The sequence below is a fragment of the Sulfitobacter sp. 1A12157 genome, from assembly GCF_043557345.1.
Classification (GTDB): Bacteria; Pseudomonadota; Alphaproteobacteria; order Rhodobacterales; family Rhodobacteraceae; genus Sulfitobacter.
On record NZ_JBIFFV010000006.1, the window covers coordinates 108899 to 222549 of the forward strand.

106 protein-coding genes and 2 pseudogenes (2 of these 108 running past the window's edge) are annotated in these 113651 nt (G+C 62.8%); 32 read left to right on the forward strand and 76 right to left on the reverse strand.

Features of this window, described 5'->3' with window-relative positions; translation table 11 throughout:
• The 3 genes in view from flhA to flhB are tightly spaced (at most 3 nt apart) and all read left to right on the forward strand, a layout consistent with a single transcriptional unit that may run on beyond the window.
• On the forward strand, positions 1-1662 hold the 3' portion of the coding sequence (gene flhA, locus ACGYLC_RS11955) for a flagellar biosynthesis protein FlhA (protein WP_394423109.1). It extends 423 nt beyond the left edge of the window; the window shows 1662 of its 2085 coding nt (coding positions 424-2085); its start codon lies beyond the left edge, outside the window; its stop codon occupies positions 1660-1662.
• Between the two features lie 2 nt (positions 1663-1664).
• The gene (locus tag ACGYLC_RS11960; protein WP_067261040.1) at positions 1665-2420 is read left to right on the forward strand and encodes a flagellar biosynthetic protein FliR; all 756 of its coding nucleotides are present in this window, start codon (positions 1665-1667) and stop codon (positions 2418-2420) included.
• Between the two features lie 3 nt (positions 2421-2423).
• Positions 2424-3542 carry a flagellar biosynthesis protein FlhB gene (gene flhB, locus ACGYLC_RS11965; RefSeq protein WP_394399155.1) on the forward strand — a complete coding sequence of 373 codons (1119 nt, stop codon included), beginning with the start codon at positions 2424-2426 and terminating at the stop codon, positions 3540-3542.
• Positions 3543-3551: 9 nt separating this feature from the next.
• On the opposite strand, the gene ACGYLC_RS11970 is transcribed toward flhB, so the two are convergent.
• Genes ACGYLC_RS11970 through ACGYLC_RS11985 form a run of 4 tightly spaced genes read right to left on the reverse strand, consistent with a single transcriptional unit; the run spans position 3552 to position 6037 of the window.
• Positions 3552-4181, reverse strand: a complete 630-nt coding sequence (locus ACGYLC_RS11970) for a MotE family protein (protein ID WP_067261044.1) — start codon at positions 4179-4181, stop codon at positions 3552-3554.
• The gene (locus ACGYLC_RS11975; protein WP_394399159.1) at positions 4178-4567 is read right to left on the reverse strand and encodes a flagellar motor switch protein; all 390 of its coding nucleotides are present in this window, start codon (positions 4565-4567) and stop codon (positions 4178-4180) included. The genes ACGYLC_RS11970 and ACGYLC_RS11975 overlap by 4 nt, the downstream gene beginning before the upstream one ends.
• Complete coding sequence (locus tag ACGYLC_RS11980) at positions 4560-5507, reverse strand: flagellar motor switch protein FliM (protein WP_394399161.1); 948 nt, start codon at positions 5505-5507, stop codon at positions 4560-4562. Before ACGYLC_RS11980 ends, ACGYLC_RS11975 begins: the two co-directional genes overlap by 8 nt.
• Entirely contained in the window at positions 5504-6037 is a 534-nt protein-coding gene (locus ACGYLC_RS11985; protein WP_394423110.1) for a flagellar basal body-associated FliL family protein, read from the reverse strand. Before ACGYLC_RS11985 ends, ACGYLC_RS11980 begins: the two co-directional genes overlap by 4 nt.
• Before the next feature lie 182 nt (positions 6038-6219).
• Here ACGYLC_RS11985 and fliF point away from each other — a divergent pair, with 182 nt between their 5' ends.
• From fliF to ACGYLC_RS12010, 5 genes are read left to right on the forward strand one after another with little or no spacing between them, the layout of a single operon-like run.
• Positions 6220-7923 carry a flagellar basal-body MS-ring/collar protein FliF gene (gene fliF / locus ACGYLC_RS11990; RefSeq protein ID WP_394423111.1) on the forward strand — a complete coding sequence of 568 codons (1704 nt, stop codon included), beginning with the start codon at positions 6220-6222 and terminating at the stop codon, positions 7921-7923.
• Positions 7920-8582, forward strand: coding sequence for a FliH/SctL family protein (locus ACGYLC_RS11995; RefSeq protein WP_394423112.1), 663 nt, complete (start codon positions 7920-7922; stop codon positions 8580-8582). The genes fliF and ACGYLC_RS11995 overlap by 4 nt, the downstream gene beginning before the upstream one ends.
• Entirely contained in the window at positions 8569-9018 is a 450-nt protein-coding gene (locus tag ACGYLC_RS12000; RefSeq protein ID WP_394423113.1) for a FliM/FliN family flagellar motor switch protein, read from the forward strand. Before ACGYLC_RS11995 ends, ACGYLC_RS12000 begins: the two co-directional genes overlap by 14 nt.
• The gene (gene fliP / locus ACGYLC_RS12005; protein ID WP_394423114.1) at positions 9005-9841 is read left to right on the forward strand and encodes a flagellar type III secretion system pore protein FliP; all 837 of its coding nucleotides are present in this window, start codon (positions 9005-9007) and stop codon (positions 9839-9841) included. The genes ACGYLC_RS12000 and fliP overlap by 14 nt, the downstream gene beginning before the upstream one ends.
• A gap of 22 nt (positions 9842-9863) precedes the next feature.
• Positions 9864-10913, forward strand: coding sequence for a flagellar motor switch protein FliG (locus tag ACGYLC_RS12010; RefSeq protein WP_394399173.1), 1050 nt, complete (start codon positions 9864-9866; stop codon positions 10911-10913).
• A gap of 6 nt (positions 10914-10919) precedes the next feature.
• On the opposite strand, the gene ACGYLC_RS12015 is transcribed toward ACGYLC_RS12010, so the two are convergent.
• From ACGYLC_RS12015 to ACGYLC_RS12065, 11 genes are all read right to left on the reverse strand, one after another.
• Positions 10920-11753, reverse strand: a complete 834-nt coding sequence (locus ACGYLC_RS12015) for a DUF1217 domain-containing protein (protein WP_394423115.1) — start codon at positions 11751-11753, stop codon at positions 10920-10922.
• A complete protein-coding gene (locus tag ACGYLC_RS12020; protein WP_394423116.1) occupies positions 11750-12175 on the reverse strand; it encodes a flagellar biosynthesis repressor FlbT in 426 nt (141 codons plus the stop codon). The genes ACGYLC_RS12015 and ACGYLC_RS12020 overlap by 4 nt, the downstream gene beginning before the upstream one ends.
• Before the next feature lies 1 nt (position 12176).
• Positions 12177-12581 carry a flagellar biosynthesis regulator FlaF gene (gene flaF / locus ACGYLC_RS12025; protein ID WP_394423117.1) on the reverse strand — a complete coding sequence of 135 codons (405 nt, stop codon included), beginning with the start codon at positions 12579-12581 and terminating at the stop codon, positions 12177-12179.
• Between the two features lie 105 nt (positions 12582-12686).
• A complete protein-coding gene (locus ACGYLC_RS12030) occupies positions 12687-13658 on the reverse strand; it encodes a flagellin (protein WP_394399181.1) in 972 nt (323 codons plus the stop codon).
• A gap of 107 nt (positions 13659-13765) precedes the next feature.
• Positions 13766-14143, reverse strand: coding sequence for a hypothetical protein (locus ACGYLC_RS12035; RefSeq protein WP_394423118.1), 378 nt, complete (start codon positions 14141-14143; stop codon positions 13766-13768).
• Entirely contained in the window at positions 14140-14442 is a 303-nt protein-coding gene (locus tag ACGYLC_RS12040; protein ID WP_394423119.1) for a rod-binding protein, read from the reverse strand. The genes ACGYLC_RS12035 and ACGYLC_RS12040 overlap by 4 nt, the downstream gene beginning before the upstream one ends.
• Positions 14443-14451: 9 nt before the next feature.
• On the reverse strand, positions 14452-15552 hold the full coding sequence (locus ACGYLC_RS12045; protein WP_168612836.1) for a flagellar basal body P-ring protein FlgI: 1101 nt from the start codon (positions 15550-15552) through the stop codon (positions 14452-14454).
• A gap of 15 nt (positions 15553-15567) precedes the next feature.
• Positions 15568-16629: a flagellin gene (locus ACGYLC_RS12050; RefSeq protein WP_394423120.1), complete on the reverse strand. Its 1062-nt coding sequence runs from the start codon at positions 16627-16629 to the stop codon at positions 15568-15570.
• A 7-nt stretch (positions 16630-16636) separates the two neighbouring features.
• Positions 16637-18052, reverse strand: a complete 1416-nt coding sequence (flgK, locus tag ACGYLC_RS12055) for a flagellar hook-associated protein FlgK (protein WP_394423121.1) — start codon at positions 18050-18052, stop codon at positions 16637-16639.
• Positions 18053-18064: 12 nt separating this feature from the next.
• On the reverse strand, positions 18065-19333 hold the full coding sequence (locus ACGYLC_RS12060; protein ID WP_394399187.1) for a flagellar hook protein FlgE: 1269 nt from the start codon (positions 19331-19333) through the stop codon (positions 18065-18067).
• A gap of 98 nt (positions 19334-19431) precedes the next feature.
• A complete protein-coding gene (locus tag ACGYLC_RS12065; RefSeq protein WP_394423122.1) occupies positions 19432-21192 on the reverse strand; it encodes a hypothetical protein in 1761 nt (586 codons plus the stop codon).
• 98 nt (positions 21193-21290) lie between these two features.
• On the opposite strand from ACGYLC_RS12065, the gene flgF reads away from it, so the two are divergent.
• The 5 genes from flgF to ACGYLC_RS12090 all read left to right on the forward strand — a co-directional run bounded on the left by flgF (position 21291) and on the right by ACGYLC_RS12090 (position 24904).
• Positions 21291-22034 carry a flagellar basal-body rod protein FlgF gene (gene flgF, locus ACGYLC_RS12070; RefSeq protein WP_394423123.1) on the forward strand — a complete coding sequence of 248 codons (744 nt, stop codon included), beginning with the start codon at positions 21291-21293 and terminating at the stop codon, positions 22032-22034.
• A 32-nt stretch (positions 22035-22066) separates the two neighbouring features.
• Complete coding sequence (gene flgG / locus ACGYLC_RS12075) at positions 22067-22852, forward strand: flagellar basal-body rod protein FlgG (protein WP_394399193.1); 786 nt, start codon at positions 22067-22069, stop codon at positions 22850-22852.
• A complete protein-coding gene (gene flgA, locus ACGYLC_RS12080) occupies positions 22852-23511 on the forward strand; it encodes a flagellar basal body P-ring formation chaperone FlgA (RefSeq protein WP_394423124.1) in 660 nt (219 codons plus the stop codon). The genes flgG and flgA overlap by 1 nt, the downstream gene beginning before the upstream one ends.
• A complete protein-coding gene (locus ACGYLC_RS12085; RefSeq protein ID WP_394423125.1) occupies positions 23508-24278 on the forward strand; it encodes a flagellar basal body L-ring protein FlgH in 771 nt (256 codons plus the stop codon). Before flgA ends, ACGYLC_RS12085 begins: the two co-directional genes overlap by 4 nt.
• An 80-nt stretch (positions 24279-24358) precedes the next feature.
• Positions 24359-24904 carry a hypothetical protein gene (locus ACGYLC_RS12090; RefSeq protein WP_394399199.1) on the forward strand — a complete coding sequence of 182 codons (546 nt, stop codon included), beginning with the start codon at positions 24359-24361 and terminating at the stop codon, positions 24902-24904.
• Between the two features lie 19 nt (positions 24905-24923).
• Here ACGYLC_RS12090 and ACGYLC_RS12095 read toward each other — a convergent pair whose 3' ends face one another.
• The 6 genes from ACGYLC_RS12095 to ACGYLC_RS12120 all read right to left on the reverse strand — a co-directional run bounded on the left by ACGYLC_RS12095 (position 24924) and on the right by ACGYLC_RS12120 (position 30699).
• Positions 24924-25592, reverse strand: coding sequence for a flagellar hook assembly protein FlgD (locus ACGYLC_RS12095; protein ID WP_394423126.1), 669 nt, complete (start codon positions 25590-25592; stop codon positions 24924-24926).
• 11 nt (positions 25593-25603) lie between these two features.
• Positions 25604-27010, reverse strand: coding sequence for a flagellar hook-length control protein FliK (locus ACGYLC_RS12100; RefSeq protein WP_394423127.1), 1407 nt, complete (start codon positions 27008-27010; stop codon positions 25604-25606).
• Positions 27011-27063: 53 nt separating this feature from the next.
• The gene (locus tag ACGYLC_RS12105; RefSeq protein WP_209217519.1) at positions 27064-27693 is read right to left on the reverse strand and encodes a hypothetical protein; all 630 of its coding nucleotides are present in this window, start codon (positions 27691-27693) and stop codon (positions 27064-27066) included.
• Between the two features lie 275 nt (positions 27694-27968).
• The gene (locus ACGYLC_RS12110; RefSeq protein WP_394399207.1) at positions 27969-28898 is read right to left on the reverse strand and encodes a flagellar motor protein MotB; all 930 of its coding nucleotides are present in this window, start codon (positions 28896-28898) and stop codon (positions 27969-27971) included.
• 43 nt (positions 28899-28941) lie between these two features.
• The gene (locus ACGYLC_RS12115; RefSeq protein WP_394399209.1) at positions 28942-29412 is read right to left on the reverse strand and encodes a MucR family transcriptional regulator; all 471 of its coding nucleotides are present in this window, start codon (positions 29410-29412) and stop codon (positions 28942-28944) included.
• A gap of 186 nt (positions 29413-29598) precedes the next feature.
• The gene (locus ACGYLC_RS12120) at positions 29599-30699 is read right to left on the reverse strand and encodes a hypothetical protein (RefSeq protein ID WP_394423128.1); all 1101 of its coding nucleotides are present in this window, start codon (positions 30697-30699) and stop codon (positions 29599-29601) included.
• A 93-nt stretch (positions 30700-30792) separates the two neighbouring features.
• On the opposite strand from ACGYLC_RS12120, the gene motA reads away from it, so the two are divergent.
• The 4 genes from motA (at position 30793) to ACGYLC_RS12140 (ending at position 32851) form a co-directional block, all read left to right on the forward strand.
• Positions 30793-31659: a flagellar motor stator protein MotA gene (motA, locus tag ACGYLC_RS12125; RefSeq protein ID WP_394399212.1), complete on the forward strand. Its 867-nt coding sequence runs from the start codon at positions 30793-30795 to the stop codon at positions 31657-31659.
• Positions 31656-31913 carry a hypothetical protein gene (locus ACGYLC_RS12130; RefSeq protein WP_394423129.1) on the forward strand — a complete coding sequence of 86 codons (258 nt, stop codon included), beginning with the start codon at positions 31656-31658 and terminating at the stop codon, positions 31911-31913. Before motA ends, ACGYLC_RS12130 begins: the two co-directional genes overlap by 4 nt.
• Positions 31910-32335 (forward strand): hypothetical protein, encoded by a 426-nt coding sequence (locus ACGYLC_RS12135; RefSeq protein ID WP_209217524.1) that lies wholly within the window; start codon positions 31910-31912, stop codon positions 32333-32335. Before ACGYLC_RS12130 ends, ACGYLC_RS12135 begins: the two co-directional genes overlap by 4 nt.
• 177 nt (positions 32336-32512) lie before the next feature.
• Positions 32513-32851, forward strand: a complete 339-nt coding sequence (locus tag ACGYLC_RS12140; RefSeq protein WP_067262423.1) for a peptidoglycan-binding protein — start codon at positions 32513-32515, stop codon at positions 32849-32851.
• A gap of 31 nt (positions 32852-32882) precedes the next feature.
• Here ACGYLC_RS12140 and ACGYLC_RS12145 read toward each other — a convergent pair.
• The 3 genes and pseudogenes from ACGYLC_RS12145 to ACGYLC_RS12155 all read right to left on the reverse strand — a co-directional run bounded on the left by ACGYLC_RS12145 (position 32883) and on the right by ACGYLC_RS12155 (position 35793).
• Positions 32883-33799, reverse strand: a pseudogene (locus tag ACGYLC_RS12145) (MYG1 family protein).
• A 90-nt stretch (positions 33800-33889) separates the two neighbouring features.
• Positions 33890-34972, reverse strand: coding sequence for an alpha/beta hydrolase (locus ACGYLC_RS12150; protein WP_394423130.1), 1083 nt, complete (start codon positions 34970-34972; stop codon positions 33890-33892).
• Between the two features lie 104 nt (positions 34973-35076).
• Positions 35077-35793 carry a GntR family transcriptional regulator gene (locus ACGYLC_RS12155; RefSeq protein ID WP_394423131.1) on the reverse strand — a complete coding sequence of 239 codons (717 nt, stop codon included), beginning with the start codon at positions 35791-35793 and terminating at the stop codon, positions 35077-35079.
• A 124-nt stretch (positions 35794-35917) separates the two neighbouring features.
• Between ACGYLC_RS12155 and ACGYLC_RS12160 the strand changes: the two genes are divergently transcribed.
• The 3 genes from ACGYLC_RS12160 to ACGYLC_RS12170 all read left to right on the forward strand — a co-directional run bounded on the left by ACGYLC_RS12160 (position 35918) and on the right by ACGYLC_RS12170 (position 39338).
• Positions 35918-37267, forward strand: coding sequence for a glutamine synthetase family protein (locus tag ACGYLC_RS12160; protein WP_394399222.1), 1350 nt, complete (start codon positions 35918-35920; stop codon positions 37265-37267).
• The gene (locus ACGYLC_RS12165) at positions 37267-38571 is read left to right on the forward strand and encodes an NAD(P)/FAD-dependent oxidoreductase (protein ID WP_394423132.1); all 1305 of its coding nucleotides are present in this window, start codon (positions 37267-37269) and stop codon (positions 38569-38571) included. The genes ACGYLC_RS12160 and ACGYLC_RS12165 overlap by 1 nt, the downstream gene beginning before the upstream one ends.
• Positions 38572-38642: 71 nt before the next feature.
• Complete coding sequence (locus ACGYLC_RS12170; RefSeq protein ID WP_394423133.1) at positions 38643-39338, forward strand: haloacid dehalogenase type II; 696 nt, start codon at positions 38643-38645, stop codon at positions 39336-39338.
• Positions 39339-39341: 3 nt separating this feature from the next.
• Here ACGYLC_RS12170 and ACGYLC_RS12175 read toward each other — a convergent pair whose 3' ends face one another.
• The 26 genes from ACGYLC_RS12175 to ACGYLC_RS12300 form a co-directional block, all read right to left on the reverse strand.
• Positions 39342-40076: an ABC transporter permease gene (locus ACGYLC_RS12175; RefSeq protein ID WP_394423134.1), complete on the reverse strand. Its 735-nt coding sequence runs from the start codon at positions 40074-40076 to the stop codon at positions 39342-39344.
• Positions 40073-41008, reverse strand: coding sequence for an ABC transporter ATP-binding protein (locus ACGYLC_RS12180; protein WP_394423135.1), 936 nt, complete (start codon positions 41006-41008; stop codon positions 40073-40075). The genes ACGYLC_RS12175 and ACGYLC_RS12180 overlap by 4 nt, the downstream gene beginning before the upstream one ends.
• Positions 41005-42090 (reverse strand): ABC transporter permease, encoded by a 1086-nt coding sequence (locus ACGYLC_RS12185; protein WP_394423136.1) that lies wholly within the window; start codon positions 42088-42090, stop codon positions 41005-41007. The genes ACGYLC_RS12180 and ACGYLC_RS12185 overlap by 4 nt, the downstream gene beginning before the upstream one ends.
• Positions 42091-42188: 98 nt before the next feature.
• Positions 42189-43103: an ABC transporter substrate-binding protein gene (locus tag ACGYLC_RS12190; RefSeq protein WP_394411019.1), complete on the reverse strand. Its 915-nt coding sequence runs from the start codon at positions 43101-43103 to the stop codon at positions 42189-42191.
• A gap of 186 nt (positions 43104-43289) precedes the next feature.
• Positions 43290-46340 carry an efflux RND transporter permease subunit gene (locus ACGYLC_RS12195; protein ID WP_394423137.1) on the reverse strand — a complete coding sequence of 1017 codons (3051 nt, stop codon included), beginning with the start codon at positions 46338-46340 and terminating at the stop codon, positions 43290-43292.
• 4 nt (positions 46341-46344) lie between these two features.
• On the reverse strand, positions 46345-47424 hold the full coding sequence (locus ACGYLC_RS12200) for an efflux RND transporter periplasmic adaptor subunit (protein WP_394423138.1): 1080 nt from the start codon (positions 47422-47424) through the stop codon (positions 46345-46347).
• Between the two features lie 2 nt (positions 47425-47426).
• The gene (locus ACGYLC_RS12205; protein WP_394423139.1) at positions 47427-48017 is read right to left on the reverse strand and encodes a TetR/AcrR family transcriptional regulator; all 591 of its coding nucleotides are present in this window, start codon (positions 48015-48017) and stop codon (positions 47427-47429) included.
• A 120-nt stretch (positions 48018-48137) separates the two neighbouring features.
• Positions 48138-49049, reverse strand: coding sequence for an AEC family transporter (locus ACGYLC_RS12210; RefSeq protein ID WP_394399241.1), 912 nt, complete (start codon positions 49047-49049; stop codon positions 48138-48140).
• Between the two features lie 120 nt (positions 49050-49169).
• Positions 49170-51413, reverse strand: coding sequence for a TRAP transporter permease (locus ACGYLC_RS12215; protein ID WP_394423140.1), 2244 nt, complete (start codon positions 51411-51413; stop codon positions 49170-49172).
• Between the two features lie 111 nt (positions 51414-51524).
• Positions 51525-52505 carry a TAXI family TRAP transporter solute-binding subunit gene (locus tag ACGYLC_RS12220; protein ID WP_394399245.1) on the reverse strand — a complete coding sequence of 327 codons (981 nt, stop codon included), beginning with the start codon at positions 52503-52505 and terminating at the stop codon, positions 51525-51527.
• Positions 52506-52763: 258 nt separating this feature from the next.
• On the reverse strand, positions 52764-53477 hold the full coding sequence (locus tag ACGYLC_RS12225) for a hypothetical protein (protein ID WP_394423141.1): 714 nt from the start codon (positions 53475-53477) through the stop codon (positions 52764-52766).
• Positions 53478-53524: 47 nt separating this feature from the next.
• Positions 53525-53884, reverse strand: coding sequence for a response regulator (locus ACGYLC_RS12230; protein WP_394399248.1), 360 nt, complete (start codon positions 53882-53884; stop codon positions 53525-53527).
• Positions 53881-55884: an ATP-binding protein gene (locus ACGYLC_RS12235; protein WP_394423142.1), complete on the reverse strand. Its 2004-nt coding sequence runs from the start codon at positions 55882-55884 to the stop codon at positions 53881-53883. The genes ACGYLC_RS12230 and ACGYLC_RS12235 overlap by 4 nt, the downstream gene beginning before the upstream one ends.
• A gap of 1 nt (position 55885) precedes the next feature.
• The gene (locus ACGYLC_RS12240; RefSeq protein WP_394423143.1) at positions 55886-56836 is read right to left on the reverse strand and encodes a PleD family two-component system response regulator; all 951 of its coding nucleotides are present in this window, start codon (positions 56834-56836) and stop codon (positions 55886-55888) included.
• Positions 56837-56840: 4 nt separating this feature from the next.
• Complete coding sequence (locus ACGYLC_RS12245; RefSeq protein WP_394423144.1) at positions 56841-58256, reverse strand: hypothetical protein; 1416 nt, start codon at positions 58254-58256, stop codon at positions 56841-56843.
• Entirely contained in the window at positions 58253-60145 is a 1893-nt protein-coding gene (locus tag ACGYLC_RS12250) for a glycosyltransferase family 2 protein (protein ID WP_394423145.1), read from the reverse strand. The genes ACGYLC_RS12245 and ACGYLC_RS12250 overlap by 4 nt, the downstream gene beginning before the upstream one ends.
• Positions 60146-60151: 6 nt before the next feature.
• Complete coding sequence (locus tag ACGYLC_RS12255; protein ID WP_394423146.1) at positions 60152-62095, reverse strand: hypothetical protein; 1944 nt, start codon at positions 62093-62095, stop codon at positions 60152-60154.
• 12 nt (positions 62096-62107) lie between these two features.
• Positions 62108-62443, reverse strand: coding sequence for an Hpt domain-containing protein (locus tag ACGYLC_RS12260; RefSeq protein WP_394399260.1), 336 nt, complete (start codon positions 62441-62443; stop codon positions 62108-62110).
• Between the two features lie 243 nt (positions 62444-62686).
• Complete coding sequence (locus tag ACGYLC_RS12265) at positions 62687-64987, reverse strand: molybdopterin cofactor-binding domain-containing protein (protein ID WP_394423147.1); 2301 nt, start codon at positions 64985-64987, stop codon at positions 62687-62689.
• Positions 64988-64991: 4 nt separating this feature from the next.
• A complete protein-coding gene (locus tag ACGYLC_RS12270) occupies positions 64992-65462 on the reverse strand; it encodes a (2Fe-2S)-binding protein (RefSeq protein ID WP_394423148.1) in 471 nt (156 codons plus the stop codon).
• A 151-nt stretch (positions 65463-65613) separates the two neighbouring features.
• Positions 65614-66360, reverse strand: coding sequence for an SDR family NAD(P)-dependent oxidoreductase (locus tag ACGYLC_RS12275; protein ID WP_394423149.1), 747 nt, complete (start codon positions 66358-66360; stop codon positions 65614-65616).
• A gap of 40 nt (positions 66361-66400) precedes the next feature.
• Entirely contained in the window at positions 66401-68023 is a 1623-nt protein-coding gene (locus tag ACGYLC_RS12280) for an ABC transporter ATP-binding protein (protein ID WP_394423150.1), read from the reverse strand.
• Positions 68020-68859 carry an ABC transporter permease gene (locus tag ACGYLC_RS12285; RefSeq protein ID WP_394423151.1) on the reverse strand — a complete coding sequence of 280 codons (840 nt, stop codon included), beginning with the start codon at positions 68857-68859 and terminating at the stop codon, positions 68020-68022. The genes ACGYLC_RS12280 and ACGYLC_RS12285 overlap by 4 nt, the downstream gene beginning before the upstream one ends.
• Positions 68856-69827: an ABC transporter permease gene (locus tag ACGYLC_RS12290; protein ID WP_271689234.1), complete on the reverse strand. Its 972-nt coding sequence runs from the start codon at positions 69825-69827 to the stop codon at positions 68856-68858. Before ACGYLC_RS12290 ends, ACGYLC_RS12285 begins: the two co-directional genes overlap by 4 nt.
• Before the next feature lie 75 nt (positions 69828-69902).
• Entirely contained in the window at positions 69903-71477 is a 1575-nt protein-coding gene (locus ACGYLC_RS12295; protein WP_394399274.1) for an ABC transporter substrate-binding protein, read from the reverse strand.
• Between the two features lie 99 nt (positions 71478-71576).
• On the reverse strand, positions 71577-72395 hold the full coding sequence (locus ACGYLC_RS12300; RefSeq protein WP_394399276.1) for a GntR family transcriptional regulator: 819 nt from the start codon (positions 72393-72395) through the stop codon (positions 71577-71579).
• On the opposite strand from ACGYLC_RS12300, the gene ACGYLC_RS12305 reads away from it, so the two are divergent.
• Genes ACGYLC_RS12305 through ACGYLC_RS12325 form a run of 5 tightly spaced genes read left to right on the forward strand, consistent with a single transcriptional unit; the run spans position 72360 to position 78700 of the window.
• Positions 72360-73388, forward strand: a complete 1029-nt coding sequence (locus ACGYLC_RS12305) for a histone deacetylase family protein (RefSeq protein ID WP_394423152.1) — start codon at positions 72360-72362, stop codon at positions 73386-73388. The two genes, ACGYLC_RS12300 and ACGYLC_RS12305, sit on opposite strands and share 36 nt — an antisense overlap.
• Positions 73385-74947: an acetolactate synthase large subunit gene (locus ACGYLC_RS12310; RefSeq protein WP_394423153.1), complete on the forward strand. Its 1563-nt coding sequence runs from the start codon at positions 73385-73387 to the stop codon at positions 74945-74947. The genes ACGYLC_RS12305 and ACGYLC_RS12310 overlap by 4 nt, the downstream gene beginning before the upstream one ends.
• Positions 74948-74966: 19 nt before the next feature.
• Positions 74967-76256 carry an ArgE/DapE family deacylase gene (locus ACGYLC_RS12315; protein ID WP_394423154.1) on the forward strand — a complete coding sequence of 430 codons (1290 nt, stop codon included), beginning with the start codon at positions 74967-74969 and terminating at the stop codon, positions 76254-76256.
• Positions 76253-77365, forward strand: coding sequence for a phosphotransferase (locus tag ACGYLC_RS12320; RefSeq protein ID WP_394423155.1), 1113 nt, complete (start codon positions 76253-76255; stop codon positions 77363-77365). The genes ACGYLC_RS12315 and ACGYLC_RS12320 overlap by 4 nt, the downstream gene beginning before the upstream one ends.
• A gap of 3 nt (positions 77366-77368) precedes the next feature.
• Positions 77369-78700, forward strand: coding sequence for an aspartate aminotransferase family protein (locus ACGYLC_RS12325; RefSeq protein ID WP_394423156.1), 1332 nt, complete (start codon positions 77369-77371; stop codon positions 78698-78700).
• Between the two features lie 10 nt (positions 78701-78710).
• On the opposite strand, the gene ACGYLC_RS12330 is transcribed toward ACGYLC_RS12325, so the two are convergent.
• The 4 genes from ACGYLC_RS12330 to ACGYLC_RS12345 all read right to left on the reverse strand — a co-directional run bounded on the left by ACGYLC_RS12330 (position 78711) and on the right by ACGYLC_RS12345 (position 83777).
• A complete protein-coding gene (locus ACGYLC_RS12330) occupies positions 78711-80327 on the reverse strand; it encodes an ABC transporter ATP-binding protein (RefSeq protein WP_394423157.1) in 1617 nt (538 codons plus the stop codon).
• 18 nt (positions 80328-80345) lie between these two features.
• Positions 80346-81164 (reverse strand): ABC transporter permease, encoded by an 819-nt coding sequence (locus ACGYLC_RS12335; RefSeq protein WP_394423158.1) that lies wholly within the window; start codon positions 81162-81164, stop codon positions 80346-80348.
• 2 nt (positions 81165-81166) lie between these two features.
• A complete protein-coding gene (locus tag ACGYLC_RS12340) occupies positions 81167-82123 on the reverse strand; it encodes an ABC transporter permease (protein WP_394423159.1) in 957 nt (318 codons plus the stop codon).
• A gap of 82 nt (positions 82124-82205) precedes the next feature.
• Positions 82206-83777, reverse strand: a complete 1572-nt coding sequence (locus tag ACGYLC_RS12345; RefSeq protein ID WP_394423160.1) for an ABC transporter substrate-binding protein — start codon at positions 83775-83777, stop codon at positions 82206-82208.
• A 745-nt stretch (positions 83778-84522) separates the two neighbouring features.
• On the opposite strand from ACGYLC_RS12345, the gene ACGYLC_RS12350 reads away from it, so the two are divergent.
• Positions 84523-85221, forward strand: coding sequence for a transporter substrate-binding domain-containing protein (locus tag ACGYLC_RS12350; protein ID WP_394423161.1), 699 nt, complete (start codon positions 84523-84525; stop codon positions 85219-85221).
• On the forward strand, positions 85218-86234 hold the full coding sequence (locus ACGYLC_RS12355; RefSeq protein ID WP_394423162.1) for a cation diffusion facilitator family transporter: 1017 nt from the start codon (positions 85218-85220) through the stop codon (positions 86232-86234). Before ACGYLC_RS12350 ends, ACGYLC_RS12355 begins: the two co-directional genes overlap by 4 nt.
• A gap of 67 nt (positions 86235-86301) precedes the next feature.
• Here the strand turns inward: ACGYLC_RS12355 and ACGYLC_RS12360 are convergent, their stop codons facing one another.
• The 10 genes from ACGYLC_RS12360 to ACGYLC_RS12405 all read right to left on the reverse strand — a co-directional run bounded on the left by ACGYLC_RS12360 (position 86302) and on the right by ACGYLC_RS12405 (position 95271).
• A complete protein-coding gene (locus ACGYLC_RS12360; protein ID WP_394423163.1) occupies positions 86302-86877 on the reverse strand; it encodes an SDR family oxidoreductase in 576 nt (191 codons plus the stop codon).
• A 7-nt stretch (positions 86878-86884) separates the two neighbouring features.
• Positions 86885-87307, reverse strand: a complete 423-nt coding sequence (locus tag ACGYLC_RS12365) for a c-type cytochrome (RefSeq protein ID WP_394423164.1) — start codon at positions 87305-87307, stop codon at positions 86885-86887.
• Entirely contained in the window at positions 87307-88605 is a 1299-nt protein-coding gene (locus ACGYLC_RS12370; RefSeq protein ID WP_394423165.1) for a multicopper oxidase family protein, read from the reverse strand. The genes ACGYLC_RS12365 and ACGYLC_RS12370 overlap by 1 nt, the downstream gene beginning before the upstream one ends.
• Positions 88606-88767: 162 nt before the next feature.
• On the reverse strand, positions 88768-89217 hold the full coding sequence (locus tag ACGYLC_RS12375; protein ID WP_394423166.1) for an ion channel: 450 nt from the start codon (positions 89215-89217) through the stop codon (positions 88768-88770).
• Between the two features lie 30 nt (positions 89218-89247).
• Entirely contained in the window at positions 89248-89799 is a 552-nt protein-coding gene (locus ACGYLC_RS12380) for a helix-turn-helix transcriptional regulator (RefSeq protein WP_394423167.1), read from the reverse strand.
• A 69-nt stretch (positions 89800-89868) separates the two neighbouring features.
• The gene (locus tag ACGYLC_RS12385; RefSeq protein WP_394423168.1) at positions 89869-90603 is read right to left on the reverse strand and encodes a copper-binding protein; all 735 of its coding nucleotides are present in this window, start codon (positions 90601-90603) and stop codon (positions 89869-89871) included.
• 45 nt (positions 90604-90648) lie between these two features.
• Positions 90649-92007 (reverse strand): multicopper oxidase family protein, encoded by a 1359-nt coding sequence (locus ACGYLC_RS12390; protein WP_394423169.1) that lies wholly within the window; start codon positions 92005-92007, stop codon positions 90649-90651.
• Positions 92008-92024: 17 nt separating this feature from the next.
• Positions 92025-93488, reverse strand: a complete 1464-nt coding sequence (locus ACGYLC_RS12395; protein ID WP_394423170.1) for a TolC family protein — start codon at positions 93486-93488, stop codon at positions 92025-92027.
• Positions 93488-93766, reverse strand: a complete 279-nt coding sequence (locus ACGYLC_RS12400; protein WP_394399316.1) for a hypothetical protein — start codon at positions 93764-93766, stop codon at positions 93488-93490. Before ACGYLC_RS12400 ends, ACGYLC_RS12395 begins: the two co-directional genes overlap by 1 nt.
• A gap of 602 nt (positions 93767-94368) precedes the next feature.
• Positions 94369-95271, reverse strand: coding sequence for a DUF305 domain-containing protein (locus tag ACGYLC_RS12405; protein ID WP_394423171.1), 903 nt, complete (start codon positions 95269-95271; stop codon positions 94369-94371).
• A gap of 198 nt (positions 95272-95469) precedes the next feature.
• On the opposite strand from ACGYLC_RS12405, the gene ACGYLC_RS12410 reads away from it, so the two are divergent.
• A complete protein-coding gene (locus ACGYLC_RS12410; protein ID WP_067630970.1) occupies positions 95470-95748 on the forward strand; it encodes a metal-sensitive transcriptional regulator in 279 nt (92 codons plus the stop codon).
• A 24-nt stretch (positions 95749-95772) separates the two neighbouring features.
• On the opposite strand, the gene ACGYLC_RS12415 is transcribed toward ACGYLC_RS12410, so the two are convergent.
• The 7 genes from ACGYLC_RS12415 to ACGYLC_RS12445 form a co-directional block, all read right to left on the reverse strand.
• Positions 95773-97479 carry an ABC transporter ATP-binding protein gene (locus ACGYLC_RS12415; protein ID WP_394423172.1) on the reverse strand — a complete coding sequence of 569 codons (1707 nt, stop codon included), beginning with the start codon at positions 97477-97479 and terminating at the stop codon, positions 95773-95775.
• A 51-nt stretch (positions 97480-97530) separates the two neighbouring features.
• Positions 97531-98295, reverse strand: a complete 765-nt coding sequence (locus tag ACGYLC_RS12420; protein ID WP_394423173.1) for an ABC transporter ATP-binding protein — start codon at positions 98293-98295, stop codon at positions 97531-97533.
• Positions 98292-100274 (reverse strand): Fe(3+)-hydroxamate ABC transporter permease FhuB, encoded by a 1983-nt coding sequence (gene fhuB / locus ACGYLC_RS12425; RefSeq protein WP_394423174.1) that lies wholly within the window; start codon positions 100272-100274, stop codon positions 98292-98294. Before fhuB ends, ACGYLC_RS12420 begins: the two co-directional genes overlap by 4 nt.
• Complete coding sequence (locus ACGYLC_RS12430; protein ID WP_394423175.1) at positions 100271-100861, reverse strand: iron-siderophore ABC transporter substrate-binding protein; 591 nt, start codon at positions 100859-100861, stop codon at positions 100271-100273. The genes fhuB and ACGYLC_RS12430 overlap by 4 nt, the downstream gene beginning before the upstream one ends.
• A 23-nt stretch (positions 100862-100884) precedes the next feature.
• A complete protein-coding gene (locus tag ACGYLC_RS12435; protein ID WP_394423176.1) occupies positions 100885-101010 on the reverse strand; it encodes a hypothetical protein in 126 nt (41 codons plus the stop codon).
• A 110-nt stretch (positions 101011-101120) separates the two neighbouring features.
• Complete coding sequence (locus ACGYLC_RS12440) at positions 101121-103259, reverse strand: TonB-dependent siderophore receptor (protein WP_394423177.1); 2139 nt, start codon at positions 103257-103259, stop codon at positions 101121-101123.
• A gap of 101 nt (positions 103260-103360) precedes the next feature.
• Positions 103361-104068, reverse strand: coding sequence for a helix-turn-helix domain-containing protein (locus tag ACGYLC_RS12445; RefSeq protein ID WP_394423178.1), 708 nt, complete (start codon positions 104066-104068; stop codon positions 103361-103363).
• A 404-nt stretch (positions 104069-104472) separates the two neighbouring features.
• On the opposite strand from ACGYLC_RS12445, the gene ACGYLC_RS12450 reads away from it, so the two are divergent.
• Both ACGYLC_RS12450 and ACGYLC_RS12455 read left to right on the forward strand, forming a co-directional pair.
• The gene (locus tag ACGYLC_RS12450; protein ID WP_394423179.1) at positions 104473-105471 is read left to right on the forward strand and encodes an aldo/keto reductase; all 999 of its coding nucleotides are present in this window, start codon (positions 104473-104475) and stop codon (positions 105469-105471) included.
• A 225-nt stretch (positions 105472-105696) separates the two neighbouring features.
• Positions 105697-105993, forward strand: a complete 297-nt coding sequence (locus tag ACGYLC_RS12455) for a hypothetical protein (RefSeq protein ID WP_394423180.1) — start codon at positions 105697-105699, stop codon at positions 105991-105993.
• A 48-nt stretch (positions 105994-106041) separates the two neighbouring features.
• Here ACGYLC_RS12455 and ACGYLC_RS12460 read toward each other — a convergent pair whose 3' ends face one another.
• The gene (locus ACGYLC_RS12460) at positions 106042-107337 is read right to left on the reverse strand and encodes a TrkH family potassium uptake protein (protein ID WP_394423181.1); all 1296 of its coding nucleotides are present in this window, start codon (positions 107335-107337) and stop codon (positions 106042-106044) included.
• Between the two features lie 50 nt (positions 107338-107387).
• Positions 107388-108101 (reverse strand): potassium channel family protein, encoded by a 714-nt coding sequence (locus ACGYLC_RS12465; protein WP_394399747.1) that lies wholly within the window; start codon positions 108099-108101, stop codon positions 107388-107390.
• 150 nt (positions 108102-108251) lie between these two features.
• Between ACGYLC_RS12465 and ACGYLC_RS12470 the strand changes: the two genes are divergently transcribed.
• Entirely contained in the window at positions 108252-109436 is a 1185-nt protein-coding gene (locus ACGYLC_RS12470) for a cytochrome b/b6 domain-containing protein (protein WP_394423182.1), read from the forward strand.
• Between the two features lie 74 nt (positions 109437-109510).
• Here the strand turns inward: ACGYLC_RS12470 and ACGYLC_RS12475 are convergent, their stop codons facing one another.
• Together ACGYLC_RS12475 and ACGYLC_RS12480 are read right to left on the reverse strand one after the other, a co-directional pair.
• On the reverse strand, positions 109511-110089 hold the full coding sequence (locus ACGYLC_RS12475; protein WP_394423183.1) for a YceI family protein: 579 nt from the start codon (positions 110087-110089) through the stop codon (positions 109511-109513).
• 556 nt (positions 110090-110645) lie between these two features.
• Positions 110646-111707: an ATP-binding protein gene (locus ACGYLC_RS12480; protein WP_394423184.1), complete on the reverse strand. Its 1062-nt coding sequence runs from the start codon at positions 111705-111707 to the stop codon at positions 110646-110648.
• A 1048-nt stretch (positions 111708-112755) separates the two neighbouring features.
• On the opposite strand from ACGYLC_RS12480, the pseudogene ACGYLC_RS12485 reads away from it, so the two are divergent.
• Positions 112756-112911 (forward strand): annotated as a pseudogene (locus ACGYLC_RS12485) (transposase); the annotation flags it as partial.
• Positions 112912-113059: 148 nt separating this feature from the next.
• Here the strand turns inward: ACGYLC_RS12485 and ACGYLC_RS12490 are convergent.
• A protein-coding gene (locus ACGYLC_RS12490) for a hypothetical protein (RefSeq protein ID WP_394423185.1) crosses the window boundary here: on the reverse strand, positions 113060-113651 show its end. Its footprint extends 1622 nt past the window's final position; only the last 592 of its 2214 coding nucleotides appear in the window; its start codon lies off the right edge, out of view — the gene reads right to left on this strand; its stop codon occupies positions 113060-113062.

The window sequence follows — 113651 nt, forward strand, 5'->3', positions numbered from 1 at the left end:
AAGGGCTCGACCCGCATCGCCGAGGTCGCCGCGCGGTTCTCGCTGGATGCGATGCCGGGCAAGCAGATGGCGATCGACGCCGATATGGGCGCGGGGCTGATCGAAGAAGACGAGGCCCGCCGCCGCCGCAAGGAGCTTGAGGACGAAAGCGCCTTTTTCGGGGCCATGGACGGTGCCTCGAAATTCGTGCGCGGAGATGCGGTGGCGGGGCTGATCATCACGCTGATCAACGTGATCGGCGGCATCCTGATCGGTGTCGTGCAGCGTGGCATGGGCGTGGGCGATGCCTTTAACGTCTTTACCTCGCTGACCATTGGCGACGGGCTGGTCAGCCAAATTCCGGCGCTTGTCGTCTCGCTCGCCGCCGGTCTGATCGTGACCAAGGGCGGCACGCGGGGGGCGGCCAATGAGGCGGTCTTCGATCAGCTTTCGAACTTCCCCAAGGCGCTTTACATGGCGGCGCTGCTGCTCTTCGGCATCGGCCTTTTGCCCGGCTTTCCGCTGCTGGTCTTTGCCCTTTTGGCCGCGGCCATGGTGGGTTTGGGCGTGGTCATCCAGCGCGGCGCGGCAGAGGCGGCAGAGGCCAAGGCAAAGGCCGACGCCGAGGCGCAGAAACAGCAGGACATGCCAGAGGTCGACAGCAACCCGATGCATCTGGATGAGCTGCGGCTGGTGCTGGGCGAAGGGCTGGTGGCGTTGGCCAACCGCCCCGACGCGGTCTTGCCGAGCAAGATCAAATCCCTGCGCAAACATTTCGCCGAGGAATTCGGCTTTCCCATGCCCTCGGTGCGGATCAAGGATGACGTGAGCCTGCCGATCAACAGCTACGCCTTCCAAATCCACGGCGTCGATGTGGCCAAGGGTGACATCCGCGCCAATCAGATGATGGTGATCAACCCCGAAGGCGCGCCGCTGCAACTGCCGGGCGAGGCCACGCGCGAGCCGACCTTCGGCCTCGACGCGCTTTGGGTCGACAGCAAGGTCGCCGATCAGGCCGAGGCGCAGGGCTATACCGTGGTGGACCCGGAAAGCGTGATCACCACGCATCTGACTGAAGTGGTCAAAGAGAACATGTCCGAGCTGCTCACCTATGGGTCGGCGAAAGAGGCGATTGAGGGGTTGGACCGGAACTATCAAAAGCTGGTCAACGACCTGCCCGTCCCCTCCCCCGCCATTCTGGTGCAGCAGGTCTTGCAGGAACTGCTGCTTGAACGCGTCTCGATCCGCAACCTGCCGCTGATCGTCGAGGCGATGGCCGAGGCCACGCGCCAGACCTCCAAGCCCGCGCTGGTGCTGGAGAATGTGCGCCGCCGCCTGTCGAGCCAGATTTGCCAAGGGCTGGCCGATGGGCAGGGCTTCGTGCCGGTCATCACCCTGTCGCCCTCATGGGAGGCGGAGTTCATCGAGGCGGTCAAGATCGTGGGCGAGGATCGCACCTTTGTCATGTCGCCCAAACGGGTGCAGGAATTCGTGCTGCAAGCGCGCCAGCAGATCCAGCGCTTCGCCTCGGAAGACAGTTGGCCTGCGCTGATGGTCAACCCCGAGGCGCGGTCCTATGTGCGCTCCATGCTGGAACGGGTCAGCCCGATGACGCCCGTGATCTCCAACGCCGAGATCCATCGCAAGGTATCCCTGCGGACCGTCGCCACCATCGGGGGCTAGGGATGGACCTTTCGGCCCTCCTGACCGATGCCCTGATGGGGTATTTCGTCGTTTTCGCCCGGATCGGCAGCGCGCTTGTATTCATGCCGGGGTTCGGGGAGACTTCGGTGCCGATGCGGCATCGGTTGTTCTTTGGCCTGATCCTTAGCGCCGCGCTATATCCCGTGACCGGCCTTGGCCCCGTGGCCGAAGACCGCCCCGGTGCCCTGTTGTTGATCTTTGGCTCGGAGATCACCGTGGGCCTCTGGATTGGGCTGGTGGCGCGCACGCTGCTTTCGGCGCTGCAATTTGCGGGCTATCAGATGGCCCTGATGTCGGGGCTGGCGAATGCTTTGGCCCCGAACATCGGCGCGTTCGAGGGGGCGACCTCTATGGCGGCGATGCTGTTGATCGGGGCCACGGCGCTGATATTCATCACCGATCTGCACCACCTCATCATTGAATCGCTGCTCATGTCCTATCAGGTCTTCGTGCCGGGCACCTTCATGCTGGCCGATCTGACCGACCAATTCGCGCGGGCGACGCAGGTGAGCCTCTACCTTGGCCTGTCCATCGCAGCGCCCTTCTATGTCGCCGGTCTGGTGCTGAACGTCGGCATGGGTCTGGCCAACCGCATGATGGCGAGCCTTCAGGTCTTCTTTATCGCCCAGCCCTTGCTGATCGCCGCCGGGCTGGCCTTGATGGTGCTGGCGGTTCCGACCATGATGCGCGGGTTTCTTGAGCCTTTCGCGAATTGGCTCACCACCTACGGATTCTAGCCCATGTCGGAAGAGGACAAGAGCAGTAAGACCGAAGAGCCGACGGAGAAAAAGCTCCGCGACGCGCGCAAGAAAGGCGACGTGCCGCAATCGCGCGAGACCGGCACCGCGATGCTGGTCTTTGCCCTGCTGATGATCCTGATCTTCGTGCTTCCCGCCTCGATCGACGGTATCGTGGCGGCGCTGCAAAGCCCCCTTTTGGGGGCGGGTGTGACCGCCATCGGCACCGGCGGCACCGGCGTGGCCGAAGCGGGCCAGGTGCTGAAATCGCTAGGCTTCACGCTGGGGCTGGCGATGATGCCGGTGGTGGGGATCATGGTGCTGGCAGCCCTCTTCGGCGTTTTGATCCAAGGCGAGACCGTCGTCTCGGCCGAGCGGATCAAGCCCAAGTTCTCCAAGCTGAACCCGCTGTCGGGGTTCAAGCGGCTGTTCTCGGCCGAGGCTTTCGTCGAATTCGCCAAGAACACCGCCAAGGTGCTGGTGATCGGTTTCATCACCGTCTGGGCCGTGCGCGACATCGCGCAGTCGCTGGGCCAGACGCGGGCTTTCATCCCAGAGACGCTGCTGCAAGCGACCCTGCAAAAGGTGCGCTGGATTTTTCTGGTCACCACCGTGCTTTTGGTGCCCATCGCCATCGCCGACATCATCTGGAAGCGGGCGCAGTGGAAAAAGAAACAGATGATGAGCCTCAAGGAAATCCGCGACGAGCATAAGGACAGCGAGGGCGATCCGCAGATCAAGGGCCGCCGCGCCGAATTGCGCCGCGCCCGCGCCCGCCAGCGCATCGCGCAGGCCATTCCCAACGCCAGCGTGATCCTGACCAACCCGACCCATTACGCCGTGGCGCTGAAATATGAACAGGGGGTCGATGATGTGCCGGTCTGCGTGGCCAAAGGGGCCGATGTCATGGCCCACCGCATCCGCGAGTTGGCCAAGGAACACGACATTCCGATGATCGAGAACCGCCCGCTGGCCCGTGCGCTGCACGCGGCGGTGGAGGTCGACGACCGCATCCCGATGGAACACTGGCAAGCCGTGGCCGAGATCATCGGCTTTGTCATGGACCTGCGCCGCAACGTGCGCCGCAAGCCCCCCGCCGGGTCGTCGATCCGCGAGGAGTGAGGCGCGCTTTCAGCGCAGACGCAGCCCTTCGAGGTTGCGGTCAGCGGGAAGTTTTGAGCGCTCCAGCAGGATTTTCGTGATCAACCGCGCGCGGACAAGGCTGAACGAGCCCATGATCTGCGCCGCATCCCGTTCGGGCATGGCGCCGATGACCTGCACGGCGGTTTCCACGTCGATCTCATCCATGATGCCCGCCGCCACCTGCGGCTTCATGTTGCGGTAAAGCTCGACCAGTTTGGTCATGTCCTGATTGTTCGCCTCTTCGATCACCTTAAGCTGCGCGCCGATCTCGTCGCGCAGGCTGGCGAGGCGGGTCTGTTCGGCCTTGAGGCTCTGTTCGGCCAGCGCAAGCTTGGCTTCGCGGTCGGCGATCGTGTCGCGTTGCTCTTTCAGCAGCGCGCGCTCTTCGGCGATGGCTTCGGCGATCAGATGGCTCGGCTCGCACATGCCGCTCTCGCCCGGGGCGCTGGCGTCATAGCTGGGCGGCGCGGGGGCGGCGGCAAGCTCAACAGGGACCGGGGGCGTGTCATCGGGGGTTTCGGCGATGGCCATCATCGGCATGAACTCAACCGTGAGTTTGAGCACGCCAGCCACGCCAAGGCCAAAAAGCGCGATCTTTGGCAGGGAAATACGGCTCATTCCTTACGCTCCTTGGTGATGTCGAAAAAGGTGCGGACCAGTTCGGATTTGCCCTGCACCGCCGCTTGCCCCCGGACCTGCGCGCGGCCCTTGAGCCGCGCGGCGCGCATCTGGGCCGGGTTCTGGCCTGCCGGGGCAGGCTCGGGCGCGGCTTGGCGCGGCGGCGTCGCCTCACGCTGCACCGGCGGCTCGGGGCGCTGCACCTTGGTGCTAAGGTCGCGCAGGTCTTCGACCGATTTCGCCGATTGATCGACCGCGTTGGAAAAGGCCCCGACCATCGGCTCCATCTCTTTCAGGGTCGCCATCAGGGCGCGAACGCGGCGGTCGAGGATAAAGGCATAGACCAGCGTGCCGAGCAGCAGCACGATGATGAGGATATCAATCAAGGCCGGCACCATCGTCGCTGTCCTCCTGATTTTCCTTAGGGAGCAAGGATTGGATCACCCGCAACGCCAAGGCGCCATTGCTGCGCTGGCCAAAGGCCGCTTGAAACATCGGCTGGGCATTCACCATGCCGACCACGGGGGTATCGACGGTCATGCCCAGATCAATCACCTGACCGGGCTTCCATTCCAGCACCTCATGCAGCGGGATCGTCACCTGCTGTAGCACGCCGGTGATCGTGACCGTGGTGCTGGAGATCTGGCTGTTCATATCCTTACGCGCATTGCTATCGGTGGGCGAGCGCCCGCCAAGGAAGGGCTGCGCAAGCTGGGCGCTGACCTCATCCAGCGTGCCATAGGGCAAGACCAGCGCCATATGGCCGCTGCGATCCTCGAACTGCATATGCATCCGGACCAGCACCGTCGCGGTGCGCGGCGCGGCCAGCATGACCGAGCGGGGGTTGGATTCGAGCGATTGAATGTCGAATTGCACCGGGCTGACATCATGCAGGCAATGCGCCAAACCTTTGAGCGAAAGTTCCGCCAGCCTGCGGCCCAGTTTTTGCTCGATCGCGGTCAGGCCGCGGGGTTTCCACTGCTGGCTGGTGGCGCGGCGGCCGCCCAACATGATCTCGAGCACCGAAAACAGCAGGTCGGGCTCGACCACGCAGGCGATCTGGCTGCCCCAGCTTTCCGCATTGGCGATGGCGATGAGCGAGGGCGACTGAATGCTCTCCATCGCGTCCTCATAGGGCATGTATTCGAGCGAGCTCAGTTCAATCTCGGGGGCGATGGTGCAATAGGATTTGAGGTCGGGCACCAGAGCCAGCAGCAGACGGTCGATGATGATCTCAAGCGTCGGCAGGCGCTGGAAGCTTTCCCGCGCCTGACGGATCATCGTCTCTTCGAGGCTCAGCGCATCGGGGGAGGCCGCTGTCGTCATTGCACCACCATATCGGCAATCAGGATTTCATGTGGCGCGTCGGTGTGCCCCACCGCCCGCGCCCGGCGCAGCAGTTCGGTCTTTAGCATCGCCAACCCATAGCTGCCCGACAGATCGCTGACATGCAACTGACGCAGGAAGTCTTGGAAGCTGTCGCGCAGGTAAATCTCACGCGCGACCAGACGGTCCGCGCCCTCGACAGTCTCGTCATAGACCATCAGCATGTTGAGCTTGAGAAAACGGCTTGTCTGCCCGCCCTGCGGGCCGGTGTCGGTGACGTTCACGATGATCTCAGGGAAAGGCATGACCGGCATCTTCACTTCGGTCTTGGATTTTTCCCCATGGCCGTCTTCGCCACCCGTCTCGCCGTGATCGTTCTCGGCCGTCTCAACGGTCTCTTCGGCGGCCTTCTCTCCGCCCAGCCCGGCCATTTCAAGCAGCCCCGAAGGGCCGATGGCCAGCGTCACCCCACCCAGACCCGCAAGAAGGCAGAGCAAGACGACAGCAAGGATAGCGAGAGGCTTTTTCATTCTTTCACTCTTAATCGGATCCCGCGCGAAGCGCCACACGCAAGAACAAATACATCTTCAAACAAGCTTTATTGCAACAGAAACCTGTTTATTTTCCGGATCGACCAAGTATAAATCGATATATACTTGCATAGTGAGGGCCGAGTGGAGAATGCTCGGGCCGTACAACCGAGTGAGGGGCCGTGAATCAGATCGTTGAAAACCTTAAGGATTTGGGTCCAAAGCGGCTGGCTCTCCTCGGCGGCATCGGTCTGGCGATCACTGCGGCCATCTTTATCGGCGCGCGGACCATCCTAGCCCCCACCTATGTCCCGGTTTACAGCCAGTTGAGCCCCGGCACCGCCTCGCAGATGATGCAGACGCTGGAACAGGCGGGGCTGACGGTCGATCTGTCGCGCAACGGCGATACCATTTCGGTCGCCGAGACCGACATCGCCCGCGCCCGCATGGCGCTGGCCGATGCGGGGCTGCCGGGCGAAGGCGTCCCGGGGTGGGAGATTTTCGACAATATGTCCGGCATGGGGATGAACTCTTTCATGCAAAAGGTGAACCGGCTGCGCGCGCTGGAAGGTGAGTTGGCCCGGTCGATCCAGACGATCAGCGGCATCAAGGCCGCGCGGGTGCATCTGGTGCTGCCCGAACGCGCCGCATTTTCGCGCTCCCGGGCCGAGGCCAGCGGCTCGGTCATCGTGCGCTCGCAGGCCAATACCAGCATGACCCGCCGTCAGGCGCAGGCGATCCAAGCGCTGGTGGCCTCCGCCGTGGCGGATTTGGAAGCGCAGAACGTGACCGTCCTGTCGGCCTCTGGCGAGACGATCCTGGCCAAGGACGAGGGCGGCAGCTCTGACTTCTCGCTGCAAGGGCAGCGCAGCATGATCGAAGAGCAGCTTGCGCAAAAGGTTGAATCGATCCTTAACGCCCGCGTGGGGCCGGGCAATGCCCGCGTGCGGGTCAGCGTCGATCTGACGACCGAGCGCGAAGTCCGCGTCTCGCGTAGTTTCGATCCCGCCCAGCAGGTCGCCCGGTCGATCGAGACCCGCGTGCGCAACTCGAACGAGACCGATCCGGCGGCGGCCACGGTGGATGTGGCCAACAACATCCCCGATGAACTGCGCGACGATGCAGGCGGGGCCGCGGGCCAGTCTACCCGTTCGGAAAACGACGAGATCATCAACTACGAGATCGGCTCGGTTCAAAGCGAACTGGTGCGTGAGCCGGGCGATATCGAGCGTATCTCGGTCGCGGTCTTGGTCAACGGCAGCTACGGCACCCTGCCCGATGGCTCCGAAGGCTATATCGAGCGCAGCCCCGAAGAGATGGCGCGCCTGACGCAATTGGTCAGCACGGCCATCGGCTTTGATCAGGCCCGAGGCGATCAGGTGCAGGTCGACAGTCTGCAATTCCTCGATTTCGATTCCGAGTTCAACACCCCCGGCAGCCGTGGCTTGGGCGCGGTGCTGGCCGATAACGCCATGACCATTCTGCGGTCGCTCTTTGCCTTGGCGCTGGTGGCGATCATCATGGTGCTGGGCGCGCGCCCGCTGCGCATGGTGCTGGATGCCACCCTGCCCCAGCCTGCGCTGGCCGGTGCCGGGGCCGATGCGGCGCTGCTGGACGGCCCCGAGGAAGACAACGCGCCCAAGGCGCTGACCGGCGGCACCCAGAAAGAGACGCCGCAAAACCGTCTACCCACCCCGGCGGCGGCGCAGTCCGGTGCGGTGCTTGGCCCGATGGATGAGCTGCCCCGCGACATGGTGCATCTCGCCTCGGTCGAGGGGGCGGTTCAGCACAGCCAATTGCGCGCCGTGGCCGAACTGGCCGAGGACAACACCGATGACGCGCTGCGCGTTCTGGGCGAATGGCTGTCGGAAGGGGATGATCTGTGATCACGAGCCTCAAGCTTCAGAATTTCGATGAGGACGGCAAGAGCAAACCGCAAGACCCGGCGTTGCCCACCCCCGAAGAGATCGAAGCGAAGATCAAGAAGGCCCATAAGCAGGGCCATATCGAAGGCTATCTGGCCGGGGCCGATGCGGGCCGGGCCGAGATGCATCAGACCATGCAGGCCGAACATGCCGTCATGGCCGAAAAGCTCGCGCAGGAGCTTGCGCGGCTGGCGCAGGCGATGCAGGCCCATCAAGAGGCACTGATGGCGCAGATCGTGGGCTTTACCCTGCAAACCTGCGAGATCGTCCTGCCCGAGGTGATCGAACGGCTTTCGACCGCACGGGTGAAAAAGACCGTGACCCAATCGCTGAAAATGGCCATCGGGTCGAGCCATATCAAAGTGCGCCTGTCGCCCGCCACGCTGGATCAGATCGGCCCCGACCTGCGCCAACGGGCGGTCTATTACAAATGCGATAGCGTGCTGGACCTGCGCGCCGATCCCGCGCTGCCCGATGGGGATGCGCGGATGGAATGGGACCACGGCAGCCTTGATTACGGGTTCAAAAAGATTTGCGACCGCCTGCTCGCCGAATTGCGCGACACCCACGCGCGGGCGCTGAAAGCACAAAAGGAGAAGGACGGAAATGGACAAGCCTGACCTGCAATCCCCCCAAGACGACAACAAGCCCACAGAGGGCAAAGCGCCTGACGCCACGCCAGAGCAACCGCGCGCCGATGCCTTTGGCAACGCCGCCAGCACGGGCGGCGATGATGCGGGCGTCTTCCCGCAGCTCGACACCGAAGATTCGCGCAATGCGCTGGCCCCCCGCCCCGAGGCGGGCGGTGCGGGCATCAATGCGATGCTGAACGTCGGCCTCGATGTGCAGATCGTGCTGGGCCAAGCCCGCATGCCGATTTCGCGCCTGCTGGAACTCACCCGCGGCTCGATCGTGGAGTTGAACCGCAAGATCGGCGCGCCGGTGGACCTTATGGTCTCGGACCGTCTGGTGGCGCGCGGTGATCTCGTGAAGGTCGGTGAAGACCGGCTGGGCGTGTCGCTGACCCAGATCGTCAAGGACTATGTCCCTGACTGACCGCTCCTCTCTGCGCAGCTATGCGCCGGGCCGGATTGGCCTTGCCCTGCTGGTGCTTCTCGCCAGCGGCGGCATGGCCATGGCCCAAGACGGCGGGTTTCTCAGCACGCTTTCGGATGTGATTGGCGACACCGCGCCGGGCAGTGATGAGAACGCCAATCTTTCGGGTCGGATCGTCCAGTTCATCGCGCTGATCACCGTGCTCAGCATCGCGCCGGGGCTTTTGGTGGTGATGACCAGCTTCACCCGCTTTGTCATCGTCCTGTCGATGCTGCGCTCGGCCCTTGGGCTGAACCAGACCCCGCCCAATATCGTGCTGACCTCGCTGGCGCTCTTCATGACCTTCTTCGTCATGCAGCCGGTGTTCGAGGACGCCTATGAGGCCGGGGTCGAGCCGCTGTTGGAAAACGCCATCGCCGAGGAACAGGCGCTGGAGCGGATCGCCGCGCCCTTCAAGACCTTCATGTACGTCAACACGCGGCCCGAGGACTACGCGCTGTTCCTGCGCATCGCGCCCGCGGATGAAGCGGCGGAAGAGAGCCCCCTGCCCGCCTCGGCGGAAGAGGCCACATTCCGCCATCTGGTGCCCGCCTTCATGATCTCGGAACTGCGCCGCGCCTTTACCATCGGTTTTCTGATCTATCTGCCCTTCGTGGCCATCGACCTTATCGTCGCCTCGGTCTTGATGAGCGCGGGCATGATGATGCTGCCCCCGGTGCTGATTTCCTTGCCGTTCAAGGTGATCTTCTTTGTGCTGATCGACGGTTGGTACATGCTGGCCGGGTCGCTGATCGAAAGCTATGTGCCGCTTGCCGGTGGCTGACCTGCTCTGAAAGGATTTCTCCATGTCGACCAATGCCCTTTCCAAACCCCGCAGAAAGCCCATCACGGTGGCGGATCTGAACGGTCCGACCAAGGCCGCCATCACCTTTCTCTGCCTTGGCGAGCAGACCGGATCGGAACTCATGCAAAAGCTCGGCACCGCCGAGATCGAGCGTATCACCAGCGCCATGAGCCGCCTTGGCCCGATCCCGGCAGAGGTGGTGGAACATGTGCTTAGAGAGTTCACCCAAAAGGTGGTCAGCGGCACCGGATCGGTCGTGGGGTCGCTGTCGACGGCGGAATCCATGCTGCGCAAATTCATGCCCGAAGAACAGGTGTCCAGCATCATGGAGGGGCTCAAGAACAGCGAGCGAGAGAGCGCCATGTGGCGCGGCTTTGGCGCGCTGGATGAGACGGTGATCGCCAATTACCTCAAGGGCGAGCACGACCAGACCGCCGCGGCGATCCTCAACAACGTGGACACCGGCGTGGCCGCCAAGGTGCTGCCGCTGCTCGGCCCTGAGCGGATGCAGGACATCGCCGAGCGGATGATCGCGATGGAGGCCGTGCCGCTGCATATGATGCAGCAGATCGAAGAGACCCTGAAACAAGACATCCTGTCGAATGCGATGCACACCAATTCGGTCGAGACCCATCAGCGCATGGCGGATCTGTTCAACCAGTTGGATGTACAGGCTTTCGAGGACCTTTCCAGCGCGCTGGATGCGCGTATTCCCGATGCTTTCCAAGCCATCAAACAGCGCATGTTCGTCTTTGACGATCTGTTCAAACTGCCGATGCAGGACTTGGCGCAGGTCATGCGCGGACTGGACGGGGCGACCCTGCCGATGGCCATGCGCGGCGCCAAGAAAGAGCAGCGCGATCACCTGATGGAATGCCTGCCGCAACGCTCGCGCCAGATGCTGATGGACGAGATGGCCGCCACCGGCCCCGTACGGGGCCGCGACGTGCGCGCAGCACAGGCCGCCATGGTGGAATATGCCAAGAGCCTTGCCGACGAAGGCGTGATCGAACTGCCCTCGGCCGCCGATGACGACGAATTCATCGAATAGGGTGGATCAGCGGTAGACGCTCGACGCGCTATAGCCGCCGGTGATCGTGGGGATGTCGATGGTCGCGGCCGTAAAGCTGCCGCCCTGCCCGATCGAGACAGCCCCCTGCATCAGCGAAAGCACCGCGTTCGATGACGAAGAGACGCCTTCGACCGCATCGTAAATCGCCGAGAACCGCGAGACGAGCTTGTCGACCTCGGCGGGGTCTTTCAGCTTTTCGATGTCAAACTTCTGCTCGAAAAGCGCGATCTGGCGGTCGAGATCGACTCGGATCGCCTCATCCGGCACACCAAGGGCGCGGCGCATGAATTTGCCGAGGTCTTCGTCTTTCAACACGTCGAGCCAAGTGTCGATTTCCGAGGCTTTGGACTTAAACTCCAAAGCGATCCGCGCGCCTTCGTTGTCCTCTCCGGCAGAGTTTAGCACGACCCGCTCTTTGAACCGGTCGATCATCTCATCCTGCCAGCCAGTGCGATTGAAGTTAAAGCTCCGCCCGCCACCGGGGGCAAAGCCCAATGTATCGTACATATCTTTGATCTTCGGGTTGCTCAGCCGGTTCACCAGAGCCGAGGACTCATCGGAATTGCTCTCAAGCGTTTTGCGGATCATTGCCTTGCCGAAGATCTGATCCTCAAGATCAAAGGCCCGCATGACGAAAGTGTAGACTTCGGTATCGGCAACAAATTCCTTCGCAGATTTGATGTCGCCGATACGCTCTTTAAATGCTTCGATCTGCCGGGCGTTCAAGGCATCGTTGGCGGCAAGGTCGAGCTGTTTGTCGCGCGTCGCGTCAAACAGCTTAACCGCCACCTGCGTGCCGATGCCGCCCAGCGAAATCATGCGTGCGCAGCCTCATGGTTTGACGCGGGCGGCACTGGCCGAAGCTGCATCAACTCAGTCTCGTATTTCAGCACCGCGCGCAGCTCGCTCATTGCTTTGTAGAAATCGGCCATGGAGACGAAGTTCGCCGCTTCCATGATCCGGGCGCGCATATCTGCGCCAAAGCAACAGGCCAGATCGGCCAAGCCCTGCTGGATCATCGGCATGATTTGATCGCGGGTGTCGGGACGGATCAGCGCGGTCTGCACCAGGAAATAGACCTTGGAGACCGGCGTGGATTCCGCATCCGGCTTCAGCAGATCGGATTCGCGCACGATGTCGGCGCGGTTCTCGACCGTCAGCGCTTGGCGGCGGTCCCCGTTGCGGATGACGCAGCCGTTCACGACCACACGTTCGCGGGGGCGGAGGGTGAGTTTCAGCATCTTACACCTCCTGCATCTGCGGCGCGGCCTGCCCGGCCAAACCGGCGGCGATATTGCCGTTGATCTCGACGAGACCGGCCAAGCGGCCTTCGCCAGCCATCAGCGCGGTGCTGTGACGGTCCACCCAAAGCGCGATGGAAATGAGCGAGGCTTTCAGCCCGTCAGGCATCTTGTTTTCCGGCTCAGACAGATCAAAGCGCAGGGCCGACCAGAACCTTTGATTTTCGTAGATCGCGTCGCGTAGACCGGAGGAGAGGATGTTCAACCGCTCGCTCTTATCGTCTGTCGCATCAAAGCCTTGGCCCTTTTCGGCAAGGTCATGTGTGACGCGGCTCAGGATGCGGCGCTCAATCTGCCGCGGGGTTTCGCTTTCGCGAATTGTTCGTTTGTATGCTGCCAGCCCCATAGGAATTCTTCCTTGTTTTTATCGTTTGCTGCCTGCCAACCGCAAATTCTGAGGCGGTTGGATCGGGGCCAGAGCGCTAGGCTCCGGCCCCGAAAACCCTAATCCTTAACGGAACAGGCTCAGGATGTTCTGCGGCGCCTGGTTGGCAATCGACAGGGACTGCGATGCCAGCTGCTGCTGAACCTGAAGCGCCTGAAGACGGGCGGCTTCTTCTTCCATGTTGGCGTCAACCATCGCGCCAACGCCGGAGTCGAGGTTGTCGGAGAGCTTGGTCAGGAATTCCTGCTGACGTTCAATCGACTTCTCGGACTGACCGAGGGAAGTCGCTGCGTCGACAGTGGCTTGGGTTGCGGTATCGGCGAGCGTCAGAACGTTGGCAAGGTATTGGTCACCGTCGATCGTGCCATCGGTATCGGCGTCACCAGTTGCAGCCGCCCGAGTTGAAAAGTCCGTCGCAATCGCACTAAAAGTCTCAAGTTGCTTGTTAAGGTCAACTGGCGAAACAGTGATTTTAGTGGTTTGCAGGGTGCCGCCTGCATCCCGGCTGATACCTGTAATGATCTGGCGGTCGGCTGCAGCCGCACTCGTCGAAGCGGTGGCGGTACCGCCATAGACATCCAAAGCAAGCGGTGTTGAAGCCGCAGGTGTGGCCGCGTTATCAGATTTGGCGGCGTTTACGAGGTCGTCCCCGTTAAAGGTCGACTGCGACATAATCGCTGCCATGTCGGCCACCAGACGAGTCAAGTCGGCCTCAATTTCGCCAAGACCACCCTTGTTTTCCTGGGCAAAGGCCACCTTGTCACGGAATTCCGTCGCCAGATCGGAGAACTGCTCTGCGCCAAGACGCGCGGTCGCAACCGAGTTCTTGGTCAGTGTCAGGCTCTCGTTCACGGCCTTGGTCATGCCGCTGTCGCCCTTCATGGTTTCGGAGATCGCAAAGTAAGCTGCGTTATCCTTACCGGAGGAGACTTTCAGACCGGTGGAAATACGGTCTTGAGTTTGATTGAGGCTCGAATTGACGTTCCGCAGAGTTGCGAGAGCGTTCATTGCGGAGGCGTTTGTGTTGATCGAAGACATATTCTTATTCCAGACTATTCTAGTTCGTTATGTCGTCTTTCTGACAACTGCGGGGCGAACCCGCTTGATTACGTTTTTACGCGAAAAACTGGCAACATTGAGGCAATTCAGAAACTTTTGTCCACGGTTGTCATCAGTGTTGCGCGGTTGTCACGTTTTGCACCGCTTCGGCCGTAAATGCCTGCAATGCTGTGCTTTTCCCGGATTTGGGAAACCTGTGAGATCATCTCTGACGTGGCTTGGCGGGCCAATTGCAGGTGGTGATGATCGCGCGCGATCAGATCTTTCAGATCGCGCAATTTATCTTTGCTGACCGCCTTGGGATCGTGGCTGAGTTGCTCTTCCAAAACGGCGGCGAGGCGGGCCTTTTCGCTGGCAAATTCGACCAGCTGGTTGAATGCTCCGCCCTCGACCGCGGCGATTTCGCGGCGCAGCAGATTGCCCAAGGCATCCACGGCGGCGAGTGCTTTGCGCGGATCGCTCATCGGTTGGCCCCCGTTTGATAGCGCTGCATCGCGGTTTCAATCGTGCGGGCGATTCCGGTGCTGTTCTGCTCGGCGATGCTTTCGCCGATCGCGTTGGACAAAAAGCTGCGCCAAGTCTCCTCGGCGTGGCCGCCGCCGAAGCTGCCGATGTCCACGGTCGAAAGCATTTCATCGACCATCTGGCCAAGGAACATAGCCTCGAACTCCTGCGCCTTTTCGGCGGTGACGGCATCGGCCTGCGGTGCTGCCGGTTTGGCCGCCGGGGTCGGCGCGAGGATTGGGAAAGATGCGAATTCCATGGCCTGCCCCTAGATGATTTCAAGGTCGGCATGCAGAGCGCCCGCCGCCTTGATGGCTTGAAGGATTGAGATCGTCTCGGTCGCGCCGACGCCGATGGCGTTCAACCCGTCGACCAGCCGTTGCAGGCTGACCGACCCGTCGATGACGGCGAATTTCGCGTCTTTCTCTTCGACGCCGACCGAGGAGTTCGGCACCACCACAGTGGTCCCACCGATGGACAGCGATTCGGGCTGGCTGACGTTGAAATCATCGCGGACGGTGACGGTCAGACCGCCTTGGCTAACCGCGACGCGGTCGATGCGGACATTGGCGCCGATGACGATGGTGCCAGAACGCGCGTCGATCACCACTTTGGCGACCTGATCGGGCTGGACTTGCAGCGGTTCGATCAGGGCCATCGTCTCCATCAACGACCCTTTGCCATAGGCCGATACGGTGATGGTGCGCGAATCGATGGCCTTGGCGACCGGGCCCATGGCTTGGTTGATCGCCGCCTCGACCCGTTGTGCGGTGACGAAATCGGCGTTGCGCAGGGCCAGTTTGATGCTGTTCATCTCGCTGAAGTCGAAATCGACCTCACGCTCGACGATGGCGCCATTGTCGATCCGCGCGCCTGTCGGCACCCCTTCGACGATGGAGGCATTCAGCCCCTGCGCGGCGAAACCCGCGACGGCGATCGGGCCTTGGGCCACGGCGTAGATCTCGCCATCGGCGGCGGTCAGCGGGGTGACGATCAGCGTGCCGCCGCGCAGCGATGAGGCATCGCCCAGCGAGGACACCACCACGTCGATGGTGCTACCGGCCCGCGCGAAGGGCGGCAGGGAGGCGGTGACCATGACGGCGGCGGTATTGGCCGTGCGCATCTGGTCTTCGGTCAGGTTGCCGATGCCGAGCCGCTCCAACATGCCTTCGATGGCGCGTTCGGTGAAAGGCGCGTTGCGCAGGCTGTCCCCCGTGCCGTTCAGCCCCACGACCAGCCCGTAGCCGACCAATTGGTTCGACCGCACGCCTTCGACGGTGACGATATCCTTGATCCGCACCTGTGCTGCCGCCGGCGCGGCAAGCGCGAAGGTGAGGCCGATCAGCAAAAGTTTAAACAAGGCGTTCATGGGTGGCGGTTCCGGTTAGAGGTAGTTCAGGAAAGACAGGCGCGAGAGCCGCGCGGTGATGGCAAAGCTGGAGTCGAGTTGGTTTTGCAATTGGGTCAGACGGGTGGCCGCGTCATATTGATCGACCCCTTCGAGGTTCATCACCTCTGCATCCAGAAACAGCGCCCGGCTCTCTTGCGCCGCGATCGTATCGGCCAGTTGCGCGCGTTTCAGGCCGGTCTGGGTTTCCAGATCGGTCAGCCCTTCCAGCCCCGCCCCGATGGCGCTGCGCGCCTCGTTCAGCCAAGCATCGCGGGCGGCCTCATCGGGGATGTCGCTGGGGTTCACCGCGCTGAGCATCGCCAGCCCGCGGATCAGATCGCGGATCGCCGGGTCATTGGCTTGGGCGGTTTGGGTCAGGGTCTGGGTCTCGGAAGTGCGCGAGGTCAGCGGCGGATTGCCCGACGGCGCGCCGTTGTAAAAACTGTTCTCGAAATTGTGGTTGAAGAACACCGAACTGTCGCCGAAGCCTGCCTTGAGATCGTCGATGGCGCGCTGCACATCTGCCATACCGGTCAGAGGGCCGCCGATCATGTGATCCACCGCAATGGCCGGGGATTCGCCGGTGCGCGGGTTGATCTCGTCCCATGCCTGCAGCGGGTTCGTGTCGGTGCGCGTGCCCGACATCAGGAAGCCCGAACTGTCGCTGACCGCCGCACGTTCCAACACCCGGTCGAGCGCCGTGCGCGCCGATTGCGACAGAAAGGTCGTCGAAAGCGCGCCCGCGCTGTCGGTGGTGAAGGCTTGTTCAAGCACCTCTTGGCCCACGTCGCGCATCGCCCCGAGCGATGTCTCCACGGCGAGGAAGCGGCGGTCCAAAAGCGCGTTGGAGGTCAGGAAACCATCGTTGCGGGTGATTTGCATCCGAATGGCGATGGCATCGGCAGAGCGATGGCCCAGATCGTCATAGGGGTTGGCCTTCAGCCCAGTCGTCACCTCTTTGGACACATCCGAGATCTCAGCGGCAAGGCGGCTGGTCTGTTCGCGCTGGCGCAGGCTTTGCAAAGCGGTGGAGACGGTGCGGGAAATCTCGGTCATTCTATCCTCACACGCTGGCCAGAAGGGTGTCGAGCATATCGCTCAGGCTCGTGAGCACCTGCGAATTCGCGCCGTAGGCCTGTTCGATTTCCAGAAGCTTTTGCAATTCGGTATCGACGTTCACACCCTCGATACTGCTGCGGTTGTCCTCGAAGGTGATGAGGCGCACGCGCGCCGTCTCGGCCTGTGCATCGGCCCCGACCCTCAGCACGTTTTGCTGGCTGACCAGATCGGCGGCGTAATCCCCCAGACGCGCATTGGTGCTAAGGCCCGTGGCCGCGTCAAAGGTCATGCCCGTTTCAAGCACGTCGACGAAGGCGTTCAACTGGGTGGTGTCGCCCGGCTCTCCGGGAAATGTGGCCCCGACGCCATCGCGCAGCCGCCAAAGCGCGCCGCCCTTGTCGGGCTGGACTCTGTCATTGAGCGCAAGCCGCCCGGCCAGACCGTCCAACTGCGCCGGATCGAAAGCGCCGCCCGCATCGGTGAACAGCCCCGGCTGCCCGGCCCCGACAGAGGCATCTGCGGCCTCGAAACTTTGCACCAGCCCGCGGGCGAGTTCATCCAATTGCAGCTTCATCTGCGGCAGGTCATTGGCGATCAGCCCGCTCAGCCCCGCAAGGCGGCCATTGTCGGACCCGCGCGCGGTGGGACTGTTTGGCGTGATGTCGATGCCCCCGGCCATTAGCCGCCCCGTCTCGGGGTTGGCGTTCAGCCGCACGGCAGTTTCACCAAAGACCAGTTCCGTGCCGCCGGTGGTGTGCAGCGTCAGCGTGCCATCCGCTTCCCAACGGCTTTGGAAATCCATCTGACTGCCCAAAGCATCAAGGCGGCGGTTCATCTCATCCATCAGCCCGCTGGTGCCGGTGGGGTCGGTCCCGGCAAGGGCCAGACGCTCGTTCAAGGCGGCGATATCCGAAAGCGCCGCATTCACCTCGGCCACGCTCGCCACCAGGCTGTCACCGGCCCGCGCGCGGCTGGCCTCGAGCCCGACGGTGGTCTCGTTGATGCTGTGCACCAAGGTCTCGCTGCGCGATAAAAGGTCGTTCTGCGCGGCGGGGTCGGAGGGGTTGTTGGCCAAAAGGTCGAGCCCGGCCTGAAACTCCGCCAGACGGGCAGCGGGGGAGACTTCATCGCCCGGCTCGCCCAGAGTGATCAGATAGCTGCCAAGTATCTCACTGGTGGCAGAAGCGCGGCCGAGCTCGGCCGAGGCATTCCGCGACATGCCTGCAAGACGTTCATCCACCTGCCGCGCGATGCGCAGTTCCACCGTGCCACTCTGACCGTTGGTCGTGACCTGCGCGGCCTCGCGCCGCACGTAGCCTTCGGTTTGCGCATTGGCGATATTGCTCGCAACGAGGTTGGCGCGACCCTCGGTCGTGCTCAGCCCGCTGCGGGCAATGCTAAAGGCAGATGAGATGCTCATTCATGCACCGGGTTAGCGTTTGATGCTTAGCGTTTCACTCAGCATCTCATCGCTGGTGGTGATGATCTTGGCGCTTGAGGAATAGGCCCGCTGTGTCTGGATCAGGTCGGTCAGCTCTTCCGCGATATCCACGTTGGAGCCTTCGAGCGCACCGCTGTTGATGCTGCCCAGACCGTTCAACATCGGGTTGCCGAGGCTCACCGCGCCGGAATCGCGGGTCGCGATATAGGCGTTGCCATCGACCGATCGCATCTGGTCGGGGTTGGCGACATTGGCAAGCGGCACTTGGAAGAGCGCGCGGCGCTGGCCATTGTCGAAGACACCGTAAAGGATGCCGCTGTCGCTCATCTCGGCCCGCTCAAGGCTGCCGGTCTCGGTGCCGTCATCCGAAAACGCGGGGGGCGTGTAGTCGCCGGAAAACTGGGTCATACCCTCAAAAGTGCCGGGCGCGCCGAAGTCGATCTCAAGCGGCTGCGGGGTGCCGCCGTTGTTGATTTGCAACGTCACCACGCCGGTCGCGGGATCAATCGGGAGGGTGCCGGGCGTGTAGCTCGCCGGGCTGCCGGCATTGACGCCGCTGTCGGTGAAATTCACCGTCGCATCGCCATAGTTGTTGCCGGCTTCATCGGTGATGCTGACGGTCCATTCATTGGCCGTGGCCCCCGGTGTCCAAGACAGGTTGAGCGCATCGCTGCCGCCCAGTTGGTTCACATAGCGCAGGGTGGATTCGAAGGCCGTGCCGGTGGTGCCAGCGCCGGTTTCCTGCGCGGGGACATTGCCCGAAACGCCGACGCGGGTGCTGGGCGTGCCTTGGACCTGATAGCTCGCCACATTGACGGTGCTGAGGTCATTGTAGCTGGTGCTGCTGACACTGCCCGTGGCGCCGCTGGCATCCGTGGGAAAGCCCGACAGGAAGTAGCCCGCAGAGTTGCGCAGGTTGCCGTTCTGATCCGGGGTGAAGGAACCGGCGCGGGTCAGGTAGTAGTTGGATTCGACAGGATCGTTGGGGTTGCGCGAGACGACGAAGAAGCCGTCGCCCTGCACCGCCAAGTCGGTCGCGCGCCCGGTGCCCATGATATTCCCATTGGCCGAGATATCGGCGCGCACATCCGTCAGCACCCCCGCCTGTGTGGACCCGGTGTTCTGCGTCACGAATTCCGAGAAGGTCCGCCGGTAGCCCACGGTATTGGCGTTGGCGATATTGCTAGAGATATTCTGGACGCGGGAGGAGTTGGCCTGCAACCCGCTGACCCCGATTTGAAGGGCGCTTGTAATGCTCATGACTTGATCCTGCTCGTTCTTGTTATTCTTGACTTATACATGAGAAAGCCGATTCCCCATGACTAAAGCAAGAATAAAATTTGTATTTGATATTTATGTCACTGACTTTCCTTGACGTCCGTGACCTTGGTCACGGCCTCTAGGATACGGTCCGCGCTCTCCATGCTGAGCCGCATCACGTCTGATCCCAGCGGCCCCTCTTCGGCGGGGCGCGCGCCCAGCCCCGTGGCAATCTCGGCCCAGCCGGGCAGGTCGGCCAGCGCGGGAAAGGCCGTGGCGGCCCTTGCCACCGTGTCACTGTCGCCCGCCTGATAGGCGGCAAGGGTCAGGCGCGTGGCATCGGCAAAGGCGAACTGCTGGGGATGGGCTTCCCACATCTCAAGATAGGCCAGCCGGGCCGCGCCCCATTTGCCGGTCTCGTAGAGGGCCACGGCGCGGCTGCGGCGCAGGTCCATGTCTTGGGCGCGCAGGCGCAGGGCCGCGAGCTCATCCGACCGGCCCGCCTGCGCCAAGGCTTCGACCAAAAGCGCTTCGGCCTCGGCGCCCTGATCGTCGGCATAGCCGCTGAGCAGGTCCACCGCGGCATCCGCCTGCCCGCCCGCCAAAAGCGCGCGCGCCTCGCCCCGCCGCAAATCGGCCAGAAGGGCGGCATTGGCCGCAGCCGTGCCGACCCCCTGCAAGGTTTCAGCCATTTCGCGAAGTGCGCGATACTCCCGCGCGGCAAGGGCGGTCATCCCCGTATCCAACAGACGTTGTGGCACGGCCATCGCCTGGTCGACAAAGCCCGGATCGAAACGCCAGCGGGCGCTGATACGGGTATGCCCCTCAAGGAATGGCCCGAGGTCGATCTCCCCCGCCGCCCCTGCGGCATAGAAGGCGCCATAGATCGCCCGCGCCTGCGCGCGCAGCGCCTCGGCTTCCTCTTCAGGGGCCGTGCGCAGCAAATTATGCAAGGCCCACAGGGCGGTATCGGTGTCGCCCTGCTCTGTGGCGACCTCAGCCAAAAGCTGCGCGCCTTCGCGCCCGAGGGCATCGCCGCTCCACATCCAGCGTGCGGCTCGGAGCAGCGACAGCGCGTCTTGCCCCGGCAGGGTCTCGGTCTCGCGCCCTATCCGAACCAGTGCGAGCCGCGCCCGCTGTGCATAGGCATCGCGGCCCTGCGCGGCTTGGGCATAGCCATCGAAAGCCATCAAAAGATCGCCCGACACCTCAGAGGCGCGGGCCAGAAGGTAGCGATAGGCGGGGCCATCGCGCAGCTCGGCATGGTCAGGGAATTGCGCGGCCAAAGCCTGCGCCACCTCCCAATCCTCAGCCTTCAGCGCCGCTTCGAGTAGGTCGGGCAGAACGGCGGCTTGAATGGCTGGCGACAGGTCAGCGAGGCTGTCCAAGGTGCGCGGCATCAAGCGCGCCGCCTCCTCCACCGCGCCCAACCGGGCAAAGGCCGCCGCCCGCAGGGCCTGCCCCTGCCCCCAACCGACGGACCATGACACCGCCTGCCCCAGATCGCCGCCTGCGCCTGCATCGAGCAGGGCGAGCGCGAGGCTCAGGGTCCGGTGCCGCCGCGCCGCACCGCCGGTGAGGGTTTCGGCGTCGATCGCTTCCAGAAAGCCCGCCGCCTCGGGGCGCATCACCCAAGCAAGGTGCAGCTCCGCCAGCCCCAGCAACACCTCGGCCCGCGCGGGTTCCTCTGACCCGGAGACTTCTGCTAACCGCGTCATCAAGGCTTCGCGCGTGGCGAGGAAGTCCTGCCCGCCCTGCTCGGCCAAAGACAAAGGCGCAAAGACAGCACCCTCTTCCGCTGTCGCGGGCGGGGCCAAGAGCAAAGACAGGCCAAGAACAATGTTGTGCAGATGCTTCATTATATGAATAGATGCACTTTATTCTTGTAAAGATCCATTCTTTATTTCACACTGATCTTCACAATGTCACGCCATCCTTGCCCAAACTGAGGCCCGCCATGACGGAAACCAGTCATATCAGCATGTCGCTGGCGACGTCCCTCCAGCGCCAACTCGACATCACGGCCAACAATATCGCCAATGCCAGCACCGCGGGCTACAAGGGCGAACATGTGGTGTTCGAGGCGCTGTTGCAGGACAACACCGCGCTTGGCGACGATCAGGCGGCTTTCGTCAGCGATACCGGCTCTTACATCGACACCCGCCCCGGCGCGCTGTCGCAGACCGGCAACCCGCTGGACGTGGCGCTACATGGTGAGGGCTGGTTCAGCTATCAAACCGCCGACGGGCAGCAAGCCTTTGGCCGCGACGGCAGCTTTGCCATCGACCCCGAGGGCAATCTGACGCTGTTGTCGGGGGCCAAAGTGCTCGACGCGGGCGGTGCGCCGATCCAACTGCCCCCTGCGGGCATGGGCGATATCAACATTTCCGAAGATGGCACCATTTCGGGCAGTGAGACTGGCCCGCTGGGCCGGATCGGCGTGTTCGATATCCCTCAGATTCAAAGCTACAAACGGCTGGGCGGCGGCATGCTTGTCGCACCTGAAGGGGCCGCCAAACCGGGCGTGGCCGAAGCCGTGCAGGTGCGCCAAGGCACGCTGGAGCTAAGCAACGTGAACCCGGTGCGCGAGATGACGCGGCTGATCGACGTACAGCGCGCCTATGAGCGCACCAATACCATGCTGGGCAATGCGGACGACCTGCGCCGCGACTCGCTTAAACGGATCGGACAGGCGGTCTGACCCGGCATCCGTAAAACGGAAGGAACGAGACAATGAAGGCACTTAGCATCGCCGCGACCGGCATGATGGCACAGCAGACCAATGTCGATGTGATCTCGAACAACATCGCCAACGCGAATACCACCGGGTTCAAGGCCAGCCGCGCCGCCTTTCAAGACCTGATCTATCAATCCATGCAGCGTGAAGGCGCCGTCACTTCCGAGGCCGGATCGACCCGCCCCGTGGGCATCGACATCGGCATGGGCGTGCAGACTGCCGGCACCGTGCGGCTGAACACCCAAGGCGGCATGGTGGCCACGGAAAACCAGCTTAACGTCGCCATTGACGGGCGCGGCTATTTCTCGGTCACGCTGCCCGATGGCGGCACCGCCTATACGCGCGATGGCTCGTTCCAACTCTCCCCCGAGGGTGAGATCGTGACGATGCAAGGCTACCGCGTCGAGCCGGGCATGGTCGTGCCGGAGAATACCACGGCGGTCGAGATCAACGAACAGGGCGTTGTCATGGCCTATGTTGAGAATGATCCCCTGCCGGTGGAACTGGGCCAGTTCAACCTGACCACCTTCGTCAACGAGCCGGGGATGCGTCCGGTGGGCAACAACTTCCTGCTGGCGACCGAAGCCTCGGGCGAGGCGCAGGTGGTGAACCCCGGTGATCCGGGTGCGGGCATGATCCGCCAGGGCTATCTTGAGGCGTCTAACGTGAATGTCATCCAGCAGATCACCGATCTGATCTCGGCGCAGCGCGCCTATGAGATGAACTCCAAATCCATCGAAACCGCAGACCAGATGCTCTCGGCTGCGAACCAAATCCGCTAATGCGACGGCTCGCCGCCCTCTTCCTTGGCCTGATGGCGCTGACGGGCCCTGCCCTCTCGGCGCCCATCGGCGTGTTGGTCGAGGAACGCGCGCGGGTGGACTACGCCGACAGCCTGCCGCCAGAGGGCGCCTTCGAGATCACGGTCAAGGACGCCCCCGCCGAAGAGGTGCTGACGCTGGCCGAGTTCTGGATGGACCCGCGCAGCGGCAAGTTTCTGGCCAATGCGGTGCTTGAGACGGGCGAGGTGCAGCGCATCGCGGGCTATGCCCTTGTCACCATGCCGGTCCCTGTGCCCCTCACCCGCCTGCTGCCCGATGACATCATCATGGAAGACGACCTGACCGTCATGCGCCTGCCCGTGGGCCGGATCGGTGCCTATGTGATGACGGATATGGAAGAGGTCGTCGGCAAACAGGTGCGCCGCGTGCTGACGCCGGGGCGACCTATTCAGACGCAGTCCATCATTCAGCCGCTGGTCATCAACCGGGGCGAGCGGGTGGAGATCTATTTCAGCGACGGGCTTCTGGCCCTCTCCTCCCCCGGGCGCGCGCTTGATGACGCGCATGAGGGGCAGGAAATCCGTATCGTGAACCTTGTCAGCAACAAAACGGTCACCGGCATCGCCACCGGCGAAGGGACCGTGGAGATCCTACGATGACCACCGCTTTCGCGCGCCCCTCTGTCTTGATGCTCGGTGCCGCCCTTACCCTGTCCGCCTGCGATACCGCCGATCATTTCGACCGTGATCCGCAGCCCTCGCCGATTGTGGTGGACGGCCAATCCATCCCCGAGGTCGCCCGCGTGCAGGTCCCGATGCCCGCCGTCGCGATGGAGCCGCCCCGGCGCGGCAGCGCCAAAGCCTCGCTCTTTACCGCGCGCAGCCAGCCGCTGTTTTCCGACCAACGCGCCGATGACATTGGCGATATCGTCACGGTCGTGATCTCGATCGACGACCGTGCACAGCTGCGCAATTCGACCGACCGTGAGCGCGAGGGGGCAAGCTCGGTCGGATTCCCGACATTCTTTGGCTATGGCGCGAAAATTGCCGCAATTCTGCCCGGAATCAGCGCCGCCGATCTGCCGAGCGGCGATATTGTCGAGGTCGGATCGGCCTCCGAGGCCAGCGGCTCGGGTGCCATTTCGCGCAATGAACGGATCGAGTTGAAGGTCGCCGCATTGGTGATCGACAAGCTGCCAAACGGCACGCTCGTCGTCGCCGGACGCCAAGAAATATTGGTTAATCAAGAGCTGCGCGAGCTGCGCATGGCCGGGATCGTGCGCCCGGCCGACATCCGCGATGACAACACCATCTCTTACGACAAGATCGCCGAGGCCCGTATCGCCTATGGCGGCCGTGGCACGCTGTCGCGCGCGCAAGAGCGCAGCTACGGCGAAGACGCGATGGATGTGATCCTGCCCTATTAATTCCTGACTTGGTCACAAAGTGAGACCATTGCCGTCGCAATCGACCGCTAAACCTGACGAAAGCTCAGGAAAGGTCGAACATGAAAAAGGCAGCAATCGCATTCGTAGCGCTCCCCTTGCTTTGCATGGGCGCGGGCTATGGCGCCGGTCTGGCCCTCGCCCCGACCCCAGCCGAAGCGGCGGGGACAAAGAGTGATGACAAGACCGCCCATGCGCCTGAGAACGACGCGCATGGCGAAACGGCTGAGAAATCCGCCAAGGCCGAGGATCACGCGCCAATGGACAGTTACGAGCTGGCCAAGGACCGCACGGTGGTGCGCCTTGGGCAGATGACGATCCCGGTGGAGAAGACCAACAGCGTCTCTTATGTGGTCGCGGATTTCGCGCTCAAGATGGGGTCACTGGAATTGGCCGAACGCTATCGCCGGGTCGAAGACGCCACGCGGATGCGCGATTCACTCTTGCAGGCGATGAACCTCGCCGCCGAAAGCGCCGTGCTGCGCGGCGTGGCGATCGACAGCGAAGCCCTGTCGCAGCTGCTGCGGGATCTGATCAGCAAAGAGCATAAGGGCGTCGATGATGTGATGTTCGTCTCGCTCTACAAACAAGACGTGGCGCGGCTCTGACAGGCGCCACATCGCTGGCTTACAGGACCGAGCGTACCACGTTCGACAGGACGGATTCCCCGTTATCAAGTTCTAGCTCCGGCCCGAGGGCGGTGAAGTTCACCCGCGTCACCTCGGACCGGGTCAGCGGGGTGACGCCCACATTGTTACCGGCGGCATCAGTGGCCGTGATCTCAACCCGGAAGGTATCGGGCGGGACCGGCAGGCCCACGGAATCGAGACGGTTCCACGCCACGTCGATCACCTCTCCCTCGGCGGTGGAGGGGCCGGGCATCTCGCGGATCAGGGTGCCGTCTTCGGAAAAGATCCGAACGGTCACCTCTTCGGCTCCGGCGTTGAGCTGATAGCTTAGCGGAAATTCATCATCGGTCATGCGCACTTGGGTCGAGGGCACCAGCACCTCGCGCCCGATCAATTGCAGGTCCGACATTGCGCCCACGGTGGAAAGCATGGTCGAGATTTGCTCAAGGCTCGCGTTGGTGGCGATGGATTGCTCCACTTGGGTCAACTGCGCCAATTGCGAGACGAACTGCGTCGAATCCACCGGGTTCAGCGGGTCTTGGTTCGAAATCTGCGCCGTCAGCAGGGTCAGAAAGCTGTTGTAGCTCTCCTGAAGCTCAGCAGAGGAGGTCGCCGCCGCCGAGGTGTTGGCGCTGCTCAGGGTGCTTGCTGTGGTCGCGTCGATCATGGTCTCGCCTTTCAGGTGAGGATATCTAGCTGCCCGGCGCCGAGGCGCGGGCTGGGGGTCTGGGCCAAGGGCGCGGCGTCATTGCCCTGCGCCTCGTCGGCCTGCGCTGTGATCTGGGTGAACTCAGCGCCCTGTTGTCGCCCGCCGTTCCGACCCCGGTCGCCAAAGGTCTGGAAATCGAGGTCCGCATTCTCGGCGCTGATGCCGCGCGATTGCAGCGCGTCCAACAGTTGCTCACGGTCTTGCCGCAGCATGTGCAGGACCGAGGCGCTTTCGGTGGTCATGGCGATCTGCATGCGCCCCGCCTCGCTGCGCACGACCTCGATCTCGATCTCGCCCATACCGTAGGGGGAGAGCGAGAAACGCAGCTTGTTGTCCGCCGTATCAAGGCTGCGGATCTGTTGGCTGACGTGTTGGCGAAGCTGTTCTTCCGGCGCGGCGGCAGGGTTGGGTGTGGGGGCCGGTGTGGGCTGCGGCGGGCTAAGGCGCGGCCCCTCGCTCTGCGGCGCCTGCGGCGCGGTCAAACCGGCGACCTCGCGCAAGACGGCCTCTGCCGCCGGGGCATTCGTGCCGGGCTGGGCTGCCTTGGCGGCATCGACCGCTGCGCTGAAACGCTCGGCGGCGGCGGTGAGACGCGGGTCCGCGACTTTGATGCTCAGCTCCAGCTTGGCGGCACTGGTCGCGCTGTCTTCGGCCTTTGCTGCCGCGGTCGTGCTGGCATCGGTATTTGCGGCCACGGGCGTGGCGGCGTCGGCCTTTGTAAGGAGGGTCGGTTCTGTAGCCGCTACGGCGGCGACTTTCGGGGCCGCTGTCTCGCCCGGAAGGACGGATTTGAACACCGGATGCTCTGCGTTTTCCTCGGCCTGTAACACCGGCGCGGCCGCTTTGGGGGTCATCACCTTCGGCCCCTGCTGGACCTGCCCTATGGTCACACGTCCGACAACCGGCAGCGCCGCCGAGGCGATACTGAGTTGGCTGGCTGGGGTGGGCAGGCGCAGGGCGCCGGCGAGTTTTTCCGCCAACGCGGCCTCAAGGCTGGGGTCATTCAACTGCGCCACTGCCTCCAGCGCGCCGAGGCTATCGGGCGGGGCTTCGCCCAAGGCTTCGGCAAATGCGGCGAGGGCGGCTTTCGGGGTGATCTGCTGGCGGCCCTCCTCCAACCCCGCGAGGGTGTGATCCATCAGGGCCATCAGCCCCTCAGCCGTCTCAAGGTCGATATCCTCAGACAGCGCATCAGGGGCGATTTCCCCCTCTGGCATGGCAGTTTGCACGTCCTGAACCTGCGCCTCCGACGCGCCCCCCTGCCCTGCCAACCCCTGCATCAGGGCGGCAAAGCCTTCGGCGGCCCCCTTCCCCGAGGGCTGCCCGAGACCTGCGGCATTCGGCACCGCAGGTGCTGCCTGAAGTTGAGCGATCATCTGACATCCTCCAACTCGGGTTCCGCGGCGGGATTCCGAAGGCTTTCGTAGGATCAGGAGATCCGTACGTTCCCGCGCTGATCTTCAAAGGCGCGGCGGGCGCTGCGGGCCTCGACGAGGGCTTTGAGCCGCAGAGTCCACTGGTTGAGGGTCACGGGCGTCTCTGTCCCGGTCAGTGCGCGAAGCGAGATCTGCGCGCCCTCCGCGGGGGCTGCAAAGACCGAATGACTGTCGACCGGGCGGCCCCAGTACTGCCCCAGAACCGCGCTTAGCCCCATGCGGAAAGCCGCAGGCTCAAGCCCCAGCTTGAGCAGCTCATCCGCCTCGGCGGCGTGATGGTAGGCCTGCCCCAAAGCATGCAGAACGCTGTCTTCGTCCATCATCGGGAACAGGCCGCGCCCGATGATCCCGATCAGCACTTCGCCCACCAGTGCACCGGCGGCTTGGGAGATATTGGTGAAATTGTCGCTTTTGCGAATAACGACGAGCGAGCCATAAGGCACATCGGCGTCGAGTTCTTCGGCAAGGATATCGCCAAGGCAAATGCCCGGGATCGGTTCGATGCAATCTGGCATTGCCACCGGATGACCGGCCCAATCCTGCATCTCGAAGACCGAAGCTTGAACCGGAATCAGCGCCCGGATCAGCATGTTGAAATGACGGCCATCGGCCGAAGAATCCATGTGGCAGGCACCCTTCCAGATGCCACCTATAAGTGAGTTTACCTGCATTTCCGCCTCGTTCAGGACGTTCTGTCCATGGTTTATCCGGGCGGTTTTTAAAGGTTTTTTAGGTGCCCGGTGCTCGATTATTGCATAAGGTCTAGATCGCAAGACCTTGACCGTCAACAATTTTACAGGTTCGCGCCATTTTTTTGGGAAGCAGCGGCAGGGATGTCGCATATTTGGCGCGGTCGTAAATCCGCACAACCGGGCCGATAGAACCTTGAAAACAAGGGCTACTCGGCCTGATAAACCAAGCGAATCGAGATGCGCCGATTTTCAGCGGCCAAGGGGTCAATCGTGTTGATCGGTTGCGTGTCGGCCACACCCGACACCCGCATAAAGCGCGCGCCTGCGATGCCTGCGGCCATCAGCGTGCGGCGCGTGGCATTGGCGCGGTCTGCCGATAGCTCCCAATTCGTGTAGCCATTGTTCGCGCCAAAGGCGGCGGCATCGGTATGGCCCACAATCTCGACCGGCTGGTTCTGTTCGGCGATCACATCGCCGATGGCCAGCAGCAGCTCACGGGTTTTCGGCGTCACCTCGGCACTGCCCCGGGCAAAGAGCGACCGCTCATCTTGATCCAAGACCTGAACCGTCAGCGCCCCGTTCGATTTCTCCAGCCGGACATTGCGCGCCAGATCGTTCAACGCGCCGTCCGAGGTGATCCGCTCGGCGATGTCCTCGGCCATGCGGTCGATCTCGGATTGGCGGCGCTCAGATTCCTCGATCGCGGCCAGCGTGGCGGGGTCGGCGGGCGCCGCAGGCTCGGGCGCTTCGGCATATTCCACGACCACTTCCGCCGGTTTGTCGCGCAGGCGGCTGTCGAAGACCATCATCGGATTGTCGCGGCCAAAGGTCGGCTTTTGTACATTGCCAGTGTTGTCGACCGCGCCGGTCATCACCCCTGCGGCCATCAGCGGACGCAGGTCCGCCGCCGCATCCGAGGAAGAACCCCCGTCCGACACCGTGGGGGTAAAGTAATTGGCCAGCCCGCGCAGCTTTTCCTCGTCCGAGGCGGCGAGGATCCACAGCAGCAGGAAAAACGCCATCATCGCGGTCATGAAGTCCGCATAGGCCACCTTCCAACCGCCGCCGTGGTGGGCGTGCCCGCCCTCCGCATCGTAGCGCTTGATGATGATCATCGCGTTCTTCTTGTCAGCCATCACGCGGCCTCCCGATTACGCAAGATCGGGCACGGGGGCCAGATCAGGAAAGCTCTGCGTTGTTGTCCGATTTGTCGCGGCTGTATTTGCCCAGCCCCGCGCGTTTGGCGTATTCGGCCTTGCGCTTGGAATAGCTCGGCGCGACCAGCGGCGTATCGGCAGGCAGATTGAACATCACCCGGTATTCCGCTTCGGTCAGCCCGTGTTCGGCCCCGAGGTGACGTTTCAGCATCTTGAAGCCCTTGCCGCAGCAGAGGCAAAAGATCGTGTCTTCGGTCATCGGCTGCTCGCCCGGTGCGGCACTCATCCCCTGCGCCTTGGGCGCGACGGGGGCCACGGCGGCGGCGGGGATATTGGCCAATGCGGCGGCGGGAGCCTCGGCGGGGGTCGCGCGCAGACGCTCGACCAAGGTCAGGATATCGTCGATGGTCACGTCGCTGCGGCTGGCGAACCCCGAAACGATGGTCGCAATCGCGGTATCGCTCAGATTCTGCTTGGGGGGTACATTAGGCATGAAGCAACTTCCTTGTTAAGTTAATCTTGCCTTCTGCAAGGTTCGCGAAGCATTCCAAGAGCGCTTCGCAAGGGACGTAGCAAAGATAAATAATTCTTTGCCGTTTATTCTTATCACGATTCGAATTGTATTTGGAACCCGCGCAAGCATTGGCAAGCACTTTTTCGCCATGTCGTGCGCAATGCATCACGGCTCCATCTGCGCGACGGTTTTGAAGATCGCGCTTTTCGGGGCCGGATCGGGGGCCACGTCATTGCCGGTGGTCTGCGCGATGATCGTGCTGAACAGACCGGTCACCCCCAGCCCTGCCACCGCGATCAGCGGCACATGCAGCGACTTCCAAAGGCTCTTGCGCGGCGCGGGCGGCTGCGGTGCCAATGCGGCGGGGTCGAGCAACTCAGGCTCGGGCGCCGGGGGCACCTCGATCGGCGCGCCGAACTCGACAAAGATGCCGCGCGGCATGACCGCGACCTTCACTTCGCGCCGCGCGCAGCTGTCGCTGAACCCTGCGGGGAAGAGTTCGGCCGGGATGTCGATCACCATGTCATCCTTGGGCCGCCACTCTGCCGCCAGCGTGTCGCGGGGGATATAGACCGAGGCAAAATCATCCCGAAAGGCGATGTCACGCACCAAGGTCGGCACCATCGGCAGCGGCTGTTCCGGGTTGGAGGCGATTCGCATTCGTCCCCCGGCGAGCCACATCTCAAGACGGACATAGAAACACTCCCCCGGCTGAACCTCAGCAGAAGGCATATAGCCTTCGGGCGGGCCCGAGCGCAGCTTGCGGCGCTTGCGGTTGCCGATGGGGAAGATTTTGTTGGTGCTGACGCGCTGGAACTGATCCAGTTCGGGCCGCTGGCGCATGAGCTCGTCGAAATCCAGCCCCTCTTCGCGGGCGAAATTGTAGTTGATCAGGTAATCCGCCGCCGTTTCCTCAAGCGTCTTACTCTCCTGAATGGCCTTCAACAGTGCATTTTCCTCGGAAAACAACAGCCTACGACAGGGGTGACCCTCAACCTCGGGGCTGACGGCAAAGCTGCCCACGGGCCGGTCGAGGATATCCGCCACCCGGTCGAACACCGCATGTTCTTCGTCATTGTGAAAGACCACGAACTCGCAAAGACCGGCGGCATCCATGCACAACAGCAGCCGCATCTCTTCGGGCCAGCCCGGCACGAGCACCGAAAGCTCGGCGGGATCGACGAAATAAGCGAAGGCATCGGGCTCTTGCTGAGCGTCGACATCATCCCGCAACTCTTCTTTGACCGAAAAACCACTATTCATCATAGAAACCCAAGTTCTTTCCTAGATAATACTTGTATAGACCCATTCACTCAAGGATAAAGTAAGAATAGTTTCTTTTTGGAGGCGTGTGCAGCAATGACACTCTTGCTTGGTCTTGTAATGGTCTTCGGTCTGGTCTTTGGCGGCTTCATGCTGTCGGGGGGCAATATGGACATCGTCCTGCACGCCCTTCCCTACGAAGGCATGATGATCGGCGGCGCCTCTCTGGGGGCTTTCGTGATCGCCAACTCCTTCTCGGTGGTGAAGTCATCGCTGGGCGGGGTTCTGCGGGTGATCAAGGGGCCGCGCTGGAAGGCGGCGGATTACAACGACCTGCTTGCGCTGATGTTCGAACTTGCGCGCCTTTACAAAAACAAGGGCATCGTCGCCATGGACGAGCATATCGAAAACCCCGAGGCCAGCCCGATCTTTCAACGCTACCCCAAGCTGATGAAAGACCACTTTCTGACCGACCTCATCGCCGACAGTTTCCGCATGATGTCGATGCAATTCGATGACCGCTTCCAGATGGAAGACGTGCTGAACCGCAAGATCAAGAAGCACCACCATGAGGCGCTGGTCTCGGCTCGCGCGATCCAAAGCATGGCCGACGGGCTGCCCGCCATCGGCATCGTCGCGGCGGTTCTGGGGGTGATCAAAACCATGTCGTCGATCGACAAGCCGCCAGAGATCCTTGGCGCGATGATCGGCGGCGCCTTGGTGGGCACTTTCCTTGGGGTTTTCCTTGCCTATTGCATGGTGCAGCCCATTGCAGGCCGGTTGGAGCAGATCGAAGAGGAAGACGGCGCGATGTATACGGTGATCCGTGATGTCATCGTGGCCATCGTCGCAGGCCACCCGCCCAGCATCTGTGTCGAACTGGGCCGCGGCAACATTCCCACGACGAAACAGCCGAACTTCTCTGCCGTGGAGGCCTCGCAGCGCGAACTGCCTGCGGTATGATGCGCGCCCTGCCCCTGATCGCGCTGATCGCGCTTCTTGCCGGGCCGGGGCATGCGGCGGGTGCGGCCAAGGAAAAGGACGCGGAGGGGGTCGACAAGACCGCCGAAGCAGAGGCCCGGCTGCCCAATTCCATGCGCCGCCACGGTGTCATCGGCCATGTCCCCCCGATGGCGGGCCTGCCGCTGCTCGACGCCGAGGTGCTGGAACGGATGCGTGAGCGGCTCATCGTTCTGTCACAGGGCGCAAAGCAGTGAAGCCAAAGCGGGGCGACGGGCTGGCCGTACTCTCGCGGCTGAAACGCTTTGAGATGGAGAATGTCGCGCTGGAGATGGCCGAGGTGAATCGTGCGCTGACCCAGATCGAGAACGAACGCCACAGCCTGATGGAACAGCTCAACGACAGGGGCGATCCAGACGCGGTGGAATCGACGCGCGTGGTTTCGGCCTTTATCCGCAATGTCTCGGAAACCATCCACCGCAAGGAGGCCGAGGCCGAGCGCCTGCGCGCCGACAGCGCGGGCATCCACGACAGGCTGAACGGGCTTTTCGCCGAAGCCAAGCGCATCGACCTGATCCGCAACCGCCGCGCCGAGGCCCGCCGGCAAGCCCTGCAAGAGGCCGAGACCGCCGCCCAGGCCGAAGGCTTTCTGTCGATCTGGCTCGACGATCAGCGCTAGCGACCCTATCCAATTACGGGAACTATTTCCGAAAATTCCCTTAAATAGCGAATACCGGACAAGAAAAAACCGCAATTCGATTGCATCTCAGTCCCATTGAAAATGCCGCCCTGGGGAGGGGGCGCCGGGGCCTGCGCGTTTGCATTTCGGCTTCGGTATAGTTTGAGAGGATTTACGATGAAGCGAAGAGGATTTTTCACCGCCGCCGCGATCGGTGCCGCGTCTTTGAGCGTCAGCCCGCTCTGCGCGCAATCGGCAGAGGTGACCCTTGCCGAGGTGCGCGCCCTGTTTCAAAGCCGCGATCTTGGCGCGCGCCGGATGGTGCAGGACAGCCTGAAACACGAGGGCTATTACAAGGGGGCCATCGACGGCGCATGGGGGCCGGGGACCGAAGCCGCCTTTCGCGCGCTCATGGCCTCTGACCGCTACCAGCGCCACGCCCCCACATGGACATTCGCCCATGAGGTTCAGGTCAGCGAAACGATGTTTTTCCTGACCTCCGACGCCTATATGTGACTGTGCCCGGGGCCCTTTTCGGGCCTCGGCCTTACCCTGCTTGCGCGACCGCCAGTTCGGCCATGCGCAGCGCCGCGTCGCGATTTGCCGCCACGGCAATGAACCGCGCGTTGTGGCAGAATTTGGCCCCCGGCACGCCGCTCGCGGCCTCCAATTCTGCATCCGTTAGCCCGGCCCAAGCCTCGGGCAGATCGGCGCGGGCTTCGAAACTGTCGCCGCTTTTGCGGATCGTGGTCAGGGCCCAATCCTCTCCGCGCGGATGCACGACGAAGAGCAGGTGATCGGCCCCGGCCTTTTCCACCGCCGACCGGAAGGCATGCCCGTGGGCAGCTCCAAGACGCGCCCGCTGCCTGCCGCCTCGATCGCCTGCATCACCATCGCCTCGGCCCGCCGTTTGGCGGCCTTGCCCTGGATCGCTGCCTCCACAAAGGCCCGCGCGACCGGCAGGGCGGCCATGAAAGCACGGTCGTCGGCATCCTCCCCACGCTCATCGAAGACGGGCTTCAGCGTCTCCAAGAGCACCGGCAGGGTCATGCCCGCCAGCGGCCCCGCGACCGAGGGTTCAAGCGCACCATTGTCGATCAGGTCGACCGGCAACACGAAGCCTTGGTCGAAACTGTGATGAATATCTTCCAAATCCGCCTCGGGTACGTTGAAGCTGCGCAGATAGTCGCGCCCATAGTGCCGCCAGATCAGCCCGAAAGAGCTATAGGGCTGGCCGTCCTCGCGCAGCGGTCCGGGGCGCTGGTGGTGGTCAAAGATCAGCGCTTCGGCGTCATAGTCGCGGCCCACATCATAGATGACCCGCCCCGCGCCGGGGGTGATCCACGCGGCATCGCGGCTGCGCATCAGCACAGCCTCCGGGTAGAGCCGGGTCAGGATGACGGAGGACAAAAGCTCATCCGCGTGAAAGCCGCCCGAATGGGTGACAAGATGGGTGATGGTCATGGGGCTGGCTCCGCTCGGGCTGGGGAAATCGGTCAGTGGTGGCTCGCGCCCCCATACTGTGCGGCGCGGTCCGAGTGCAAGCCGCCCGCCCTAGCGCGACAGCGCCACCAGCGTCGCCGAGACGGGGTCGAGGATGAAGGCCCCCACCTGCGCCCGGGCCTGCGCGAGCCCATCGCGCCGTTCCGGCATCAGCTGCACGAGAGAGGCAAAGCGGTTGTGATGGGTGCCGTCCACCGCGCCGATGGCCGAGATATCAATCAGCAAGACGCCGTAACGTTTGGCCAGCGCCTGTACCGCCGGGGAGCTGGCATTGCTGCGCCCGATCCGAGGCCGCGCCCCGGCAAGCCCCGCCGAGATGCGCAGCGCCCGGTCATCCGGTGCCACAAGGATGGCCATGGGCGGATCAAGCGGCCCGATCACCTCGACCTGCTTGCGAAAGACATCCACGTCGATGTCGGGCGCCGCAAGGACCACATCGCTCAGCCGCGCGATCACCTCATCCTGCCCCGACAGGCGCAACTGCCGCAGCGTCTCCACCACCAGCCAGCCGCCCATGCTGTGGCCGAAAAGCGTGATCTCGCCCACGTCGGGATCGGCGGCGAGGGTGCCGAGCATGGCGGCCAGTTCATCGCGCGAATAGGCCGCCGCGTCCTTATCCGCGACATAGCCCACCACCGTCCCGGCAGAGGGCCAAGCGAAGAGGATCGGCTGTTCGGGCAAATGCCCATCCGCCGTCACCTGCGCCAAACGAAAGAGGGATTCCGGGAAGGTCTGGTTGTAGCCATGTACGAAGACCATGACATCCTGTCGCGCCCGGCCCGAGCGGCGGATATCGAGCCCCGGCAGCGGATCGCGCGCCGTCACCGCAAAGCTGCGGCGCGGGTCTGGCTTCTCATTGGGCCATTCGATCTTGCTGGCCTCATGGTCTGGCGGGATGGCGATGGTGAACCGCTCGTAATTCAGCACCCGCGCGCGGGCGTCGGTATAGGTGCCTGTCTGCGGATCGCGCCCGCGGGTCGAGGCCACGGTAATCGTCAAACTCTGCGCGGCTTCGGCCTTGGGCACCACGGTCAAAGTCTCTGCGCCCGGGCGCGGGGTGCAGGCAGACAGCAAGACCACCGAAACGGCGCAGAGCGTCCGTAGCCCCCGGCCCCCAATCTCATGTCGTTGCATATCGCCCCCCGGCCCTTCCTTCGGCGCAGTTCTAGCGCAATCGGCCCATAAAGTCATAGACCAATGGCCCGCCGCGACTGCGACGAAACAGCCCCGCTTTCAGCCTACGGCAGCCCCACCTCTCTGCCCGCCTCTGCCGCCAGCAGCTTGCGGCCCGTGTCGAGCACGCCGTCGACGATGTCATTGGCAATCGCCGCGCTCAGCGCTGCGCCATCGCGGGCAGTGAGGGCGGCCAGCACCTCTTTATGGCGGTCGATCTGATAGTATTCCGCCACCTCGGTGATGACCTGCCGCTGGAACGGGCCGAGTTGCAGCCAGATGCTTTCGATCATCGGCAAGGACGCCTGCGCGGGGTTCACTGAATAGAGCATCCGGTGGAAGGCTTGGTTCAGCAGCGTCAGTTGATCCGCGTTCCGCTCGGCCACGAAACGGTCCATGCTGCTGTCGATCTCGGTCAGCCGGTCGATCACGATGTCCGAGATATAGGGCAAGGCACGCAGGGCGGCGTGGGTCTCGACCGCGATGCGCAGGGCGACCAGCTCCTCGAAGCGGTCGGGGGTCATCAGCGGCACGGTCAGGCGGCGGTTGTCCTTGATCTGGATGGCATGTTCCGAACTCAGCCGCCGCACCGCCTCGCGTACCGGGGTCGGGCTGTGGCCGAGCCGCTCCGCAATTCCGCGCATGGTCAGCGAGGTGCCGGGCGTGATCGCGCCCAGCATGATCGCATTGCGCAGCCGCTCATAGACATATTCCTGCGTCGTCCCGCCCGGGATTTCGGGGATTTCGGGAATATTGAGCGCGTCGTTATCGGTCTCGGTCATCTGGCCGCCTTTGGTCTTTCGCCGCTGACCATACGCGCGAGGGCGATTGACAGACAAGCGGATAGTGATATGACATTCCAATAAATGGTATCACATTTTTGCCTTCGATATCGAAAGGAACCCCATGTCCGAGAGCAAAGCCGAAGCGTGGCTGGCGCAACATCCCGAGATCGAATCGATCTTTGCCTGTGTTTGTGACCTCAACGGCACCATGCGCGGCAAACGGGTGCCCGCCGATCAGGTCTCCAAGGTCGTCGAAGGCGGGCTCCGCCTGCCGCTGTCCATCGTCGGCATGGATATCTGGGGCGAGGATGTCGAAAACAGCGAATTGGTGTTCGAGACCGGGGATTCCGACGGGCTGTGCGACTTTACCGGGCGGCCCTTGATGCCCATCACATGGACCACGCGCCCCACGGCGCTGGCGATGCTGTGGATGCGTCAGGAAAACGGCAAGCCCTTCCCCGGCGATCCGCGTCGCGCGCTGGCCGAGGTTGCGGCGCGGTTCAAGGCGCGCGGGTTGACCCCCGTGGTTGCCACGGAATTGGAATTCTACCTCTTCGACCCGACCGAGGATCACCCGCAGGCCCCCTGCTCTCCGGTGACGGGCAAACGGCTGGATTCCGACGGCGCGCTGTCGCTGGACGAGTTGCAGCATTTCGACGAGTTCCTGAACGAGGTTTATGACGCCTGCGAATTGCAAGGCATCCCGGCGGATGCGGCCATTTCGGAAAACGGGGCGGGGCAGTTCGAAATCAACATGCGCCATGTGGACGATCCGCTGCGCGCCGCCGATGACGCGGTGCTGTTCAAACGTCTGGTGCGCGGCATCGCCCGCAAACACGGCTTCGCCGCCACCTTCATGGCCAAACCCTATGGTGATCTGGCGGGCAGCGGCTTTCACGTTCACTTCTCCTTGGTGGATGAAAACGGCGTCAACGTCTTCGACAACGGCGGGGAGGAAGGCACCCCCCTGATGCTCAACGCCGTCGCCGGTCTGTTGGCCACGATGCAGCAGAACACGCTGACCTTCGCGCCGCATGAAAACTCCTACCGCCGCCTGCTGCCGGGGGCACATGCGCCGACCAATGTCGCTTGGGGCTATGAAAACCGCACCGCAGCGATCCGCATCCCGGGCGGCGATCATAAGGCCCGCCGTATCGAGCATCGCGTCGCCGGGGCCGACGCCAACCCCTATCTGGTGCTGACCAGCATCTTGGGCGGCGCGCTGTTGGGGATCGAGCAGGACATGCAGCCCGTCGCCCCGATCACCGGCGACGCCTATACGATGAAGCTCGACAACCTGCCGCTCGACTGGGCCACGGCCATCGACGCCTTTCGCAAGGGGCCGGATGTGCCCGGCCTCTTCTCTGCCCGGTTGCAGACCATGATGGTCGAATGCAAGACGCAGGAGTTGCGCAAATTCGCGCGGCAAGTGACCCATTTCGAATATGACACCTATCTGGAGATCGTCTGATGTCGCGCCATCCCTACGCCGGAGACGGCAGCCATACGTCAAGCTACTACGCCGCCTCGGCCAACCCTGCCCCCGTGCGCCCCGAATTGCAGGGCGATCACGAGATCGACGTCTGTATCGTCGGCGCGGGCTATAGCGGTCTGTCGACCGGCCTGCATCTGGCCGAAAAGGGCTATAAGGTCGCCATCATCGAAGGCGCGCGCGTGGGCTGGGGAGCTTCGGGGCGCAATGGCGGGCAGATCGTCAACGGGCTGAACGCGAGCCTGCAAACGATCAAGCGCCGCTATGGGCAGGACACCGCGACCTTCGTCGCCGGCCTCGTGCAAGAGGGCGGCGAGATCATCCGCGAGCGGGTTCGCACCTATGACATCCAATGCGACCTCAAGGACAAGAACATCTTCACTGGCCTCACCACGGCACATATGCGCGAATTGGAGGAGCGGCAGAAGCTCTGGCAAAGCTACGGCATCGACAATCAAGAGATGCTGGACAAGGAACAGTTGCGCGCCCACGTCAATTCCGACCTCTATGAAGGCGGGCTGATCGACCATTCGGGCGGCCATATGCATCCGTTGAACCTCGCCCTCGGCGAAGCGGCGGCCTTTGAGAAGAACGGCGGCACGATCTATGAAATGTCCCCAGTCACGGATGTCGATCACGAGGCCGCCCGCCCCGTGGTCCGCACGGCCAAGGGGACGATGACCTGCAAGACACTGGTGCTTTGCGGCAATGCCTACCTCGGCCATGTGGTGCCCACGCTGACCCCGCGCGTGATGCCCGTTTCGACCCAAGTGATGGCGACAGAACCGCTGAGCGAGGCGCAGGCCCATGCGCTGCTGCCCACCGATGCCTGCGTCGAAGACATCCGCTATATCCTCGACTACTACCGCCTGTCGGGTGACAAACGGATGCTCTTTGGCGGCGGCACCGTTTACGGCGGCGCGGACCCGCGCGACATCAAGGCCAAGCTCAAACGCAACATGGACAAGGTCTTCCCCCAGTTGAAAGACGTGAAAATCGACTATGCCTGGAGCGGGAATTTCGCGCTGTCCTTCAGCCGCGTGCCGCAGATGGGCCGGATCGGCGACAACACCTATTTCGCCCATGGCTACAGCGGCCACGGCGTGACCGGATCGCATACCTTCGGGCGCATCCTGTCCGAGGCGATCGACGGCGACCTCACCCGCTTTGACGTCTTCGCCAATGTGCCATGGTTCCCCTTCCCCGGCGGGCGCATGTTCCGCGTGCCCTATTCGGTCGTGGGATCGTGGTGGTACGGGCTGCGCGACCGTTTGGGTGTCTGAAACCTTTTGACAGGGCCAAGGGTTTCTTCACAGTGGCGGGCACGGCGCACGCCATGAGTGGAAGGACCCCCATGCCCGATCAAAAGCCCGCCTCCGTGATCGTCTTCGATGTGAACGAAACCCTGCTCGACATCACCACGTTGGAGCCGCTCTTCGCACGCCTCTTCGGCGACGCCTCAATGCTGCGCGAATGGTTCGCCGAGTTGATCCTCTATTCCCAAACCATGACCCTTTCAGACCGCTACGCGCCCTTCGGCGCGCTGGCGGGGGGCGTCTTGCGGATGGTCGGCGCGAACAAGGGCTTGGCGGTGACGGATGAGGACGTGGCCGAGTTGAAATCCCGCATCGGTTCCATGCCCGCCCATGCGGATGTCGCCCCTGCCCTGCGCAGGCTGCAAGAGGCGGGGTTTCGGCTGGTAACGCTGACCAATTCGCCCCCCTCTCCCGCGCCAACGCCGCTGGAGAAAGCCGAGATCGCCGACTTCTTCGAGCGGAGCTTCAGCGTTGATGAGGTGGCAAAGTTCAAACCCCATCCTGCAACTTACCAGATGGTGGCCGAGGCGCTTGATCTGCAAACCGATGATCTCTGCATGGTGGCCTGCCATCTGTGGGACACCATCGGCGCGCAGGCGGCAGGCTGTCAGGGGGCCTTCCTGACCCGGCCCAACAACACCCTGATCGAGGTGCAAGAGATGCCGCAGCCGCACTACCTCTCGGACGATCTAGCGGATTTGGCCAAACAGATCATCGCCGGCAACGGGCGCTGATCCTCAGCCGCCCATGCGCCGCGCCAGCCGGGTTTCAAGCTGCACCATGGCGTCATAGATCAGCACCGCAAATAGCCCGACCGCCAGCCCGCCCTGCACCACGAAGGCGGTGTTATTGGTCAAAAGCCCCGCGATAATCACCTCACCCAAGGTCCGTGCCGCCACGGTCGAGCCGATGGTCGCCGTGCCAAGCGCGATGACCACCGACAGCCGGATGCCCGTCAACGTCACCGGCAGGGCCAGCGGCAGTTCCACCCGCCAGAGCCTTTGCCAACGGCTCAGCCCGATGCCGCGCGCGGCCTCCATCGTGGCCGGCGGCAGGTTGGTGAGGCCGGTGACCGCATTCTCGAAGATCGGCAGCAGGCCATAGAGAAACAGCGCCACCAACGTCGGCCCGGCCCCAAAGCCCAAGGCCGGGACGGCCAGCGCCAGCACTGCCACGGGAGGGAAGGTCTGGCCCATATTGGTGATGGTGCGCGACAGCGGTCGGAAGGCCGCGCCCGCCGGGCGGGTCACAAGGACCGCCAGCGTCACCGCAACCACTGTCGCCGCAGCCGAGGCCATGGCCACCAGCGCCAGATGGCTCAGCGACAGCGACAAGAGCGTCGCTCGGGTGTAGATCACCGGGCCATTCGCCGGGGCCAAGGGGGCCAGCAGCGGCGTGAACCACTCCGGCCGCAGGACCAGCGCCAGTAGCACGGCCACCAGAAGCGGCCGCAGGATCCAGCCGATCCTCATGCGTGCTGCCCGGCCCGGGCGCGGATTGCATCGAGGGTCACCCGGCCCATCGGCACCCCGTCTTTCGCCACCGGCACTGCTGCGCGCCCTGTCCACAGGCAGGCCGAAAGCGCCTCGCGCAGGCTGGCAGCGGCGGGCAGCGCTTCACCTTCGGCGCTGCCCTCTTCCACCAGTTCGGCGACAGGGATCAATGAGAGAAGCCGCAGGGGCCGCTCCACATCACCGACCATATCCGCGACAAAATCCGTTGCGGGTGCGGCGATGATCTCGGCCGGCGTGCCGTGCTGCACCAGATGCCCGCCGTCCATGACCGCCACCCGGTCGCCCAGCCGGATCGCCTCTTCCATGTCGTGTGTCACCAGCATGATGGTCGACCCCAGCCGCTGCTGGATGTGCCGCAGGTCTTCCTGCGCGCGGGTGCGAATGATCGGGTCCAACGCGCCAAAGGGTTCGTCCATCAGCAACAGATCGGGCCTTGAGGCCAAGGCCCGCGCCACGCCGACCCGCTGCTGCTGCCCGCCCGAAAGCTCCGCCGGATAACGGTCGCGGAATTGCGCGGGGTCCATCGAGAAAAGCGAGAGCAGCTCATCCACCCGCGCCGCGATCTTCTCGCGCGGCCAGCCCAGCAATTGCGGCACCGCGCCGATGTTGCGCCCCACCCTATGATGCGGGAACAGCCCATGGCCCTGAATGGCATAGCCGATGCGCCGCCGCAGGATATGCGGCTTGACCGACAGGGTGGAGAAGCCATTGATCCGCACCTCGCCCGAGGTCGGTTCCTCCAGCCGGTTGATCATCCGCAAGAGCGTGGTTTTGCCTGAACCGGAGGTGCCGACGATCACCGTGATCGTGCCTGTCTCAACCGTCATCGACACGGAATCCACCGCGCGGATGTCGCCATAGGTCTTGGTGATGCGGTCGATCTCGATCATGCGCTGTCCTTTGGGGTCTTGCGGGTCAATTCGACCAATATGTCCATCACGATGGCCGCCGTCAGGGCCAGCACCACCGTCGGCAAGGCGCCCAGCAGGATCAGGTCGGTCGCGGTTTGGTTCAGCCCTTGGAAAACGAACGTCCCAAACCCGCCGCCGCCGATCAGCCCGGCGATGACCGCGAGCCCGATGTTCTGCACCAAGACGATGCGCAGCCCGGTGAGGATGATCGGCAGGCCAAGCGGCAGTTCCACCCGCAGCAGCCGCTGCAGCGGCGTCATCCCCATGCCCCGCGCGGCCTCCAGCGCCGCCGGCGGGGCCGAGGCCAGCCCTGCCACGGTATTGCCGACCACGGGCAGCAGCGAATAGAGCACCAGCGCCAGAAAGGCGGGCGCAAAGCCGATGCCCGCGATGCCAAGCGCCCGGGCGCCCGGCAGATTGGCCCCCACCCAGCTGAGGATCGGGATCATCAGCCCGAACATGGCGAGCGAGGGGATGGTTTGCAAAAAGCTCAGCACCGGCAAGGTGGCCCCGCGCAGCCCGGCAAGCCGGTGGCAGAGCACGCCAAGCGGGAAACCGATCACCGCCGCCGCGGCGAGAGAGCCAAAGGCCAACCCCAGATGGCGCAGGAATTCCCGGCCAAAGGCATCGGCGCGGCTGGCGTATTCCTGCATCACCGAAAGCTCTGACAGCGCCCCCGACCACAGGATCGCGCCAAGCACTGCAAGCACGCCCGCCAGCACGGCCCCGCGCATCAGCGGCCCCGGTGCCATCGCGGCAAGCGCATCTGCCATCAGCAACATGAAGACGACCAGCAGGCACCAAAAGCCCACCGAGGGCGAGACACGGGCATAGTCACCCGCCTCGGCCAGCAGACCGGTGGCACCTTGGGTCAGCAACCACAATAGCCCGCCCAAACCCAAAGCCGCACCGCCGATCCGCAGGCCATCGCGGCCCGCAGGAAGGCCCATCAACAGCCCCGCCCCGATCGCCGCAAGCCCCGGCAGCACCACCGGCAGACTGGCCACGCCCCATGCCATCACCCCTTCGCCCGCCACGATCCGGTTTGCGGCGAGGGTCATGAAAGGCACGCAAAGCGCCGCCGCGCCCAATAGGGCGAACAAAAGCCCCGGCGCGGAAATTCCCGCACCGGGGCCCGTTATTGTGCGGGTGTCGGAAATCAGTCCAGCACCCCGGTCTCGGTCAGGTAGGAGCGCGCCACGGCTTCCGCCGGCTCCCCGCCGACCTGAATCCGACCGTTCAGCTTTTGCAACGTCGCCATGTCGAGCCCGGAGAAGATCGGGTTCAGCACTTCGGCGATCTGGGGGTATTCCTCCAACACCTCGGCGCGGACGATGGGGGCGGGTTCATAGACCGGCTGCACGCCCTTGTCGTCTTCCATCACCACCAGACCCGTGGCCCCCACGCCGCCATCGGTGCCGTAAACCATCGCCGCGTTCACGCCCGATGTGCCACGCGCCGCCGCCTGAATGGTCGCCGCCGTGTCGCCGCCCGAGAGGATCACGGTCTGGTCTTGGGTCAGCTCAAAGCCATAGGTCTCTTGCATCGCGGGCAAAACGGCGGGGGAAGACACGAACTCGGTCGAGGCGGCGAGCTTCACCTCACCACCCTCGGCCACCCATGCGCCAAAATCGGACATGGTGGTCAGGTCATTTTCCTCGGCCACCGGGCCGGTCACGGCGATGGCCCAAGTGTTGTTGGCCGGTGCGGAATCAAGCCATGTGACGTTGTTCTCGCCCCCGTCCAATTCTTTGGCGCGGGCGTGGGCCTTGGCCGCGTCTTTCCAAACGTCGCTTTCCGCTTCGTTAAAGAAGAAGGCGGCGTTGCCTGTGTATTCGGGGTAGATGTCGATCTGGTCCGACAGGATCGCTTCGCGCACAACTTGCGTGCCGCCCAGTTGCAGACGGCGTTCAACGGGCAGACCCGCATCTTCGAGCGCCAGCGCGATGACGTTGCCCAACAGGCCGCCTTCGGTGTCGATTTTCGACGAAACGGTGATCTCTGCCGAGGCGGCAGAGGCCAGAGTGGCGGCAAGGCCAGCGGCGGCGGCAGTGGAAAGAATGCGGGGACCCATGGGCGAGAACTCCTTGAAACAATGGCCTGACACGGCGACATGCCGTTTGAAGACGGTAAGGTAGCTGGCAATTCCGCGAAACCAAGGCGGGATTGCAGGGCGGCGCGGAATTTTTAACGCCCGGGTACGACAAAGGGCGCGCCCGGAGTGATCGGACGCGCCCATCGTCTCGCCGTCACACACCGATCAGGCGGCGCGGGCGGCCTCTGCCTCACGCGCGGCGCTGCGTTTGAAGAAGAGGAAATAGAGCACCGGTGCCGCGATCAACGTCAGGACCGAAGCAAAGGCCAGCCCGCCCATGATCGTCGCCGCCATGGACTGGAAGAAGGCATCCGACAACAGCGGCAGCATCCCCAGAATGGTCGTCGCGGCGGCAAGGAAGACCGGGCGCAAACGCGAGGTCGAGGCGGTGACGATGGCTTCTTTCAAGTCCAGCGTCGGATCGGCGGCACGGGTGAGGTCGATCTCTTCGACCAGCACGATGCCGTTCTTGATCAACATCCCCGAGAGCGACAAGAGCCCCAGAAGCGCGGTGAAGGTGAAGGGCAGCCCCGCCCCCAAAAGCGCCAGACTGACCCCGTTCACCGCCATTGGCACCAAGAGCCAGATGATGATCGGCTGTTTCAGCGCGTTGAACAGCAGGACCGAGATCAGCACCATGATGATGAGGCTGAGGGGCAATTGCTTGCCCAAGGCGGCCTGCGCCTCGCCCGCGCTTTCCAACTCGCCGCCCCATTCCATGGCATAGCCTTCGGGGATTTCCATTGCCTCAATGGTTTCCTGCACCTCGGCCTGCACCTGCGCCGCCGTGACGCCGCGCGGGATATCCGCACCCACGGTGATCACATCGGCCCGGTCGCGACGGTAGAGCAGCGTGTCCTGCGGCTCGAACCGGAAACCGTCGATCACCTGCTCCATCGGGACCAGCGCATTGGTGTTTTGCGCATAGATCACATGATCCGTCAGCGCCAGATCGGCATCCTGCGGGGCGCGGATCACGATTGGGATCTGACGATCCCGCTCGCGGAACGTCCCGCCGCTGGTGCCTTCGGTGGCGAATTTGAGGGTCTCGGTGATTTCGGTCCGCGAGATGCCAGCGTCCTGCGCGCGTTCTTCGGCATAGATCGGACGCAGCACCAATTCACGCTCGCGCCAGTCCTGACGCGGGCTGATGATATTGTCCGACACCGCCTGCATCCGGTCCATCGCCTCATCCGCGAGATCGCGCAGCACATTGGGATCGCGGCCCGAGAAGCGCACCTCGATCGGGGCACCGCCGCCGGGGCCAAAGGCCAGACGCTTGGCCCGGAACTCCCCTTGCGGAACCGCATCGGCGGCGAAGGCCTCAAGCGCGTTCATCTCGTCTTGGATCACCTCAAGCGAAGACACCCTTACGATCAGATGCCCATAGCTGGGGTTGGGGTCTTCGGCCTGATAAGTCAGCATGAAACGCGCCGCGCCCTGTCCCGCGTAGGAGGTCACGTCTTCGACATTGTCCCGCGCCACAAGCCAGTCTTCGAGCACGGCCAGATCGTTGGAGGTCTGATGGATCGACGAGCCCTGCGGCAGCTTGTAATGCACAAAGTAGAGCGGCGTGTTGCTGTCGGGGAAGAACTGCTGCTTGATCTGACCAAAGAGGCCATAGCAAACGACCGTGCCCGCGATGAGGCCCACGACCACCAGCCAACGCAGCTTGAGCGAGGCGCGCAGCACGGCGGCATAACCCTTGAAGATCGCACCGTCATAGCCACCCGCGCCGCCCTCGGCTCCGCGTTTGAAAAAGTAGTGGCCCAAAAGCGGCGTGGCCGTGATGGCCAACACCCAAGAGAGCAGCAGCGAAATCGCGATCACGGCAAAGAGCGAGAAGAGGAATTCGCCCGTGGCATCGGGGCTTAGCCCGATCCCGGCAAAGGCCATGATGCCGATCACGGTCGCCCCCAAAAGCGGGATCTGCGTTTTGCTCGCCGCCTCGGTCGCCGCTTCGCGCGAGCTTTTGCCCTGCTGCATGGAGATCTGCATCCCCTCGGCCACGACGATGGCGTTATCGACCAGCATCCCCATCGCGATGATCAGCGCCCCGAGTGAGATCCGCTCCATCTCAATCGCGCCGAGCGCCATGAAAAAGAGCGTCCCCACCACCGTCAGCAACAGGGTCGAGCCCACGACCACCGCCGCGCGCCAGCCCATGAAGACGGCCAGCACGGCAACCACGATGGCCACGGACATGGCAAGGTTCACCAGAAAGGCGTTCGATGCCTCTTCGACCACCGTGTGCTGGCGGTAGATGGATTCGATCGAGATGCCCAAGGGCAGCGTTTCGCGCAGCTGCGCAAGCTTGTCATCCACCCGCTTGCCGATATCGACGATATTCTCGGTCGCGATCCCGGCCACCCCGAGGGTAAAAGCCCTCTGCCCGTTGTGGCGGATCACCAGGTCGGGGTTCGCCTCGCGGGTGCGGTAGATGTTGGTCACATCGGCAAGGTTGATCACCTGACCGCCAACCCCCACCGACAAGGCGGCAATCTCGGACACGCTGTCAGAGCCTTCGGGCCGCTGGATCAGGGTGCGCCCGTCAGCGTCCTGAATGGCGCCGCCGTCGACGATCTCATTCGCGCTCGATACCGCGCCGACGATGGCCGAGGGCGGAATGCCGAGCGTGGTGCTCAGCGCAAGCTGCGGTTCGACATAGATCACCTCGTTCGGCACGCCCGAAAGCGCCACATCCGACACGCCATCGACCAGCAGCAATTCCCGACGCAGATAGCTGGAGAGTTCGTTGACCTCGGCATCGGAATAGCCCTCAGCCGTCACGGCGTAGTAAAGCCCGTAAACATCGCCGAAACCGTCGTTCACATAGGGCTGCGTGGCCCCACTCGGCAGCGCCGCCTCATTCACGCGGTTGCGCAGTTTGGTCCAGATTTCCGGCAGTTCCGACCCATCAAAGGTGTCCTGCATATTGACCGTGATCCACGACAGACCGGGCTGGTTCATGGATTCGATGTCCTTGATCTCGGACATCTTCTGAATTTGCGATTCCAGCGGTTCGGTGACCTCAAGCGCGACCTCTTCGGCAGAGGCACCGGGGTATTGGGTCACCACCACCGCCGTTTTGATGGTAAAGGCCGGGTCTTCGAGACGGCCAAGGGTCGCGAAGCCCCAGATGCCGCCCAAAAGACAGGTCAGCATGATGATCCAAGTATAGATCGGGCGGTTGATCGACAGACGTGCGATATCCATGCGCTCAGTCTCCGAAACCGACGAAGCGGCGCACGGCGGCACCGTCTTCAAGCTGGCTTGCGCCACTCACAACGATCTCTTGCCCATCGGAAAGCCCGGCTTCGACTTTGACATCGCCGCGCGCAGTGGGGGTGATCTCGACCGCGGTGCGGGTCACGATGCCTTCGCGCGCCCCTGTAGGGTCGAAGACCATGACATAGGTGCCGCGGTCATTGCCGACCACAATGGCGGTGTCTGGCACGATGATGCTCGACCCGCCGATGTTCAGCGTGGCGCGCACCTCGACCGAGGCGCCGGGCAGCGGCACGAAATCCTCGGGCAATTCTGCCCCAAGGGTGATGCTATAGGTCTGGCCCACATCTGCCGTCTCGGCGTTGTATTCGCGGATTTGCATCGGGTAGGTGTTTGCATTGGCCGGGAACTTGGCCATGAAGCGCACGCTGGGGTCGCGCCCTGCGCGCAGAAACAGGGTTTCGGGCACGTCGATCTCGACCCGCAACTCGGACATATCATGCAGGCGCACCACCGGCGTGCCCGCGCTGACGGTCGAGTAATTGGGCACCAGCCGCGAGGCGACAATCGCATCGAAGGGCGCATGCAGGGTCGCGTTCTCAAGGTCACGCTCGGCGTTGCGCACGGCGATATCGTTGACCGTCACGGCGGTTTCGGCGTCTTGCAGATTGACCTCGGCCACCGAAGACCCGGCGAGCTTTTGATAACGCTCCATCGTCCGGCGCGCCTGTGCGTCATTGGCCTGCGCCTGTTCTAGCGCCAGTTGGAACGGCTCCAGATCCATCCGGGCGACGACCGTGTCTTTACTGACCGTGGCCCCCTCTTCGACCGGAAATTCCTCGATCTGACCGCCGACCTGAAAGGCAAGATCCACGGTTTCACGTGCAACCACCTTGCCAAAGAAAACGCGCTCGACCTCGGCGTCGCTGACCTTGACCGTTTGCAGCTTTACCACCGGCATTTCGGCTGCAGTTACCATCGGCGCGGCGATGCCGGCGGCCAAGGCCAGCGCAAATCCCAACACCCGCCCCGCGCCGGTCCCGCGCGTCGTCTCAACAAGCCATTTGGCCATGGTCAGTCTTCCTTATGAATAGCATCCGGCACGGGCCCAAGGGCGGCGGTCAGACTAAGTTGTTTAAGGGTGCGCAGCTGCTCGAGAAAATGGTCACGGTCCAGCGCATGCATGCCAGCGGCCTTGGCCGAACGTTGGATGAAATCGGCCAGCGCCTCGACACTCAGACCGTTGCGGGTGATCGAGGCTTCATAGGGCATCAGCACCTGAGCGATCACGCCGCGAAACCGCCCGGCGGAACATTGCAGCGCCTCTTGGCTGACGGCATTGGCCCCGGCAATGAAATCCTGCGCATTGGGCATCGCCTGCATCGTGTCATAGCCGCGCACCACCATCCGATCAAAGATCAGATCGAGTTGCGCCGCCAGATCGGGCGTATGGGGCATCTCTTCGGCAATCTCTTCCAGCGCCAATTCGGTGTAGCGCCCAATCAGCCCGCGCAGGATGTCGTCCTTGTTGCGAAACCGATTGTAGAGGGTCTGGCGCGAAACACCCGCCTCTTCGCAGAGATCGCCCATGCTGGTGCGCTTGACCCCGTAGCGGGAAAAGACATGCAGCGCAGCGTCAAGCACGGTCTTTTCGAGTTCGGTCATGCGGGCTCCTCAACATGGGTCAAGGCGCAATTGGACATTTGAGCCAAATATGTCAACCTGTAAATCAACGCCCTTGCAGCGCACGCAGACCACAATCGCGTTTCGCGCATGGAACGGGCTCTAGGGCGCAGAAATCAGGCTACCGAGATAGAGCGTGAGCGGCAGGGTGAAAAAGCTGAGTAGCGTCTGCGTAGTGATGATCGCGGCCATCAAGGGCGCATCGCCGCGCATCTCCCGCGCCAGCGTATAGCTGGCCACCCCCGTCGGCAGGGCGGCGAAGATCAGCGCGATTTGCAGCGTCAGCGGCGCCGGGTTCAGCACCAGCGCAGCCAGCAGCACCGCCAGCGGGTTCACCAGATGTTTGCCGATGATCGACAGGCCAATGACCGAGACCGAGCCCGACAACCCGCGCAGCCGCAGGTTGGCGCCGACGCAAAGCAGCATGATCGGCAGCGCCGCATCCCCCAAAATACGCGCGCTTTCGTGCAGGACGGGCACATGGTGCAGCCCCGCCACATTGAAGAGCACGCCCGCGAGAATGCCGAGGATCAGCGGGTTCTTGACCAAGCCTTTGAGGATGGATTTGCCGCCGCCGCCCAACTGCCGGGTCATCAGCGTCACCACCGTCACATTCACCACCGGGACCAGCAAGGCCGAACCGAGCACGGCAATCTGTAGCCCCGCCGTGCCAAAGACGGCCTCGGCAATCGCGAGGCCGATGAATGTGTTGAACCGCGCACTGCCCTGCATCAGCGAACTGCCCTGCGGCGCGGCATAGGCCCGACCGAACAGCCAGCCGCAAAAGATCGCCGCAAAGAAACCGGCGTAGAGCAGCAGCGCATAGTCGCCCAAACCGCCGCTCAGGTCCGCCGCCGAGATTTTGGCAAAGAAGAGCGCGGGCATCAGCACCCAATAGACCAGCCGGTCATTCAGGTTCCAGAACTTGGTCGAAGGGATACCGCCCCGGCGCAGGCCATAGCCCATGAGGATCAGCGCAAAGACCGGCGCGATGGCCAGAAAGATAGTGAACATATTAACCGCCCGGAAGGATCGCGCGGACCCTAGGCGCGGCTTGGCCCAGATGCAACAGGGAGCCTTGCCTCAAACGGGCGACCCCGGCCCCAAAGGGCCGGGGCATGGATCAATCACGGATCAGTCGCTGCCATGTACCGCGATCTGCGCGTCGGCGGCGGGGCGGAACTTCCACTGTACGGCAAAGATCACCGCCGCCACTGCGATGCCGATGAGGTCGGTCATCAGACCGCCCGCGATCATGCACAGCGCTGCAAGGATCAGGCCCAGCCGGATAAACCAAGCCGCCCCGCTGCCCGCGAACCAGCCCTGCATGCCAGAAGACAGCAGGTAGACCCCGAAGACCGCCGTGACACCGGCGCGGATCACCTCGAACCACGTGCCGTCCATCAGGATCGCGCCGTTGTAGAAGAACATGAAGGGCACGATGAAGGCCGAGATGCCGATCTTGAAGGACGCCACCGAAGTCTCCATCGGGTTGGCGCCCGAAATCCCCGCCGCTGCGTAACTGGCCAGCGCCACCGGGGGCGTGATGGCCGATACGACGGCGAAGTAGAAGACAAAGAAATGTGCCGTCAGCAGCGGGATGCCCAGTTGCACCAGACCGGGGGCGACGACCGAAGCCGCCACCGCATAGGCCGCCGTGGTGGGCATGCCCATGCCGAGCAGAATGGCGATACACATGGCAAAGAACAGGGCAAGGAACTGGCTCGCCTCTGCCAGACCCAGCAGCACGGAAGAGAAACGCGCGCCGACACCGGTCAGGCTGATGACCCCTACGATGATGCCCGCACAGGCGCAGACCGCGATGATCTGGATCGACATGATCCCGGCCAAGTCAAAGGCTTTGACGATGCTGCGCGGCCCCATGCGGAAGGGCGTGAACCACGACACCACCGCCGCTGCCGCCGTCGCCAGCGTGCCCGCGCGGATGATCGAATAACCCATGAAGAGCGCATAGATCAGGATGATGATTGGGATGAACAGAAACACCCGGCGCAGCATGTCCTTGAGCTTGGGCAGTTCCTCGGACCGCATCCCGCGCATGCCCAGCTTGGCCGCTTCGAAATCCACCATGAAGTAGATCGACACGAAGTAAAGCACCGCCGGGATGATCGCCGCCACGGCGATATCGGTGTAGGGGATGCCCGTGATCTCGGCCATGATGAAGGCGCCGGCCCCCATGATCGGCGGCATGATCTGCCCCCCGGTCGAGGCGGCGGCTTCGACCGCGCCTGCGGTCCGGGCCGGGTATCCCACCTTTTTCATCAGCGGAATGGTCAGCGAGCCTGTCGCCACCACATTGCCCGCCGAGGTGCCGTTGATCATCCCCATGAGACCCGAGGCAAAGATCGCGACCTTGGCCGGCCCCCCACGCGCGCGGCCCGCCGCGGCAAAGGCGAAGTTGACGAAATAGTCCCCCACCTTCGACGCCTGAAGGAAGGCCGCGAAGATGATGAAGAGGATGATATAGGTCGACGACACCGCCGTGGTCGGCCCCAGAATGCCCGCATCGGTGTAGACCTGGCTAAAGAAGCGGGTCCACTGGATGTTGGGCGCGTTCAGGAAGCCCGGCAGCATGTCCCCGACGAAGACATAAACCAGGAAGACACCCGAGATCACGATGAGCGCAAGCCCCGCCACGCGGCGCGTCAGCTCCATGATCAGCGCGGTGCCCGCAACTGCGGCGATGGAGATGCCAATGGGCGCAAAGGGCGTGCCCGTCGAGTTGCGCATCAAGGTGCCGTACATGGCGATGAGGTAGATCGCCACGGCCACCCCGCAGATGGAGAGCAACAGGTCCGCAGGCGAAACCTGCCCCCGCGCGCGTCCGCGCAGCCAGCCCACGACGATGCCGATGGCCGTGGCTGCAACCAGTGGCAGGCCATAGTGATAGATTTCGAGGGTCTTGAACTCGGGGCTCATGCCGTTCCACTGGGTGCCGCCAGCGATCTGGCTGGCGATGCTCCACGCGGTCCAAATCGAATAGAGCGCCGGGATCATCGCGGCCCATGCCACCAAATCCAGCGGATGACGGCCCTGCCCCTCGCCCTCATCCACAAAGGCGCGGGCGGAATAAAGGGTAAAGCCAAGGATCAGCGCGCCCGCGATGTGTACGATGCGGAAATTCCACGTCTCCATCGGGAAGGTCGGCAGCAGCGGGATGCGGATGCCGGTCAGTTCGCCGATCGACATGCCGTTGAGGGCCGCCATATGAAAGAAGGCATAGATCGCCGACATGGCCGCAACGACCAGATAGGTGCGCCCGGTGAATATGCGGCGATTGCTTTCTACCGGTTCGTCATCAACCCCTTCGGCGACAATCGGGCCCTGCGGATCGGCGGCGCTATGCTGGTCTGTCATGGAGGCTTCCTTTCCCGTTATCTGCGCGGGATCTGTCCCGACAATCAGGCGGGATGATGGCAAGATGCCGCCCCGATTAGGGACGGCATGCAGTTTTGTCTAGGTGTTAGCTTAGTTGCCGTAGATCATATCGTCGGAAATATCGGCATCCGCGTTCTCTTTGAACCAAGCCGCCGCACCGGGGTGCCATTTCAGAACGGTGTTCTTCTCCCAGTTCTCAGGCAGGGTCGAAGCCGCCGCCTTGTGAATGCCCTTCATCCGCTCATTGTCGGACATGACGACATCCACAGCCGCTTTGACGAAGGATTCCGGCAGATCGCAGTTGGCAATCGCGAAGTTCCACATGGAGACCGAACGCGCGCCCTCTTCCAGCGTGGTGTAGGTGCTGGCGTCGATGGTGAACTCGGACACCGGGAACTCTTCGAGCAGTTTGGCCTGCTCTTCCTCGGTGAACTCGATGATGTTCACATCCGTCTGCACTTCAAGCTGGCTGACCGCGGGCACCGGCACACCGGCGGCAAAGGCGATCACGTCCAACAGACCGTCCTGCAGCTGGCCGCCCAGATCGGTCCAACCGCCGTTGCGGCGCTCATACTCGACGCCAAGCGTGTCCATCATGCGCGGGAAATAGGTGTCCGAGGTGGAGCCCGCCGGACCAAAGCCGATCTTGGCACCTGCCGGAATGTCGGCGACGGAGGCGATGCCCGAGGACGACAGCGCGGTCACGGAGAAGGGTGTCTGATACATCGGGAACATCGCGCAGGCTTGGGTCATTTCCAGACCGGGGGCGATGGGGTTGGTGCCAGCCAGCGATTCCGCCGCCGGCCCCATTGTGGTCATGCCAAAGGCCGCCTCGCCGGTGTGGACCAGCGCCATGTTCTGCATCGGGCCGCCGGTGACTTCGCCGCCGCCGGTCAGACCCAGTTCCTTGGCCACGAGGTTCGCCCAGCCCGAACCATAGGCGAAATAGGTGCCGCCTTGGCTGGCCGTGCCCACGGTGAAGCTGCTCGGCCAGTCGGATTTATCGACGTCCTGAGCGGCGGCAGCGCCTGCCAGAATGGTGCTTGCGGCGAGGATTGCGGTGAATTTCATGTCTCTCTCCCTTGGTTGCTCTTAACGGGCGTCGGCACAGGGTGCCGCGCGCCGCCGCTGTATTCAGCTTGTTCGGCCAATTAACTGTACTCCGGCAGGCAGAGGCAAGTCCGAATTTGCCGCAAAATGCGAGATGCGAAAGAAAGAGACCGCCTGCCGTTGGATCAGTGGCGTTTTCCCTCTCGGTCCCCGCCTGATAGCCAGAGATGCCTTATGGAGAGAATCACATGGCAAAAGGCTGCCCCGCGCCGCACCCGGTCAGAAGCTGTGCCAGACCCCGACTTTGACCTTGGTCACAGCGTCGGTGAATTCATGCGAAAGGCCCAGTTCCAGAAAGCTGTTTTCCGAGACCTTGATCACATGCGCGGGCGCGAAGGCCAATGTCTCATCCCCGTCTGACGGAGCGGCAAACTCCAGCTTGAAGATCGACAGGTTGTCATTCTTATGGTTGATGCCAAAGCTGCTGTCGATCTTGCCCAGTGTTTCGCCGTCTTCGTAAATGGCAAAGGTGCTTTCCACCCCCAGCCAGCCGCTGCCCCAAGCCCCCGATACCGGACGCCCCCAAGACAGGCCGGGCCGCAGGGCTGCCACCGCGCTGCCATCCCGTTCGGCCCAGCCGAGACCGACTTCGGCGGCGAAAACATTGTCCCCGCCCGAGAGTTCCAGCGGATAGCGCAGAAAGGCGATGGCGCTGACCTGCCCCGCGCTCTGGCTTTTGCCGATGTCGAGGCCGAAGGTCAGTTTCTCGGTCACCCCGTATTCGTAGTAGAACGCGCCGAAATCGCCAAAGTCGGGTCCGTCAACGGTGGTCTCATAGGACAGGGTGACAAAGCTTTTGTCTTCGCCCCGCGGCCATGCCGCCGCGGCGGCCTCGCGCGCCGGGAGGGCTGCAGTGCCCAAGGCGGCGAGCATGGCGAAGCCGGACAAGAACCGCCGCGTGAGGTCGAAAGGCATTTTCGCAGTTTTGCGCATGGTAAGTTCCGCGTGTTCGGAGCCGCGAGAGGCTGAGCGATGAGATATTAAACGATCGACCGAATGAAATCCGCCAGTTTCAGCGGTTTGAACGGCTTGTGCAGAATGTGATCTGCCCCGAGGTCGCGAAACTTCCTCTCCGACTCGGGCGAGGTTTTGGCGGTGCACATGACGATCTTCGTGTCGTCCAAATCCGCATTGGCCCGCGCGCAGCGCAGCACCTCCATACCATCGGGGGGGGGCATCATCACATCCAGCATGATCACGTCGAAAGACTGCGTTTCCATCGTGGCAATCGCGTCGAGCCCGGTCGCCGCGAAGGTCGGTTCGATGTCATCTTCGGTCATCATCGCAAACTCGATCAACTCACGGATGTCATCCTCGTCATCGACGAACAACACTCTCATGCCGATGCCCCCTGCGTGGGCGCCGCGCCTGTATCCCGGGCAAAACGCACAAAGAACGTGGTGCCGGGGTTCTCATCGCCGTCTTCCTCCGAGCGTGTCTCAAAGCTCACATCGCCATCTTGTCGCAACACCAACTCCCGCGTGATGGCCAGCCCCAGCCCCGTCCCATTCGCTTGGTTCTCGCGAGAGTGCACAGGGTCAGCGAACCTTTTGAACATACGGTCATGGGCGGCCCTTGGGATGCCCGGCCCCGCATCGCAGACATAGAACGTGACCCATTGGTCGTCCACCTCGGCACCGATTTTTACCGTGCCGCCGCGTGGGGTATATTTGACCGCGTTGGAAATGAGGTTGGAGAATATCTGCTGCATGCGCACGGTATCGACCCGCACATAGGCCTCCTGCGCCGCATCGGGGCCTGTGTGAATGTCGAGTTGCACGTCACGGTTCACCCCATAGCCGGTGTTGGCCGCAATGGCTTCCGACAGCACTTCCGATACCGCGACACGCTCGGTCTGGATGCTGAGTTGGCGCTGATCGATCGCCTGAAGGGTCAAGATATCGTTGACCAACACCAACAGCCGGTCGGCATTGCGGGTGGCCATCGACAACAGCTTGCCCGCGTTCTTCGGCATGCTGTCGCCAAAGCGGTCATGCAGGATTTCGAGCGACCCGGCGAGGGACGTAAGCGGCGTGCGCAGCTCGTGGTTGACCGAGGTGACAAAGGCTGCCCGCGCGGCCACCAGACGTTCTTCGGCAGAGATGTCCTGAAGCACGTTATAAGCGATGTAATCCCCGTGCAGATGCAGCTTCATCACCCGGCATTGCACCGCCACACTCTCGTTCTCGGCGGTGGTGATCTGAATGCGGTGAACGGCCACGTCTTCGTCCATCTGCGAAAAGGGCGGGACCATGCCGCGCAGCTTTTGCACGGCTTCGATGTCCGATGAGACGCCCATCAGTTGCCGCGCCTTGCGGTTGGAGCGGTGCAGCTTGTTGTTGTCGTTATAAACGATCAGCCCGTCGCCGACATTCTCAAAGATCGCATCGAATTCGCTCTGCGCCACGCGGATCCGTTCGCGGTGCCTTTCGGAATTGCGCAGCGCCTGCGCCAATTGGGTCGACTGCCGCCGCGCGCGGCTCGCCGCATTGATCACCGTCAGGAACAGGATCGTGGCAAGCCCCACGAAAACCAATGTGCGCTGCCAGTAGTTTTGCAGCACCGCCCGTTTGCTGCGCGTCACGTCGATATAGAGGTCCAGCGCCGGAATCTCCTTCCGGGCGCGGAACACGGGCGTATCGGGGTCGCGCGGAGGCCGCCCCGAAACGAAGGCCCGCTCTCCGTTGGAGGTTACCACCTCGACATACATGTCCTGTTGCATCCCATCTATCGCCAGCAATTGCGAGTAGTAATCCTCGCCCAGCGAAGAGGCCAAGACCCCGCGCGACCGGCCATCCATGCCGATCAAGGGCCATGCAATCGGGGTCAGCCGCCGCCCCGTGGCCCGCGACACGATGGGCACCCCGACCGTATATTCATCGACATCAAGGCCAATCGCCGCCTGAAAATAGGCCCGGTCCCCAAGGTACTGCCCCATCAGGGGTTTGACCGTGGCCCAAAGCACGATCCCATCGGCGCCGATCAGCACAAGCGCATCGACCTGCTCGGTCTCCTGCACGGCGGCATTCATCAGATCGCCGTATTGCGCCTCAAACTGCTCGTGGTCGCTCAGGCGCGCGGTCGACAGCTCATCAATCAGCCCCCACATCCGCACATTCGCAACCGAGAGTGAGGCATCGACCGCCTGCTCGTAAAGCTCCGCGAAATGCTCAAGCTCCACCTCTGCGCGGGTCGTGGCACGGTTGTAGTCGGACCACGTCAGAGCCGCGAGCCCGACGAAATAGGTCACAACGACCGTCGCGATCAGCCCCCAGAAGAGCGTTTGCGCGCGCGAAGAGGGTTCCGCGTCGGCTTTGTTGGTGGGCTCAGTGCTGACCATTCTAGGCTTGGTGTCCTATGTCATTGGCGGCAAGGCAGATGCTGCCCGGCGCACTTGTTTTTCCAGCACTTTCGACGCCTTGAATGCCCCGCGCAAGCGAGGTGGCGACAGCCGCGTCCGAGGGCGGCACGACACAGGCGCTCACGCTCAAGGGCCGCGAGGTCCAGCCTTCTTTCACGGTGGCAGAGGCCTCTGCCACGACTGAGATAAACTGCTGCGCCCGCGCTTCAAGCTGGGCGCGATCCGCGTGGAGCGCGCCATAGACGAAAAGGTCATCCTCCCAATGGGCGAACCCGTCCTGCGCGGGGATTTCGACCTTGCCAAAAAGCCCGGCCACGAGGCGCTGAAGCTCTTGCCGCTGCGCGCGCGCCGCATCGGATTGATCACGGTCGCCATCAATGCGGAAGACGATCAGGCCAAGGTCCTTTTGCATCGCGGGCGACAGCGACATGAGATGCCCCTGAAACCCCGATTTGCTGCCCAAAAGGCTGGGCACCGTGGCCTCGGACACGCCTGGCGCGGCACGGCGGCGGGCGCCGCGGTTTTCGCCCGAACGGCGGCGGTCCAACTCGGATTTCAGCCGCAGGCAACTGCGCATCCGGGCCTGAAGCTCGATCCGGTTGAAGGGCTTGGTGACATAGTCGTTCGCCCCCGCCATGAAGGCTTCGGACAAAGACCCCATGTCTGTTCGGCTGGTCAGCATAATGATCGGCACATCGCTCCATCTGTCCAAGGCACGGATACGGGCACAAAGCTCGATACCATCGATATCGGGCATCATTATGTCCATCAGGATCAGGTCCGCCGTGGCTTCTTCGCTTTCGATCGCGTCGAGTGCGCTGCGCGGATCGATGAAACTGACGACATCGTCGAACCCAAGCTCAGAAAGTGTCGCGCTGATGAAATCCTGCGCGATATCCGAGTCGTCGACTGCGATAATTCGTGGGCTCATAGTTCTAATTCCACTCGTTAACTCTTTCAAAAACACGCCATCGGCTGTTTTGAAAAACCTCCTCATACCCCGGCATCTGCGATTGCTTCAGCTGCGGGAACCTACGCAGAATTCTGTCTGCTGTGGCCTGCCCTTCCGCCTGCCGCGGGACCACGATGTAACCTGTGCGCGGCACGCCCCCTTCGAGCGCCCAGTCGTAGGCAGGCTGTCCGGCGATCACCAACCGGTCGATATCCCCCAGACCGACGACGATCTCGGGGTTTTTCTCAACATCTACCATAATATCGGACTTGTCGCGCAAGAATGAAACGACCTCTCGCGCGGGGCGCGACGCTGCGTTTTCCGTGCCGAGCATGGCATGGGTCCAAGCGCGGGTTTCGTCATGGGCGACATGGCGCATCACAACCCCCGAGGTCGCCAGCGACAGCGCCATCAACGCGATGGCAATCGGCTCGCGCAGGGGCAGGTTCGGCCAAAAGCGGATCGCGGCGGCCAAGACCCCCAGCATGGGGGCCAGCGCCATGGCCGGGTCGCCTTCGACATGGAAAAAGACGTTGAGCGTATAGCCACCCAGCACCGCCCCTACCGCTGCCAAAAGCGGCATGAACAGGCGCGGCACCATGATATTGCGCAGGATCGCCACAAGAGCCGCCGGGCCAAGCCCGGCCAGAATGACCAGATGCTGCCGCAAGGTCAGCGGCGTGGCGCTTTCCGACAATAGTGGGATCAGGCGGCTGTCGAAGATCATGCTGACGAACATCAGCGCCCCCACGGCGGCGGCCACGGGATAGAACATCGCCACCAGATAGCCGGTCGAGGAAACTGCGATCATGCTGGGCCGTGCCGCGACGATCATGAAGGGCATCGCCCCGAGGCAGAGCATCAGCCCATAGCTGTCCGACAGGGCCACCACCAACAACCCTACGGCGACTTTCATCATATCGGGCGCATTGCCCGTGAGCCGTAGGTTGACGATCCCGCGCGCAAAAAGCCATGTGCCCAAGATGCAAAACATCGTCTCTGGCCCATCGGCCAAGGCGCGCAGGAAAAACGGGTTCAGCGCCAAAAGCAGCACCACCAGCGCCGAGGTTACGCCCGAAAACCCGCCCGTATCGCGCAGGTTGAGGAACCACAGGACCAGCAGCCCTGCCCCCACCAGCGCGGAGAGCACGAAGGGCACCGGCACCTGCGTATCGGGCAAGACCGCCTGCCCCAAAAGCGACAGCGCATAGGGCACGGGCGGGTAGAAGGCATCGCTCGCCTTGAACTGCGCCGGCCCTTCGATCTGCACGATGGACTTGGCCCAAAGGTCGGTCACGTCCATCGACAGGAAGCCATGCGCCTCGGTCCAGCCCAAGGTGAGCAAAAGCACCAGCGCCAGCGCGACAAAGCCGAAAGACCATGAGGCGGCGCGGATCATTGTGCGGCCTCCGTCGCTTCGGCACTGGCTTCGGCCACCTCATTGGCGGTGTGTTTGGACAGGCCGTGCTGGGTCTTTTCCCAGTAGAACGGGTTGAAGATCAACTGCGACAGCGCCTTGTATGAGGCCACGGTCATCAGCACCCAATAGCCCACCACGGTGATCCCCCAAGGGGCCAGATCGGTCCATCTGCGCCGGAAGGGCGCGACCATCGTGAGATAGATCAACAAGCCATTGCCCGCCAAGAGGTTCACCAGCGACAGGTACAGCACCGGGAGCGGGAAATAGGGGGTGATCACCTCGGTCCCGAAGATCAGCCAGATCGCAAAGATCGACCAAAAGACCGGGTTCAACAGGCCCGAGAGCACGGTGCCCCCGATGAAGAAGACAAAGCCAAAGACGCCCGCCGCCCCGACCGATTGCCACAGGTGAATGGGTCTGCGACTGTGGACGAGGAAGGTCTGCATATAGCCCTTGATCCAGCGCGAGCGCTGGCGCACCCAGTTCGGGATCGAAACATTGGCCTCTTCAAAGGTCGTGGAATCGATGACGCCCACGCGGTAGCCCTTCTGCGTCAGACGAATGCCCAGATCGGCGTCCTCGGTCACGTTGAAGGGATCCCATGCGTTCAACTCGCGCAGCACGTCCATGCGGAAGTGGTTCGAGGTGCCGCCCAGCGGGATCGGCACGCCCAAACGCTCCAACCCCGGCAGCATCAGGTCGAACCACAGTGAATAATCCAGCGTGAACATCCGCGTCAGCCAGTTCTCCCGCGCGTTGTAGTAGTTCAGGCGGCACTGGATACAGGCGGTATTAGGCGCGGATTGGTTGAAGGCGGCGATGACCTTTTTCAACTGATCCGGTTCGGGCTTGTCCTCAGCGTCGAAAATCACGAGGAAATCGCCCTGCGCATAGCGCAGCGCGAAGTTGCAGGCCTTGGGTTTGGTCTGCGGGTGGGAGGCCGGGACGCGGATGATCTCGAACACGCCTTCAAGGTCAAGCTTGCGCGCCGCGTCGATGGTCTCGTGATCGCCCTCTTCCAGCACGATCTTGATGTCGAGCTTGGCCAGCGGATAGTCGAGGTTGCGCAGCGCTTGGGCAAGGATCGGCAGCACCTCGGGCTCGCGGAACATCGGCACCAGCACGGTATAGATCGGCAGGTCTTCGTCGCGCAGCAGCGATGCCTCGGCCGCGATGGCCCGCGATGAAGTCTCTTGCGCCGCGCCGCCGAGCCAGACCAGCAACGCCTTGAACAGAAAGTTGCCGGTGTAGAACACGGTGAGCAGGACGTTCAGCACGATCAGCGTGACCACGGGGGCAAAGGCCAGCCCCAGCAGCAGCGCCGAAATCATGAGGTAGATCACCAGGATCTGCGGCGGGGTCACGACGTTCTGCGCCGACATATCGGGGTCAAGCTCGGCCAGTGCAAAGACCGCCTCATGCGAGTGTTTCTCGCGGAAGGCGCGTTGCAACTGCCATGAAACATCGAAATGCGAGGCCACGACGATGGTCACGCCAGAGCCATAGACCTCGCGGATGTGCAGCAGCGTGCGCGGCCCGGGGCGAGAGGTGGCCACCGTCAGCGTGCCATCCTCTGCCCGGCCAATCGGCACCGTCATATATTGGTTCATCACCACCGGATCATATTGCCGGATCAGATCGTCATCGGCGCGGTCTTCGATCAGATCGACCAAAGGCAGCCCGTGGTAGAAGGCGATCTCGCGGTAGAGTGTCTGCGTGGTCAGCCAACGCCGCGACAGAAGGACTTTGACCAAAGAGACGTTCCACTCCTCGGCCAGATCCTCCGCCGCGTCGAGCTGGTCTGCCGTCAGCGCGCCACGGTCAAGCAGCAGCGAACCAATGGCTTCGCTTTCGGCATCCAACGGCACGGTGGCTTACGTCTCGTCTTTGCCGCGACGGGCGCGGTAGACCCGCTGGAACACGATCAGCACAAGCAGCGTCACCAACACCCAGATGGCCCCCACGATCCAGGGTCGGTACTTGGCCAGCATCTGTGCAAGGCTGGTGCGGTCGGGGTAGACGACCTCCACGAGCGGGCTGCGGTCGGTGGCGGTGGCAAGGATCACCCCCTCCTGCCCAATCAGCGCCAGATCGCCACGGTCCAGCATCATGGGGCGTTCGGGGGTCAGCTCTGGCGCGGGGCCATTGCCCGGGCGCAGCCAGAGGCCACGGGTCTCGCCCCGGGTGACGATCTGCACCACGCCAAGCCGCGACAGGTCTTCGCCCGAATAGATCAGGTTGTCTTGACGGTCGCGCACCTCGATCCGGCCCTGATCGAAGGTGATCAGCGGCTTCTCATCGCCGGGGTTCTGGTCAGAGATTACAAAGAAAGGCTCATCCCCCTCAAGCGCCTCGACCGAGGCGCGCGGCAGGATGGGGGCGCGGTCGGGGATCACACTGCCCGCGACGCCTGCAAGCCACGGCAGGGCCTGCCCGAAATCCAGCGAAAGCGCGGGGTCGAGCACGACCTGAACGCCATCGGCGAATTCCTGTCGCAGGGTAAAGAAATCGCGATCCTGCGGCGTGGCATCCGAAAGGATCAAGGCGCTGCCGGGCAGGATTTGCGCCGGATAGCCCTGCGGCTTGAACCGGCACTCGCCACCCGTGGGCTGACGCTGGATCGACACCCGCAACAGGTTGTCCCGGCCCAGCAGACCGCTTGGGACCGAAAAGGTCAATTGCTCTGGCTTGCCGCTGCCAAGGGGCCGGTTGCCCAACAGCGTGTCATTCAGAAAGACCGAGGCCGTCGCCCCCCGCCCTTCGGGATCAAGTGCTGCGGCGACATGCAGGTTCACGCCCGACACGCCCTTGCCCGCCGGAAGGTCGGAGGATTGGAACGGCACGAAGAAATCTTCGGTCGAGACCACGGCGCGCGGAGTGAGGTCGCCCTCCAGCGCCGACAGCGGCAAACGGTCATCAAAACGGGCCGGTCCCCCGACCACATCGACCACGGTCGCGCCTTGGTTCGACAGGGCCGACCATTCCGACACCAATTGCCACAGCCCCACCTGCGGATCGCTGCCGCGCAGGTTCAAGACGGGCAGCCCGGCTTGATTGTCCACGGCCATCTCGCTCGCCACGCCTGAGGTGGTCACGTCCAGTTCGATGACCCCTTCGGACCATGCGCCTGATGTCTTGCCCCCATCGCCGCCAAAGGTCAGCCGCCCGGCCTCGGCATCGAAAAGCGCCGCGGCGCGGGTCGCAGCGGCCAAGGCCGCGAGGGAATCGTTGCCCCCGATGGCCAGACGCGTGTCCGCAGGGCGCAGCCCGGCGAATGCTGCCGATGTGTCGATCTCAGACGAGTCCAATTGCAAGGTCACGGAAGAGGCCGCCGTGATCTCAAGAAAATCGCCCGAGGCGCGTTCGTCCACGCAGACCCGATCGCTGAAAGCCCCGGAATAGGACAGGCCCACGGCGATGAACCCGCCCGACACGTCTTCGGGGCTGAGCGGCACCGGAACGCTCAGGCGCCCTGCCCCATCGGGCAGCGCTTGCGACAACACCGGGCGGCCCGCGACCGAGACCTGCAAATAGCGATCCACCTCTGTGGTGGAGGCATGTTCAAGCTCAAGCTGCAAGCTGCCCGACTTCAGCGCATCCGGATTGGGCAGCGGGATATAGACCGTCGCATTGCCCGAAAGCTGCCGGAAGGACAGACCGTTTTGAAAGCCAAGCTCCGCCAGATCGAATCTCCGCGCGATCAGCCCCTCTTGGACCTGCTCTGTGGGGGCGTTCGCCGCGTCCGCACCCGGGGTCGTTTGGCCATAAACTTGAAACGGCAGCAGGGCCGCCAACAAACCGATTGCGGGATACTTCATGGATAGGCTTTCTTAAATTTTTTCAGCGACGCTGCGGGCATCGGCCAGAGCCGTTTCAATTATACGAATATCATCATTCGACAAGGGTGATAGGGATTCGTCGGCATCTTCGGCCACGCGCAGCCCCTTGCGGAGGCAATCTTCGATCGCGGCATATTCCAGCATCGCGGCATTGCCAGCCAGATCGTGCAGCATGCGGTGGACCTTGCGCGCCTTGGTCTCGCGCGGGTCTGCACCATCCGTCTCGCGCAGCGCCTCGGCCACGGCCTGCAACCGCTCCGGCACCCCTTCGACGAAGCGCTTTCGCGTCGCTGCGACGCGTTGTTCATATGTCTCGGTAGGTGCCACAGATCGTCCTTCGTACCCGCCCGCACAGGCGCCCAGATAGCTCAATTAGATTATTGTTCGAAACCTGTCAGAATTATGGCGCAGTGCGAATCTTTCTAAGTTTTTAAGCGCGAATGCTTAAAATTCGAGCCGTTGAATTTGGGCAGCCGCCGTGCTGGCCGGCCTCGGTGCCGCGCCCCTCACAGGACAGCGGCCCGGACCGGGTCCAAGACGGGCGCGACATGCCGCGCCCGTGCTTTGCCCTCAGCTTTCCAGCGCCGCAAGCAGAGCATCGGGGGTGATCGGCAGATGCCGCACCCGCGCCCCGGTGGCGTTGAAGATCGCATTGGCAACCGCCGGAGCGATGACCGTGGTCCCCGGCTCTCCAAGCCCTACGGGCACTTCGGTGCTCTCGACGAAAGCGACTTCGATTTCAGGCACATCGACCATCCGCAGCGGCGTATAAGACCCAAGGTTCAGGTCGACGACATTGCCATCTTCGATCCGCGTGCCCTCATGCAAAGCCATCGACAGACCCCAGAGCGCCGCGCCTTCGCATTGCGCGCGCGCGCCGTCGGGGTCGACCACGGTGCCGCAATCGAAAGCCAGCCACATCTTCTCGACCGCGACCTTTCCGGTTTCGGCATCCACCGCCAGTTTGACGGCGGCGGCGGTCCAAGTCGGCATGGTGCGCGATTGGCCAAAGGTGGTGGCGATCCCGATTGCCGTGCCCTCGGGCAGCTCGGTCTGGCCATAGCCTGACATCTCGGCCACGCGCTGCAAAACAGCCGCTTGCCGCGACGCTCCGCCCACCGCATTGGGGGCAGAACCTGCGTTGAGACCCTCGGCCTTCAGGTGGTCCAGACGGAACTGCAAGGGATCGGCACCGACTTTATGCGCCGCCTCATCCATGAAGCTTTCCACGGCGAAGTTGGTCCAGCCCGGCCCGACCGAGCGCAGCCAACCGGGGCGGAAGGTCGCATTGGCCAGATCGTTCGAGATCGCCCGCACGCGATGCGCCCCGACCGAATACCAGTGATCCGCGCCGTCGATGGCGAAGGGGTCATAGGGTTCTTCGTTAACGCCCTTGGGCATGAACCCCGGCGCCATCACCTGCGTCGGCCAACCGGCGGCGGCGTGATGTTCCATGCCGGTGATGGCTTTGCCCTCATCGAAAGCCATGCGCAGCTTTTGCACCGAAGGCGAGCGGATGCTGTCGAACTGGGCATCTTCCTCGCGGGAGAAGACCAGTTTCACCGGCTTGCCTACCGCCTTGGAGGCCAGCGCGGCGGGCACGATGTAATCGCCGTTCAAACGCCGGCCAAAACCGCCGCCCAGCATATAGCTGCGCATCACGATCTTGTCGGCAGGCACCTCCAGCGCGGCGGCCAGTGTCGGCAGGATCAGCGATTGCCACTGGTTCCCTGCATGGGTCTCCCAAATGCCATCGGCGTTTTGGAAAACGGTCGCGTTCACCGGCTCCATCTGGAAGTGCAGCACGGATTGCGTGGTGTATTCGGCTTCCAGCGTCTCGGCGGCGGCATCGAAAGCGGCGCGGGTCTTGGGCTGCTCGGTGTGCAGGATCGACCCGGCATCGCTGTCGATCAACGCGCGCGAGCGGGCTTGGATATCGTCTTCGGAGACATCCGCCGTCTCTCCCGCCGTCCAATCGACGCCGATTTCATAGGAGGCCGTCCGCGCGGCATGGAGCGTCTTGCCCAGCACCACGACCCAGCCCGGCACGGTGCCCGATGGATCGTCCAGCACCACGGTCTCAAGGTAGCCCTTGACCTCTTTCGCGGCGCTGTCATCGACGGAATTCACCTTGGCGCCATAGCGCGTTGGCGGCAGCATGGGCACGCCGTAGACCATGCCGTCGACCTTGGCATCCAGCCCATAGATCGCCTGCCCCGTGGTTTTCGTATCCAGATCAAGCGGATGCACGTCCTGCCCCACGAGCCGCAGATCGGCATGGGGTTTCAGCGGCAGGGCCGCCAATTCGTCTTCGGTAAAGCTGCGGTCGAGCCCTTTGGCGACCAGATCGCCGTAGCTGATGCTCTGCATGCCATCGGTCACGGCCCCGTCGCGCGCGGTCAGACCGGCGGGATCGACGCCCCATTTGGCCGCCGCCGCTTCGATCAGCGCGGTGCGCCCGGCGGCGCCCGCCTGACGGTAGACCGGCCAGCTTTGCCAGATCGACCAGCTGCCGCCGGTGACCATCACGCCCCATTTCTCAGCCGTGTCGACATGGGTGATGTGCACATCTTCCCATGCGACTTCCAACTCATCGGCCAGAATGCGGGCGATGGCGGTGCCGACGTGCTGGCCCATCTCGGCGCGGATGATGTTGACGTTGACCTGACCTTCGGCGTCGATCCAGTACCACATCGACGGCTCGAAGGGCTGGCCATTGGGCGCGATCGGCGTGCCATCGGGCACGGCAGGGTTCATCGCGGCATTCGACGCCTGCGGAAAGCCAAAGGCAACGCCTGCTGCGGTCATCGACACCAGAAACCCACGGCGGGTCATCTGCGGTTGCGCGTCGGAGCCTTTCAGGCGGGACATCAGATTAGCCATTGTCGGTCTCTCCCATTGCGGTGGCGGCGTCGCGCACGGCTTGGCGGATGCGCGGATAGGTCATGCAGCGGCAGAGGTTGCCGGTCATCACCGCGTCGATGTCTTCGTCGCTGGGGTTGGGTGTGTCCTTCAACAACGAGGCCGCCTGCATGATCTGGCCCGACTGGCAGTAACCGCATTGCGGCACGCGCAGGTTGCGCCATGCTTCTTGCACCGGGTGCTTGCCCTCTGCGTCCAGCCCCTCGATCGTGGTCACGGACAGGCCTTCGACGTCCCCCAGATAGGTGATGCAAGACCGTGTCGCGGTGCCGTCGATATGCACGGTGCAAGCGCCGCATGCGCCGATGCCGCAGCCGAATTTCGTACCGGTAAGACCGATCTCATCGCGGATCGCCCACAAAAGGGGCATGTCCGGGTCGGCATCGACCGAGATCGACCGCCCGTTCAATTCGAATTTTATCATGAGGTGGTGTCCCTTGGGGTATGCTTTGCCTGGGGGGAGCGCGCCTATAGCTGCCCTGATTTGAGGGGCTGTAGATAGGCCCATTGGCCGGGGATGACAGCGCAAGACTGCACTGCTCACGCAATTGTCAGAAAAGTCGCGCGCCGCGCGGTCAGACGTGCTGGCCGCCGTTCACCTCGATCTCGGTCCCCGAGACATAGGAGCTCTCCGCGCTGCACAGGAAATAGATCGCCCGCGCAACTTCATCGGGCTGGCCGAGGCGGCGCATCGGGATGTCGCGCACGATCTTATCGGTGCCCTCGCTGAGGATCGCCGTCTCAACCTCGCCCGGGGCGATTGCATTGACCCGCACGCCGAGGGGGCCGAAATCATGGGCCATCTCGCGCGTCAGCGCCGCCAGCGCCGCCTTGGAAGTGGCATAGGCCGCCCCGGCAAAGGGATGCACCCGCGACCCGGCGATGGAGGTGACATTCACCACCGACCCGCGCCCGGCGGAAAGCTCATCCTGAAGCCCGCGCGCCAGCACCACGGAGGCGAAGAAATTCACATGAAACACCTCGCCCCATGTCCGCAGATCGGTGTCGAGCGTGCTGAGCCGCGCGCCACCCTCGCCTTTGGGCGAGACGCCCGCGTTGTTGACCAGAGCATGCAAAGGGCCGCCGCCCAACAGCCTTTTGACCTGCGCGACCGCCTCTATCGTCTGGTTCGGATCGCTGAGATCGACCTGCACATGATCCTGCGCCCCGCCCGGCCAAGGGCATTCGGGCGAGAACGCCTGCCGCGAACAGCCGATCACCCGCCAGCCCTTGTCGGCGAAAGCCTTGGCCGTGGCATGGCCGATGCCCCGGCTGGCACCGGTCAGCAGCAGCGTCTTTTGGTCGTGATCCACAGGTTTCATCCGTCTGATCCATCTTGGGCGCAGCGCCTGAGGTAGCGCCCTAATCGGCCGCCGCCAGCGCGCGTTCATACTCCTGCCCCGGAATAGCGTCGAGCAGGCTGCGCGTATAGGCGGTATCGGGGTCGTGCAGCACTTTGCTGACCGGCCCCGCCTCGACGATCTGGCCCTTTTGCATCACGATGATCCGGTCGCAAATCCGCGCCGCGACGCGCAGGTCGTGGGTGATGAAAAGCATCGACAGATGCAGCCGGGTTTTCAACTCGGCCAAGAGGTCGAGCACTTGGGCCTGAATGGAGACGTCGAGGGCCGAGACGGCCTCATCCGCGATGATGATCGACGGGTCCAGCGCCAGCGCGCGGGCGATACCGATCCGCTGCCGTTGCCCGCCCGAGAACTCATGCGGGAAACGTTTCATCGCGCTTTCGTCGAGCCCGACCAGTTCCAGCAACTCGCGCGCTTTGGCCTTGGCCTCCTTATCCGGGGTGCCATAGGCGATGAGCCCCTCGGTCAGGATGCGCGACACCCGCGCGCGGGGGTTGAGCGATGAGAACGGGTCTTGAAAGATCATCTGCAACTTGCGCCGCTGCGCCCGCAGTTCTGGCCCCGACATCTCTGCAATGTCGACGCCGTCCATCAACACGCGGCCCCCGTCAGGGTCAAGCAGCCGCACCAGACAGCGCCCGACGGTGGATTTGCCCGAGCCGGACTCCCCCACAATGCCGATGGTTTCGCCTGCAAAAAGCTCAAAACTCACGTCTTGGACGGCCTTCACCACCCGGCGCTTGCCAAAAAGCGTGCCAGAACCGGTGGAGAAGGTCTTTTGCAAGCCTTCGACCTTCAAAAGCGGGGTGCGTTCGACCTCTGCCGTGGCTTCGGTCTTGGTCAGCCGGGGGATCGCGTCGATGAGGGCGCGAGTATAGGGATGCTGGGGCTTCAGCAGCACCTCTTGGGCCGGGCCAGCCTCGACGATCTCCCCCTTTTTCATGACGATCACCCGGTCGGCGATATCGGCTACCACGCCAAAGTCATGGGTGATGAAGATCACCGCCATGCCGCGCTTGCGCCGCAGGTCTTCGATCAGCTTGAGGATCTGCGCCTGCGTGGTCACATCGAGCGCGGTGGTCGGCTCATCCGCGATCAGGATGTCCGGCTCCAACGCCAAGGCCATTGCGATCATCACCCGCTGCCGCTGCCCACCCGAAAGCTGGAAGGGATAGGCCCGGATCGCCGCTTCGGGGTCGGGAATGCCGACCTCCTCCAACAACTTGAGCGCCCGCGCGCGGCGCTCGTCCCCGGTGAGCGCGCCGTGGGCCTCGAACACCTCGGCGATTTGCGCCCCGATGCGCATCAGCGGGTTCAGCGCGCTGAGCGGTTCTTGAAAGATCATCGAAATGCGGCTGCCGCGCAATTTCAACATCTCTTTCTCAGACAGGCCAAGGATTGACTGCCCGTCAAAGGTGATGCTGCCCTTGTCGGGCAGAACCCCCTGCGGCAACAGCCCCATTACCGCATTGGCCGACATGGATTTGCCCGACCCGCTTTCGCCCACGATGCAGAGGATCTCCCCCGGGGCGAGGTCAAAGTTGATGTCCTTCGCGGCATAGAGCCGATCCGCCCCCATAGGCAGAGCGATAGACAGGTCACGGATGCTAAGCAGGGTCATTCGGATTTCCTCGTCAATCGCGGGTTCAGCGCGTCGTTCAGACCTTCGCCGATCAGGTTGAGCGCCAGCACTGTCAGCAGGATCGCCATGCCCGGCAGGAAGGACAGCCACCATGCGGTGCGGATCACGGTGCGTGCAGCCCCGATCATATAGCCCCAAGACATGATGTTCGGATCGCCCAGCCCCAGAAAAGACAGCGAGCTTTCCAACAGGATCGCCTGCGCCACCATGAGCGAGGCCAGCACGATAATGGGCGGCAGCGCGTTGGGCAGGATGTGGCGGGTGATGATCTGAAGGTTGCCGAGGCCCGACAGGCTCGCCGCCTCGACGAACTCGCGGGTTCTGAGCGACAGCACCTCGCCCCGCACCAGACGCGCGACCGGGGGCCATGACACGATCGAAATCGCGATGATCACAAAGGTCAGGCTGGGCTGAAAGATCGCCAGAAGCACGATCGCCAAGGCAAAGCTCGGGATGGTCTGAAAGAACTCGGTAAAGCGCATGAGCGCGTCGTCGATCCGGCCTGCGAAATACCCCGCCGCGGCCCCCACCGGCACCCCGATGGCCAGCGCCACGATGGTCGAGACCAGCCCGACCAGCAGGCTCACATAAGCGCCATGGGCAAGCCCCGCCATGACATCACGACCAAGCGCATCGGTGCCCAACATCAGCCCGTCTTGGGTGAAGGGCGGCAGGAAGGGCCGCTGCACCATTTTCCACGGGCTTTGCGGAAAGAGGATGGGCGCGAGGATGGCAGCGGCTATGACGAAGGTCAGGATGACCAGACCAATGACCGCGCCACGGTTATAGCTGAAACGTTTCCAAAAGCTCATCATGTCGTCAGCCTTATCCGCGGATCAACAATGACATAGATGACATCCGTGATCAGGTTGAACAGCAGCACCATGGCCGCCGAGATGTAGAAGACCCCGAGGATCACGTTGTAGTCCCGTTGGTTGATCGCCTCGAACATCAGCCGCCCGATGCCGGGCCATGCAAAGACGGTCTCGGTCAGGATGGCCCCGCCAAAGATTTGCCCGGCCTGAAGCCCGGCCAGCGTGATCACCGGCAAGAGCGCGTTGCGCAGGATGTGCCGCCGCTGGATCACGCCGCGGTTCAGCCCCTTGGCGCGGGCGGTTTTCACGAAATCCAGCCGCGAGACTTCGAGCATCGAGGCCCGCGTCATGCGCATGTAGATCGCCGTAAAGAACAGCCCCAGCGTCGACGCGGGCAAGATCAGATGTTTCGCCACATCCAACACATGAGCGAGGCCAGTATAGCCCGCGCCGATGGTGGAATAGCCAAAACCCGGCAGCCATTCGAGCCAGACGGAGAACACCAGCGTCGCCATCAGCGCCACCCAAAAGAGCGGGGTTGCATAGAACAGCAGCGCGAAGGTCGAGATGATCGTGTCACCCCACCGCCCCTGCCGGGCCGAGGCCGCGACCCCGGCGGTCACGCCCAGCACCAGCGACAGCACAAAGGCCACGCCGGTCAGCAAAAGCGTCGCCGGCAGGCGGTCGCCGATCATCTCGGCCACCGGCATCTGCTGGCGGAAGGAATAGCCAAGGTCGAGCTGCACCGCGCCTTTGATGTAAATCCACAACTGCATGTAGAGCGGCTGGTCCAAGCCGAAACGCGCCCGCAGGTCTGCAAGAAATTTCTCGTCCGCCGCCCCGGCTTCACCCGCCATGACCGCCGCAGGGTCACCCGGTGCCGCATGGATCAGCAGGAAATTGAAGACAAGGATCGCCAGCAGGATAAACACCGCCTTGACCAACCTGCCCAATATGAAACGTATCACGCTATCCGCCCCGTGTTGTTCTGATAGATGCCCGAGCCGCCGTGGCGGCTCGGGCCATGAGCGTTGTCGATTTTGTTACTTATCGAGCCACACGTCGCGGAAACCGTCGTTCACGCCAAAGGCGGTGTTGACCGGGTTCTTCACGTCGCAGCGGTAGATGGTAGGGAAGCCCAGCTCCAGAAGCCAGATGTTCGGCACATCCTCGACGATCGCGTCTTGGATCTCCTTATAGGCGGCCTTGCGCTCTTCCGGGCTGGCCATCAGGGCCGCTTCGGCAAAGAGCTTGTCGGTCTCGGGGTTCTGGTAGTTCGCCACGTTGTTCCAAGGCGAACCGGGGGCGGCATTGTCGCCCATATAGGTCCGCGAAACGCCAAGCGCCGGATCGCCATATTGGTAGAGATAGGTAAAGGCGAGGTCGAAGTCGCGGTCGGCAACCTTCTGGTTCCAGCCCGCCACATCCGAGGGCACGATCTCGGTCTTCATGCCGATCTCGCTCAGGTTCTGTTTGACCGCCTCGGCCCAGCGCTGCCAAGTCTCACCGTATGGCAGACCCAAGATGCGGATGGTTTCGCCGTCATAGCTGCTCTCTTCCAGCAGGGCTTTGGCCTTTTCCGGGTCATAGGAGATGTCCGGCGTCTCGCCGTCATAGAAGCGCGTCGAGGAGGACAGCGGGCCGGTCGCAACCTTGCCCAGACCGTTCCACAGCGCGTCCTTGGCGAACTCGCGGTCGATGCCATGCATGATCGCCTTGCGCACCTTCACATCGTCGAGCGGCTTGTTGTCGTTGTTCACCCACATCCAAGACAGCGGGCCGAAATATTCCCAGCCCTTGTCGGTGATGCAGGTATTCTCCATCGCCTGAATGCGCGCCACATCGAAATTCTCGACCGAGCCGCCGGGCAACACGTCGACCTTGCCGGTCTCATAGGCCACCGCGCGGGAGGCCGCGTCGGGGATCACATGGTAGTAGACTTCGTCAACGTAGGGTTTCCCCTCCATGTAGTAGTCTTCGTTCTTCACCAGATGGATGAAACTGCCCTTTTCCCATTTGTCAAACTTGAAGGGGCCGGTGCCGATGGGCGTGTTGTTCGCCTCGTTATTGGCGTAATCCGTACCTTCATAGATGTGCTTTGGGATCATCGGCGCGGTGCCCGCCTCAAAGATGCCGATGAAGGGGCCGAAGGGCTGTTTGAGGTTGAAGACAACCGTGTGGTCGTCAGGCGTCTCGATGCTTTCGACATGTTCCATATAGGTGCGCATCCGCGAGTGGCTCTCGCGCAGGAACTTATCCATGGAGAATTCGACATCCTCCGAGGTGAAGGGCTCACCGTCATGGAACACCACGCCCTCGCGCAGCTTGAAGGTATAGGTCTTGCCGTCTTCGGAAATCTCCCATGATTCAGCCAATTGCCCTTCGGGCTTCAGGTCGAAATCATAGCGCAGCAGGCTTTCGTAGATATCGCCCCCGACCATCTGTGTCGGGCCGTTCTGCACAAGGCCGATCATCAGGCTGGGCGGCTCGGGCTGGATCACGACGTTAAGCGTGCCGCCGGATTTGGGCTCACCATCCTGCGCGGCCAAAGGCCCGGCCAGCGCCAGCGCCAAAACGGCTGCGGTTAATTTAGTTGTTTTTAGCATGTAAATCCCCATTGGTTTTGCTGAAACTCGCCCAATGACGGCGTCCGATCTGATGTCGGCTTCTTGCAGTCGCTTGGGTGGTCGCCGCGCGATATGCGGCGTCTTGATGGCTCATTCACCTGTGGTGAATGATTGGATGTATCTTATGATCCCCTCCTTTGCGTCATCGATGTCTGCGCGCATCTCCGCAGCCGCGGCCGCGGGATCGCGATTCTCACAGGCTGCAATAATTGCCTGATGATGTCGAACCAGCCCCATCTGCTCTCGCGCATAGTACCCCGCGATCAACGGCCCCATGCGCAGCCATAGCCCGCTGAGAATGGCCAGCAGGATCGGCATCTCCGCCGCCTCTACCAGCGCGAAATGGAACTCTTGATTGAACTTCACCGCCTGCGGCCAGCGCCCGGCCACCGCTGCGGCCTCGTTGCGCTCGACAATCTTCTTCAGGCGGCGGATTTCCTTGGGGCCAACCACCTCAGCGGCGCGGCCTGCGGCAAAGCCCTCCAGCTCGCGCCGGATGCTTGCAATTTCGAGATACTGCGCCTTTGTCAGCACCGGCACGCGCACATCGCGCACGCTGCGCTGGACCAAAGCCTCATCCCGCAAGAGCCGCTGCACCGCGTCGCGCACCGGGGTCGAACTGGTGCCCAACCGCTCGGCCAAGCCACGAATGGTGACCTTTTCATTCGGGCGAAGCCTGCCTTCCACCAAGTCCTGACAGACCCGATCATAGATCGCATCGCCTAATGAAACTTGATTGATCTCGGCCATCGCGCCCTCATCCTTACTGGCCGACTTGCTGCCAGTTTTGATGCATGATGCATCATTTCTATTGAGCCTGCAAATTAAAACTGCAATGCTCCGCCGCAACGACATCAGACCACAGGGAATGTGATGAAAGTCTTTTTCGACGAACGCCAGCTTGGCCATGCGCCGACACATTACTTTCGGCGCGGCGCGGCGATGCCGCATCAAGAACAGCCCCAACGTGCTGAAATTCTACGCGATATGTTAATCGGCGAAGGGTTCGAGATCAGCAAACCCCAAGACCACGGGCTGGCGCCGATCAAAGCGGTGCACAACCCCGATTACGTCGACTTTCTGCCCGATGCCCATGCCCGTTTCGTCGAAAGCGCGGGGCCAGAGGCGCTGGCCATCCCCACCATGCACCCCGGTGTGCGGCGCGGGAAAGAGCCCAAGGATATTCACGGTCAATTGGGCTGGTGGATGACCGACACCTCGACCCCGCTGACCGAAGGGTCTTGGGACGCGGCCTATTGGTCGGCGCAAACCGCCATTGAAGCGGCCCAAACGGTGGCAACCGGTGCTCGCGCGGCCTATGCGCTCTGCCGCCCGCCCGGCCACCACGCGATGCGCGATTGCGCGAATGGTTTTTGCTTTTTCAACAACGCCTGTATCGCGGCAGAGCACCTTACCCAGACCTATAAGAAGGTCGCGCTGATCGACATCGACGTGCACACCGGCAATGGCTCGCTCGACATCCTCTATGAACGCGGCGACATCTTCTTTTGCTCATTGCATCCCGATCCGGCCACCTACCCCACCTTCTACCTTGGCCATGCCGATGAGACGGGCGAAGGCGACGGGGCGGGCAAATCGCTGAACCTCCTGCTGGCGCAGGGCGCGGGCCAAGATGAGGTGCTGGCCCTGCTCGACAAGGGCATCGCCGCAATGCGTGATTTCCGGGCCGAGGCGTTGGTCGTCTCGCTGGGGTTTGACATGGCCGCCGACGATCCGCTCGCTGCCGTGAAGGTCTACCCCGACGGCTTTGCCGAAATGGCGCGGCGCTTGGCGGCGCTGAACCTTCCCACCGCATTGATCCAAGAGGGCGGCTACCTTGGCCCCTCCCTTGCCGATAACGCAAAATCATTTCTCACGACATTCCGCGAGGCCACAGCATGAGCAAGACACCCCAAGAGATGAACGGCGCGGAAAGCGTTGTGCGCAGCCTACATGCGGGCGGGGTGGAGGTCTGTTTCGCCAACCCCGGCACCTCCGAAATGCAATTCGTCGACGCGCTGGACCGCACCAAACTGATGCGCTGCGTTCTGGGCCTGTTCGAAGGCGTGGTGACCGGCGCCGCCGATGGCTATGCGCGCATGGCGGGCAAACCGGCGGTGACCCTGCTGCACCTCGCGCCCGGTTTCGCCAATGCCGCAGCCAACCTGCACAACGCCCGCAAGGCGCGGGTGCCGATGGTCAACCTTGTGGGCGATCACGCGCTGCGGCACCAGAAATACGACGCGCCCCTGTCGGCGGATGTCGAAGGCGCCTGCGCGCCCTTCAGCGATTGGGTGCGCTCGGGCCGTGACGCGGGCAGCTTTGCCGCCGATGCGATGACCGCCCTCGCGGTCGCCCAAGGCAAGCCGGGCAAGGTCGCCACGCTGATCGCGCCCGCCGACATCGGCTGGGACGCGGGCGGCCAGATGGCCGAGGCCGTCGCCCCCGCAGCCCCTGCCCCGCTGGACGAAGCCGCGCTCGATGCTGCGGTCAAAACCTTGGAAAGCGGTGAGAAGACCGTGCTTCTGGTGGGCAGCGGTGTGCTGGAAAACCAAGAGGCGATGGCCCTGCTGCATGGCATTGCGGAAAAGACCGGGGCCGATATCCTTGCCCCGACCTCGAACCGCCGGTTGGAGCGCGGACAGGGGCGGTTTGCCGTCAACAAAATCCCCTATCCGATCAACGCGGCGCTCGAATCTCTCGCCCCCTACAGCCGTGCCATCCTGATCGAGACCCCGCCCCCGGTCGCCTTTTTTGCCTATCCCGGCAAGCCGAGCCTGCTGTTGCCGGTCGATTGCCATACCGTGACACTCGCCGCCGTCGATGGCGATGGTGCCACCGCGCTGGCCGCTCTGGCGGACCGCATCAATGCGAAACCCGCCACCCCGCGCGACCACGCGCGGCCCGCGGCACCACAGGCGGGCGGCATCAGCTTGCAAAACCTCGGCGCGGCCTTGGCAAATGCGCTGCCCGAAGACGCCATCGTGGTGGATGAGGCCGTCTCTTCCGGCGGGGCGACTTTTCCAGCGGGCGACAGTGCTGCGCCGAACACTTGGCTCGCGCTGACCGGCGGGTCGATTGGCATTGGCATCCCCCTCTCCGCCGGGGCTGCCATCGCCTGCCCCGACCGCCCGGTGATCACGCTGCAGGCCGATGGCTCGGCCATGTACACCATTCAGGCACTCTGGACCCAAGCGCGCGAGAATTCCAACGTCACCACCATCATTCTGGCCAATCAGTCCTATGAGATTCTCAAGGGCGAGTTGCACAATGTCGGCGCCCAGCCCGGCCCTGACGCGCTGAGCATGCTGAACCTCGACCGCCCGCAATTGGATTTCGTCGCCATGGCCAAGGGCATGGGCGTGCCCGGCAAACGGGTCGAAGACATCACCGATCTGATGCGCACCATCGAAGAGGCCGCAAAAGAGCCCGGCCCCTTCCTCATCGAAGCGATGCTGTAACCCACCGAAAGGACACGCCATGCCCCTCGATCCAGACCTCAAGTCTCGCATCCTTCAGGCTGTTGAAGACGGATTTGCCGAACAGGTAAGCTTTACCCAAAAGCTTGTGCAAATGCCCTCTCTGCGCGGCCATGAACATGCGATCCAAGACCTGCTGTTCCGCAGCCTGCAAAGCCGTGGCTACGCGATGGACCGGTTCAAGATGGACCGCGCCGCGATCGAGGCGCATCCCGGCGGGTCGAAATACTCCGACGATCATTCCGATGCGCCCATCGTCGTGGGCATCCACCGCCCGCGCGATGAGCGGGGCCGCTCGCTGATCCTGCAATCGCATCTCGATGTGGTGCCCGAAGGCTTGCACGACATGTGGGACGATCCGCCCTTTTCGGCCAAGATCGACGGCGATTGGATGTATGGCCGGGGCGCGGGCGATATGAAGGCGGGGGCGGCTGCGAATCTTTTTGCGCTCGACGCGCTGCGTCGCATCGGGCTGCAACCGGCGGCAACCGTCTATGTGCAATCCGTGGTCGAGGAGGAATCCACCGGCAACGGCGCTTTGCAGACCTTCCTGCAAGGCTACACCGCCGATGCGGTTTTCATCCCCGAACCCGAAGAGGAAATGCTGGTCCGCGCCAACACCGGCGTCATCTGGTTTCAGGTGCAGCTGCGTGGCGTGCCCGTCCATGTGCGCGAAATGGGCGAAGGCGCCAATGCCATTGATGCCGCCACCCGCGTCATCACCGCCCTGCGCGAAATGGAGGAGGATTGGAACGCCGAGAAAGACCAGCACCCGCATTTCGAAGACGAGGCCCATCCGATCAACCTTAACATCGGCAAGATCGAAGGCGGCGATTGGGCGTCATCGGTGCCGTCATGGTGCAACATCGATTGCCGCGTTTCCATCTATCCGGGCCGCAGCGCCGAGGATGCCGCGTGCGAGATCACCGAGCGGGTCAAAGCCTTCGCCCAAAGCGATAACTTCCTGTCGAACAATCCGCCCAAGGTGGTCTTCAACGGTTTTCACGCCGAAGGCTATGTGCTGGCGCCGGGCAGCGAAGCCGAAGCCGTGTTGGAACGCGCCCATGAAGAGGCCATCGGCGCGCCGCTGCAATCCTTCATGACGGCGGGCTACCTCGATACGCGGGTCTATGCGCTGTACAACAAAATCCCCGCGCTTTGTTACGGGCCGAAATCGCGCAACATTCACGGGATTAATGAATCCGTCAGCCTGAGTTCGGTCAAGAAGATCACCCAAGCCATGGCGCTGTTCATCGCCGAATGGTGCGGGACCGAGGACATCACTCCATGACCGAGGCCGGGATCACGCCCCATGGCGGTCTGCCCCCCTTTCTCAGCGGTGTGCTGGCCGAAGAGGCCGGGGCGCAGACCGACCTGCTGGCGCAAGACCCGCCCGCCTTTGACGCGGCCCGCGCGGCAGAGGTCGCGCGGCGCTGCTATGGTATCTCGGGTCAGATCGAACCGCTTGCGGCTGAGAAAGACGCGAACTTCCTCATTGCCCTCGCCACGGGCGAAAAGGCACTGCTAAAGATCACCAACGCCGCCGAAGACCGTGCGGTGACCGACATGCAGACCGCCGCACTGATGCATCTGGCCGCCGCCGATCCCGAACTGCCCGTGCAACGCATCTGCGCCAGCCTGAACGGCAAAGCCGCCGAGGTCGCCACCGCCGCCGACGGACAGCCCCATGTCGTCCGCCTGATGTCCTTTCTCGGCGGCACCGTGCTCAGCAATGCGGCCCCGCAGCCGGGCCTCTACCGCGCCTTGGGCGATTTCCACGCGCGGGTCACCCTTGGGCTGCGCGGGTTCTTTCATCCGGCGGGCGGGCATTTTCTGCAATGGGACATCAAACAGGCAGGCCATCTGCGCCCTCTGTTGGCGGATGTGCAGGACGCCGCGCTGCGCGCCCAACTGGGGCGCACCCTCGATCACTTTGATGCAGAAGTCGCGCCCCAACTTCCGCATCTGCGGGCACAGGTCGTCCATAACGATTTCAATCCGCACAATATTTTGGTCGATGGACCAGAGGCACAGCGCCCCGTCGGGCTGATCGACTTCGGTGACATGGTGCATACGCCGCTGGCCTGCGATCTGGCGGTAGCCTGCTCCTATCAACTCGGCCAAGGCACAGACCCGCTGGCCGCCATTTGCGAGATGGTCGCGGGCTTCGCCGCACGTCTGCCGCTGGAGGCCGAGGAAATCGCGCTTCTACCCAGTCTGATCCGGCTGCGCCATGCCACCACCTTGGCGATCGGTGCCTCTCGCGCGCGGCGCTATCCCGAGAATGCCGCCTATATCCTGCGCAACGCCGCCGCCTCGCAGCGCGGGCTGGCCGCACTCGACCATGTGGGCGACGCCGCCGCGATCAAAGCCCTGCACCACGCTGCGGGAACGGAGTGACCGATGACCATGATCAACGCCTATGACAGCGCCCAAGCCGAGACCCTCAACCCCGCAGACCGCGCCCTGATCGACCGCCGCGCCAAGGCGCTCGGCCCCGCCTACCGGCTGTTCTACGACCAGCCGCTGCATATCACGCACAGTGCGGGTGTCTGGCTTTGGGACAAGGACGGACGCAAATACCTCGATGCCTATAACAACGTCGCATCTGTCGGCCATTGCCACCCCCGCGTGGTCGAGGCGATTACCCGGCAGTTGGGCGTGCTGAACACGCACACCCGCTATCTGCATGAAAACGTTGTCACTTACGCCGAACGGCTGCTCGCCACCATGCCCGACGCACTCGGCCATGTCATGTTCACCTGCACCGGCTCCGAGGCGAATGACATCGCCCTGCGCATCGCCCGCAGCTATACCCGGCGCGAGGGCGTCATCGTCACCCGGCTTGCCTATCACGGGTTGACCGAAGCGGTGGCCGAACTTTCCCCCTCGTTAGGCGAATTCACCCCGCGCAGCCCGCGCATCCGGCTGATCGACGCGCCTGACAGGCTGCGCATCCCCGAGGCCCAGCAGGGCGCGAAACTCGCCGCCGATCTGGCCCAAGCGATTGCCGAGATGCGCGCCGATGGGATCGAGCCTGCGGCCTTCATCGTCGATACGATCTTTTCCAGCGACGGGCTGCATCCCGATCCGGCAGGGTTCTTGCAACCGGCGGTCGATCTGATCCGCGCCGAGGGGGGGCTTTTCATCGCTGACGAAGTGCAGCCCGGCTTTGCCCGCACCGGCGACGCTTTCTGGGGGTTTCAGCGCCACGGTCTGGTGCCTGACATGGTCACGATGGGCAAGCCGATGGGCAATGGCTTCCCCCTTTCCGGCACCGCGATGCGGCCAGAACTGGTGCAAGAATTTGGTGAAAAGGCACGCTATTTCAACACCTTTGGCGGCAACCCCGTGGCCGCCGCCGCGGGCATGGCGGTGCTCGACGTGATCGCGGATGAGGGATTGCAGGACAATGCCGCCAGGGTGGGCGGCTTTCTCAAGCGCGGCTTGCAGGACATCGCGACCCGCTACCCCGAGATCGGCCATGTGCGCGGCGCGGGGCTGTTTCTGGCGGTCGAATGCGTCACCGCGCGCGAGACCAACGCCCCCGATGCCGCCCGCGCCAAATTCGTGGTCAACCACCTGCGCCAGAATGGCGTCTTGATCAGCGCCACCGGGCCGGGGGCCAACGTGCTGAAAATCCGCCCGCCGCTTGTCTTGCAGCAGGCCGAGGCTACGCTGTTCCTCGACGCGACCGAAGCCGCCTTTGCCGCCGCGCGGGCCGAGGGGGTTTAACCCCGCGGCCCTACTGCGCCTCGCGCAGGGACCGCTCCCGCGCGCGGGCCTTGGTCAGCCATGCCGGGTCCATCTGCGGCACCGATGTCAGCAACCGCTTGGTATAGGCCTGCTTTGGATCGCCAAAGATCTCATCCCGCCCGCCCTGCTCCACGATCTGACCATTCTTGAGCACGATCACCTTATGAGCAATCGCCTCAACCGTGGCCAAGTCATGGGTGATGAACATGAAGGTCAAATCCAGCTCGGTCTGCAAACGCACCAAAAGCCGCAGGATCCCCTCGGCCACCAGTTGGTCCAGCGCGCTGGTAACCTCGTCACAGATGATGAATTCGGGCTCGGCCGCCAACGCCCGCGCGATGCCCACGCGCTGCTTCTGGCCGCCGGAGAGCTCACTGGGTTTGCGGTCAAGGAAGGCGCGGTCGAGGTCGACCAGATCCATCAGTTCCGCCACCCGCGCCTGAAGCTCTTGCCCCCTGCGGCCCGTGAACTTGCGCACCGGGCGGGCCAAAATCTCGCGGATACTGTGGCGCGGGTTCAGCGAGGTATCCGTCGATTGATAGATCATCTGGATATTGCGCAGCGTCTCGGCCCCGCGTTTGGCCAACCGCGGCTCTAGCGGCGCGTCGTTCCAGAAAAACTGCCCGGCGACGGGGGGCAACAGCCCCGCGATCACCCGCGCGAGCGTCGATTTACCCGACCCGCTTTCCCCGACGACGGCGGTGGTCTGACCGCGCGGGAAGGTGAAGTTAAGGTTGTCCAGCACGGTCATCGGCCCATAGGCGGCCGAGACCCCCTCGCCGCGGATCAGCGCCGGGGCTTCCCCCGCCTCGGCGTCGGGACGACGGAAGGACCGCACGGCCCAAAGCGAGCGGGTATAGTCCTCTTGCGGGGCGTCCAGCATGGTCTTGGTCGGCGCGGTCTCCACCGCCGCGCCATCCTTCATCACGCAGATGCGGTCGGCCATCTGGCTGACCACGGCCAAATCATGGGTGATATAGATCGCCGCCGTGTCATATTGCTCAACGATATCACGGATCGCGCCCAGCACTTCGATCTGGGTGGTCACGTCCAAGGCGGTCGTCGGCTCATCAAAAATGATCAGGTCGGGGCGGCAGGCCATGGCCATCGCCGTCATCGCCCGTTGCAACTGGCCGCCCGACACTTGGTGCGGGTAGCGAAAGCCGATCTCTTCGGGATTGGGCAGTTGCATCTGACGGTAGAGCGCGACGGCGTCCTGCTCTGCCGCCGCGCGGCCCGAGACACCGTGCAGACGGGGCGCTTCGGTATATTGGTCGATCAGCGTCTTGGCGGGGTTAAAACTTGCCGCCGCGGATTGGGCGACATAGGCGATGCGTTTGCCGTGCAACCGGCGCAATTGCCCGCGCCCCATGCCGATCAACTCGGTCCTGTCGAATTCGACGCTGCCCCCGGCAAAGCGCACCCCGTCGCGGACATAGCCCATCGCCGCCAAGCCGGCGGAGCTTTTGCCCGCCCCGCTTTCGCCGACAAGACCCAGCACCTCGCCCCGGTCCAGTTCCAGATCGAGCCCTTTGATGATCACATTGGGCCGCGCGCGGCTGCCCGCCTCAAGCCGAAGACCGCGAATGTTCAGAAGATTTCCCATAGGCCTGCCCCTGCTTGGTTAACTTTTCAGTCCGCTGGCGCGGTGCAGCATCCAATCGACGATCAGGTTGATCGCGACGGTCAGCAAGGCGATGGCAGCCGCCGGGATCAGCGGGGTGATATCGCCAAAGCTGATCAGGGTGGCATTCTCTTTCACCATCGACCCCCAATCCGCCGTGGGCGGCTGGATCCCGATGCCGAGAAAGGACAGCGCCGCGATAAAGAGAAACACAAAACAAAAGCGCACGCCGAATTCAGCGATCAGGGTGGACCAGATGTTGGGCAGAATTTCGCGCCGCAGCAGCCATGGCGTGCGCTCCCCGCGCAGCTTGGCGGCCTCGACGAAATCAAGGCCCACCACATTCATCGCCGCCGCGCGCGACAGCCGGTAGACAGGGGCGACATAGATCACCGCGATCACCCCGACCATATTGGGGATCGAGGGGCCGACAATGGCCAAGAGCATCAGCGCCAAGATCAGCGGCGGCACCGCCATCAACACGTCGACGAGCCGCGACAGGACTTCGTCCAGCCATCCCCCCTTGAGGGCGGCCAGCATCCCCAGCGTGGCCCCGACCGAAAAGGAAATGGCCGTGGTCAGCAGCGCCAGCCCGACCGTATTGCGCGCCCCAAAGATCATGCGCGACAGCATATCGCGGCCCAGATTGTCGGTGCCGAGCGGATGCGCGGCGCTCCACGGCAGATAGGCGTCGCCCACCACCTCCGTCTCGCCATAGGGCGCGATCCACGGGGCGAAAAGACCGGTGATCGCCACGAGGACCAGCACCACCATGCCAAAGATCGCCGAGGGCGGCGCGGATTTCAGCAAAGATTTCATCGTTATCTCCCGTGCCGCAGACGCGGGTTCGACATGATCGAGATGATGTCGGCCAGAACGTTGAGCGTGATATAGACAGCGGCAAAGAACAGCCCCACGGCCTGCACCACCGGGAAATCCCGGCTGGAAACCGCATCGACCAGTAACTGGCCCAGACCGGGGTAGGAAAAGACGACCTCGACCACCACCACGCCGACCACCAGATAGGCAAGGTTCAGCGCCACGACGTTCACGATCGGCGCGAGCGCATTGGGCAGCGCGTGTTGCAGAATGATGCGCCAGCGCGGCACGCCCTTGAGGCGGGCCATCTCGATATAGGGCGAGGCCAGCACATTGATGATGGCCGCCCGCGTCATCCGCATCATATGCGCCACGACCACCAGAATAAGCGTCAGCGCGGGCAGAAAGCTGCGATAGAGCGCGTCCCAGAACCCCGTGGCGCTGTCGATCCGTGCCAGCGTGGGAAAGACGCCCGCCTTGATCGACAAAAACAGGATCAGGAGATAGCCCACGAAAAACTCGGGCATGGAGATCGCGGAAAGCGCGGTCAGGTTGACACCGCGGTCAAACAGCGTGTTGCGCCACAGCGCCGCCAGAAGCCCAAGGATCACCGCCAGCGGGGCGGCGATGACGGCGGCATAGACGGCCAGAAACATGGTATTGGCAAGTCGCGGGCCCAAAAGCTCAGACACCTCGCGCCCCGAAGCCAAAGAAGTGCCGAAATCACCGCGCAGCACACCGCCGAGCCAATCGAAATACCGAAGATGCGCGGGCTGATCGAGGCCAAGCTCGGCGCGAAAGGCGGCGAGGGTCGATTCAGTCGCCGATTGGCCAAGGATCTGCTGCGCCAGATCACCCGGCAAGAGTTCGATGCCAACGAACATGAGGGCGGATACGACAAAGAGGGTCAGAATGCCAAGGGACACTCGGCCAATAACAAGCTTCTGAAGCCGGGACATTTTAAAGTTTTCTCCGGCCCGGGGCGGGCCATTGGTGCGGGAAACGGACGGCCCATGGGGGCCGCCCGCGTGAAGCTATGGCTTAGGACATCCACCAGCGTTCGATGAAGCGCTGGCTGTCGAGATCCCACATCTCGGACACTTCCTCGGGCATCTGCACGCTTTCGCTCATGGCCGAGACATATTGACCAAAGGCGGGGATCAGCGCGCCGCCCTGTTCTTTCACGATCTTCTGCATCTCGCCGTACATCTCGGCGCGGCGGGTCTGGTCGAGCTCAGGCCGGGCCTGCAACAGCAGTTCATTGAAACGCTCGTTGTCCCATTTGGTCTCGTTCCACTCCGCATCCGCCGCATAGCCGGTCGAGAACATCAGGTCAGGCGTTGGGCGGCCACCCCAATAGGAGCAGCAAAAGGGCTTTTGCAGCCAAACGTTCGACCAATAGCCGTCATCCGGCTCGCGTTTTACCTCGATGTTCAGGCCAGCAGGCCGCGCGCTTTCGGCAAAGAGCACAGAGGCATCTACCGCCCCGTTGAACGCCGCATCCGAAGTCGAGAGCGTCACGCCGAGGCTTTCCAGCCCCGCCTGTTTCAGGTGGTACTTCGCCCGCTCGGGATCATAGGTGATCTGCTCCAGATCGTCGTTGTAATAGGGCATGGAGCGCGAGATCGGTTGGTCATTGCCCACGGTGCCATAGCCGCGCAGAACCTTTTCGATCATGTCCTCGCGGTTGATACCGTATTTCAGCGCCATGCGCACGTTCAGATCATCGAAGGGCGCCGTGTTGGTCTGCATCGGCATGATGTAATGCAGCGTGCCGTCCTGAGTGTGGATCTTCACGTTGGGTGCGCGACCCAAGAGGTTGATCGTCTTAAGGTCGGGCCGGTCGATCAGATCGACCTCACCGGTCATCAGCGCGTTCATCCGGGCCGCCGGATCGCCGACTTTCAGGATCACGACCTTGTCGAAATGCGCGCGGCCCTCTTTCCAGTAGTCATCGCGGCGCGACAGTTCGACCCGCACGCCCGGCTCGAAGACGTCGATCACATAGCCGCCGGTGCCGATGCGGCTGTTGGGGTCGATCGTGCCGTCGCCGGTGTCTTGGCGAATGCCGAGGTGGTAGTCATTGAAGATGAACGGGAAATCCGCGTTGCCCGCAGCCAGTTCAAACACCACCACCTTATCGCCATCGGCGCGGATGTCGGTGATCTGCTCAAGCAGCGGTTTGATACCGGATTTGGACTCTGGCCCCATGTGGTGACGGATCGAGGCGATCACGTCACTCGCCGTGGCGGTCTTGCCGTCCGAGAATTGCGCATTGTCGCGCAGGCGGAAGGTCCATGTGGCGGCGTCGCTGCTGGCCTCAAAGCTCTCGGCAAGGTCGGGCTGGGCGGTGCCGTCGGGGGCGATCTCGGTCAATGTGTTGAAGACCGCGTAGCCGCTGGCGAACATGAAGTCGTTGTTGAAGGTCGCGGGATCAAGGCTGTCTGAGGTCGAACCTTGGGTGAAGCCCACCCGCAGCGTGCCGCCCTTCTTGGGTTGCGCCTGTGCCCGCGCCCCGCGCGGCAGGATCAGCCCGGCCCCCACGGCTGCGGCGCTCCCGGCCAGAAAGCTGCGACGGCTCGGGCCGTTTTGACGGTTTGTGAAATTGGTCATTGTATCCCCCTTGTTTGTTTTCTTGGTCAAACGCCTGACAAAGCGCTCGGCGTCTTGCTGCGGGGCCGCGTCATTGGCCGCCCCCCTCGCACTGGCATGGGCCATCCGCCCCACCCGCAGGCGCGGCCAAAGGACGGTGCGCGCCCCTCTGCGTGCGATCCATCGCGGCAATTCGCCTGCCGCAACGCTCTTGCCCATAGGCATAGCCGGTTCCGACACCGCGGTATAGATACCCCGGTCGCCTGTCGCGAAATTACGTTACGGCTAGTGAAGTTTTACGGGAAGATCAAGATGTTGAGGGGTGGCGGGCGGTGCAGCCCAGCCGCCGCCCCCTGCTGCGTGCCCTGAAAACCTTTGGTTGGTCGGCGCATAAAGCCGCCGCAAAATTCCTTCGGCTTTGGTCGCCTGCGCACCCCTAACTGTGTCGACAGCCTCGCAAATGCCAGTGACTGTAAGGTTCGTCGCGCGGGCGGTCGATGGTCACCCTGCGCCCGCCGACGGCATAGCCTCCGAAACGCGCGGGCTTCGCGCCGCGCCCGGGTGCAGAAACAGGCGCTCCAAAGATGCGCCCCCAATCCATGGCTCTGGCGGAAATTAACCGAGCGGGCCGCGGGATGAGGTTGACCGTTACAGGAACCTTTCGGGTAACCGCCGGTTATCCTCCTGCGATCCGGCTCAAAGGAATAACGTAATGACGCCCCGCAAAGCTACGCCGCATGCGAAAGGCGTAGGATACCCGATCGGTTTGAGCCTTTTGCTCCCCCTCGCCGCCCTGAGCCTGCTCGCCGCTTGCGACGACCTGCAGTTCCCTCGGGATGTGGAAGAAACCCTTAAAACCGTTCTTGCCGAACAGAAAATGACCGTGGCGGTATCGGAAAACCCGCCGTGGATCGTGCTGGCAGACGGCCACCCGCCGCAGGGGGTCGAAGCCGATCTGACCCGCGCCTTTGCCGAAGCCCTAGGGGTGTCCATCGAATGGAAGCCCCTCGGCGCCTTCGCAGCCTTGGAGGGGTTGGAAAAGGGTGACATCGACCTCGCCATCGGGGGTTTCACCCGCAAGGACGTGACACCAGTCAAGAGTGCCGCGCCGAGTTACGTCTATTTCGAAGAGTCCTTTGTCATCGGCAGCCGCGGGCCAGACGCTTTGCCTGATGACATCAAAGGACAACAGGTTTTCGTACCGCCCGACCTGCCGCTCGCCGCGCTGGTCGAGGAGGAAGGCGGCATTCCGGTGGATCAATGGGCCGAGGATCTCAGCTTCGCCGCCCTCCCCCATTGGCAGCTTGAGGAAAAAGACCTTACCGCCAGCGAAGTGACCCTAAAGCGGGCGCAACATGTCGTTGCCGTGCAGCAGGGCGAAAACGCTTGGCTGATGGAGATCGAAGGCTTCCTTCGAGATGAGGCCGGAACCATCGGGGCGCGTTTGCGCGCATCTGCCCCATGAGCCGTTCCATTCGCACCATGCCCGAGGCGCAGAAAAAGGCGCTGCACCGCGCGCGCTGGCTTGAGGTCATCTGGCTCGCGGTCTTGGTGTCGATCGTGGCGGCGATCTACCTTGTGGTGGGTGGCAGCCAAGCGATGAAAACTGCTTGGATTGAAGACCTGCTCAGCTTCGTGCCGCCCATCGCCTTTTTGGTTGGCTCGTGGATCGAGGGGTGGAAGCCCAACCGCCGTTTCCCACTGGGCTATATCCGCGTCACATCAATCGCTTATCTGATCAGCGCCGTGTCGCTCGGCGGGGTCGGGATTTTTCTTATCGTCGACTCTTCCATCGCGCTGTTCAAACAAGAACACCCCACCATCGGCAGTGTCGAGCTTTTCGGCACCACCATTTGGTTCGGTTGGGTGATGATCGCGGCGCTGGCCTATAGCGTCGTGATGCCGGTCATTTTCGGCCATCTGAAAATGAAACCTGCCAAGATGCTCCATGACAAGACGCTCTATGCCGATGCCATGATGAACAAGGCGGATTGGATGACCGGGCTTGCCGGGATCGTGGGCATCCTCGGGATCGGCATGGGCTGGTGGTGGGCCGATGCGGTCGCGGCGATCATAATTGCCTTGGACGTGCTGCATGACGGGTTCAAACACACGGGCGCGGCGATCCGCGACCTCAGCGATGAGATGCCGCGCACGATTGAGGATAAAGAGTTCGACCCTCTGATCGAGAAGGTTCAAAAGACCTTCAACGCGCTGCCGTGGGTCTGCGAAAGCCGCCTGCGGCTGCGCGAAGAGGGGCGGTTTCTGACCGGTACGATCTATGTCGTGGCGCATGATAACGGCGGCACGCCCGAAAGGGTCGAGGCGGCGGAGGCCGAATTGCTCGACCTGCATTGGCGCATTCATGACATCTCAATCATGCCGCGAACCAAGATTGCAGGGTCGGTCACGATTGAAGGCGCGGATGACGGCACTTTGCCGCTGCGTTCGGGTACCCGGCGGCGTCCGGCGGGCTGAACCACGGACGCGCCCCCCGTATCGCGCCCGCCCCGCGCCATGGCGGGCGAGGCGAAAGGCATCTGGTTTAGCCCCCGACCAACGTACCGCAGTTCGGATGCAGCACCTGCCCGCTCATATATGACGAGTCCTCGCAAGCGAGGAACAGCAGCGACGGGGCCACCTCATTCGGCTGCCCGGGGCGGCCAAGCGGGGCGTTCTGCCCGAAGCCCTCAACCTTGTCCGCCGAGAAGGAGGCCGGGATCAGTGGCGTCCAGATCGGCCCCGGGGCCACGCCATTGACCAGAATCCCCTTGGGCGCCAGCTTGCTTGCCACCGCGCGCAGGAAGGACAGGATCGCCCCTTTGGTCGAGGCATAGTCGATGAGAAGATCCTGCCCTTTGTAGGCGGTGATCAACGTCACACAGATGATCTGCGCGCCCTTTTTCAGATGCGGCGGCGTCGCCTGCGTCATCAAGATCATGCCGATGATCTTGATGCGGAACGTGCGTTTGATCTGCGCTTCTTCGATGTCTTCGAGGCTTTCCTGCGCGTGTTGTTCGCCCGCATCGTTGAAGAGGATGTCGATCTTGCCAAAGCTTGCCATCGTGCGGCTTACGGCATCTTTGCAAAAGGCTTTCTCACCGACATCGCCCTCCAGCAACAGCGTTTCAATGCGCCCGATTGCGGCTTGCCTGAACAGCCTGTTCGCGGGGCGGCCAAGTTGATCGGATGTAGGCGAGGATGTCCCAGATATCCTCGTCCGACAGAACCTCTTTGAAGGCGGGCATGCCGCTGGCAGAATCATTGATGCCGCGCGCGGCCAAAGCGGCCTGGCCTCCGAATTTGGTATATTCGAACAGCAGCGCGTTGTCGTGGTGCCAGGTGTGGCCGGTGGCGTCATGGGGCGGCGCGGGCAGGATGCCGTCCTCGTCCGGTGTGCGCCACTCGGGTTGGCCTTCCAGATCGGCCCCATGACAGGCCGCGCAGGTCTCGGCATAGAGCCCGCGACCGGCTTCGATATCGCGGACTTCAAGTTCGTGCTCCGCCTGTGCGGCGGTCGCCCAAAGGCAGACTAGAAACAGATAGCGCATCACGTGACCTCAACCCAAGTGCGCATCCCTCCGATGGCATGGCTCAACATGTGGCAATGGATCAGCCAGCGGCCGGGATTGTCGAACACGCAAAGCACATCGCGGCTTTCGCGGGCTGCGACCAATGTCGTATCGCGCAGGTCGCCAAGGCTGCCATCGGCGGCGACTTCGTAAAAATGGTGGCCATGCAGATGGATGCCATGCGGGAAAGCGGTGTCATTGGCTAGCGTGATCCGCACGGTCTCCCCGCGCTCTATGGTGGCGAAAGGGTCCGGCGGCAGGTCCGAGACATCGTTGAAGGACCAGATATTCGCGCCGCCGTGATGCCCGCCCATCGCGCCGCCCATCATGGTGAGGGTGAGATGCTGCGCGGGGCTGCCTGGCGCGGGGAGGTTCGGGGCCGTGAGCTTGGGCAGAGGTCCGGGTTTGCGCTCGCTATTCTCACCAGAAACGCGCAGTTCGGCGAGCCTGTAGCCTCCCTGCCCGGTCTGCATTTCAAAGCCAACCGGGCCCGTGATATCGACGATCAGATCGGCCCGCTGGGCCGGGGCCAGCACTAGGTCGGACAGGTCGCGCGGCTGGCTCAGCGCCATACCGTCCAAGGCCACCACCGACCCCGAGACCCCGGACAGCATCAGGGGAAAGATCCGGTTGGTCGCCGCATTGATCAGGCGCAGGCGCACACGGTCGGCCTGCCGGACCTCATCCCGCGACAGGAAGGCGCGGGCGAAGTTCCCCATATAGCCCGCATGCGCGACGCTATGCATATCCGTGAACTCATCGACAAGGCTGCCGTCTTGATTAAGGATCCAGTCCGACAGGATCACGGTCACATCGTGATCCACATCGACCGGCATGTCGTCTTCGACGATCAACGGCCCCATGAGGCCCCGCGCGACCTGCTCTTGCGAGATGTAGTGCGAATGATACCAATAGGTTCCCGCATCGGGTGGCACGAAACTGTAGGTCTTGCTGTCGCCGGGGTTGATCAAGTCTTGGGTCAAGACCGGCACGCCGTCCATTCGGTTCTCTAGCCGAATGCCATGCCAGTGAACCGCTGTGCCCTCTTGCAACGCATTCTCGACCTTGATCGAAGCCTGCGCGCCGCGTTTGAGCCGAAGCTCGGGGCCGGGCGTCGAGCCGTTGAAGCCGAGCATCGCGGTGGTGCCTTCGCCCTCAGGCAGGATCTGTTGGGTCACGCTCTGAGCCTTGAGCGTCAAAGGCGGCGCGCTTGCAAAGCTTGGGCGCGGCAGGACCATCGCGGCTGAAGCGCTGGCGAGGAAGTGTCTTCTGTTCATGTCATGCCTTATCGGGATGGTTGAGATTCATGCTGCTGTCGATGCGCGGGCCGCCGGGGTTCAGACAAAGGTACTGGCTGCGCAAGCCGTTTCCAACTCGGGTGCGAGGTGAACCGCCGATGCGCGCAATCTGGCTCAGGGGACTGTGCCGAACCATTCGGGTCATCCCCTCTCTGACAAGGGGGCACGGCCCCCCATGACCTGCAAAAGGAAGCTTCCCGAGGCGGTGATCATAAGAAACCCGTGAAAGGCTTCGATGCCGGTAAGAAAACGCAAATGCCCTGCGGGGCTCAGGTCTCCGCGCCCCAGCGTGGTGAAGTTGACCAGCGAGAAATAGAAATAGTCCATCAGGGTGATCGGCTTGTCCCCCGGGCCGGACGCGTTCAGCACGCCGATCTGCAACCCCTGCACGGCCCAGAGAAAGAAGAGCGTATAGACGAAAGCCTCGATCACATGCGCGATCGTGATCGCCCCCACCGCGAGGCCCAGATTCTGGCCATGCGCATCCGCAGGGCGCCGGGCGATCGTGTCGGAGACCCCTTTGAGGACGAAATAATGAATCGCCGTGCAGATTGTAACGACCAGAGCTGACAAAAGCATTGCTTGGATCATGAGGCGGGCACCTTCCTTCGTAGGGTCGTGTCATGCTGCGGCGGCAATCTTAGCGCCCTTCGTCGGTGCAGGCCGCTGCGGGCCCTCGGGGAGCAGGACGTCATCCATCAAGTCCTCGATGAAGGTGCTCAGCAGCTGCGTGCGCCCCGTGACCGCGGCCTTGCGGTAGATCGCGTTGGTCTGCGCCTTGATCGTTCCCTCGGAGGTGCCGCGCAATTCCGCGATGTCGCGGGTGCTGAGCCCTTTGACCAGAAAGACAGCGACATCCCGCTCTGCCGGGGTCAGCCGCCAATCGGCGAAATGCTGAGACATCACGATTGAGAACTCCGAGGTGCACCGACGCATCTTCTCTTCGGCAAGCCGCGCCCGTTGCAAACTGGTGCGAAGCGCGACCCAGCCAAGAGCCACGCCGAGGTTCAGGCCGATGGCCAAGACGGTTTGCTGGTACTCATGGCTCTGCCAGATCAGGAAATCAGGCTCCATGCCGATGGCGTCCAGCAAGAAGCAGGTGGTAAAGAAGATCGCCACGACGGCCTGTAGCGCCGCGATGGCCCAAAGGGCGATGGTTCCACGCGTTTTCATAGCTCGATACGCCTTGTTGTTGTGGTGGAATGCAGGGCCGACCTCAGTGACCGGCCCTGCAAGACGCGCTTACTTCATCGCTGTGACGGTCAGCTTGCCTTTGACACGGTCGGCCACGAATTCGATGTTCTGGCCTTCCTTCATCCTGGCGATCAGCGCCTCATCGGCTTTGAACACCATGGTCATCGACGGCATATCGAGGTTTTCCAGCGGGCCGTGGATGATGGTGACCTTCTTGCCCTTACTGTCGATCTTTTTGACCTTGCCGGTGGAATAGACCAGCGGCGCCTCGGCGGCCGCATCGGACTGCGCCACGGTCAGCGGGCCATGCATGCCGGATTCGTAATGGCCGGGGATCAGGCAGGCGAACTCAAACGCGCCTTCGTTGGCGAAGGTCCAGATCACCTCCCCCTCCATGCCGGGATCGAGGCGCACGGAATTTGGATCGTCATGCTCCATGTCCATCTTGGCCATGGCTTCCTTGTGCTTGGCGTTGCCCTCCATGGTGTCGATGACGAACTCATGCTCGATCTCGCCCTTGTTGGTGACGGCAAAGCGGATGGTTTCGCCCTTCTGGATGTCGAATTTGGCCGGCTCAAAGATCATTTCGCCGTCGTCGGTCTCGCGCATGGTCACTTCGATGGTGCGGTCGACGGCCTCGGCTTTGCCGGGCATGCCGATGGCCATTTCTTCATGCATCTCGCCATGGCCGTCATCGCCGTGGCCGCCGCCGTGGGTGCCTGCGGCAAAGGCGGGGGCGCTGATCAGAAGGCTAAGGGCGGTCGAAAGAAGAAGTTTGTTCATGGTGTTTCCTGTATCCTTTGGTTGTCGTTGCGGTCCGAGGGCCGCTTAGCCCTTGGAGGTTGGTTTCGGCGTGATCTGGGTTTTCGCACTGTGGTTCTGCGCAAAGTCAGGCAGTTCGCCCGTCCATTCATACGCCTCGGTGCCCGGCGGGTTTTCATACCAGCCGGGATCTTCGTAATCGTCCGCGTCGATGCCTTCGCGCACCTTCACGACCGAGAACATGCCGCCCATTTCCAGCGGGCCATGCGGCCCCCAACCGGCCATCATCGGCACGGTATTGTCGGGCAGTGGCATCGACATTTCGCCCATATCCGCCATGCCCGCCGTGCCCATGGGCATGAACTCGGGCTGCACGCGGCGGACCTGACGTGTCATCTGGGTGCTGTTGGTGCCGATCAGCGTCGGCACATCGTGTCCCATCGCGTTCATCGTGTGGTGCGACTTGTGGCAGTGGATCGCCCAGTCGCCCAGATGCTCGGCCACGAACTCATAGGCGCGCATGGCCCCCACGGGGATGTCGATGGAGACCTCAGGCCATTGCGCCGATTCCGGCACCCAGCCGCCATCGGTGCAGGTGACCTTGAAGTCATAGCCGTGCATGTGGATCGGGTGGTTGGTCATCGTCAGGTTGCCGACCCGCACCCGCACCCTGTCGCCACGGTTGACGACCAGAGGGTCGATGTCCGGGAAGATCCGGCTGTTCCAGGTCCACAGGTTGAAATCCGTCATCGTCATGATTTTCGGGATGTAGCTGCCCGGGTCGATGTCGAAGGCATTAAGCATGATCAGGAAGTCCCGATCCACGCGCATGAAATCCGGATCCTTGGGGTGGACCACGAACATGCCCATCATGCCCATGGCCATCTGCACCATCTCATCTCCGTGGGGGTGATACATGAAGGTGCCCGATTTGGTCAGGTCGAACTCATAGACAAAGGTCTTGCCCGGCGGGATGCCGGGATGGCTGAGCCCGCCAACGCCGTCCATCCCCGAGGGCAGGATCAGCCCGTGCCAATGGATCGTCGTATGTTCGGGCAAGCGGTTGGTGACATAGATGCGCACCCGGTCGCCCTCGACCGCCTCGATGGTCGGGCCGGTCGATTGACCGTTGTAGCCCCAGAGCCGCGCGACCATCCCATCAGCCAGCTCCCGCTCGACCGGTTCGGCGACGAGGTGGAATTCCTTCACCCCGTTGTTCATCCGGTGCGGCAGGGTCCAGCCGTTGAGCGTGACAACGGGGTTGTAATCCGGCCCCGAGGTGGGGCGGGTCGGGGCTTGGGTCGCCGCGCTGTCCATGACGGCGGCTTCGGGCAGCCCCATGTTGAGGGTCTGACCCCAAGCCTTGGAGGAGACGAGCGTCGCCCCAGCGGCACCCGCGCCCAGCAGTTGACGTCTGTTGATCATCTGTTTGCTTCCTTGTCTCAATGTCCGGCGCCGCCACCGGCGGCGATCTGTGTCTCTCCGCCCGCGCCCGCGCCGCCACTGCCGCCGCCGTAGATAGCGGCGGTCAGCCCGGCCGAGGCCAGCCAGAAGTCGCGCTTGGCATTGGCCGCCTCAAGCTGGCTGCCGATCTTTTCACGCGCGTCGTTCAGCAGGTCGAAGGTGCTGGTGATCATGCCGTTGTTGCTGAGCAGCGCCTCCTCGTCGATGGTGCGGCGCAGCGGCAGCACCACCTCTGCGTAATGCCGGGCGATCTGATGGCTCGAGCGATAGGCCGTGGCCGCCGCCCGCGCCTCGGAGCGCACATTCACCGCCCGTTCCGCGAGGACATTGGCGGCTTGAAGATAGCTCAGCTCGGCCTTGCGCAGCCGTGCCTTGCCACTGTCGAAGACCGGAATGACGAACTCGAACTCGACCTGCGGGGAGGCGCTGGTCTCAATCTCGCCATTCTCCTCCTCGCGCTCGACTTCCACCCCGGCGATGACTTCAAGATCGGTCAACGTGCGGGTGGCATCGGTCAGACCGTAGGCTTTCGCCGTGGCGGCGAGCCCCAGCCGTGCGACTTCGAGGTCGACCCGATTGGCCAGCGCCAGCCGCTCGATGCCCCCGTGGCCCTTGACCGTATTCGGCACGCGCGGCAGGGCATCGGGGACATAATATGCCACGTCCTGCCCCCAGAGCCCCATGAGACGGGTCAGTTGCTCTTTGGCCAATTGCGCGTCCAGCCGTGCCTGCGCCAGTTGCCCCGCCATTTCCGCATTGAACGCCTGTTCGCGGGCCTGCGCGGCTTTGTTGAGCGCGCCGGTCTTGCCCAATTGCTGCGCCAACTCTGCCGAGGCATCGGTGGTGACCGAGGCCCGCTTCAGGTAGCTGACCGTCTCGAAGGCGGCGACGGCATTGATCCAAGCCTCCCGCGTTTCATTTGCCAGCGCCAGCGTGTCGCTCACCGCCTGCATCTGGGCGTGCTGGAACTCTGCCTCGGCTACGGCGATGCGCTGTTTGCGGGTGCGGGCATCCAGCAGGTTCACGGCGATCATGCTTTCCAAAGCACGATAGAGCCCCACCTCGGGGGCGCCGATGCCCAACAGTCCGATGGACACGACCGGGTTCTCAGGCGTGGACTGTTGCCATGCCTCTGCCGCCGATAGTCCGATCTGCGCATAGGACGCCTGAAGCCCTTTGTTGTTCAAAAGCGCCACCTGCACGGCGGTTTCGGCATTGATGGTTTTGCCCTGCACCATGGCGCGCACCTGTTTGGAGGTGGCGACGGTCTCGGCCTGCGACTGTGCCCATACGGTGCGCTTGCCGATGGCTTTGGAGGTGCGCGCCTCGACGGTGGCAAAGCCAGCATCACGGGCCGAGAAGCTCACCGGCAGGTCCGTTGTCGTGCAGGCGCCCAAGATCAGCGGGGTGATGACAACGGCGGTTTTCAATTTCCAGCGCATCAGTGGTTCATCCCCTGCATCGGGGCCTGCTCGGCATTGAGCCGCCGCCAGTCGAGCGGCTCGACAACGCCGCGGCGACGGTAGCCCGCGAAGGGCTGCTCGGCGGTGGGCGCAACGCTGCCGCGCGCGCTATTGTCGGCGGCGGTCATGGCGGCGACATTGGGCAGCGGCGTGGGGTGCTGAACATAGGCGGCGGTGACGTCAGGAAGGGGCGGAAGCGCCGTGGCGCATGCGCCAAGGGTCAGGGACATGGTCCCTGCGATCAGTGGTCGTTTCATTGGTATTTGCCTGAGAATGAGGTGATCTAACCCGCAGCAGGACACTGCGAATGGGAAGGCCGTGTTCGGGCCGGGATCAACTCAGACCCGCGGCGGGCGCAACTGGCGGGAAGGCTGGCCCGAAACGACGGACCGGGAAACGCGGGTGAATTCGACGGACCGCAGATCTGACATTCTGGAATCCTGCGAGGGATTGAGCGCGGCCGTAAGGCAGATGCCCCCGCAGCAAGGTTCGCCGTCGAGCTCCCCAGACAAATCCAAATGCTCGGATTGCGCGGCATCCTGCTGCGCCACAGGCATTGCCGCCCCATGATCGTCAGCGTGATGCAGCGACTGCGCGCTGTCATGCATGCCGCTTTGGGCATGTACAGAGGAAGGCGGCAGCAGCAACAAACCACAGGCCAAAATCACGCCAAGCAGGGTGCGACAGAGGTATGATATCTTTGCCAAAGGACGCATGAGGCATAGGAGTGTCCCATGTGGCCAAGCCTGTCAACGCGTCCAGCGCTGGAAGGATGGCAAGTTTTTAAGCCTCTCTACCGTGGCAGCAGGGTTTGGGGGGGGCACGGCCAACGCGACCTGCCCCCCCGCCCTCGAACGCGTTACAATTCGCTCTTGCAGTCCAAGAACCCGCGGTAGCCAACGGTCAACCCGCGGTCGAGGTGGAATTTCAACTCGGCTTCCGAGCGGCTGAGGTCGCCGTCCGTGTCGGTCCACTCCGCCCCTGCGAGGGGGGCAACGGTCACGTCGACGCCCTCAGCGTAGAAACCGGCACCATCGGCAAGGGCGGTTTGGTCGATGGCCTCGTTGGACTGCAACTCGATCAAAGTGCCCGACAGTTTGATGCCGCCGGTCTTGCCCGCCATCACGAGGCTTGGATCGCCTTCGTTGGTGCGGCTGAACTGACAGATCGCCTCAGCGGCCAGCACACTGTCTACATCCTCTGCGGTCAATGCTGCCGGGTCGACCGCGGCCACTTCAGCCGACGACAGCGCCTCTTCCACCGTGCCGACCTTCGCCGGAGATGTCGCTTTGCCAAGCTCGGGGTCAACCGCATCGCCGTTCTCTTCGATATCGGCGATCAGGCTGCGCATCTCGGCGATTTCCTTGCGCTGAGCCGCAATGATGTCATCGGCCAGTTTGCGCACACGCGGGTCGGAAAGCTCTGCCCGCTCCGAGGTCATGATTGCGATCGAATGGTGCGGGATCATCGCGCGCATATAGCTGGTATCGCCGACCGTGACCTGGCTGCGAACCAGCCAGAGGGTGAGCGCAAAAACCACGACGGACCCGATATAGATGGCGATGTTTATGGCTTTGTTCGAATACATAGAGAGCATGAAACTAAGCATGATGACCGCCATCACCGCCCCCATCAGCAGCGCCATATAGGTCCGCGTTTCGCTGAAAAAGACATGTTCGAAGGCGTAGGTGTTGAGATACATCAGGCCAAACATCACGATGGTGGATGTCGCGATCATTGCGGCGAAACGCCAATAGGACATGGGTGTCTCCTTTATCAACTTTATGCGCGATGCCTTTGGCACCGTGGCAATCAGCCCCATGGGAGTTTATGATCACCAGCGCCAATGCGGGCCTTTGCAACGCGCCGGCAGAATGCGAATGGGGCGGCCCCAGATACCCCCCTGTGGTATGTTAACCGGCCACATTCGTCATAGTTCCGATAGGTGGAGGCATCATACGTGGAAGCAAAGCAAAACAAGGCAGCGATCCTCAAGCGGCTGGCGCGGTTGGAAGGGCAATTGCGCGGCGTCACGCGGATGGTCGACGAAGGGCGCTATTGCGTCGACGTGCTGGTGCAAACCGCCGCCGTCCGCTCGGCCCTGCGCGCCGTGGAGCGCTTGGTGATCGAAGACCATGCCAACCACTGTATGGAAGAGGCGATCCTCTCAGGCGACCGTGAAGAACAGCGGCAGAAGTTTCGTGAGTTGGTTGCTTTGCTGGAAAAGGCGCGGGACTGACGGGCGCTCCCTTTTCCGGTCCGGTCACACCCCTCCCGTCAGCCGCGAATATAGCCCGTTGCGCCTGCAAAGACTGTCATGCGTCCCGGTCTCGACCTTGCGCCCGGCATCCATGACAACGATCTGATCGGCATGTTGCACCGTCTCCAAACGATGCGCGATGATCAGGGTCGTGCGCCCCTGTGACAGCCGCAGGAGCGCTGCTTGAATGTCCCTCTCCGTCTCACGGTCGAGGGCAGAGGTGGCTTCGTCCAGTATCAGCACCGGCGGGTTCTTCAGGAAAGCCCGGGCGATGGCGACACGCTGCTTTTGCCCGCCCGACAGCATCACGCCCCTTTCGCCTACGATGGTTTCCAAGCCTTCGGGCAAGGCGGCCACCAGCGTGCTCAACTGGGCATTCTCAACCGCGGCTTCAAGTTCCGCCGCCGTGGCATCCAATTTCCCATAGAGGATATTCTCCCGCAAGGTGGAGCCGAACAGGAACACATCCTGAGACACGAGCCCAATCTGCGAGCGCAGGCTCTCCAGCGTCATATCCGCAATATCAACGCCGTCGATGGTGATCCGCCCGCCCGAGGGGGTGTAGAACCGCGGCAGCAGCGCCAGAAGCGTGGTCTTGCCCGCGCCCGAGGGGCCGACAAAAGCGACGGTCTCTCCGGCGTTCACGGTCAGGCTCACCCCATGCAGGATCGGCAGCGGGCTGTCATAGGCGAAAGAGACGTCCTCGAAGCGCACGGTGCCTTGGGTGATGGTCACGGCGCGCGCCTCGGGCCGGTCGGCGACATCGCGCTCGGTCTCCAGCAATTCGGTATAGCGTTGAAACCCCGCAATGCCGCGGGTGTAAGTCTCGATCACGGCGGCAATTTTTTCCAGCGGTCGGAAAAAGACGCTGACCAGCAACAGAAAGCCGACAAAGCCCCCGGTGCTGAGCGATCCTTGGAGCACAAATCCCGCCCCTGCGACCATTACCACGACCTGCACGAAGCGCAGCCCCATGTAGTGGATCGCGCTGGCCTTGGCCATGATTGCATAGGCCGACAGTTTGGTATCGCGATAGGCGGCATTGTCGCGGGCAAAGAGCGCCTCCTCATGCCCCTCATTGGCGAAGGCTTGCACCACCCTAATGCCGCTGACCGCCTCTTCAAGGCGGACGTTGAACGCCCCTACCCGGGCGTAAATTTCGCGCCAAGAGCGGGTCATGCGCGCGCCATAGACGGCCACCACCCAGACCATCATCGGCACGATCACCACGGTGATCAGGGCAAGGGTGACATGCAGGTTGATCATCAACACAAAGGCGCCGACGAAGGTGACCATGGCGATGAACAGGTCTTCGGGCCCGTGGTGCGCGACCTCGCCGATCTCTTCCAGATCGCGGGTGACCCGGGCGACAAGCTTGCCGGTGCGTGCCCGGTCATACCAGCGCCAAGACAGTCGGGTCAGATGCGAAAAAGCGCGGCGGCGCATTTCGGTCTCGATCTCGATCCCCAGACGGTGCCCCCAATAGATCACCACCCCCATCAGCGCGGTATTGACCAGATAGACCAGGAGCAGCCCGATCGCGGCCAGAACGGTCAGCCGCAGATCGCCAAGCGGCAGCAGGTGGTCGATAAAGGCGGTAATGGCGAGCGGGAAGGCAAGTTCCAGCAGGCCGGACAGAACGGCAGAGCCGAAATCGACCCAGAACAGGCGCATATGGGGGCGGTAGTATTGGAAAAACTGGCGTAACATGGGCTGGCTTTCGACGGGGAGGGAGAAGAGAGAGGTGAGAGGGAGAGGCGCTCAGGTGGGGTGGACCACCGGGCTCGGGCTGGTCTCGATCACCTGCATGGGCAGGCCATAGATGCGCTGCAATGCCTGCGGGTCGAGCAGGTGCTGCACCGGTCCTTCCAGCGCGACGCGACCACCGTCGAGGGCGATGACATGGTCGCAAAACCGCACCGCCATATTGACGTCATGCAGCACCACCACCGCCGAAAGCGCACCGGCGTCGACGGTTTTTCGCAACAGCGTCAGCACATCGATCTGATGGGCGACATCCAGCGCCGAGATCGGCTCGTCCAAGAGCAGGCTTCGCGCGCCTTGGGCCAGCATCATGGCGATCCAAGCGCGCTGTCTTTCCCCGCCCGACATGGTGTCGACCATCTGCCCGCGCTTGTGCTCAAGCCCGCATTGCGCAATGGCGCTGTCGATCATGCGCCGATCCTCCGGCCCCATCCGGCCCAAGGCTCCGCGCCAAGGGTAGCGGCCTAGTGCCACCAGTTCCTCCAGCAGTAGCCCCTCGGTGGGCGGCGTGACCTGCGGCAGAAAGGCCAGATCGCGGGCGAAATCGCGAGATTTCCAGTCGCGCAGATCGCGCCCGCCATAGCGGATGCTGCCGATATTGGGGCGGGTTTGTGCCGCCAGCATTTTTAGCAGTGTCGATTTGCCCGATCCATTGCGCCCGACCAGCGCCGTGATCCCCGTCTCGATCCGCAGGGACAGGTCATCGACCAACCGTCGTCCGGGCACGTCGAAGGTGATATGATCAAGCGTAAAAAGGCTCATGCGTGTCTCCGTCCGAGCAGGGCCAAGAACAGCCAGGGCGTGCCGACCAGCGTGGCGAAAAGCCCCAGAGGCAGGTCGTAGGGGTAGCTGGCGGTGCGCGCCCCAAAGGCGGCAAGGCTCATCAGCAGCGCGCCCAGACACCAACTGGCGGCGAGGAATGGGGCGGGCCTCAGCAGGCCGAGGCCGCGGGCGATATGCGGGGCCATCAAGCCGACAAAGCTGACCGGTCCGACCAGCACGCTTGCGGCCCCGGTGGCCAGCCCGGCGGCCATGATGACCGCGAGCCTTGCGGTGCCAAGCGGCATTCCCAGCCCCCGCGCAATCCCCGCCCCGAGCGGCAGGATGTCGAACCAGCGTGCAAAGAGCAGCGCCGCCATCAGGGCCACGACCGCCAACAGCGACAGCGCCACCGCCCCGGCCAGCGTTACCCGCGTGGTGCTGCCCGCAAGCCAGCCCAGCAGGGTCCAGGCCCGGGGATCGCCCGAGGCCATGATTGCCGCCAGCAGGGCCGAGGCGAATGCACCGATCGCCAGCCCCGCCAAGAGCAGACGCGCCGGGGCCATGTCGCTGCGCGCGGCATAGGCGGACAGCAGGAACAGCGTCGCCACCGCCCCGCAGGAAGAGCCGATTGCCAGCGCCAGTGGCGAGGGCGCGGGCACCGCAAAGAGGGTGGCCGCATAGCCAAGCGCGGCACCGCCGGTCACGCCCAGAACCTCGGGCGCGGCCATTGGGTTTGCCGTCACCCGTTGCAAAGCGGCCCCCGAAAGGGCCAAGAGCGCTCCGGCAGCGGCGGCGGCCAGAATGGCGGTGGCGCGCAACGGCAGGAAGGTCGTCGCAATCGCGCCAGATATCACGCTCCAGCCATCAGGCCCGCGGGTGCCGAAGAGGCTGAGCAGGGCCATGACGACCGTCGCACCGACCAGCATGGCAACCCGCTGCCACGGGTGCCGCGCGCGGGCGGAAAAGCTGTCGTTGCGTTCGGCGTCAGGCGGAACGATGTTGCGCAAGCGCGGCAGGAGCGCGATGAGAAGCGGGCCGCCAAGCAACCCGGTCAGCGCGCCCGTGGGCAACTCCGGCAGCCCCAACGCGGCGAGGGCCATCAGACCGCTGTCCACCAGCGCAAGCAGCAGTGCACCTGCAAGCGGTGCGGCAAGTAGTACCTGCGCCACGCTGCGTGCCCCCAGACGGCGGGCCAAGGCGGGGGCCGCAAGGCCGACAAAGCCGACCAGCCCCACCTCGGCAGAGACCATGCCCGAAAGGAACACCGCCAATGCCAGCGCTGCGACACGGATGGCCCCGACCTGCGCGCCAAGGGCCTTGGCCATCGCCCCGCCAAGGCTCAGGACCAGCAAGGGGCGCAAAAGCAGCGCAGCCCCTGCCGCTCCAAAAAGCAACACCACGGCAAGCCGTGCCACCCCGTGCCAACTGTCTTGTGACAACGCCCCGCCGTTCCAGAGGACCAGAGACAGCAGGTAATGCCCCTGCCCCAGCGTCAGGGCGGTAGAGATGGCGGAGGCAAGCATGCCCACCAGCATTCCCGCGATGGTGACCGTGACAGGGGCAAAGCCGCGCCGCGCCCCCAAGGCCATGACGACAAGCGCCGCCAGACCGCCCCCCGCCAGCGCCACGGGACCGGGGCCAAGGGCCAACATCTGCGGCCAAAGAAGCGTGGCGCAGACCAGCGCAAGCTGCGCGCCAGAGGCCACGCCCAGCGTTGTGGGGTCGGCCAGCGGATTGCGTAGCACCGCCTGCATCAGCGCCCCCGACAACCCCAGAAGCGCCCCGATCAGCAGCGCAATCACCGCCCGCGGCATCAGCCCGAAAGCAAAGAGGATCTGTGCGGGCGACAGGTCTTGCGGCCCTGAAAAGGGCAGCACCCATTGCCCGGCGGGCAGCGCCTTGAGCGCGGCAAGGGACCAAAGGCAAGCCGCAGCCAGCCCGGCCACAAGGGGCAGTGTCGAGACGCGATGCGGGATCATGCAGCGTCCAGCGCGGTCACAAGATGGGTGGCGAAACGCAGCGCGGAGGGCGCGCCGCCAAAAGGCATGCGATCGGGCAGATAGGCCACCCGACCGGCCCGCACAGGCGGCAGGGCGGCCCAAAGCGCGCTTTGCGCAAGCGCGCGCCGCGCGACAAGCGGCACCGGGCCCGCGACGACCAGTTGCGCATGGGGGAAATCGACCAGTTTCGCCAGCGGGACCGGTGCATTGAAGCCAAACTCGGTATCGCCGCCCCAAGCATTGGTCAGCCCGATCCGTGGCAGCACCCCGCCGTACAGGCTGTCGGAACCATAGATTTGCACATGGCGCGCATCCCCCACGGTCATCACCAGACAGGGCCGTCCCGCAAAGCGTGTCGCGCGGGCGCGCAGGGCATCAAAGGCGGTCTCATAGTCCCGCCGCACCCGGTGGCCATTTGCCCCGCGGTCCAATTGTATCGCCAAGGTTTCCAGCGCTGACAGGGCCTTTGGCAAGGCCGGTTCGGTCGGGATGAACATGTTTTGGGTGATCACCGGGGCGATGCGCCCAAGCTGCGGTTCCACGAAACTGTAGAAATTCGACGACAAGATCAGGTCGGGGGCGACAAGGCTCAGCGCTTCGAGGTTGGGGCTGCCGCGCAGCCCGCGGGCAGCGCTACCGCCGCGCCGCGGAGGAACTGCCGCTTCTCCGCCACCGCCGCCAGCGGCAGGTCAAGGGCCACAGCCGTTTCCGCCATCGCCCAATCAATCGCCGCAACCCGCGACACCCCCCAGGCGCGCGCGCGCGATGCCACAAGAGCGCAGGCTCCTGTGGCAATGAATGCGCGGCGCGTCAGGGGGCTGGAGTTCACCACTTCTTGGACAGCGTCGCCGAGAAGGTGCGCCCGTCCCCATAGTAGGTGGAGAAGTAGCCCACGGAGGATACATAAGCCTCATCGGTCAAGTTGGTCACATTGACCTGCAACTCGGTCCCGTCATTGAAATTATAGGACACGGCGGCATCCAGCAGGGTTACAGCGTCGAGTTGGTTGGCATTGGCGTTGAACGCATAGCGCTCCCCGATGTAGCGCGCCCCCGCCCCGATGGTCAGCCCGGCAAGCGGCCCGGCCTGAATTTCCTTGGAGGCCCAGAGTTTGAAGGTATGCGCGGGCGTCAAACCCAACTCATTGCCATCTTCGTCGCCGCCAATGATCTCGCTGTCGGTATAGGAATAGCCGCCTGTCAGGCTCCAACCGTTGACAAGATTGGCCCGGCCTTCCAACTCAAGCCCACGCACCCGGGACTTGCCCACCTGCTCATAGCTTCGGACCCCGGCGCCATTTTGCACATAGACCGCGCGGTTCTTCTCTTCCAACTGGTAGAGGGCTGCCAACACATAGGCGTCTACCGTGGCGGGCAGGTATTTCATGCCGATTTCCCACTGCTCCCCCGTTGTCGGCTCAAGCGCGCTGCCGGTATCGCCGGGTTCCGCGAAGCTTTGGAAAGAGGTGCCGTAGGACAGATAGGCCGAAAGACCGTTGTCCCAGACATGGCCAAGGCTGGCCTGCCCGGTGGTCGCGCTGTCGTCGCGCGTCAGATCGACCGTGCCCGGAAAATCGCCGGACCCCGGCACCGAATAGAGCGTTTCGGACTGCCCTTCGGACTTGTTGCGGTCATGGCGCAGGGCCAGACCCGCGCGCCAATTGCCATAGTCGATCTCGTCGCTGACATAGAAACCGGTTTGCTGCACCGTCACATTCTTGTTGGCGTACCAACTTGCGCCGTTACGCTCTGGCGTGATCGGACTGTAATCGGGATTGGCAAAGTCGATCTCTTGCTGACCGTAGTGGAACAGGCTGACGGCGGATTCCTCGAACCTGCGCGCATCCACGCCAAAGGTGAGGTTATGGCGCAGGTCACCTGTATAGGCCGCCCCTTCAAGGCGCAGGTCCACCGCATAGGAGGTCACATCTTCGTCCTGCAACAGCTGGGTGCGGGAAACATTCGTTCCGTTAACCGCGCCGACGGACAGGTTCGAATAGGACCAGTCAAACTTGGTGATCCCCGCATTGCCCACAAGCCGCCACCCGCTGTCGAATTCATGCGTGATCTGGGTTCCGATGTTGAGTGTCTTGCGGTCGCCGTATTCCAGCGCCTCATTGCCGAAGTAGAAATCGCGCAGGGTTTCATCGGATGCGGTGCCGATCAGACCATTGGGCGCGCCCGAAGGGGAATCCGGGTCGTCATCCTGATAAGAGAGCAGAAACTCCGCCGTGGTGGCATCGGTCGGACGGTACTTCGCGGCGAAGCCGAGGTAGGCGCCCGGGTTATCGTATTCGTCGATGCCCAGAACGCGATTGCCCGCCTTTCCGACAATGCGATAGGCCAGCTTTTCGTTGACCACGCGGTTCGCGTCGCCGAACGCATAGTAAGAGCCGTTGCTGTCGGTGTGCAGACCGGCCTCATTCGTGTCACCATCGAATTGAGCCCGCTTTTGGATCAGGTTCACCAGACCTGCCGGAGACCCCGACCCGTAGAGGACGGAGTTCGGCCCGCGCAACAGCTCGACCCGCTCCATTCCGTAAAGATCAAGCGAGGGCGCACCGTAGTTCGGGCGCGTGGAACGGCTGAAAGGAAGCCCGTTGAGGTAGATCTGGTTTTGCAAATCCGCCCCCCGAACCGAGATCGAATCGAACCGCGGGTCGGCCCCATAAGCCTCGGTCACCACGCCCGCGGAATAGCCGAGCGCCTCGGACAGGTTGTTGGCCGCCGTATCCTCGATCTGATCCGTGGTCACGACCGTGATCGACGACGGCGTTTCCAGCAAGGACCGCCCGCTCTTGGTCGAGGCCGTCGTGCCCGCCGCGTAGCCGACAACAGGGCCGGTCGGGGCTTCTTCGGACTGGATGACAATTTCGCCGAGGTCTACGGCATCCTGTGCGGCGGCAACACCTGCCGACACGGCCAATACGCTGGTGCCCAGCATCAGGAAGAATGTGGATTTCATGTTCTCATATCCGTCTGTGAATTTCCCGAGCGAATAACTCAACTATTTCGACGCGTCTTGAACGTTTCCGCCGTCATTTGCCTCAATCCGTTGCAAAGGGGCTATTGCGTTTGGCGGCGCCACTGTGAGGGCGACAGACCGACCGAGCGTCGAAAGACCCGCGAAAGGTGGGATTGATCGGAAAAGCCGGTTGCCACCGCAATATCGGCAAGCGGGCGCTGCTGGTCGGCCATCATTTCCTTGGCGGCAAGGACGCGGCATTCGGCGATCCAACGCTGCGGCGACATGCCCGTCGTTTGCTTGAACGTCCGGCCGAACCAGCTTTCGGAAAGCCCCGCCACATGCGCCAGTTCCGCGACACTGACGGCCCGAAAGATATTCTTGGCCATATGCCGCTGCACTGCCGACATGAGTTGCGGCGTCAACCCACCAGACGCAGGCGCCGCGGTGTCGAGAGGAGGCGCCACGACGGCCCCCAAGAGCGCCTGCAGCAATCCGTCCAGAACCAACGTACCGCGCTGCGGTGCCTCGACTTCACGCGCGGCCAGCCGGGCGAGGGTCAGCAAAATACTGTCGTCGCCTGCAAAAATGAGGCAGCGCGGCAAACTGGAAAGGCCACTGGCGCTCAGCCGCGCTTGCAAGGCAGCCGCGTCGAAATGAAAGTCGATATGGCTGAGCCTCTGTGCCTTAGCAAGCTTGCTCCAGAGCGGGACGCCGGCAGGCACGAAAAAGGCGCGCAGCCCGGTCCCATCGGCCCCTTCCTCGGAGGTTCGCAATTGGATCGAGGGCGGCACATCGTCTAGAAACACGACGAGCCGCGGATCGGGCGCAATGTAATACCCGCCCCCGCCCCGCTTACCGGAGACGTGCCACACATCCGCGACAGCCCCTGAAAGCGGCCTGAACTTTAAGGGTTTGAGGGTGTGAAGGTCTCTTGTCCGCGCCTCCATACGAGGGATGAAGGCCCGCGCGTTGCGCAGTTCAGACAGTGAGGACGTCGGCATGGGGATGACATTTCTGGCAGATCAGAGGATTGCCCGAATTCCTGACTAATTTTATAAGAAATGTCAAGAAGACCGGTTAAGGTGATATTACTTGGCCTCCGACAGGGACGCAGTGCCTCACAGACCCGAAAATATGACCGTTCGACAAGGCCGGGTCTTTTCATCATCATGACACCCGCGACAGATCATTCCGAACCAAAGAGGCTTTCATGAAAACGCGCAAACTGGGACAGAACGGGCCGGAGATCAGCTGCGTCGGATATGGCGCCATGTCATTTTCCGACATGTACGGCCCCACCGACGAGGGCGAAAGCCATGCGATCTTGGATAGCTGCCGCGATCTTGGCATCAGCCATCTGGACAGCGCGAATATCTATGGCATGGGCCGATCCGAAAGCGCCATCGGCAGCTACCTGAAGGCCAACCCGGGCGCGCGCAAAGACTTCGTGATCGCCACCAAGGCGACGATCACCCGCGACGACGATGGCAACCGGATCCTCGACAACTCCGCCGCGCATCTCGAAGCGGAGTTGGACAAATCGCTTCAGCGCCTCGGCGTGGACTGTGTCGATCTGTTCTACGCTCATCGTAGGGATCCACGGTTTAGCCCTGAGGAAACGGCGGCCAATCTAGGCCGTCTGGTCGAAAAAGGAAAAACAAGGGCGATCGGACTGTCCGAAGTCTCTCCCGCCACGCTGAGACGCGCCCATTGGGCCTATCCGATTACGGCGGTCCAATCCGAGTATTCCTTGTCGACCCGCGCCCCGGACCTCGGTCTGGTGCAGGCTTGCTCGGAACTGGGTGTCGCCATGGTTGCCTTCTCTCCGGTCGGGCGGTCTTTGCTGACCGACAATCCAATCCCCAAGGACCGCATTTCGCAACTGCCCTTCCTGTCGGGCAACCCCCGTTTCGTAGAGCCGAACCTGAGCGAGAACCTCGCCATCACGGATAGGTTCCGCGCCTTGGCAACAGAGATGGAGACTTCGGCAGCCGCACTGGCCATAGCCTGGCTCTTAAGTCGGGGCGAGCATGTTATCCCGATTCCCGGCACCCGTTATCCGGCACATTTGCGGGAGTGTGCCGCGGGCGCGGAACTGGCGCTTTCGGCCAGCGATCTTGAGCAGATCGAGGCGGTCCTGCCCGTGGGCTGGGCCCATGGAGACCGCTATTCAGAGGCGCAGTGGCAGGGGCCGGAACGCTATTGTTAGGGCGCCTCATCGCCAAACGGGGTCTCGCGGGGGCGGCAATGTCCCCCTGCCCTTGCGAGTCGCAGCGCCCTTGCGCCCACGCGATCACCATCTACCCTTTTGAAGATGGAGACCTCGGACAAAAAGCCCGTCAGAAAGCAATACCACTCTCGGAAAGTCGGATCTGACTTACACATTTGGGACGTGCACCGGCTGATGCGCGCGGCGCGTTGGTTAGAGGTGCAGATGGTATCGCCCGACGCTATTGCCGAGGCGGATGAGAATTGGTGGTATGGCGCGGCCGATGCCATACCCACCCCACGATCAATTGCGGGCCACCTATCCCTGATCGGCGACCTCGATCCCCGGCATCCGATTATCCTTTGTGCCGATGGTCGGTTGATGGATGGAATGCACCGTGTCGTGAAGGCGATTGCAGAGGGCCGCACCCAGATCCCAGCGGTGCGCTTCGCCAAGACCCCGCCGCCTGATTTCGTGAACCGCCCCCTCGACAGCCTACCTTACGACGACGAGACGATCTGACCGGTTTGACGCCAGCGCAGGCTCCGTGGCGCGAAGCCAATCGCCCCATCATCCCAGATAAATCTGTCCCGCCGGATATTTGACCTTTGGCACGCTGCGGGTGGCAAGGAAGAAGCCGATTGCCAAGGGGCCGACCCGCCCGACGAACATGATCGTCATGATGATGAAACGCCCAATGCCATCCAGCTCTGCCGTAATGCCCCGCGACAGGCCGACCGTTCCAAAAGCGGATGTGACCTCAAAAGCGATATCGGTGAACTGGCCGTCGTGGTTGATGGTCATGACGAATACCCCCGTCAGGACCAGCAGCATGGAAATGGTCGTCAGGGCCAAGACCTTCATCACCTCATCCAGCCCCAAGGACCGGCCAAAGGCATGCAGTGTTGTCTGACGCCGAAAAAATGCGATCGTGGCAAGCAGCAGGACAAAGAGCGTGGTCACCTTGATGCCACCCGCCGTTGAGGTGCTGCCGCCCCCCACCAGCATCAGCGTCATGGCCAGCAAGGAGGTACTGTCATGCATCCCGCCGGTGTTGATCGTGTTGAAACCAGCGGTCCGCGGCGTGGTGCCTTGAAACCAACTTGCCCAGAGTTTCTCAACGACACTCAAAGGACCGAGGGTCTCAGGGTTGCCCCATTCCAGAAGGCCAAACATGACACTGCCCCAAGTGATCAGCAGTGCCGTGCCAACCAGCATCAGCTTTGAATGCAGGGTCAGTTTGCGCCAACTCCGGTTGCGATAGACATCGCCGACCACGATAAACCCAAGCCCGCCAAGGATGAAAAGCGCAGGGATCACCAGATTGATGATCGGGTTTCCCACCCACTGCGACAGGCTGTCGGGGTGCAGGGCAAACCCGGCATTGTTGAAGGCGGAAATGGAATGAAAGACCGCCTCCCACAGCCCGGCCCAGCCGAACTCAGGCACAAAGACAAGGGCCAAAAGCGCGGCACCTACCGCCTCGCAAGCGATGGCGATGATCAAGATCATACGCGCGATATAGGACAGGTTCGACAGGGATGTCTGGTTCAAATCCTCGCGCAGGATCAGCCGTTGCGGCATGCCGATGGGAATACCAAGCGCCCCCAGCAACAGCACCGCAAAGGTCATCAGGCCAAGCCCGCCAAGCTGAATCAATGCCGCAATCACCGCTTGACCAAAGCCCGTGAATGCCGCCCCGGTGTCGGCAAGCACCAGCCCGGTGACCGTCACCGCAGAGGTCGAGGTAAAAAGCGCCTCGCCCAGACCGATGTCACCGTGATGCGAAATCGGCAGCCACAGCAGAACGGCCCCCAGAATGATAAACGCCATGTAATAGAGCGACAAAAGCGCAGGCGGCGGCATCCGCAGGGTCTTTTTCCGCCGCAGGAGGGACCGAACCGACAGGGCCATTGTCAGAGGCTGGCCGAAAAGCTGTGCAGGTCTTTGCGCTGGCCCAACAGCAAGAGCAGATCATCGCGCTGCAACTGACATTCGTCTCCATCCTGCCCGATGAATTCGCTCCCTCGCATCACGCCGATGCAGCGCAGATTATAGGTTTTCCCATGCGGCAGTTCGGTCAGACGCCTGCCCTCAAGGCTTTCGGGTATACGAAAGTTCACCACATGGTATCCGTTGCCGAGGCTGACATAGTCCCGCAAGAGCGGGTTGTGCAGGATCTGGGCGATATGCTGGCCAATCTCGACCTCGGGATGCACGATCCTGTCCACGCCGAGCTTTTTCAGTATTCGGTGATGGGTGCGGGTCGTGGCCTTGGCCCAGACGACCCGAACGCCCACGAGCTTAAGGTTCATCGCCGATAGAATGCTGGCCTCTAGGTCCGACCCCATGGCCACCACGGCGGTATCACAGTCCCCAAACCCGGCATCACGGAGCGCGGCATCATCGCGGGCGTCCACGATCATGGCCTGCGAAAGGGTATCGGCGAGGTTGGCAACGCGCGCCTCCGAGATGTCGATGCCGATGACATGGTTGCCGAAACGTTGCAATTCCTTCGCAACGGAGCTTCCGAAGTTGCCCAAACCAACGACACCAAAGGTGCGTCTTTTGATTTTCGTCACGTTACTGTCCATCCAATCTGACTGTCGCGGACCATTGCGGCAACGCAGAATGATGTCAATGAAAGGGGCATCCTGAGGTTTCGCAGGCCATTTGCCGCGCGTTTCCCTCTTTCGCGCACATTGGCTGTGTAAAACCGCATGATGAAGGGGGCATGTGGTTGATGTATCGAACCTCCAGCACAACCACGCGAGGGTTCAATGATACGAAATACTGCCGCCAGCTACGGGCGCGTCGCCCGGTTTTTTCACTGGAGCATTGCGCTTTTGGTCTTGCTCGACTTAGGGCTCGGGGTGATTGGGAAATATACGCCGCGTTCAGGTGACACCGTCGGGTTCCTTCAGCTGTTGTATTCCACCCACAAGACCATCGGGGTTACCGTTCTGGCGCTCGCCGTGCTGCGTGTGATCTGGGCCTTGACGCAACCGCGCCCCCTGCCCCTTCACCCCGAACGCCGCCTTGAAACCTTTGCCGCCGAGACAGCCCATTGGGTCTTATACGCGGCTATCTTCCTATTGCCCCTGTCCGGCTGGGTGATCCATTCGGCAGAAGTCGGCTTTGCGCCGATCTGGTGGCCCTTTGCCCAAGACCTGCCGTTCATTCCAAAATCAGAGCGTTTGGCGGAACTGGCGGCGAATGTTCACTGGATCGCGGGGATCGTATTGGCGGCCACCGTCGCGGCGCATATTGGCGGGGCCCTCAAACATGCTGTGATCGACCGGGACAGCACTTTGGCCCGCATGTGGAACGGCCGGGCCGCCGGGGATGCGAAGGCCGCCCACGCGGGCATGGCCGCCTCGACCCTTGCCGCGATGGGGGTTTGGGCGATTGCAATCGGCGGGGCACTTACCGTCTTTGCTCCCGCGCATGAGGGCGAGACGGCCGCAAGGCAGCCCGCGCAAAGCACAGCAGGTTGGGTGGTGCAGGAGGGTCGCCTGGCTATCTCGGTCACCCAGATGGGGGCCGAGGTGACGGGTGGTTTCGCAAATTGGGATGCCCGTATCGAATATGACCCCGACAGCGGCGCGGGAACTGTGAGGGCGGTCATCGACACCACTTCCCTCAAGCTGGGATCGGTGACGGAACAAGCGAAAGGCCCAGAGTTCTTTGATGTCGCAGCCCATGACAAGGCGGTGTTCGAAGGCGACATTCGGCGGGTCGGGGGATCGAACCACAGTGCCACAGGGGCGCTGACCTTGGTCGGGCAGACCGTGCCCGTGACCCTTGATTTCGACCTCGTTCTGGCAGACGGCAGGGCCACCGTGTCTGGCAGCACAGCTCTGGACCGCCGCGATTTCGGCATGGGGGCGGGCTATCCGGATGAAAGCACCGTCGGGTTCAGCGTGACAACCCTCATCGAACTTGTCGCAACCAAAGCGGAATAGGCCAGAGGATGCCTGAACGAAGAAGGGCCGCCCAAACGCTTGGGCGGCCCTTGAATTGCTGCGGCGAATGCCGGTTACTCGGCGGGAACCATGGCTTCGACCGAGATGTCGATGGCAACTTCATCGCCAACAAACGGAGCAAACTGGCCCATATCGAAGTCAGACCGCAACAGCGTGGTCGTGGCATCAAAGCCCGCCCAGGGCCGGTTCTCCATCGGGTGGTCGGCCATTTGGTTCAGCTTGGCGTCCAGCACCACAGATTTCGTGATCCCGTTCAGCGTCAGATCGCCGGTGATCAAACCGGTGTCCTCACCCGTCACTTCGATCTTTGTCGACTTGAAGGTCACCACTGGGTTCGCTTCGGCGCCGAAGAAATCCTCTGTCAGAAAATGCGCTTCGCGGGCGGGCCAGCCGGTAATGAGGCTTTCTGCGGGGAAGGAAACGGCAACACTTGAGGCCGCGGGGTCTTCTGCGTCCAGTTCAATGCTGCCCTCGAACCCGGAGAACATGCCTGTGGTGGTGGAAAAGCCCAGGTGATTGTAGCTAAAGACGATCTGGCTATGCGACGGGTCGAGCATATAGGTCACGGTTTCAGCCTGTGCCGCCGCCGCGAGCGTTGCAGCCACAGCCGTCGAGAGAAGGACGTTCTTCATATCGGTTTCATTCCCTGATTTAGGTGCATTCATTACGCCCCTTGGGATAAGCACCCTGCGGAATTGCAGCAACTCTCAACCGTCAACATCTCCTGTGCGTAATCGAACAGGCATGCGAGGGGGGGGGGAGCGCTCGTCTTCTGGCCAGAAAAAGCGAAAGACACATCGCGACAGCACAGGCCGCGCGGGCGATGATTGGTTTGTGGGGGCAGCATCGTGTTTGAGACCAAAAAGACCACCGGGCGAGAACCCGATGGTCTTTAGGTACATTCATAGCGGTCAAAACTTCAGGCGTAATGGGCTAGAATTGCTTTCAGTCACTGTCGTCCGACATCAGGATTGGGGTTTGGTCTGAATTTTCCACCAATGAAATCAATTACTTAACTCCGGCAGCGACATTTAGCATCGCAGCTTGCGACGTCAAATCCAGGGTCCGCGTCGCCGAAAAGACGCTCTGGATCTGGGGGTTCCGGCCCCCGGGCGAACCCTGAAACGAGAAAAGCCGCCCGATGGGGCGGCTTTTCGACGGGCGGCCGACCATGTCGGCCGGACGGGTTCACGTCTTGCGACGGCGTTTTACCTGGCGCTCCTCCTCGTACCGCTGCAGCGCGTTCATGGTGTCGATGAGCTTCCAGTTCACGGAGACGAACGGGTTCAGCTCTTCGTCGCAATCCATCCGCATCTCGTAGGCGTCCGCGAAATGCGCCATGTCGATTTCGGCACTCTCTTCTCCCAGGCACGCGCCGATCGCCTCGATGCTCATCTCGACCGCAACGCCGAACCGACCAGCGGAGGCGTGGATCAGGATCTTGATGAACTCGTCTTGCGACAGAATTCCGGAGCCTTCGAGGCCAGCGTCTTCGAACAGCTGCCTCAGGGCATCGCGCAGTACCTCGCCATCACTGGCAAACGTCATCGGCCGCATTTCCATGGGCTTCATCCGGCGCAAAAAGGTCTTGTCCCCGTTCAGAATATCCGTGGCTTCCGGGGTCGCGGTCATGATCAGGCAGACCGGCCAGTCCTTGGCCTGCATCAAGTTGCGGAAGACCTTCAGGAAAGGGTCGGTGCTGTCCTTCGTCTTGTAGCGCCCGCTGTCCTGGACCTCGTCGAGGTGGACGGCCGCGACCCCGCAGAGCTTCAGGTAGGTCGTGACCAGACTTGCCAGGTATTCTTCATCGCGACGCCCCCTGGCGGGATGGCCCAATGCCTTCAGGATGGCATTCAACGTCTCCTTGAGGGTCGAGCGCCCGGGGACGACGACGCTCAGGATCCGTGTGCCGTACTGCCAGTTGCCGACATGCTGCGTCAGCGCGTGGTGCTCCTTGATGATCTCCTCCACGATGCGCGACTTGCCGGCGCCGGCCGGACCGATAAGCATGGCTCCCTTCAACTCGCCCTTGCCCTTGCCCATGCGGGCTTCACGGGCGGCAAGGATATCGAAGACCCTTTTCTGAAAACGGCGGTAGGTTGCAGTCTGTTCAAAGTGTTCTTCAAGACGAACAAGCTGTGCAGCGAGGGCACTTGTCGCGGTAAACGCCTTAAAGGCTTCGGCACTAACACCAGGCATGGGCGCGGCCACCGTGGTTTCGTCATCGTCGTCGATAGGGTCATAAATCATGGCAAGTTTCTCTCGTTCGCGCTCATCACGGGATGGCGCAGGATTTCGGTATTGTGGCGGTTTGGCTGACCCGCCGGACGAGCGGGCCGATACGGATTTTGCCCCTGGCCTACGCCAGATGGCGCCTGTCACCGGGTCATTGGCGCGCGTCATCCCCGCATGGCAACGTTCGGAAAGGACGCCGTCACAGACCGGCGGCAGATTGGTGGCAAGCGGCCCAGTCTCTCTCTCGGTCGGGCCGACTCGTGTTCGTTGTGTCTGTGCATTGCAGCCATGGCGTCCTGATGATCACCGGGGCATAGCCCTCCATCCGGCGTACTGCGTCGTCGCAAAGGCAGTAGATCGCCTGGCGCAGCTGCCGTGGATGCCCTTCCGAGGCCTTACGACAGGCCGGAAAAGCACAGGGTTCATCTTGCATCATGCGACCACAAGGCGCGAGATTCGTCAAATACTAATTTAATTTCAGATACTTACGACGAAAACCGCGCAGACCTAACTTTTCGCAACTGTTCCTTCCCACCTTCCTTCCTGCAGGCATCGCCTGCGCTGCGGTTCCTCGTCGAGCTCAACTTCACACTCAAGGTTATGCCCCTCCGATCGAAATTTCAGGAATTTGGCACCATATTTTATATAGAAAACTCAACAGCCACCGACATGCGCCGTAAGTGTTGATTGTCACTGAGAACTGATGGGGTGGGGGTGCGGTCGAAAAGATGGACTGTCTTGGAGATAGTTCATGTACAGCTACGAAGAACGACTGCGCGCGGTTAAGCTTTATATCAAGCTCGGCAAGCGCGCTCAGGCCACCATCCGTGAGTTGGGGTATCCAACGAAGAACGCCCTGAAAGGGTGGTATCGAGAATACAAACGTCTGCAGGACTTGCCGATACGATCGGCGCCACGCCCGCCTAAATTCTCGCTGGCGCAAAAGGAGATGGCGTTAGAACATTATGCAACCCATGGCCGCTGTATCTCATGGACGCTGCGTGCTTTAGGCTATCCATGCCGAACCACAATGACGGCGTGGGTGCGCGAGGCCTTTCCTGACATGAAGCCGGCCTCCAACACAGCATATGGCCCCGGCAATCACTCTGACGCCGTGAAGCAGGCTGCTGTGGCGGGGCTATATAGCCGTCAAGAAAGTGCCCAGTCCCTGGCTGAAAAGTTCGGAGTTAGTCGGCCGACGCTCTATGCTTGGAAAAATCAGATCCTTGGCCCGGAGGCTCCTGCCATGATGGAACGCAATAAGAGTGCCCTTCCCCCAGAGCTTGACCTTGCTCGGCGCTGCAGCGCCCAACGTCGACAGGTCTCAAAAGAAAACGCCGCGGCACCTAGTGCCGCGGCGAATGTGATCACTTCCTTTTGGACTTCCGGTTGCGTGAGGCGGACCGGAGCCTGTCCATGTCGGTCTTGGCCTCGTTGTCGACCGTATCCGGTTCGGCGAAATCCTCGTCATCCTCCGGCTCAGCAGTCCGATACCCGCCTTCGGTCAGCGGATCCACGTATTCGTCCCGGCCAACAAACGGCTTCTCGAACTGGCCGTGACCATACTCGGCCTCCTTCTTCGCGCGGTCGATTTCCGCCTTGGTGTAGCCAAACATCCCGATGTCCGACGCCAACATGATGGATTGCGAGAGCGATTTGCAGAGCGCGCGGGCTTCCCGACGCGCTTCGTCCTGCTCGAGGTTTTCCGCGTCGCGCTTCATGCGCTCAATCTGGCGCTCGGCCTGCCATTCGCGCAGCGATTTGCCGTAGACGCCCTCGGTGATGGCGTTGACGGTGATCAAGTCGCCATTCGCCAGCACAGAGATCGCGCCCACGTCGTGGGGATCAACCATGATCTCGATGCGCTCGCCCGGAGCCGCGATGCGATCGACCATACGCGCCATCCGCTGCTGCCGAATGAACTGGTTGGAATAGACAATGCCGGCGTACTTGATGCCC

Bases quoted from the DNA above. Each gene is read 5' to 3' on its own strand.
- fhuB (WP_394423174.1), bottom strand. From the start codon at position 100,274: ATGATCCCGCATCGCGTCTCGACACTGCCCCTTGTGGCCGGGCTGGCT.
- ACGYLC_RS12050 (WP_394423120.1), bottom strand. From the start codon at position 16,629: ATGACCGAGATTTCCCGCACCGTCTCCACCGCTTTGCAAAGCCTGCGC.
- ACGYLC_RS12330 (WP_394423157.1), bottom strand. From the start codon at position 80,327: ATGGGAAATCTTCTGAACATTCGCGGTCTTCGGCTTGAGGCGGGCAGC.
- ACGYLC_RS11960 (WP_067261040.1), top strand. From the start codon at position 1,665: ATGGACCTTTCGGCCCTCCTGACCGATGCCCTGATGGGGTATTTCGTC.
- ACGYLC_RS11980 (WP_394399161.1), bottom strand. From the start codon at position 5,507: ATGACGACAGCGGCCTCCCCCGATGCGCTGAGCCTCGAAGAGACGATG.
- ACGYLC_RS12455 (WP_394423180.1), top strand. From the start codon at position 105,697: ATGGTATCGCCCGACGCTATTGCCGAGGCGGATGAGAATTGGTGGTAT.
- ACGYLC_RS12010 (WP_394399173.1), top strand. From the start codon at position 9,864: ATGTCGACCAATGCCCTTTCCAAACCCCGCAGAAAGCCCATCACGGTG.
- ACGYLC_RS12170 (WP_394423133.1), top strand. From the start codon at position 38,643: ATGCCCGATCAAAAGCCCGCCTCCGTGATCGTCTTCGATGTGAACGAA.
- ACGYLC_RS12470 (WP_394423182.1), top strand. From the start codon at position 108,252: ATGATACGAAATACTGCCGCCAGCTACGGGCGCGTCGCCCGGTTTTTT.
- flgK (WP_394423121.1), bottom strand. From the start codon at position 18,052: ATGAGCATCTCATCTGCCTTTAGCATTGCCCGCAGCGGGCTGAGCACG.
- ACGYLC_RS12450 (WP_394423179.1), top strand. From the start codon at position 104,473: ATGAAAACGCGCAAACTGGGACAGAACGGGCCGGAGATCAGCTGCGTC.
- flaF (WP_394423117.1), bottom strand. From the start codon at position 12,581: ATGGGGCTGGCAGCATACAAACGAACAATTCGCGAAAGCGAAACCCCG.
- ACGYLC_RS12035 (WP_394423118.1), bottom strand. From the start codon at position 14,143: ATGAGCGATCCGCGCAAAGCACTCGCCGCCGTGGATGCCTTGGGCAAT.
- ACGYLC_RS12295 (WP_394399274.1), bottom strand. From the start codon at position 71,477: ATGGGGATTTACATGCTAAAAACAACTAAATTAACCGCAGCCGTTTTG.
- ACGYLC_RS12320 (WP_394423155.1), top strand. From the start codon at position 76,253: ATGACCGAGGCCGGGATCACGCCCCATGGCGGTCTGCCCCCCTTTCTC.
- motA (WP_394399212.1), top strand. From the start codon at position 30,793: ATGACACTCTTGCTTGGTCTTGTAATGGTCTTCGGTCTGGTCTTTGGC.
- ACGYLC_RS12085 (WP_394423125.1), top strand. From the start codon at position 23,508: ATGACCACCGCTTTCGCGCGCCCCTCTGTCTTGATGCTCGGTGCCGCC.
- ACGYLC_RS12395 (WP_394423170.1), bottom strand. From the start codon at position 93,488: ATGCGCTGGAAATTGAAAACCGCCGTTGTCATCACCCCGCTGATCTTG.
- ACGYLC_RS12460 (WP_394423181.1), bottom strand. From the start codon at position 107,337: ATGCCGCCGCCTGCGCTTTTGTCGCTCTATTACATGGCGTTTATCATT.
- ACGYLC_RS12435 (WP_394423176.1), bottom strand. From the start codon at position 101,010: ATGGCGGAAACGGCTGTGGCCCTTGACCTGCCGCTGGCGGCGGTGGCG.
- ACGYLC_RS12155 (WP_394423131.1), bottom strand. From the start codon at position 35,793: ATGACCGAGACCGATAACGACGCGCTCAATATTCCCGAAATCCCCGAA.
- ACGYLC_RS12225 (WP_394423141.1), bottom strand. From the start codon at position 53,477: ATGCGCAAAACTGCGAAAATGCCTTTCGACCTCACGCGGCGGTTCTTG.
- ACGYLC_RS12405 (WP_394423171.1), bottom strand. From the start codon at position 95,271: ATGTCCTATTGGCGTTTCGCCGCAATGATCGCGACATCCACCATCGTG.
- ACGYLC_RS12195 (WP_394423137.1), bottom strand. From the start codon at position 46,340: ATGGATATCGCACGTCTGTCGATCAACCGCCCGATCTATACTTGGATC.
- ACGYLC_RS12255 (WP_394423146.1), bottom strand. From the start codon at position 62,095: ATGAAGTATCCCGCAATCGGTTTGTTGGCGGCCCTGCTGCCGTTTCAA.
- ACGYLC_RS12420 (WP_394423173.1), bottom strand. From the start codon at position 98,295: ATGAGCCTTTTTACGCTTGATCATATCACCTTCGACGTGCCCGGACGA.
- ACGYLC_RS12130 (WP_394423129.1), top strand. From the start codon at position 31,656: ATGATGCGCGCCCTGCCCCTGATCGCGCTGATCGCGCTTCTTGCCGGG.
- ACGYLC_RS12150 (WP_394423130.1), bottom strand. From the start codon at position 34,972: ATGCAACGACATGAGATTGGGGGCCGGGGGCTACGGACGCTCTGCGCC.
- ACGYLC_RS12355 (WP_394423162.1), top strand. From the start codon at position 85,218: ATGAGCCGTTCCATTCGCACCATGCCCGAGGCGCAGAAAAAGGCGCTG.
- ACGYLC_RS12245 (WP_394423144.1), bottom strand. From the start codon at position 58,256: ATGATCCGCGCCGCCTCATGGTCTTTCGGCTTTGTCGCGCTGGCGCTG.
- ACGYLC_RS12325 (WP_394423156.1), top strand. From the start codon at position 77,369: ATGACCATGATCAACGCCTATGACAGCGCCCAAGCCGAGACCCTCAAC.
- ACGYLC_RS12210 (WP_394399241.1), bottom strand. From the start codon at position 49,049: ATGTTCACTATCTTTCTGGCCATCGCGCCGGTCTTTGCGCTGATCCTC.
- flgG (WP_394399193.1), top strand. From the start codon at position 22,067: ATGAAGGCACTTAGCATCGCCGCGACCGGCATGATGGCACAGCAGACC.
- ACGYLC_RS12060 (WP_394399187.1), bottom strand. From the start codon at position 19,333: ATGAGCATTACAAGCGCCCTTCAAATCGGGGTCAGCGGGTTGCAGGCC.
- ACGYLC_RS12265 (WP_394423147.1), bottom strand. From the start codon at position 64,987: ATGTCCCGCCTGAAAGGCTCCGACGCGCAACCGCAGATGACCCGCCGT.
- ACGYLC_RS12345 (WP_394423160.1), bottom strand. From the start codon at position 83,777: ATGACCAATTTCACAAACCGTCAAAACGGCCCGAGCCGTCGCAGCTTT.
- fliP (WP_394423114.1), top strand. From the start codon at position 9,005: ATGTCCCTGACTGACCGCTCCTCTCTGCGCAGCTATGCGCCGGGCCGG.
- ACGYLC_RS12285 (WP_394423151.1), bottom strand. From the start codon at position 68,859: ATGATGAGCTTTTGGAAACGTTTCAGCTATAACCGTGGCGCGGTCATT.
- ACGYLC_RS12340 (WP_394423159.1), bottom strand. From the start codon at position 82,123: ATGTCCCGGCTTCAGAAGCTTGTTATTGGCCGAGTGTCCCTTGGCATT.
- ACGYLC_RS12115 (WP_394399209.1), bottom strand. From the start codon at position 29,412: ATGCCTAATGTACCCCCCAAGCAGAATCTGAGCGATACCGCGATTGCG.
- ACGYLC_RS12120 (WP_394423128.1), bottom strand. From the start codon at position 30,699: ATGATGAATAGTGGTTTTTCGGTCAAAGAAGAGTTGCGGGATGATGTC.
- ACGYLC_RS12200 (WP_394423138.1), bottom strand. From the start codon at position 47,424: ATGGCCAAATGGCTTGTTGAGACGACGCGCGGGACCGGCGCGGGGCGG.
- ACGYLC_RS12400 (WP_394399316.1), bottom strand. From the start codon at position 93,766: ATGAAACGACCACTGATCGCAGGGACCATGTCCCTGACCCTTGGCGCA.
- flgF (WP_394423123.1), top strand. From the start codon at position 21,291: ATGACGGAAACCAGTCATATCAGCATGTCGCTGGCGACGTCCCTCCAG.
- ACGYLC_RS12270 (WP_394423148.1), bottom strand. From the start codon at position 65,462: ATGATAAAATTCGAATTGAACGGGCGGTCGATCTCGGTCGATGCCGAC.
- ACGYLC_RS12390 (WP_394423169.1), bottom strand. From the start codon at position 92,007: ATGATCAACAGACGTCAACTGCTGGGCGCGGGTGCCGCTGGGGCGACG.
- ACGYLC_RS12415 (WP_394423172.1), bottom strand. From the start codon at position 97,479: ATGTTACGCCAGTTTTTCCAATACTACCGCCCCCATATGCGCCTGTTC.
- ACGYLC_RS12040 (WP_394423119.1), bottom strand. From the start codon at position 14,442: ATGGAATTCGCATCTTTCCCAATCCTCGCGCCGACCCCGGCGGCCAAA.
- ACGYLC_RS12175 (WP_394423134.1), bottom strand. From the start codon at position 40,076: ATGAGGATCGGCTGGATCCTGCGGCCGCTTCTGGTGGCCGTGCTACTG.
- ACGYLC_RS12385 (WP_394423168.1), bottom strand. From the start codon at position 90,603: ATGAACAAACTTCTTCTTTCGACCGCCCTTAGCCTTCTGATCAGCGCC.
- ACGYLC_RS12365 (WP_394423164.1), bottom strand. From the start codon at position 87,307: ATGCGCTATCTGTTTCTAGTCTGCCTTTGGGCGACCGCCGCACAGGCG.
- ACGYLC_RS12180 (WP_394423135.1), bottom strand. From the start codon at position 41,008: ATGATCGAGATCGACCGCATCACCAAGACCTATGGCGACATCCGCGCG.
- ACGYLC_RS12140 (WP_067262423.1), top strand. From the start codon at position 32,513: ATGAAGCGAAGAGGATTTTTCACCGCCGCCGCGATCGGTGCCGCGTCT.
- ACGYLC_RS12235 (WP_394423142.1), bottom strand. From the start codon at position 55,884: ATGGTCAGCACTGAGCCCACCAACAAAGCCGACGCGGAACCCTCTTCG.
- ACGYLC_RS12440 (WP_394423177.1), bottom strand. From the start codon at position 103,259: ATGAAATCCACATTCTTCCTGATGCTGGGCACCAGCGTATTGGCCGTG.
- ACGYLC_RS12160 (WP_394399222.1), top strand. From the start codon at position 35,918: ATGTCCGAGAGCAAAGCCGAAGCGTGGCTGGCGCAACATCCCGAGATC.
- ACGYLC_RS12190 (WP_394411019.1), bottom strand. From the start codon at position 43,103: ATGGGTCCCCGCATTCTTTCCACTGCCGCCGCCGCTGGCCTTGCCGCC.
- flgA (WP_394423124.1), top strand. From the start codon at position 22,852: ATGCGACGGCTCGCCGCCCTCTTCCTTGGCCTGATGGCGCTGACGGGC.
- ACGYLC_RS12205 (WP_394423139.1), bottom strand. From the start codon at position 48,017: ATGACCGAACTCGAAAAGACCGTGCTTGACGCTGCGCTGCATGTCTTT.
- ACGYLC_RS12240 (WP_394423143.1), bottom strand. From the start codon at position 56,836: ATGAGCCCACGAATTATCGCAGTCGACGACTCGGATATCGCGCAGGAT.
- ACGYLC_RS12315 (WP_394423154.1), top strand. From the start codon at position 74,967: ATGCCCCTCGATCCAGACCTCAAGTCTCGCATCCTTCAGGCTGTTGAA.
- ACGYLC_RS12300 (WP_394399276.1), bottom strand. From the start codon at position 72,395: ATGGCCAAGCTGGCGTTCGTCGAAAAAGACTTTCATCACATTCCCTGT.
- ACGYLC_RS12220 (WP_394399245.1), bottom strand. From the start codon at position 52,505: ATGAAATTCACCGCAATCCTCGCCGCAAGCACCATTCTGGCAGGCGCT.
- ACGYLC_RS12045 (WP_168612836.1), bottom strand. From the start codon at position 15,552: ATGAACGCCTTGTTTAAACTTTTGCTGATCGGCCTCACCTTCGCGCTT.
- ACGYLC_RS12110 (WP_394399207.1), bottom strand. From the start codon at position 28,898: ATGGCTGACAAGAAGAACGCGATGATCATCATCAAGCGCTACGATGCG.
- ACGYLC_RS12165 (WP_394423132.1), top strand. From the start codon at position 37,267: ATGTCGCGCCATCCCTACGCCGGAGACGGCAGCCATACGTCAAGCTAC.
- ACGYLC_RS12030 (WP_394399181.1), bottom strand. From the start codon at position 13,658: ATGTCTTCGATCAACACAAACGCCTCCGCAATGAACGCTCTCGCAACT.
- ACGYLC_RS12100 (WP_394423127.1), bottom strand. From the start codon at position 27,010: ATGATCGCTCAACTTCAGGCAGCACCTGCGGTGCCGAATGCCGCAGGT.
- ACGYLC_RS12480 (WP_394423184.1), bottom strand. From the start codon at position 111,707: ATGATTTATGACCCTATCGACGACGATGACGAAACCACGGTGGCCGCG.
- ACGYLC_RS12095 (WP_394423126.1), bottom strand. From the start codon at position 25,592: ATGATCGACGCGACCACAGCAAGCACCCTGAGCAGCGCCAACACCTCG.
- ACGYLC_RS12335 (WP_394423158.1), bottom strand. From the start codon at position 81,164: ATGAAATCTTTGCTGAAATCCGCGCCGCCCTCGGCGATCTTTGGCATG.
- ACGYLC_RS12275 (WP_394423149.1), bottom strand. From the start codon at position 66,360: ATGAAACCTGTGGATCACGACCAAAAGACGCTGCTGCTGACCGGTGCC.
- ACGYLC_RS12280 (WP_394423150.1), bottom strand. From the start codon at position 68,023: ATGACCCTGCTTAGCATCCGTGACCTGTCTATCGCTCTGCCTATGGGG.
- ACGYLC_RS12370 (WP_394423165.1), bottom strand. From the start codon at position 88,605: ATGAACAGAAGACACTTCCTCGCCAGCGCTTCAGCCGCGATGGTCCTG.
- ACGYLC_RS12065 (WP_394423122.1), bottom strand. From the start codon at position 21,192: ATGAAGCATCTGCACAACATTGTTCTTGGCCTGTCTTTGCTCTTGGCC.
- ACGYLC_RS12105 (WP_209217519.1), bottom strand. From the start codon at position 27,693: ATGGATTCTTCGGCCGATGGCCGTCATTTCAACATGCTGATCCGGGCG.
- ACGYLC_RS12305 (WP_394423152.1), top strand. From the start codon at position 72,360: ATGAAAGTCTTTTTCGACGAACGCCAGCTTGGCCATGCGCCGACACAT.
- ACGYLC_RS12475 (WP_394423183.1), bottom strand. From the start codon at position 110,089: ATGAAGAACGTCCTTCTCTCGACGGCTGTGGCTGCAACGCTCGCGGCG.
- ACGYLC_RS12375 (WP_394423166.1), bottom strand. From the start codon at position 89,217: ATGATCCAAGCAATGCTTTTGTCAGCTCTGGTCGTTACAATCTGCACG.
- ACGYLC_RS12185 (WP_394423136.1), bottom strand. From the start codon at position 42,090: ATGACCCTCGCCGCAAACCGGATCGTGGCGGGCGAAGGGGTGATGGCA.
- ACGYLC_RS12020 (WP_394423116.1), bottom strand. From the start codon at position 12,175: ATGCTGAAACTCACCCTCCGCCCCCGCGAACGTGTGGTCGTGAACGGC.
- flhB (WP_394399155.1), top strand. From the start codon at position 2,424: ATGTCGGAAGAGGACAAGAGCAGTAAGACCGAAGAGCCGACGGAGAAA.
- ACGYLC_RS12230 (WP_394399248.1), bottom strand. From the start codon at position 53,884: ATGAGAGTGTTGTTCGTCGATGACGAGGATGACATCCGTGAGTTGATC.
- ACGYLC_RS12090 (WP_394399199.1), top strand. From the start codon at position 24,359: ATGAAAAAGGCAGCAATCGCATTCGTAGCGCTCCCCTTGCTTTGCATG.
- ACGYLC_RS12215 (WP_394423140.1), bottom strand. From the start codon at position 51,413: ATGACAGACCAGCATAGCGCCGCCGATCCGCAGGGCCCGATTGTCGCC.
- ACGYLC_RS11970 (WP_067261044.1), bottom strand. From the start codon at position 4,181: ATGAGCCGTATTTCCCTGCCAAAGATCGCGCTTTTTGGCCTTGGCGTG.
- ACGYLC_RS12380 (WP_394423167.1), bottom strand. From the start codon at position 89,799: ATGAAAACGCGTGGAACCATCGCCCTTTGGGCCATCGCGGCGCTACAG.
- ACGYLC_RS12310 (WP_394423153.1), top strand. From the start codon at position 73,385: ATGAGCAAGACACCCCAAGAGATGAACGGCGCGGAAAGCGTTGTGCGC.
- ACGYLC_RS12015 (WP_394423115.1), bottom strand. From the start codon at position 11,753: ATGATTTCGCTGGGCGGCATCGGCACGCAGGTGGCGGTTAAGCTGTTT.
- ACGYLC_RS11985 (WP_394423110.1), bottom strand. From the start codon at position 6,037: ATGAAAAAGCCTCTCGCTATCCTTGCTGTCGTCTTGCTCTGCCTTCTT.
- ACGYLC_RS12000 (WP_394423113.1), top strand. From the start codon at position 8,569: ATGGACAAGCCTGACCTGCAATCCCCCCAAGACGACAACAAGCCCACA.